The organism is Pseudobacteriovorax antillogorgiicola, assembly GCF_900177345.1.
Taxonomy (GTDB): domain Bacteria; phylum Bdellovibrionota_B; class Oligoflexia; order Oligoflexales; family Oligoflexaceae; genus Pseudobacteriovorax; species Pseudobacteriovorax antillogorgiicola.
Window position 1 is genome coordinate 173,014 of the sequence record NZ_FWZT01000005.1, and the last position, 115,343, is coordinate 288,356.

Sequence of the window (115,343 nt, forward strand, 5' to 3'; positions counted from 1 at the left end):
TTGTAAGTGTAGCGCGCCTTACTGGGCTTGTTGCTACTCTCGCGCTGGACTTTTTTGGGTGCCAACGACTGATAGTCGACCAGGTTCTTTTTAAAGGTTACTCGATCACGATCGAATTTCGAATGATAGCTTTTCCAATAATCGAATGTTTCTTGGTGCTGGCGTTTCATACTCTGTAAAGTAGCCATATACCGGCTCTTCATAGAATCTGCTGTTGCCTTGTACTGCTGACGGTCTGCCCTAGCCTTTTCTTTGAAGCGAGATAACATCTCTTCTTGTACCGATGCTCCCGACTCCTGAGCCTTAGGCTGATCTGGAGCAGCACTTGCTGGCAAAGGACCTAGCACCTTTTCATAGTACTTCTGGTCAAGATTAGTGGCACCTGAGTTCTGGGTCAGATCCTCAAGAATTGCTATCAGTAATGGCGGCAGCTTTTTTTCTGCCCGAGCTGAGACTGACAAGAAAACAAGGAGAGCGCAACAAAACCTCATCGTACGATCTCCAATTGCGAGCGAGCAAGCTGCACCGCATCCTTTTCTGTATTACCGAATCCTGTCGCCGAGATCTCATGTGTAAAAATCACAACGCCCTCAAGCACTCCTTGTAGATTGCAAGAGATCTCTACAAACTGTTGATCAAGCTGTTCAGATCGAGCAAAGACAGTTTTCCGACAGCTAGCCTTTAAGTTTGCTTCGCTTTTCTGTTCACTAACGGAATAGCCTTCTTTTTGGATTATATCCTTAAGATCAGCTTTCAAGTCTAGTGCCAGATCATCTTCGGGGAGGAACTTTAGTCGCTTGTTACCGATCAACTGTTGAACCTCAGCCGAAAGCTGGTCGATGGCTTTTAGGTCTAAGGCATTGCAGCTTCCCAGATTTAAACAAAGGAAAAAATTACTCTTGAGCAGGGGTCCGTTTTCAGTGATATCAGCCTGTGCAGCAACCGCACTGATGATTTTATCTTTTCTAGAAGCTGCGTTTTTAATGGTATCAAGGTGCTGAAGCAGCTTTTCCGAATGGAGCCTAACCTTACTTCGAATAGACTTCAGTAGCTGGCCTTTATTGATCTTAACTACTGTTTGAAACTTGCCACCATCGTTACAGCTTTTAACCACCCGTGCCTCTGTGAGGTTCTCGGAAACCACTGATTCGGCATTGGACTGAAAATCAACTGATAGTCTGTCTTCGACGACCCGACTTGAAGAGTTTACTTGAACTCGAATTTGTTTTGCTAGATCAACCCGCGCAACATCAACAGCAACTGGTTGGATCGTCGATTCTCCATAACCCCAAAAAAAGGATTGATCCCTAGTTTTTTGATTGAAGAACTGAAGACAGGTGTCTTCTCCTTGAGCCAAAGGGCTCCAAAGCATGCTGGCCGCAGCAATAACGGGAAATAGTGTGCGCATCATCAGCGACTCCAGGTTATCAAGGGGACTCGCCCCTTATGACTTATAGGTTGTCGATAAAATCTTTCTGCGCATCCAAAAGCTTTTGCCGGATTTCAGCATTGCCTTTTTGCTTCGGGCTGGTAGCATCGCGCAGCTGCTTAGCGAGCAGGGCTTCCTTCACTGCAATCGAAGCAGCACAGCGGATTTTCAAAACGCGACTGCCAGCCGTATCTGACTGCTCACGGATCTCATAGTAACGCTGCTTCACACTTGCTCCAGATATTGCACCTTGGCTAAGGAACGCTGTAATCGATTCAAATGCTGGATCGTCGGCAGCTGAAGCCTCGTCAAGCTGACCTGAAGTCGTGATGTTTTCCTTAATATAGCGGAGCATTTGTGTCTTCGCATCGAGAGCCGCCGCCTTCATACATGCTTCTGGCCGGCTGTCGCCACTCATGGTCATGATATTCGCAAAATAGACGAGCTTGCCATCTTTCCACATCACCTTAGCCCCTGTTGCCCAGTCAGGCGTATCTTCCATGCCCGCCATTCGCTCGATCACCCGGGATGCACGAAACTCAGGAGCCCCTTCTTCGGGAGTAGAAGAACAGCTAGACAACATGCAAACTCCAAGGCAGAGGGCAAGAACACTTCTCATGAAAAACTCCTTCAATGAATCAATAAAAATGCCACTAGACGAGATTCGCCAAAGACTGATCAGGTATAGTCCAAGTGAGACCTGGATTTATTGCAAGTGTACCTCGAAACTTTTTTTCTTTCATTACCCGGATGAGAGAGATATCAGGGTTTTTTGACCAGACAACAAGAAGCCTTGTGGCTTCCCCTGTGGGCCCGATCATGCTGGGAAAAATCTGCCTAGCCTGCATACTTTCCTATATGAAAACAAATACTTACTTTTTACTCAAACTTGCCCCAAGGCTTATTCCTCAATGCCTAAGCGAATTTAGTTATTTTTAATGGAGTGACAATTCTACAGATTTAGACAGTAAGACTAATGAGTTAAAGTTGATGCCGGAAATGAGTCACATTTTTTTAAGAGCGACCGAACCCATGGTGTCTCCCATTTTATAATAGTGGAAGAATGGGAGGAATACGGATGGAATCTTTTAAAACTTTTACATTACACTGGGACAAAATGTCCTCTAGCATCAAGTATCAGGTGCTAAGCGTTCGCTGCCGTGCTTACCAAAAGGTGGGAAAGTTCTCTAGTGAGAAACGCCCCATGGATGTAGTCGATGTATTTGACCGTCAGTCAAGTTTTCCTATGGTGCTCTATAAGGGTCGTGTCGTCGCTACCATGCGAATTATTAATCACAGGGGAGACCAGTGCCTTGAGCATGACTTTGCTGGCCCAAAGCTACGTGCTCTCGTATCACAACCGTGCCTTGAAATCACCCGCGTATGTGTCGACCCAGACTTTTCGCGACTGGGGCTGACCAACTTACTCTTTCAGGAGGCCGCACAAGCCATTGTCGACTTGGCGTTTCAAAGTAAAAAATTCACAGTGATCGGCTCTTGTACTGAAGAACTCATACCGTTTTATCAGAAGGTGGGCTGCGAGCTTATAGGCTTGGAGTACACCCATCCTGAACTCGGCAACCGCCCTCATCATATTTTCATTGCTGACACGAAAAAACTGATGATGGGTCATATGAATTTTTTCGTATTTGCCGCCGTTGCCGCTAAGGCTGCCCTGCGTGCAAAGCAACTCCATGGCTACCGAAAGATCTGCCCAAAGCTTAACCTAGCACTGCTTGCTCACTATCCCTTGCTCTTTAGCCTAAGGTTACGATCCCTAATAGCTCTAAAGATCAGACAGTGGCGCCGCCTTACGAAGGCCTTGCCACACCGGAGGCAGGCCCGGCTTGCGTTGGGCCAATCATAGCAAGCAGTTCAAAAAGTAAGCAAATTGCGTCGCCTTGGTGAACATTGTATTCTGTTACCAGGGCGATTGACATTTTTTTGGGAGCCAGTGTTTTGAGACGGTTAATCCTTTTAACAGGTCTTACCTGCTTTTTGCTAGGCGCTAGTGGTGACAATCCTGCTCCAGTTGCAAAGCCAACTACTGCACGGCCGAGTCAAGCAAAGGCAGGGCTTGAAGAGGTTCAAGCTCTAGTCGATGCTGGCAAGTATAAGCTCGCCATCCGAAAAGGCTTAAAAATTGGAAAAAAAGCAAAGGATGCCAAGGCATATAACCTTGTGGGGTACTCATACCGCCAGCTCGGACGCTACAAAAAGGCCATCAAAGCCTACAAAATCGCCTTAAGGATCGATCCAACCTTATCCATCGCAAAAGAATATTTGGCAATCGCCTATTTGAAGCAAGGTGACGCGAAGCAAGCAAAGAAGATCTATAAAGTCCTAAAAAGCGAAAACCCAAAGCTAGCAAAAATGGTCAAATTTGAAGCGGAAAAATTGGGAATAAGCCTTTGACGAGAATTGCTGCTTTGCTCGTTATTAGCATTACTTCAATTGAAGTCCTTGCCAATCACTCCTGTAAATTGATCCCAAGTTTCCCGAGCCGAACACCAGTACCATTTTCATGTGAGGACCTTCCTCAGGCTGAGCAATTATCCTGCCAGCGAGGCCAATCGCGGTTTTTCGACAGTAAAATATCTCCAAAAGGGGTAAAAAGCTGTGCTAGCTGCCACCAAGCTTCATTGGGCTTTCGGGGTGAAGCACCGCCTGGAACCCCTAAGATTCCATCTCTTCTTGATATCGGGCGGCGCGCAGGTCCATTTTTCTGGAATGGCCGTGCTAGCACCTTAGCTTCAGCCATTTTCTGGCCTTTATATCATCCCAATGAGATCGATGGGAACCCTGATCATTTCAAACTGTTCGGTGGCTCCACCCAGCTAGTTCAGGACTTAAGCAGATACCTTTCAACGTTGAACACCGCAGATGCTCCTTGGGACGCATATCAACATGGTGATTGTACATCCCTCGATAGTCGATCCATCCAAGGTTTTTTTGAAATATCTGAAGCGGGCTGCCTGAGTTGCCATAACCCTCCTGAGTTTTCAGGAGGGCTTCACAAAATATTCTATCGCAATCTACCAAACGACCTTTTCCAAGAGAGTGAGCCTCGGTATCTTGTGGATCTAGATCTACATCAGAAAGCCAAACCTATTGTAAGCTTATGGAGCGTCGCTCCAAGCTTGCGCAACCTTTCATTTGAAGGCCAGTCTTTTGGTCGTTTCGGCCAGCACTATCAGCTGGAATCATTCATTCATTATCATCTGTGGCAGGTATCAGCAAAGGGAGCTACCAACGTTCCAGATATTGTATTTTTTCTGATGAACAGCCTTCAATCCCGGCCTGAGCTCGGCAAAGCAGGTCATCAACGCAGCCTATGGTTGGACGTGGAGCATGTTTTCCAAAACATACCTTCTCAAAGAATCATCACATTCTCAAAAACTCGTCACATGATTCGTTAATTCGTAAGTAATTCGCCAAATCCCACTACCCTTACCTTTTCGTAACTGTCTTAAAACAATCTACTTTCTAAAGATTCTTATCAATTCGAAAAAATGTCTAATCCTGATCACATCATTTCGCGATGGGAATATTAGCACTCAGCACTGGTTTGCTTTAGAGATTTGGAGACATTTTATGAACGCAAAGTTAATCTTGCGAGTATTTCTCGTTATCCATTGGTTTCTTAACCCTGACCTTCTCCTAGCGGAAACCAAAGAAACCTGCCAATTCCACAATCACTGGCCTGATCAGTCTTCCAGCATTGACACCTTCTACGTAACTCCAGAGGTTTTATACCTTCGGCAAGGACCCGGCAAGGGCGCCCGGATTAAAGACTTCTTGGCACGCAATCAAAAAATCACAAAAATGGCTACTCCTCTCGTAGAGGCACCATCAGGCTACTGGATGGAAGTCATTGTCAAGTCCCCGCAAGGACAGCAAGTGGGCTGGGTTTTGTCTGACTTTCTATCCCGAGACCCTATGGCTTCCACAAGATTGAAGCAGCAATTTGCAAAAGTGGATTTTTCCTTGCAAGACAAAGTCTGTGAGTTTGCTCAAAACCCAAGGCGGAACGTTAAGGGCATCTACCTAACAATGTATTCATCCTATGGTCACCGATTCGATAAATACCTGAAGCTAGCTAGAGATACAGAGATTAATAGCTTCGTGGTTGATGTTAAAGACGAGCGTGGCAAAATCTTATTTAAGAGTAAAACGGTTAGCCAAAGACATCCCAAACAGGCTAAGAAAAACCTATATGAGACTCTCGACAAGCTTAGTGCAAAAACGAAGGCAGACAATATTTATTTGATAGGCAAACTCGTCGTATTCAAAGATGATTCGTACGCTCGTACATTTCCTGAGTCTGCTATCAGAAACGATGCAGGACAGTTATTTGAGGACCGTGATGGCCTTGCTTGGGTCAGTCCTCATAACAGACAGTACTGGAACTACATGGTCGGCATCGCAGAGGAGATGGCTCTTCAAGGAGTCCAAGAAATTCAGTTTGACTACGTTCGGTTTCCAGACACTAGCAAAAGCCTCCATTACCCCGATCGCCAAAGTGAAGGGCGCGTCGAAGCGATTCAAGGCTTTCTAAGTTATGCCTATCAGCGTCTGAAACCCTATGGAGTTTATATCAGCGCGGATGTGTTTGGTCTGGTTCCCAACACATCCGGTGACCTCTACATAGGCCAGCATTGGGAGGCCCTAAGCAATGTTGTCGATTATATCTCTCCTATGATGTATCCCAGCCACTATGCTCGCGGATTTCGTGGTCTAAAGAGTCCAGACAATGCTCCTTACAAGACCATCTATTACTCCGCCCGTGATGCTGTGAAGCGCAATCAAAATATACCGAGTCCCGCTACTATACGACCGTGGATTCAGGGGTTTACAGCTACTTGGCTCAGCGATCATCTAAGCTATGGCCCTCAAGAACTCAAAGAGCAGGTGGATGCCTTAGCAGAGTTGGGAGTCCATGAGTATTTGATTTGGAACCCAAAGAATCGATACGACGCGATCCTCAACCCCGTCCAACAGGTGGCAGAGGTCGAACCCATGGCAGCCGAAACTCCATCGGGCTCAAAACTCTAGACCACTCGAACGGCTTAGTGCTTGATAATGATGGAGAAAGATAAAGTTTTGAGGCTAGTCTTGACAGCTATGAATCCAGCCTTACCTTTTCTTTAGAAGGAGGGCTTATGGACCATGCTAAGAGACCTACCCATGATGCAGAAAATCATGCCCCGCTTCCTCCCATTCCAAGTCATTGGGAAGGAGACTATCGTGATCTCAGTACCGATGACTTTCTAGAAGATGCTTCTAAACCGAGTCCAGGTCCTCTTTATACTTTAATTTATAAAAACGCGCTAACACCGACCATTTATTGGTCGGTGACCCTTATTATAGCAACGATCTTCCACTGGCTTTATGGACATCAATACGATCTCACCGCCAGTTATCAAAGTGTCTTTCAGGGTGACCAAGTTTGGAAACTGTGGAGTTCCCTATGGATTCATAGTGATATAGAGCACCTTCTATCGAATCTGTGGCTTTTCAGCGTGTTTGCCTATCTACTGCGGGCCTTTTGGGGACCAAGTGTATTTCCAGTTTTAAGCTTTGGCATTCTCGGGGCATTGACCACAGCGACAACCATTTACCACTACGGCCCAGGACCGCGGCTTTTAGGAGCTTCGGGAATGATTTATGGGATGATCGGGTTATGGCTCGTCACCTATTGCCGCTATGAGACTAGATTTTCCTTAGGAACCAGAATCTTTCGATCCATAGGCTTTGTTCTTATCATGCTATTTCCGACAACTGTAACAAAAAATGTCAGCTACTCCGCCCATGCCTTTGGTTTTTTGTGGGGCTTAGGTTTCGGAACACTTCTGATCCTCATGCGCGGTAACAATCATCCAGAACAGGAATCTGAGAGAGCTTTAGAATCACCTAAAGCAGTGATCACATCGACAGCCCCACAGGATCTATCTCACTTCGAAGTAGGGCAACACTATCCGCCACCAAAACTGCCAAACCAGGATACATAGATTGTAGCTTCCGCCGCGACGACTCCGAGCAATAGAACTCATCGATTGCAGCTGCCACAAATTCTTCAATATGACTCATGCGATAGGAAGCATTTAGATCCGCAGGAGAAGGCCACCTTCGCCAGTAGCGAAAGGCCTGCTGCCAAATGGCGGAACGACTCCAGCCCGAATTAAAGTCAAGCACATGACCGATTTCATGAAGCGCAAGGGAGTTCGCACTGTGCGGCAAACCTGGGTGGCCGAGATATGCGCCATCGCGATCGCCAGCACCTGGAACGTGGTCCCATGTATAGCCACTTAGTTCCCAACCCCGAGGTACTAAGCCCTGAAGGTGTCTGAACTTGGGAAACTCGATGATACTCTGGTTACTCAAGTGAACTTTGATTTGTCGTTTCTTAAGAAACAAGCGAGCGGTCAAAGGTAAGCGCATCATTTCGTTTAAGTGCACAATGCGTACTTGCTTCGAAGCTCCGAAATCAACCACCTCAAAATCTTTGTAAGCCCTTGGGTGAAGTTTCTTATACGACACATCGCACCGGGTCTGGATAGCTCCTGGATCAACTTTTTGACCAATGTCTATTGCGCTATGAGCATTTGACCCACCCACAAAAATCCATAAAACTACCATCAATATTGGCCAATTCATTGAGTCTCTCCCTTCAATAACCGAAACGTATTTAGCCAAATTTAGGTAAGAACTCAAGGGAGCAACTTGGTCGCATTACGTCAATCTTGCTAGAATATAAAGATGCACTGGAGGATGGCATGCAATACTTCAAGCTTTCTTTATTTATTGTTCTATGTGGTTGTGGTGACCCATCTCCTTGGTATCATTTTCAAAGTCAAATCTACCGATCCCTGACCCAGAAAAACTTAGATCTTTTAAGGGAAGGAACTGAGGACTTCGAGCCATTTAAAGTTGCGCTCACAGCCGACCCTCAGGTCGTCGTTGGTTTTCTTCAAAGCTGTCGTACGGAAATCAACAAACGCAATGATATCGACTTTTCGTTGCTGTTAGGCGACCTCACGGATAGAAGCCTAGGCCGGGAATTCGAGTGGGTAGCAGACATAATCCGGGATTTTCGCCGGCCCATGCTCACAGTGGTCGGTAATCACGATGGATTGATCTACGGCAATGATCTGTACCAGAAGATGTTTGGTGATCTAAATTACTCATTTATCTACAACGATGTAAAATTCATCATGTGGAATAACAACCCCTATGAGTGGGGCTATCCGGACATTGCTTGGCTTGAGCAAGAGATTGAAAGTCATCCTCGCGTTGTCATAGGCTCCCACCAACCTCCTGGCAGCGTCGAGCGATATCCTGAGATTAACGCGATTTGGGAAGGCTTCTACGCCAACCCCAATGTCCTAGGTTCGGTTCATGGCCACCTTCATAACTGGATTTATCGAGAAATCAGTGGCAAACCCGTTCTCACAGTCGCAAGGGTTACTGACACCAATTGGGGCATTATGGAGTTTGATGACGAGGGAAATTTGATCTTTCATAAGTGCCAAGGAAGCTCATGCGAAGCCTTACCCTAATCTTTGTAGTCTTAGCCAGCCTCAAGCAGGGAGTCGCCCAGGAGCAGGCAGTGCCCCCTAGCCGCGGACCCGACTATAGACTCCAACACCAATATGGAGCGAATAAAGGCTTCTACTCCCTCGGTATTGGATACGAGAATCATGGTTTTGAGCCGTCGGTATCAATCGGGTGGACGCCACCGAACATCAGTCAGCTAAACTTTGAACTTAATTGGCAGGTGTGGCGAGCTGCGAAGAAAGAGGTTTTTGAGTGCCTCTTAGGCTTTTCACTGCTATTGAATGGTTCGCCCAACACCTACTTTGAGCTTCCAAAGCAATACCCTAACAAATACTATCCACCCAACGCCTACTTCTTTGGTGTGCAAGCCGTTTTAAGACATCACAATTTCTATGTGGAAATAAGCATGCTTGACTACTATTTTGAAGTTTTAGCGCGAAATGCACCTGGCACCATGAGGAGTGGCGATCTCTTGTCCGTAGGAGTGGGCTACGTTCAAGAGATTGATTTATCTTGGTCTGAATTCCTAGAAATCCTAAAGCTCTAAGGTTGCACACAGTTGAATGTGAGGCTCAGATCTAGTCCACTGAAGCTAATGGTCTCAAGTCGTGAAGTCATCAAGGGTCCAAATGTTTCCATAACTAGTTGGCATTGGCTTTTAGACAGCTGATACTCTCGCTCTTCTGTGGATGGGTCGTCATTAGCAATGACTCTCAAGAACTCGTGTAGCCCCATTTTCAAGAACCATTCGCCATCGGTCGATTGCAGCTGAAAGCTAGTCAGGTTATTGACTTTTACCAGCTGCTGGCCGATAGCTTCAGCCCAAGCAAAGATAGCCTTACCCTTCTCTTGAGCTAGGTCATCACCCTCAAGCGACTCCATATTTAATAGTTGGTCAATTCCGTAGGCATAGATTGCACCAATCAAGTGTGGATCAGAATATTCGTTTTCAGCAAATTGATTAATGACGGCATAGATACGGGACGAAGTCAGCTTCTTGACATCGCGACCAATTTTGCTTGATTCAATATTTCGTGAGTCCTGTAGGCCTGACAAGCCCGTACTCAGACCTTCCTTTTGCTCGTTCGAATAATAGCCAAATAGGTCTGCAAAGCCCTCATTCAAACTAGCAAGAGTCGATTGAACTCCCGTCAGCCAGGAGTCAGAAGAATCCGTAGCTCGGCTCGCTTGAAACGCGGTTTTCTTGCTTAGCAAATTCCCATGATGCTTGTGATCCGATTCTACTTCAATACCTTTCAGAGCAAAGTGGGACAACTTTCGGTGAAAATGGGCCCGTTGCATGATGGAATTACGATTGTCAGAATCCAAACTCCATAGGGCTAACTCTCCAAAGAGATGATGACCGTATTCATGGGCCATCACAAAAGGAGAATTCCAGAGACGCTCACTCAAAAACTCGTCATCCACTTTAGCACGAGGATAGATGGTAATTGTCGGTACACCGGATTTACCGCTAAAGGTTGCGTTGTCGCTCTCATACTCGATAGCTGTACCCGGACCGGTTAAGTCGGATGCCAGGTCAATGTTGAAGGTGATTTCACGACTTGGGAAGAGGTTAAGGTAGACCTTTTCAAAATCCCGCCCGAGTCCATTCACGAAATCAGCAGAACTTTGAATATGAGCGATGGTCGTCAAAGCTTGGGCTTCTAGGCTTTCCCTAGGCAGCGACGCAAAGTCACATAACTCTAACGGCTTAGCAGCCTCAACCTCGTTGAATTCACCAAGGTCTTGCACAGAAATCCGCTTTGAACTGTCAATATAGAGAGTACCCTTAGCCTGTAGTTTCTGTCCTACAAGGACCTTCTGGATAGCACCCGAGCTGAGCTGACCTACTGATCGAAGGCTAGGTATAGGGCGGAAGTCTACATGACTAGCCTCTTGGAAGTAAGAGGTCACCTCGATCAAGCCAAAATCTTCCTTCGCGCTACCGCTGCAGTCTTTTTGAAAGCGATCGAAGACCTCAAGCTTAGAAAGATAAATGGTTTCGCCCGATACATCTTTAGATGGAAACTGAGGATCTCGTGGTTTCATAGCATTGTCGTTACTACCTCCACTGCTCTTTCCACAAGAAGTCACTGCAAAAAGCAGTAGTCCCGCTACAATGGGTTTAACGACTAGATTTTTCATAACACGAGATTCCTTTAGAGATTTGTTGAACACAGCCAGGACTCTAGTTTCAGGCAAATATTGCAGAAATCTAAGACATTAAAATTACTGTATAATTATGTATGACAAGGAATCGGTAGCTTTTTCACCACTGTAACCGATGGCTGGAGGCAACCCCACGGAATGTTGGAAAAATATCTGATTGTGAGCGATATTGCGGGCCAATACGATGCTTTTGCGAGACTGCGAGAACAAAAGCCTGATTTGCCATGTATCAGCGTTGGCGACGCCATCGACAAGGGGCCTCAAAGCCAGTTGGTTCTAGACTTTCTTATACAAGACAAGGGCAGCGACCTACTACTGGGAAACCATGAATATCTGCTTTTGCGTGCCATGCACGAACTTGAATACGAACCTTTGATGAGTAAGCGTGTGTTTTGCCATTTTTGGCTTGAGAGTCGCGGGCTAGCAACAATCCTCTCCTACTTGCCTCATGGTGATCTTTACCGCAATCTGGAACGAACTCTATTCGCATTCAAGGATCGCCTCACCGAAATAGGTCACCTACATTACCTAAAAACCCGAGCATTGATATTCATCAGCCCTGGTCTTGCTGTCAGTCATGCTCCAAGCAATCTGAGATTCTTACAAAGTCGGCTCCAAACATGGGTTGCAGACAGTGATGTTTTTCTTGGCAGTACCTTCGCTGATCCTCATATTTGGGTTAAAGGGCCTTCGCCGTCACCATTTTCTGGATTAACCTTACCGACGACTGTGGGCGAATTTGTGAGTTGCCGCGACGAACCTTCAGAGCTAAAGTCTTACCTGCATGTTTTTGGTCACATGAGCCGGTGGGGCTACAAGCAATTCCTATCACCAGATCATAAGCGTACGACTCACCTGTGTATTGATTCAAGTCGTAGCTCTAAAATTACTGGTCTCGTCTGGCCTCAGCAGCAAGTTATCCAAGAACGATTCCGCAACTAGTCGCAATGGAGTCCAATCGCGGAAAAGCCTTTTCTGTGTAATAATATTGAGTACACGAAACTCTTGAAGAGGACCTCGACCAAATGAGGCTTGCCTGCATTTTTCTTTTTCTGAGTCTAATGAGCGCCTGTGTTACGGATGACCTTAAGATGTCGATGGTGTCTGCCAAAGCCTTAATCGACATGCGTTGTCCTGATGAGGTGCGAGTTCAAGGTCTGGGTAATGATCGGTTTGCCGCTGCCTGTACTTCCGTGAATAAAGGGCGAGGCCTGTATCGGGTAAAGTGTGGAAATTTCCCAAAATCGTGCAAAGTTTACCGACTTAGAAAGCAATGACCACCCTTTAGTCAATAGACTCTTAGTAAAATCAGGACCTAAGCTAAGCATAATTCTTGCAGTCCAAATGAACTAGAGGTCTAGATTAAAAAAAGGGGGACACCTATGGCGCGGCTACTGGTTTTGTTGCTGGCGATCCAAGGATTGGCCTGTAAGCCTAGCAAGTCAAACATGAGAACTGAAAAGGTTGACTCAGAAACCATTCAGCTTGTGGATCAGGCACTTGACTCTAGTTTGAATTCTAAAAAAAGTGATGCTCAAATCACGATCACCATCCAGCCAGAAAATCCATGGGATGTTTTACTCAATCCAGCAAGCTATCTCGAACTTCAAGACTATATTATCCAGCGCTTTGAATCGGAGAGTCCACGATTAGCAGAGAATCTTAGGTTAGGTCTCGTCCTTGATCTTGATACCAAAGGTCTGGACGCCGTCGAAACCACAAGAAGCTCTCTCGATGCCTCACATATTGAAACCCTTGCCAATAACTTGGACTTTATGAGAGCCAGCGGTGTCGATGCCGTTCACCGCTCTCTGGCTTCCTATCTCGAAGACATTGGAATCACCGAGCCAGCACAGCAACAAAAGGCCCTCACAAGCCGAATGATTACCCCCAAGAAATGTCAGGAAAGTATCGGCAAAGCTATCACTAGCCAAGCCAAGAGTCTCAATATCGAGTTTTCAAATACGAAGCCGTCTCACTTGGAAAGAAACCAAGTGCAGCGCTGTATCGATAACGCCACGAATGCCGGTCTTCGGATCAATCTCACGATCGCGACATTGATTGTAGATGGTGATTAACCTCGCCACGGCTGACGGGTTGAAACCTTGGTGCATACCGCCAAGGTATTGTACCCAAATCAAAAACAATTCCCTATCGTAGTCGCGCGATCTAGATATCAATAGCAGCGTTGCAATTATTTTCGCCGAAAATCATACCGTTCATCTTTTTCAGATAAAACTAAAGTTTATTTTGATTTTCATTGGTTTGCATAAGCTTGATATTTCATTAGCCTAGCATTCTTTCTTTGCCGAACCTTGGTGACACTCATGTGAGCGAAATATCATCCGAATGGCTCGGAGAGAAAAACTTGTGTTAGAGGAACCACCATGACAAGCAATTTGGCTACGAACCTGTCGATCATAGAAGATGGTTTATCGTCCTCTGTCTATTCGGGGATGTCTAATAACTCGCCGATAAACATCATCTACTGCGACAAAGATCTCAAAATCATGTATCTGAATCCGAGAAGTATCGAGACTCTTGGCAAGATATCGCAGTATTTGCCGGTCCCAGTGAACCAGGTCCTTGGCTCTAACATCGATATATTCCATAAGAACCCAGCACACCAAAGGCGCTTGCTGGCAGATCCTCGAAACTTACCCCATCGAACAACAATCGAATTGGGACCCGAGCGCTTGGATCTCCACGTATCAGCGATCTACGATGAGCAGGGCGAGCATATTGGTTCTATGGCCACCTGGGATATTGTTACCGAGAAGCTTGCCCTAGAAGAAAAACAAGAAAAAATGGAGGCTCTAGTCTCCAATGCTAATATTAACATCATGTACGCTAATCTAGACGGGACGATCGAGTATGTGAATCCCAAAAGTTTAAAGACTCTCAAAACAATTGAGCAGTACTTGCCGGTAAGGGTCGAAGAGATCCAAGGTGGATCCTACGATATCTTCCACAAGAACCCAAGCTTTCAACGAGGTTTGTTAGCCAACGACTCAAATCTACCTCATGAAGCCCAAATTCAAGTGGGTCCTGAAATACTCAATCTCTCTGTTTCAGCCATGTATGACAGTAACAAGAACTACATCGGCCCGATGCTCAACTGGGAAGTGGTCACTGAAAAAATCGCTCTGGAAAGCCGCGTGTCTCGGATCAATTGCATGGTAGAAAGCTCACCGACAAACGTGATGTTTGCTAGTCGCGACGGTATCATCGAATACCTCAACCCCAAGAGTTTAGAAACTCTTCGCTCAATTCAAAATGATCTTCCTGTTTCGGCTGACAAGGTGCAAGGCGGATCCTATGATGTTTTTCACAAGAATCCCTCGCACCAAAGGCAACTTCTATCCGACCCAAGGAACCTACCGCACAATACAAGAATTGAAGTTGGCTCGAACATTCTGGACCTCCTCGTAACAGCTATTTACGACAACAAAGGCGAGTACGTTGGCCCCATGGTGACATGGGATGTGGTCACTGAAAAGGTGGAGCTAGAGAAGAAAAGCGCACGAATGAACTCAATGATCGAAAATGCACCCATCAATATCCTGATGGCAGACCTCGATTTCAACATGGTTTATATGAACCCAGCTAGTCGCAGCACGCTGACCCGCTTGCAGCACCTTCTTCCACGTCCAGTCAATCAGTTGCTCGGTCAATCAATCGATATATTCCATAAAAACCCAAGTCATCAGCGATCCCTGCTTTCAAATCCAGCGAATTTGCCTCACTCGGCGAACATCAAGCTTGGCGATGAAACACTGAACTTGGTAGTTTCAGCGATCTACGATCATGAGAACACCTACATTGGCCCCATGGTTTCCTGGTCCATCGTCACTGAGAAGCTTCGCTTGGTTGAAAGCCTCAAAGAAGCCGCTACACAGGTATCCACCGCTTCAGAAGAAGTCACAGCAACTTCGCGAGAAATGGAAACCAATGCTCAATGTGCGAACGCCGAATCCACTCAAGCGGCATCAGCTAGTGAAGAGATTTCTGCAGGAGTTCAACAGGTAGCACACAGTTCTGAAGAACTTCGCGGATCGATCTCGGAGATCTCGCAGAACATGAATGAAACGTCTCGACTGGTCACCGATACCCTCCGCGAAGCAGAAGAAGCCGACAAGAAGATGTCCCAGCTTTCCAGCAGCAGCAAAGAGATTGGGGATGTGATCAAAGTGATCAACTCCATCGCCCAACAAACCAACCTTCTTGCTCTTAACGCAACCATTGAAGCTGCAAGAGCAGGAGATGCTGGCCGAGGATTCTCAGTTGTTGCCAATGAAGTCAAGGAGCTGGCCAACCAAACAGCTGCAGCAACCGATGAGATTACAAAGAAGATTGTCGCGATTCAAGAAGATACCAAGAGTTCCGTCGATGCCATCAAGATTATCAGTTCGAGCATCTCTAAGATCAACGATTTTGCAAGCCAGATTTCGGCAGCAGTACAAGAGCAAAATGCTACTACAGACGAATTAACGAGGATTTCGAACGAAGCCTCGGAAGGCGTCAACGGCATATCATCCAATATCAAGGCGGTGTCGCAATCGGTGAATCAAACAGCCACCAACTCCCAGCAGCTGGTGGATGCGGCCAAGAGTATGATGTCCCTAGCATCGACTCTCAACCAACTTGTTCAGGAAGTTGATGACACGTGATAAACTTATAGATAGCAAAATCAGCTCTCTATAGAGGTTCGTTTGTTAAAGTCATCCAAGTCTCTTATATCAGGTTTACGCTACTCGGCTATCGCTGCGAAATCCGCAGGGATAGCCTTTTTCAATAAGGATGCGGGTAAAAAATACCTGCTCGAATCCCTTGGCTCCATCCCCGGCCTCTCGGCAAAAGCTGCCCAGCTTCTCTCTATGAAGCTTGAACCCGAAAAAACGCCTGTGGTAGAGCCTATGCCTCTACCCCTTGTCAAGCAACTCATCGAAGATCGTTCTCCTCAGCTGGGGCAAGTGATTCACACCATCGATGAGCAAGCTTGGGTGGCCTCCCTGGGCCAGGTGCACAGGGCTGAACTACAAGACGGGCGCGTGGTGGCGATAAAGATTCAATATCCCGGAGTCCGGGAACAGCTTGACGAACAATTCAAAATTTTGATGTCTGCAGCCAGCTTTGGCCCTCCAAAAAAATACCAAATGGAGGTAGAGGAACTAACGTCATATTTCAAGGGATCTTTGCTAGAAGAGTTGAACTACCTTCACGAAGCTCAGCGTCAAATGGAATTCAAAAAATTGGTCCCCAAAGGCTTACCCATCGTTGTTCCTGAAGTCTTCACAGATTTGAGTAGCGACTTAATTTTGGTGCAAACCTACGAAAATGCAATGAAACTTGATAGCATTCGTACATTTTGGCCCAAGGAAGCCCAAGGGGATTGCGCTCGTCTATTTATTGAATATCTTTTTAAGTCAAGCTTTGAAACAGGCTTGCTGCACAGTGACCCACACCCAGACAATTATGGATTCAGACCCACAGCACCAGGGACCAACTACAGCCACGAACTTGTACTTTATGATTTTGGCTCCACTTTACATATCGAACCCAGACATCGAGCTACCTTTTATCAACTGATCCACAAACACCTCAATAAAGAAAACTATCACCCTCTTGATTACCTTTGTTATATTGGTTTCAATCAAGAAAAACTGACTTTTATAGCCGATAAACTTCCAGCGTTGATGGATACCCTTCTGATTCCCCTTCAAAATGAAGGAGCATTCAATCTTCAGTCTTGGCAACTAAAGGAACGGGTCGACACAATTCTAGGTAATGATAAGTGGTGGTTTAGAACTGCTGGCCCCCCTTGGTTCTTGATGTTTATGCGTGCTATGCAGGGTGTACTCTACTTTATGCAGCGGATGGACCAACAGGTTCCCTTTAAAATGCTATGGGAGCGATGTGAACCGCCCCACCAAGTGTCCGTTCCACACATTGATGCTCCATTGTCTGGCTCTACCGATAGCCTCGCACAATCTTTGCACGTAGAGGTTCGCGAAGAAGGAAGACCAATCGTCCAGCTACGGATGCCAGCTCGTTCAGTGGACGACTTGGAAAATCTAGTACCTGTCGAAACCCGACGTAGGATCGAGGAACAAAATCTCAATCTTATTAAATTGAAGAAAGGCGTTCAAAAATCAGGGTATAAGCCTCAGATGATTTTTCATTCTCAGTGTGATAATCGAGACTATAAGGTATGGCTAGAGTAGGCCGTTTACAATTTTGGTAATTTCCTTGACCATTCGATCAAGTTCCATCGGCTTTGAGAATAGCTTTGCCCTTTTAAAGCGTTTAGCTATCTCTTCGAATTCCTCCCGACCAGAAAAAATAAAGACAGGTGTTCTGTTACCTTTCATCTCAAGCAACTTCATCAACTCTAGTCCATTCATTTCCGGCATAGCCAAGTCTGTAACAATCAAATCGGGCAATACCCGATTCAAAACGTTGAATCCCACCAATCCATTCTGAGCCTCATGAAAGTCAATCTCACCATTAACTCCCGCCAGAATCTTGGTTTTCAACATTTCACGGATATCGCCATCATCTTCAATAAGCAACAGAGACACCATGTTGCTGACCTCCTCCTTTCCTGCCCATCGGCAGATTTCGATGATTCTTTATAAAATCCGTTAAGATAGGCCTCTTATCTCGGCTGTATCACAGCGACCTTTGGTACTCACTAAAGGATGAATTAAACAAGTGAGAAACTGTCGAAAAATCTGACACCGATGATAAAAATTCCGACGCTTTGGGGCGGCATTTAAGAACCCAGTCAGGATTTCCCGCACTGTGAGCCATCCCGTGAGTCAGTTCCGGTGCCTCGACGCAAGATTACTGGGTATTTTTTGAGCACGAGAATTGCATAGTTTCGTACATTCTTTTAGGGGGAATTCGATGAAAACATTACTTGGCACTCTTATGCTTTGCTTCATCTGCTGGGGCTGTCAGCAAGAGGAAATTGATTCTACAGGTACCACAGCTCCTACGAGCACACCGGTGAAAACCCAAAACAATGACGAGCAAAGCAGTGCCAACGAAGACCCCGAGCCCTTCACCGGCGATACCTGTGAAGACCTAGAGATCCCATCTTGGGATCGCCAAATCAATAGACTCACTGAAAATCGCTGTGTTCGTTGCCACAACGACAGCTTCGCTTGGAATGGTGTTCAGCTTCAAACCTATGAGCTGTTTATGGAAAATGCTGAAATCAGCAAAGAGCGTCTAGAAAAAGGTGAATTATCGTTCGATATCTTTATTTACGAAATACAAATGTATCTCGACTGGTTTGATGCTGGTATGCCAAAAACAGAGAGAGACTGCGCGACTAGTTAAAAGCCTTTACTTGTAAGGCTTGTAGCGATCCAAGCCTTACTATGCAGTCCTCATATCTCAATAACTCTCAGTTTTCAGTCTTAAAAAACTCGCTTTTGTCCATAAGTAAAATTTAATATCTTTAGAAATGCGTGAATGTCCCGAAGCCTGTATTGTCCCTGGGGACAAGCATTTTTGGAGGTGATGAATGTTCAAGTTGTTCGTAAAGTTTTTTGTATGGGGCAGCCTAGGATTCGCCATTACGGCCTATGGGCAAGAGACACGTTCGTATATTCTTAGTGTGGACTTCGGTTCCACAGACCGCCTCCAAGACTTTTGGCTGCCGTGGGGTGGCTCAGGAACACAAGCACAAATCACTCGAAATCTGCCCAATGTATTCGATCAGGATGGAATTAATATCAAAATTGCTACTCCTTGTATTTCACCACGGGATATCGATCTCTATACTAACTGTGGCTTGGGTTTTATTGAGAACCCTAACGTCGCAGGCACACCCCTCAATATGCTCGTGAGCAACGGCCTTCGAGTTCTTGATAGTTCAGTGAACTTTGAATTTTCAGGGCTGCCCGAAGGTGTTTACGATATCAAATTCTTCTTTCACGATTCCTCTCGCAACTCTGACAATCGCGACATCAGTGTAACGTTGATCGATGGTCGAGCACCTGGAGGCAAACTGCTTTCCAGTTCGGTTAACTACTCAACTTCAACAAATCCCATTGCTCTTTCGACTTTTAGAATTCCTGTTGAGGCCAGGGTTGGACGAACTGTCAGAATTACGTTAAGTTCGAGTAACTCAGATTTCTTATTAAATGGTTTCGAGTTCACTCAATATCGCCTTGTGGAGCAACTGCCAAGTGGCATTGAAGTCATTGGCAAAACTCGAAACACCGAAGCTTTGATCTCGGGATTTCGAAGTTCTGATGAATCTATACTCGCTTGCGCGATCCAAAGAAACGGCGACTATTACTTCGGCAGTTGGTATGAAGGCAGCGATGAATGCCAGGCTATCATTGATCAGCAGCTGGACTTTGATACAAGCTACAAGTTTGTGAAGTTCGATCCCTTCTTTTACTGGCAGCCAGTCAGCACCCCTCAAGTTCCCAACAATGCTTTATCGTTTACAGAAACAGCAGATGGAGATACATACTATCCTTGTGCAGCACAAGAATCAGGAAATCGGTTCTTTGCGGGAGTCTACGTGCCAAGCCAGATCAATTTCTGCCAAGCTGAGGTGGAAGGCTCGATCCGCTATTACAGCCAATTTTACATTTATAGCGAGAAGTAAGAAAGAAATGACCATCAAGTTCGTTTTTCAAGAGGCTAATATGATTGAAGAAATTACTACTTTTTGGTCAAGCTAATTTCAACCCATGCCCCACCGCTATAGTAAAGCAGGAAACTTACTACGGTTAGGGACATATGAATATTTTGGCAATCCTCGCGAGGACTGCACTTTGGGGAGCTTTAGGCCTTTGCGCCTGTCATCGAGGAAGCAAGCTCTCCGAATCGATGCAAGACAACAACCTTCAACTTCACGCTCTTAGCCAGGCTAGCCTGCGCTACTGGATATCTGAACGAGTCACTTACGACTTCTCTAAGACGCCCCAGGAAGCGACTATCACAGCACAATTAAGAGACTTAGAATCTGGCAAGAACTACTTGAAGCCTCAGGTTGAATGGCAGTGGTCGAGTCGCTATCCTAGCTCTCTTGTAACCGTTCAGGAAAAAAGTCGAAGGCCAGGGTCGATCACCCTCACGCTTTCTGGCCCCAAATATGAGCTGGTAGCTTACATCAATCAATCAACTTTAGTCGCACTGTTTGCCGATCAGGATTACAAATCGATCTCGGTCCAAGCGCAACCTAAGCTAGGCTATACAGAAAAAGGCCTTCTACTGTGGCTCGATGCTCAGGATCACTCAACATTGTTTGCTGATACTAGCTGCAAGGTTCCGACTAGTATCAGTAGGAACAAGGTCCATTGTTGGCAAGACAAGAAGAATAAATTCAGCGCACTGCAAGCAGATGGAAAATCAGCGCCAAGCTTAGTGCAAGAAGGTATTCATCGCTTTCAATCTATCGCCTTTGATGGTGTCGATGACTTCTTAAAAGGCAAAATTTCTGGCTTTCAACTTCACCATACTCCCCACACGATTGCAATGGTTATCATGGAAGACCATCAAGACCAGCTCGCCCAACACATCCTGCGAGTTGGGAGGGATTCTGTTTCGACAACAAACAAAGAGCTACGCTTTACCTCCCTGCAGAATGGAGAAGGGAGCGAATTTATCTATAGCTTCTCCAGAAATGATATAAAGTACCGAGGCCTACCAACGAAGAAGCCCCAGATCATTCTAGCGCACTACAACGGCGGAGAAGCATCACCACGTAACAAGACGCTGATCATTAACGGACATCAACAAACCCATATTGATCAAGTTGGTAGGGATAACGGCGGCAACCTTAGGTTGGATCCCGACAACATATTCTCACTTGGCTCCTTTGCGTTCGAAGACAAATTTCTTAACTCATGGAAAGGAAAGATGGGAGAGATTATGATATTCAATCGTAAGCTCACCAAAGTGGAACTAGATATGCTCCAAGAGTACTTTAGGGCCAAGTGGAATTTCTAGCTGAGCAAGGCTAGAATGGGGAGATCATCAATCTTCCAACTTGGATGTAGCCGATGTCCCGATTCGCCAAGATCTTTCTGGTCATTATATCTTCCATAACCCTACTAGACATAGCATACCTTGCCAGCATTTGGCCCGCTTGGGAGGATCTAGCCCAAGGACCAATACCCGAATCGACTTTTATCAAGCAGTATCGAGACCATCGCCGCGAAAATCCTGACTTACCACCTTTACGGTGGACTCCAAGCCAAGAAAGCTTATCTAAGGAATTGACTATGCCATTTATCATAGCTGAAGACAGTCGCTTCTATAACCATCTCGGAGTCGATATTGAAGCGCTTGCGGATGCCGTGGAGTACAATCTGAAGCGCAAAAAGCTGGCCTTGGGCGCCAGCACCATTTCCCAGCAAACTGTAAAAAACTTGTTCCTTAGCTCTTCAAGAAGCCTACTTCGCAAGTGGCATGAGCTGATTCTAACAGCCGCTATGGAAACCCACCTTAGTAAGAAACGGATTCTTCAAATCTATCTCAATATCGCTGAGTTCGGTCACGGGATTTTTGGAATCCATGCCGCCTCACTATACTACTTCTATAAATCGCCATCAGCCTTAACTACAGAGGAGCTGGTATCTTTGGCGGCAAGCCTACCATCTCCAAAAAAACACAACCCCCAAACTCAGACGGAAGCCTTTGAAAAACGCAAGACTAGAATTTTATCAGTCATCAAAAAGTACCATCAAAATCTATTAAGTCCACCCGCTATAGAGGATGGTTTCGACTTGGAACTCATGGACCCTATTGAAGCTGACCTGGACGAGCCGGAGTCTGAAGCAACAGACCATGAAACAGATCTAAGCAATGAAAATGTCGCCAAAGATTTGCCAAATTAGGCCCAGTATTGAACTCGTTTTTGTGCCTAAAACTTTCAAACTTATGCCCGATAAGAAAGAACGAGGACCAACAATACGAGTATAGAAATGCACCAGAAAAAAGTATGCAACAGTCACGAAGCGGGCTTCACACTGCTGCAAGTAATTGTCATGGTGTCGCTCTTAGCTGTCGTTGCCACAATGGTATTTCGAGCTTCAGTTCAGAGCAATCAGGCGAAAAAAATCATCCGTGCTGGCCAAAATTATGAAGATATCAACCAGCTGTTTATCAACGAACTTGCTGCTGTGCTGAAGAACCCAGCCGGGACACAGTGCTTCGCACCCAACGACTTTTCTAAACCACTTAGTGCGGGATTATCTGCAAGTGAGATGAAGCACACAAAGAACATCGAAGCTGGGGTGTCAAAAGATGTCAAGGCCGCCATGAGTCGCTCCAGTAGCATTGGCAAGGCTCTCGATCGCTGTAAGGATCGGGTGCGAACCATCACGAACGGCAGCTCTGCTACAGACAACAAGCTTCACTTTTGCTTGAAGTTTGATCAGGTTGCAACTGCACCGCGCAACTCCTTCCTCAATTCGGAGCATGCTTTTGCTGAGGTTGCCATTCATCTGAAAGACTTTCACAGCGACAGCGACCTATCGTGTGCCGACTATAAAACTAGTACCGCCGCAGGGGCACAGATATTTTATTCTCTTTTTTGGACGACGGAAGTCGGTGGTAAGCTACGATACAAACGAAAAAATGGTGTATTTCACACAGGAAAGTAGTTATGACTCGAAATAAGTCTTCACACAACGACGGTCTCTCCCTTGTCGAAATGCTTGTAGCTCTTGGTATCATGGGAATCCTCGCGGTTGGGGTAGCGCGTTTTTCGAGTAATTTCGAAAAGTCGAAGGCTCGATCGACTGCGAAAACTCACACCAAAAATATCAACAAGCGACTTTTAAAATTTGTCGAACGAGATATGAAGTTTCAAACTGCATTTAGCGTTCAAGACAACGGCTTAACTTTAGAAATCACACGTCGTAAAACTTTTGACCAAGCCGATACCGATGCCACCTACGTGGTTCGTTATGTAACACGGTGCCAACAGATACCCAATGATATTAGATCCATACTCCGCGACCGTGTGTATGCCGTCAGTCGATTAAAGCAAGCAATCTATTCTTCTGCTCATACCTGTTTCGATCGACTCAAGGATATTTGTAACGATAGCACCTATCCGCAGGTATTTATCGAATTCGACGATACTGATGACCGGATTCCAGTTTACAGACCCAACCTATTTCCTGACTTCGCTACCCAAACTGCCAAACGAGAATTACGCAAGGGAACTGCTGGAACTGCCATGTGCTCGGGAGAGTCAGGGGGAAAAATTCAAGTGATGGTAAACTCAGCCTACCTTCTAAGTGCGGGAGATAGTTCGGAGAGCGTCAGCGTGCTATCTGACCAAATCTTGCTGACCACTGACAATATCGCTGGGGTTACGCTTCTACCTAATGAATGAAAACTCCGGACGACCTATTCAAATTCGCTCCAGTCTTGAGCTTCGTAGCTTTTCTTTGCTTGCTCATTCTGTACAACAGGGCGCCACTTGTTCAAGTCACGAATTACCTGGTATACGGCTTTTGAAGAGGGGTCGTAAAAAATATCAACGGTATGACTGATCTCGTTGTCCTGCAACTCCACACTCCCCTTATATTGCAGACGCTCTATGTCAGACAACTTCATGAGACCTCCAAACATTTTTCGGACCTTAGCCCATATTCTAGCAAATCCTTCCATCATGCAGCAACTCTTCACTGTCGCATTTCCTACCTGAAGAACTTGAAACAGCAGCTTGAATTTAGTTTTAGTCAAATAAGACCCTCGCTAGTAGTTTCCCTCAGATTTCTATTTCCCAAGATGTGCTAAAATGAATATGATCGGGAGACTATCATGAGAGCCATGTTGCGAGTTGCCATAGCTTTAACTCTTTTTTGTATTCTTGCCAATTCGGCTATCGGCCAGAACTTGGACAAGCGATCGACACTTATCATCGAGCAACAATACTACAAGTTTCGAGTCACCTTACTCATGGCTCGAAGCCACTATCAAAGTCCGACTTCCGAAAAACTTGCTCGTGACACCGACCAGCAAGCCCTATCAACAATATTTCTGAATACTTTGGAGAAGAATCAAATATACCTCGGTGGGCGACCCTGTGAGTGGGGAAATCCTTCAGGTCATCTGACAGCTAATGCCATCTACCTTCAAGCCATCGCGTTCTGTATGGATCAAACACCTTCGAGCCAGATTAGCTGGAAAATAGGTTTCCTTAAAAACCTTCCGGAAGATCATCCCGTGATTGTAAACCTCCTAGTGGGAGAGCAAATCCAGCAGATGGTTCTAAATTCTCGCGATATCTTACTCCGCTTTCACCCAGTTCCCGTGAACGAAGCATTTGTCAAAGGAATCTCGTTTATTGGCGTAAACCCCAAAGCATGGTTTGATTCATATGGCGATATAGCTCTGCCCCTGGGATTCTGGCTACTGTTCTTTAGCCTTTTTCTCGGTATTGCAGAACCAAACATGATCCGTGCGAGAAAGGTTATTTTTTACTATATCAGTTTTCTCTCCCTATCCCTGGCAACCAGCTTTCTTTGGGAATGGTCTTTACCTCAAGCCTGGGCCACTGGGGTTATTCTTGTTTCGATGGCTCAATACTATGCTACCCATTGGCTAATTCCCATCTTCTCTATGAGAATTTTATTGGTCTCTTGCGTGGGCACAATTCACGGTATTGCCGGTCTCAGCCTATTGCCATCTATCTCTGAGTACTTTGGTACCATATCGCTTTTTGCGGCCTTTCAAATCGGTGCCATAGCAGGACTGTGGCTGGGGTTGGTCATGCTTATTCCTTGTGTTCGCTGGATCAATCACGCCTTACCGTACCGAGAAACCATTCATCGCATCCTAAAGATTATCGTTTTCCTAGTGAGTGCTCTCGCTTTGATTCTGTAAGCCACAAGAGTAGCTCACAGAAATTTCAAGGGCGCTGTCAAGGATTTTAGAAACGCTTCCAAATCCTGCATTTCCTGCTGCTCCAGCTCAACGGTCTCCAGGCTTTCTGAAAGGTGGCCGATGTTGTTTAGCTTACTTGGATTGTTGTAGTGCTCGATGACCTCTCGGAGGGTTGCAAAGGAGCCATCGTGACCGTAAGGACCAGTGCGACTCACATTCCGTAAGGTGGGAGTTTTGAAAGCTCCGATAAGCTCCACAGCATCCCACACCAAATAAGGCTTCTCCTGACAAGAGTCTCCCTCTTTCAGCCAAGCATGGTTTTGATAGATGGGATTCTCGCAAGCAAAGCCGTCATTCTTTAACAAAGCCAAGCCTTCTGCACGGCCTAAATCCATTGAGTCATTTGGAAATCCAGCGTTGTGAAACTGCTGATCTGAAAACGCGGGCCCATGATGACAGTTGATACAACGGCCAGGCCCCAGAAAAACCTGAAGTCCGCGAAACTCTGAGAGACCAAAATTCTTATCAAAGGCCTGCTCTAGAGGTGTTTGGGAAGTTTGCCAACGTTTCATGAACCGATCGAAGGGAGCATCATTCGCAACAACTGTTCGCTCGAATTGGGCGATAGCAATACCAGCTCTCGCAAAGACAGTGTGAATAGCATTTCGATCCGCCTCAGAAAGACTATCGAAATTCTTGATCCAAGTAGGTTTTTGACTCCCTTGAAAAATTAGCTTTTTAGAAGCCAGCCATCGTTTACTAGCCCATTTTTTTCCACGCTGCGCTGTAGCTTTCACCGCAAGTTGCTTAGCGAGGTAAGTCTGAACTTTGGGGAAAAGAGTCACACTAAAGGTGCGAGGCATCCCATGCTCAACCTTCGCGCGGATGCTCGGAAACTTTCCCCAGATAGCCTCGTAGGCTTTTTTATAAAATGTCTCGACCACGCGATACACTTGAATTCGGTTGCTACCGTGCTCCGCCGCATCTTCGATGGGTTTAAGTGCTTGCGAAGCTAAGTTGTCAACCCGTCCATCCCAAAAGTTCCAAGATAGTGCGAAGCTATTGATCACTGTGGGCGTATTACGTTTGCCAACTCCGATAGCTCGACCTGTTTTTTGCTTGTCAGTGAAGTAATGGATCGGATTGTGGCATGAACTGCAAGCGACGTCCCCTGTTGCCGAAATTCTAGGGTCAAAGAACAACTCTTTACCAAAGCGGGCTTGCTGAAACTCCCGCGGCGTTAGCTGAGGTGCGATAAGGGGTGATAAACTCTGAGCCTTTTTCCATATTACCTCCCGGCTGGGCTTATCGTTCGCAGCCTGGGAAATACCAGCGTTCAATAGTAAGTAGAGCAAGACCCGGTGCATCATCATTCTCACACTTGTTGATTGCCTGAGATCTATCGGAATAAATTGGATTTTTTTAAGCATAAAACGGTGGAATACCAGGTGAATCTGCTGAATTCCTTTACAAAATCAATTCTTGTGGTATGAAGATGGCCTGGTTTCTGTAATCGCAGGGTGCAACGATAAGGTATAGCGCGAGCGTTTTTTGCTAGGCACCCCCTTAGAGCTTCAGGAGTTTACTTAAAATGGCTGAAATGATTAAGATAATCTCTGCTGGTGGAACGATTGACAAAATTTACTTCGACGCCAACAGTGAGTTTCAGGTGGGGGACCCTCAAATCCACCACATTCTTGCAGAAGCGAATGTAGCTCTTGATTACGAATTGGAGTCGGTTCTGAGGAAGGATAGCCTTGACTTAACCGATGATGACAGGCAATTGATTTTCAATAAGGTCCAGGTCAGCCCTCAGAAACGAATTATCGTGACTCATGGCACCGATACCATGGCAACGACAGCGAGGGTTTTAGAAGGAATCACAGATAAAGTGATTGTATTCACGGGATCGATGGAACCAGCGAAGCTTAAGTCATCAGATGCAATTTTTAATGTGGGTTGCGCAATCACCGCTGTTCAACTTTTGCCTCCTGGGGTTTACATTGCGATGAACGGCCAAGTCCTTCATGCAGCACAGGCAAACAAGAACCTAAAAGCCAAACGCTTTGAATCCTCTGACGGTGAAGGCCCCATACTCAGCAAAGTTTAGGACGTTGACAACTCTAAACATCAATAGCACATGCAAACAGCGCAAATCAGACGGCCTAAATTTCAACGCCGTCAACGTGATCCAAAGCAATGTTGCCCCCATCGTCATAAACACGAGCTTCAATGGTCGCATCTAGAAATCGAGCGGCATGGGTTCGATCCCGGATAGCGATTCGTTTCCGCAAGCGCCATTTAATCGAGAACGGCAGATCCGATAAAACGATCTCTCTCACCCGGGCCTGGGCTCGATACTGAAAGCGATACCTCAGCACTAAGTTGCCTTCGATTGCCTTTCGACTTTTGTTTTGGATATCGACCAGTAGCACATAGCCGTTTTGAGATTCTTTGATACTAACCAAGTCTAGCTTAATTTTTGACGAGGGTATGATCTTCATCACATGGGCTAGCGACTCCATACCTTCCTTAGCCAACTCCCCCGTCTGCGGGGTGCTTTGGGACACATTCTCAGAAACCGCCTTCGGATTTGCAACGATCGTTGTCGGTCTATAGTCCTTTGTACGCACCTTCGGCCGATCTAAAAACTCATAGGCTGCTCCAGCCCCCATAAGAAAGCTTCCGAATGCTGTTAGGCTCAACACACTGAGAATACCGATGTAAGACGTCTTAGAAACGGATTCCTTAGGTCCAAATATTCGAAACAGTCGAAGATTCAGTAGTGATGACATCATTAGACTCCCCTCGATGAAGTTGCCAACTTATTGTCGGTTTCTCGCAGGAGAATCTAAGATAGATAGGGAAAGTTTTTTTTGTGCTATCATCTATGGCTTCTGAGAGCCGAACAAACATGGTGATTTTGCTAAGATCTCCATAGAACTTTTCGCAGAGTCGATAGTCTTGATGAAATCATAAACAAAACCAGAATGATCCTCCCATGCGTCATCTAAATTCGGTGAGATTTTGGATCATCATTCCCAGCAGATCAGGCGCTCTTGGGATAAAGTTCTAGCTACAGCTTTCGTTAACTGCTACATCAACTTTGAGGTCAACGATCTCCCAAGTTTTAGCCACTTTATCGGGGCCAGTATGCAAGTCCTTGCAAGCATCAGCGATAGCCTTGAAACTTGACATCATTCCAAATTGAGCAAAGGTCATCTGGCCTTTCAACTCGTACTTAGAGGGAGAAGATTGTTTTACGGTAAAAGGTAATGCCACCTTCTTGCCGTTCAAGTCCAGCTCTATGGTTGCCATCTTACCGTCAAACTTTTTAACCCGACCGTGAACCCAGCCAGAATTTTTTATGGGACCGAAGATAAACATGGCAAGTTTCTTATCTCGTGCCGGAAGGTTGGAGTTGATCGAAGCAGACGCTATTTTTACTTTTAAAGAGTTCATGAGGCTCTTAACACTCTTGGCTTTTTTACCCTGCTCTAAATAAACCTCGTCAAAAGAACCACTGACAGGGGCTTTTGAAGTGAACTTAAAGCCAGTCCAGGTCACCTTAAAGTCTTTCTGGGGAGCTTGGTAGTAGCAGGTCTTGCCATAGCTTACGGGAGCAAGAAACAGAGCGATAGTTGCAAATAGAAATCCTAATTTCACGGCCTTCATATAAGTCCTCCACATCAGACTTGTGATGATTGATACATATAAAACGCCTCCATTTTGGATCTAAGATCAGTGTCTTGCAAGTCATTTCACTGGAACTGCCCTGACCGCGACAATCCCTTGAATTGCTCTGGACGAGATGATCGCCTTCTGCCATAGTGAGCCTTGGTCTATCATCGTGACTCAGGAGACATCCGTGAAACTTGCGGTTTTTTTAGCCCTTCTCTCACTGGCAACAGCCGGATTTGGAAAGTCATTCCACAAGGACACCACCATCGTCTTGAAGGACAAGCAAACGATCGAAGTATATGGCAAACCAAGCCTGCAGAAGAAGAAGGTCACCAGCGTCAAGCTAGTCCCGAAATCGAAAGGGATCAAGATACTAAGCTTTGATGCAGAGATGCCCGATCATGATCACGGCATGGTGGTGAAGCCCACGAAACCAAGCCCTAGCAAAGATGGCAAGGGTGTGATCATAAATGGAGTCAAGCTCCATATGCCTGGCGATTGGGTCTTAAAGGTAACCATCGAACAAAATGGAAAGACCGAGGAACTACGCCACCCCTATCTAGTAAAGCCCTAGTCTCAAAATTGGCTTATCAAAAGCGCTAGCAAGCCAGCCCCGCTCGGAAACTTGTGTAGCAAAAGCGAAGCCTGCGTCTTGGGCATCTTGGTGAACTGTCGCGGCATTCGCCTCATTAAACCCAGCAAGGATAACACGCCCGCCCGGCTTTAACCTGCGGAAAAAGTCGTCCAACATATTATTAATCACCGGTGGCAGAATATTGGATACGATCAGATCAAACTGCTGCTGACCTTCTGGCAGAGAGCCTAGGATAAGGCTAAAACTTGCATGATTCAAACTACGGTTCCCCTGAGCTGAAGCAATGGCTGTCTCTTCGATATCCGTAGCGACGACCTGCGTATACCCCAGCTTTTCAGCAGCGATAGCCAGAATCCCTGTACCCGTTCCCACATCTAAACAAGCACTGGGACTTGATGGCCTTTCTGTTTCCATGAGTCTCAGGATAGCTTTAGTCGTGGCATGCTGCCCCGAACCAAAGGCTCCTTGGGACCGAATTTTTAATATATGTTTCGCAGTCGCTGTAGGAGGAGCATCATCTACCATGACAACGAAATGATCTGTTTCGAAATTTTCTTCTTTCTCTTCCCAGGCGGTTTGCCAGATCTTGCTATCAAAATCACGGCGCTCTAAGCGCAGCGCGAGTTCGCCATCAGCTAGACACCGCTCACACTCCTGCCTGCCCTCAAGAGACTCAAAATATAGGGTAAGAGGTAGTGAGCCTTCGCGTTCCAGCATGGTATCGATCACCGCCTCTGACCCTTGGTCGCTGAGATCTAAGGCGTCGAATGAAGCATCCACATAGTCATCATAACCTGCAGCATCCAACATCAACTTTAGGGCAGGCTTGTCTTCACAGTAAATATTTAGTTCGTATGTTCTGGACATCAGATTTTTCTTCCTAGTAGCAGACTTAAACGGGCGATCAAATTTATAAGTGGCACATAGTCGTTTAAAATAGCCAAGAAAATATGCTCACTGTAAACACCTTTCGTCGTAGCCTTGTTGAATCAATGTCGTAAATTTTCTATAAGTATAGTCGTCAATCGATCAACTAAGCAGGTAGTTCTTATGAACCGAACGAAATGTCTCTATTTTCTTGTAATTTTACCTATTTTCTTGCTGTTCAGCGCTTGTGAAACAAAGAAAAGCTATCGAGTCACACTCCACTTTCATAACCACTTTCCAGCCGACCAGTGGCAAGTTTCTAGCATCAATGGCAGCGTCGAATCAACAGGATCTGATGATTTCGGCTACATTTTCAAGCTCAAAGCCAGTAATAAGAAGGACCTCACTATAGAAGTAAGGAATCAAAATGGCAAAACTTTACAGTACATTCTCCCAAGCAATCAGCGGGAATTCTGGACCTACGAGGCTTCCAATACCGTTTTCGAACTAGCTCCACCTGTCATTCCTAGCAAGAACCAAATGGTTGTTTTCTATAACGACCCAGATGGAGATTACACAGATTGGGGACTCCACCTGTGGGATCAGAACACCGGCACGAACTGGACAAATTGGCAGGAGCCATTTACTCAAAACTCTACTGCTCCTGAACTCGGCCTCCAGTTTACTCTCGACCTACCTCCAAATGACGGCTACTCAGCCGCTCCACCAGCCTATGAAGCATTTCCAACAAAAATGGGGCTTGTGGTCCATCGCGGTGCGGAGAAGTCTACAGAAAACGATCTCGTCGTGTATCCCCAGCTTCAAGGTCGTTTATACTTTATTAAAAAGGGTCAGCCAGTTGTTGCCTGTAGCCCTGACTTTCAGCCTTGCCCCAATCCGCCAACCATTACAGATGCCGCTGCTCATTGGACAGATAGGGAAACCATCCGATGGAATCTACCCGTGAACGTCGGTAGTAGCTTCGAACTACGCTATAGCCCAAGTAGTAATATCACAGTTGATTTTTCATCCTTGGAAGTTAAAGGCGGCGAAGCGATTGCTCTTGAACCGATGTCTCTCAGTGCAGATTCAAAGTTTCCCCACCTTAATGACTTTCGAACCTTCAAGCTTAGCGCTATCACCGATGAGTCTCTCAAGCAGATCGTAAAGTCTCAGCTTGTCGCTGTCGCTCTCGATAGTAAGCAACGAGTTCTTTCTGCAACCCAAGTTCAGATGCCAGGACTTCTTGATCAAGAATTCAGCAGCCAGAAAACTCTTGGCCTTAGTATCGACAAAGGATCACCTGTTCTAAGGCTTTGGGCTCCCACCGCACAAACAGTAGAGTTGATGCTTTACAACCAAGACAAATCACTACTGGGCACCCAAGTTATGACAGAAGCTGCTGATGGAGTCTGGAGCGCGACTGGCAATACTCAATGGTTAGTAGATCGGCCTTTCTACCGCTATCGTATCCAAACCTATCATTACTTCTCAGATCAGATTGAAACCTACGAAGTTATCGATCCCTATTCTCTTAGCTTGAGCACTAATTCTAAATACTCCCAAATCGTCGACTTGAATGCTGCAGACCTTAAGCCACAAGGTTGGGACAAGATCAAGAAACCAGGCATTCACCCCTCCGATATCAGCGTGTACGAGGTTCATATCCGCGATTTTTCCATTGCTGATTTATCGGTAGCACCTGAGCAGCGCGGGCTCTACACCGCCTTCGACGCGACAGCCCCACTAAGCGATGGTATGTCTCATCTGAAAGGCCTTGCGGATGCTGGGCTGAGCCACGTTCAAGTTCTCCCAGCTGCTGACTTTGCGACAGTCAACGAGAAACGGTCGGAGCAGGTAAACCTCGACGATCCCATTGACAAAGTTTGTGGGCCAGAGAATCCCCCAAAGCTTTGCGTCGATAATGCAGGAAAAACCTTTCGCGAGGTTTTCGCAGCAGCTAGCAAATCTAATGGCGATATCCAAGAGCTAAATGCCCTACTTCGGAACCGAGATGGCTTCAATTGGGGTTACGACCCGATGGTTTTTGGGGCCCCTGAAGGTAGCTATTCTAGTGATCCCGACGGTCCGCAGCGTATTCTTGAGTTTCGCCGAATGGTGAAAGGGCTTTGGGACCTCGGCCTTCGCTTCTCTCTAGACGTGGTCTACAATCACACCAATGCTTCTAAGTTGTTTGAAAACAGTGTCCTGGATAAAACGGTACCGGGCTACTATCACCGCCGTGATCCGATCAGTGGCAAGGTTGCCAATTCCAGCTGCTGCGAAAATACAGCTACAGAACACATCATGATGGAAAAGCTCATGATCGATACCCTAGAGCAATGGGCCGATCAGTATAAAGTCGATGCCTTTCGCTTCGATCTCATGGGTCATCACATGAAATCCAACCTTGTAAAAGCCCGAGAGATCCTTGGCGACCAAGTTTACCTCTATGGCGAAGGCTGGAACTTCGGCGAAGTCGCCAACAACCAAAGAGGTACCAATGCAACCCAGCTAAATATGTTCGAAACTGGAATCGGGTCGTTTAACGACCGCATGCGCGACGCCATTCGCGGCGGTGGAGCCTTTGATTGCGGCTATCTGCTTGTCCAGCAAGGTCTTGGCAACGGCTTGTTAGTGGACACCAATGAGTGGGGTGGACTGCAAGAGTCTACTGGTCTTGGCACAGACTGCTCCATTGCCGATCACTGGCAAGGAGCTCCGCAAGAGCAGCAAGTCATCGGCTATCAGGACTTGGCTGATCGGCTTCGCGTCGGACTTGCTGGTAGCATACGATCATTCCCCATTGTCGACCGTTATGGCCAAGAGAAGCGTGCCGACGAAGTTTCATATTTTGGAGTTCCGACTGCCTATACAGCAGACCCGTTTGAAACTATCAACTATATTTCCAAGCACGATAATCAGACTTTATGGGACATCAATCAATTGAAACTGCCTCTGGGTGCAAGCTCTGAAGAACGGGTTGCTGCTCAAAAAATCGGCTTCTCCTTCAATCTCCTCGCTCAGGGCATTCCCTTCTTCCAGTTGGGCTCAGATCTGCTTCGCTCAAAGTCCTTAAATCGTGACAGCTTTGACTCCGGAGACTGGTTCAACAAAGTGGATTACACTGGTGCTACGACGGTGTGGAATAAAGGCCTGCCTCGCGCCGATAAAGATGGCCAAAACTGGGAGTTGTTCCGCAAAGTGTTAGACGATGTTCCAGAAGGCCCGAGCCAAGAGCAAGTCCTAGAAATGGCAGCTTATGTTAGAAAACTTTTAGCACTACGCTACGAAAGCCCACTTTTCCGGCTTCGAACTGGTGAGGATGTCAATCAGCGCGTTCGCTTCAGCAACACAGGACCGCAGCAAACCCCGGGCTTAATTGCCATGTCTATTCTCGACTCCTGTGCATTGGCAGACCTGGATAGCAATGTTGAGGAATTTCTCATCTTGTTTAACGTAGGCTCCGAGGGGCAGGACGTCGCCATGCCAAGTGGAGGTTTTAGCCTTCACAGCTTCAATCCTGATCTCAGCTTCACTAATCAACGTGTAACGGTTCCCGGGCGTAGTATAGCCGTCATGGTGAAGAAGCAACAGTCAGATTGTCGGTAGTCGACGCCTTCAATTTAGTTTAAAGTGATCATTTATACAATCGAGACCGTCAGATTTGAGGGGAGAAATAAAGTTTCTCCCTGCTGACGTTCTTGCAAATTTGAGACGTAATCGCAAACAAAGTTGAAGTTGGAGTCAGAGTATGAACGCTGGTCTTTTGGCGACTCTCTTGATTGGGGGTCTTGGAATCGGTGGCACAGTGGGCTATCTCGCAGGTAGCAATCAAGGAAAATCAGAAGCAGTGAAAGGGATTCAAGCCTGTGCCGAAGGCGGATCATCCCAACTTTTTATGATTGAAGGCAAGACCTATGGCCGAGACGATTTAGGTTCCGACTTTCAAAGCAAGCTATATAATGTGGAGCGGGAAAGCTTTCACAAAAAAGAAGGTATTTTAAAAGAGCAAGCCTTGAGGATTGCCTTAGCCAAGGACAAAAGCGACCTATCCAAGCTGCCACCGTTAGACGAGCTTCTACCCGAACCAACTGTATCTGATGCCGATATGAAAGCGTTCTTTGAAGAGAATAAGGCACGCCTTCCGCCTAATGCTAACTTCGAGCAGTTTAAAGACCGCATTGCTATGTTCATGAAGCAACAGAAAAAGGGCGAAGGCTTCCAAGAAAAATGGCATGACCTGGAGCACGATGGCAAGATCAAGCTTTTGGTTCGCGCGCCCATCGCACCTGTAGTTTCTATTCCAGTGGAAAAATATCCTAGCATGGGTGAGGCAAGTGCCAAGAATGTATTGGTCGAAATCTCAGACTATCTTTGTCCTCACTGTCAGCAGATCCATAGCTCTGTGAAACAGGCAATGAAAGATCTTGGTAGCGACATTCGGCTGGTGCAGATCAACTTCGCGCTCCGCCCCGACAAGCTCAGCGGCTCTCTTATTGAAGGTGGCTTCTGTGCTGCACAGCAAGGCCAAGAGCAATTCTGGAAATACCACAATGCCGCCTTCGAAGGTAAATGGGGCTCTATGAACGACTCCGCCGACGCGGCTAAGGCGATGGAAGTCGCTAAAACTGCTGGAATTGACACAGGGAAGTTCGAAACCTGCATGGGAACTCCCGCCCCTAAAGAGTTCGTGAAGTCCACCAACGAACTGATCGCATCACTGGGAGTCACCGGAACCCCAACGTTTTTCTTGAACAACCGCCGTATCTCTATGCCTCACGGTGGTGATGTGACAGCAGCTATCAAGGATAGCCTGAAGCAAATGTCTACAAACTAGAGGTTTAAGAATCTAATTTTATTGAAGAGTCCCTACTTAGGGACTCTTTTTTTGCGTCTTCGCAGCCTCCCACTAAGCTCGATGAGCCTCCAAATCGAATCCTATCCTCACCATTTTTTGTTAGGAATCTATGAACTTTCCCATGCTGACTTTATTTCCCTTGGGTATTGTTAGAACCTTACCGCAGAGAAATAAAAAGAGTTAAATATTTTCAATATATTAAGAAAAAGAAAAGCGATTGCTAAGCTTGCAGGGTCGTCGATCGTTACCGATGTGGCTTGGGAAACACGTCGTTATCTGCTCCCGGGCGCTCCCCTCATCGGAAATGACCAAGGAAATCTTGAGCCCCCACCTTTACGCCTAAGTCATAATTATCACAAGAATTTAATAAGCCTCTGTAAGTGGTGACTATCCCCTACATTTATAGTACGTCTAATTTACTTGCAATAAAGAGACGATTAACATACACATCTAGAGGATATGAACAATTAGAGACGTAGTCTATCGCAGCTGGCTACCCCCATTGTAACCTCTAGGTAAGGATTCTACTTATGAAAGCAATTGCAGCAACTGTCATGGCAACGGCTTTGTTGTTGCAGGCTTCCGCCGCACCCCACGCATGGAGTCAATCCAAAGACTCTCAAACTTTTGGAATCCCAGGACAAGCACTGCAGCTCCTACCCGCAAGGGCATCGAATGCCTTGTCTGGCTCTGAGTTTATCCGTTCCATCCGGCATCTGTCGGGTATGGATCGAGAACGAGCAATCGTCGATCAAATAATGGCGGGGAACTTCCCAAGCTTCCTGAGAGATCTGAAACCTGTAACCTACGAACATCGCGATTGGAAGGGACGCACCTGGACCCTTACCACCTACGTAATGCCAGACTACTTGGCAGTCGGCTCTGATCGGGATTACGTTCGAGTTCCTCTGAATCTATATAGCGCGAAGCGTATCACTAACACCTTCGATTTTATGCTTCCCACAAGGAAGATGGTGGATACGATATACCATCAAGCCGAGATCAAATTACGACCACGTCCGATGGCACCTGGCCCTAAAATGACTTCGACCCAGTACTTTACCCAACACAACCACACCATTCAATCCCAGTTAGTTCGCCACCAGGATCAACCGGGAGAGCTAGTAGCTGGACATAAGAAAGATGTGGTTCAAACTCGCAAGCTCTATAGAAAGCCGCGGGCTATCGCCATATTTGGTTGGCATAAGCTAGAAAGCAGCCGCCCCATCCAGCCTCTAAGCACGGTGCACGGCGCTGGCTACGCAGACTATAGCCACGGTATCCGTATGGTAAGCAACTGGGCATTTCTGCAAATGGGAAATCATCGAGAGCTAGTCAACCTAAACCGCATTATCAGCGGTCGCTATAGCTGGCGATTGATCAGCGACGAGGGCCGACTCGCTGCACCTAAAAAGCAATTTACAGCTTCCTTGCAAGGAACAAGCCCTAAAAGCTAAGAAACCACAATGCCGAAGCTCCACTGATGGAGACTTCGGCATCATAGTCCGGTTCAACAGTTTTCTTCACACCACTCTCGGGCGTTACGGAACAACTTCACCCATGGGCCGTCTTCACCCCAGTTTTCAGGATGCCAAGAGTTTTGTACCGTCCGGAATACCCTTTCAGGGTGTGGCATCATGATTAAGACCCGACCATCCTCACTACTTAACCCGGTAATTCCCGCAGGTGAACCATTGGGATTGAAGGGATAGCGTTCTGTTGTTTGGCCGTAATGGTCAACATACGATAGAGCTACATGGGCTTTGGCTTGGTTTAAATGCTGTTCATCTTCAAACTCAGCAAACCCCTCACCGTGAGCAACGGCGATGGGAATTTGAGAGCCAGCCATTCCTTTTAGGAATAGCGACGACGACTCTTCGATTTTTACTAGGCTGAATCGAGCTTCAAAACGATCCGATTGATTTTTGACAAACCGCGGCCAGTGACTTGCACCCGGGATAATTCCCTTAAGATTAGATATCATTTGGCAACCGTTACAGATTCCAAGAGAAAACGTATCTAATCGGTGGAAGAAGCTTTGGAACTGCTCCTTCAAGCCCTGATGATACAGAATGGTTTTAGCCCATCCCTCACCTGCCCCCAGGACATCTCCATAAGAGAATCCACCACAGGCAACCAGTCCTTGAAACGTCCCGAGGGACTGACGCCCACTCAGAAGATCGCTCATATGAACATCGATAGCTTCAAAGCCCGCCCGTTCGAATGCAGCTGCCATCTCTACCTGGCCATTGACACCCTGCTCTCTTAAGATCGCCACCCGCGGGCGCGCACTAGAATAGCTCTGGTAGTCACTAGGGTCGAAACTCACGACACAATTTAAGCCTGGATCCTTAGGATCTAGCTTAGCCTGATACTCTTGCTCAGCACTTTTAGGATTGTCTCTGTGAGATTGCATGGCCCAGCTAGTTTCAGACCATAACTTTCGAAAGACCATCCGGTCATCAGCAAGAACTTCATCTTGACCATTTAGGAATACAATTCGATTGTCGTCGCGAAGCGAGCCGACCAGGTGACTACAAGAACTAAGCCCATAAGCACTGATGACCGCTAAAACACGTTCCCGATCGCTGCGCTTTATCTGAATTAGGGCTCCCAGTTCCTCACTAAATAGAGCCCTCTGAACTCGATCATCTAGCTGAGATAGTTGAATGTCGAGACCTGTTGCCCCAGAAAAAGCCATCTCAAGAGCCGTTACGAACAAGCCACCATCGGAACGATCGTGAAAGGCGTGTACCAGCCCTTGCTTATTGAGATCTTGAATTGCCAAAAACATATTTTTCAAAAGCATGGGGTCATCGATATCTGGCGGGTTTTTGCCTAGCTTGCGATAAACTTGAGCTAGACAAGAGCCTCCAAGCCTATTCTTGCCCTGACCGAGATCAATCAATAGCAAGTCTGAAGGCTCAGAAAAGCGCTTCAATTCAGGGGTCAGAGTTTTTCTGACATCGGTGCAGGGTGCAAAAGCTGATATCACCAGTGACAAAGGAGCGGTTACGGAACGTTCCTCGCCATTTTCTTGCCAGCTAGTTTTCATCGACATCGAATCTTTACCCACAGGTATGGTTAGCCCTAAGGCTGGGCATAGCTCCATGCCGATAGCTTGCACAGCTTCATACAGACCCGCTCCTTCCCCTGGATGATCGGTTGCAGCTTGCCAGTTCGCCGAGAGCTTGATTCGCTCTAGACCATCAATCGAAGCGCCCATAATATTCGTAATCGCTTCACCAACAGCCATCCGTGCCGAGGCACCATGATTCAATAAGGCAATCGGCGCACGCTCACCCATCGCCATCGCCTCACCGGTATAGCCTTTGTAGTCACTGACCGTCACAGCAGCATCAGCTACCGGCACCTGCCAAGGTCCTACCATTTGGTCTCTAGCTACCAAGCCTGTCACTGTTCGATCACCAATGCTGATCAAAAAGGTTTTATCGGCAATGGTCGGCAAGCGCAAAAGGCGCTCAGCGGCTTCTTTAAGATCAACCCGCTCGCTATCGAAGGCGTCGCCACTAGCCTTCAGACGGACCACCTCGCGATTCATCTTCGGCGGCTTGCCGAATAAGACATCCATGGGTAGATCAATAGCTTGGTTTTTAAAGTGCTCGTCACTAAGGGATAGGCTGGCTTGTTCGATCGCTTGCCCAACAATCGCGAATGGGCACCGTTCTCGTTCGCAGATAGATTGGAATGCTGCGAGGTCTTTATCTTCAATGGCTAAAACATAGCGTTCTTGGGACTCGTTGCACCAAATTTCAAGTGGCGACATTCCGGGTTCATCAGAAGGAATGCGCCGAATCTCGAAGCGACCGCCACGCTCTGCATCATGAATAATTTCCGGCAAAGCATTGGACAAACCTCCAGCACCGACGTCGTGGATAAAGGCAATGGGGTTTGTAGAGCCAAGGGACCAGCAGCGATCGATCACTTCCTGACAGCGCCTCTCCATCTCTGGGTTTCCCCTTTGGACCGACGCAAAGTCAAGATCCTCACTCCCCTCTCCAGAAGCCACAGATGATGCGGCACCACCACCAAGACCGATCAGCATTGCTGGTCCACCCAGAACTACAATATGAGTTCCACCAGGGAATGGCTTCTTCTGCACATGCTCGCGACGGATATTACCTAAGCCCCCAGCGATCATAATCGGCTTGTGATAGCCTCGAACTTCTAAACCGTTAGGGCCTTCAACAGCTTCTTCAAAGGTCCGAAAGTAGCCCAGAAGATTAGGGCGACCAAATTCATTGTTGAATGCCGCAGCACCCAAGGGCCCTTCAATCATAATGTCGAAAGCTGAAACGATGCGATTGGGCTTACCAAAATCACCTTCCCAGGGCTGTGGATGATCAGGCAAGTTCAGGTTAGACACCGAAAACCCGGTGAGCCCAGCCTTTGGCTTAGCACCGCGCCCTGTAGCTCCCTCATCTCTTATTTCCCCACCGGACCCAGTTGCTGCTCCAGGAAATGGAGATATCGCTGTGGGGTGATTATGGGTTTCAACTTTCATGAGAATATCTATGGATTCTTCAGAATACCCATAGGCCCCGGTTTCTGCATCCGAAAAGAAGCGCTGCCCTAGCCCACCTTCCATAACAGCTGCGTTATCCTTGTAGGCTGAAAGCACATATTCCGGGGTCACCTGATAGGTATTCTTAATCATCTGGAATAGAGAGCGCTCCTGCGCCTCGCCATCAATCGTCCACTGGGCATTAAAGATCTTATGGCGACAATGTTCTGAGTTAGCTTGCGCAAACATCATCAGCTCGACATCGCTAGGATTGCGCCCCAGCTCTAAGAACCGCTCATAGAGATAGTCTATCTCATCAGGTGCCAATGCCAATCCTAGGCTACGATTGGCTTCCAAGAGTGCTTGTTTTCCTCGTTCTAACATATCGATGGTAGAGAGCGGCTTCGGGTCTTGATGGGTAAAAAGCACCCGAGCATCATCAAGCTGTTCTAAGACATCTTCTACCATGCGATCATGAAGAAGCGACTTGACCTCTTGCCACTGCTCCTGATCGAGATCCGCTTCAATGTAATAAGCGAGGCCGCGCTCGATACGTCGTACCGCAGAAAGTCCGGTATTGTGTGCGATATCGCTAGCTTTTGAAGACCAGGGTGAGATAGTTCCACGACGGGGGACTATCAAAATCAGCTTTCCACGAGGGGTTTCGGATGCTTGGCGAGGACCGTATTTCAGGAGGTTCTCTAAGGTTGCCAAATGATCAGGTGAAAGCTCCTCCGCCACATCAACAAAGTGCACAAATTCACTATATAAGTGAGTCAATGGCAAGTCGCGACGAAGGAAACGATCCTTTAGCTTAGCCTGATCAGCCTGTGATAAGGATGGTGAACCACGTAGTACTAACATAGTGTTTCTCTCTGCTATAGGGGCCTATAAACGTCGGTGAGTATATGCAAATAGCCACTAAAGTAAACAGGATATCAGATATATTTTATATAATTTTTAGATGTAGAATGGGATTCATGGGTTTTGACGACAAGGATTCTTAAGGTGTTTCTCGCACCCACCTGGACTGATTTTACGTGAACCTATTTCGATGGCTCACGAACTGATAGCACTTCTACGGAAAACTGTAAGGTCTGACCCGCTAAGGGGTGATTCATATCGAGTAGAACCTTATCTTCCTTCACTTCCTTGACCGTGACGAGAACTCTCTGGTCGTCAACGTCAGTAAAAACGGGAGTTCCCGGTTCGAGGAGATCGATTTGCGAAAACTGCGTTTTGCTCACATAGCTGGTTAGATCGGGGTCACGCTCACCATAGGCATCTTCTGGCGCTAGCACCAAGTCAAGCTTATCACCGACCTCGTGACCCAAAAGTGCCCTTTCGACACCCTTAACCATCTGGCCATCTCCATGGGTAAAGACCCAGGGATCTTCATGACTTGAAGCATCAATGACCTGACCATCCTCAGACCGAACCTGATAGGCTATTGAAACTATTTTCCCAGCAACAATCATCATAACTCCTCAATACGACCCCACTACTAGCATAGAGGTTCATTGCTGTCCACAAAGGCTGCAATAAATTCTGATTCACGAGTCTAATTCGTTCTGATTGTAAGGTCAGTTCCCAGCAGACATCATCGGAATGTATAGTGTATCGAAACTTTGTATAGCGTTCCAGGGTCTCAATGGTGTCTGTTGGGCCCTTTAAAATCCACGAGCAATCAACCACAGCCCGGCAATCATGATAATCAGGCTGTAACTCATTCGATCTTTGATTGCAAAGACCAAAGGGTCGGAAGGCATTTCACCGCGAAAGGCCTTCAACCATACCCTAGATATCCAATAGAGTATGAACGGCAAAGCTCCCCATAGGACCCTAGGATTTTCATTGATATTATGGACTTCTGGAGTGCTTAGATAGAGCGCCAGGACAAGAACCGATAGGTAGCCACTGGACACCCCAAAGGCCAGTAAGAGGGGCAGATCGCTAACCAAATAACCTCGCCGTGAGTTTTTTCCCATCTTGGCCTTAGCCATCAAAATCAATTCCGAACAACGCTTCACCAATGCCAGGCTTAAAAAGAAGAATATGGCAAAGATCACAAACCATTCTGACAATGGAATCTGGCAGGCGACTGCACCAGCAATGACACGCCATGAATAAAGACTCGCCAAGATTAAAATATCGGCTAGAACCACTTGCTTCAGACGAAGAGAATAGGCCGTCGTAAGCACGAAGTAGCCAATAATTAACGCTAGGAATTCTAGGGAAACCGTGGCTGAAAGAGTGATGCCCAATAGCAAAAGACTCGGAAAAAGAATCGCTCCCCACTGAAGAGGAAGGTCGCCACTTGCAAATGGCCGGTTCCTGTTATCTGGGTGTCTTCGATCCGATTCAAGATCTAACAAATCATTGAGAATGTACACGCAGGAAGATAAAGCTGAAAACGCAAAGAAGGCATGGAGGCAGGTAGCCCAAATCCCAAGTTCAATAAAGCGATAGGACATGAACATCGGTAAAAAAATCAATATATTTTTAGCCCATTGATGAGCCCTTACCTGCTTGACTATTAGTCTTAGCAACCCCCTTGACGGTGAGAACGTCTTCTCGATATTTGCAACCTTGGCGGCACGGCGCTGGGTCTTCCGTGATGGATTTACTAAGAAAGCCTTCTCCGACCGTTGCCATACAGCAATATCTGCGGCGCTATCACCGATATAGTCGAATCCCTTCTCTCCAAACTTATCTGCAAGGAGTTGAGCCTTGGCCTCTCCCTTCAGGTTTCTTGTCTCATCTGATGCCAGTACGCTAGTAAATAAGCCCAGATACTGGGCGACATTTTCCGCAATAAGGTAGGGGCTAGCCGTAGCCAGCACCACGGGTCTGCCAGCCTCTCGTTGCTCTGATATCAAAGCAAGCACATCGGGATTGTAGGGAAGGCTCGCGGGATCCAGATCAGCATGACGAAAAACTTGAAACTTAAAATGGAGTCGTCCCTTCAGGAGCCAACTTGGGAAAAGGAAGAGAAACAGATAGTTTTTTCGCAAGAGCACAAAAATGGCCTCAATGAGACAGTCAGTTTTAACGAGAGTTCCATCGAGGTCGACACAAAGAGGGTGGCGTTCCATCGACTTGATCAACTGGAGCTTCTTCACCCTTAACCCCCACGTGGTGTGAGGTAGAAGTAGTCACGGTTATCGGGATAACCAATAAAACGCGGCACATTGCCTTTAAACCGTTGGTCGAGTACCTTCATACCCTTGACTAGCTGCTCCGGAACATTGCCCTTGGATTTATTCTGTGGATAGAGAGCCAAGTAAGTATGTTCTAGGGCATTCATATCAAGATGCATCCCATAGTCACAGCTGTAGGCTTGAAAGATACGTGCCATGGCAGTGGGTGTTACGCTAGAGAAGTAGCCATAGATCAGAAATTGCTTATCACCCTGTCTTGTAAGACACATACCAGCACGCAGGGTCCTGAATTCCCGGTCTTGTGACCCCGACCAATTACCTAAGGTCCAGTTACTCACATAGTCCCCAGGCACTCCTTTCAAAGCCTCCTCATCAAACTTGATGACTGGGACTCCGTTTTGACGAGCATGTTTGATAGAGCCAAGATTCAAATTATCCGAAGACTCCCAAGTTTTCATATCGATTCGACCATCCTGATAGATGATCATGGTTGCCAGCTGCTCTTGCATCTTGCTAAATATGACTCCATTTTGGATGAAGCCGTAGTGAGTGCCAAAGTTCTCCTTGGACAACTTACCCCACTTAAACGCGCCATGACTGCGTTTGAAGCCACCGGTAAATGTCGCCGCCACAAGCTTTCCGATCTCAGGAGGGATCAAGCCGGTAGGAGCAATAGGCTCAATGGTGTCGAAGCCATCAGGTCCGGGTATGCTAAGATCACGATCGGCCTTCCGAACTCGACCTGACCAGCCGACTCTCGGGTGTTCAGTACCGACTGCGAAGTTCAAATCAAAGCGGGTCATATCAAACGCAATTAGATAGTTGACAGCACTTTTCTCCACTGGTCCGAGGCCCTTGACATAGTGGCCATGACTTTTAAGAATCTCCTCAGAAATCGCTTCGGCTTCAAGAACACTGATAAATACTCCGCTGTGGTTTTTTGCTGGATACCACTCACCGAGTTGAACTGCTTCTTCGGGCTTAACATTCTTGATTGCTATTCCAAGTTCTTCCGCCTGAACAAGCTTGCTTTGATATTCTGGTGCCAGCACGGCAGCCTGTGGAATCCCGTAACCACGTTTAGCACTTGTGGCCGCCTCCGCGGTGTCACTGACCTTGGCATCAATAAGGTAGCGGTCTTTGTATAAGGTGTTCTTGACAAGCTCGGTAATGGCTTCTCCGCCCCAAACGCGATCGCGGAGAAACTCCACAACCCACTCTTTTGTGGTGCGATAGCCCTCGATTTTCTGCCTGAGATAAATCTTTTCATCACACAAAAGGGTATAGGGCTTCTTTTTAAAAGACGCCAACTTAATTTCTGCACCGTTCGAAGCCCAAAGCTCGCAAGAGTGAGTCTCTTGACCTTCAGTGATCACGATTCCATTTGGAAAGCTTGAGTCCAGGCTTAATTTCTGAATCTCAGGAGAGATAGTTTGCAGGTGATACCACTCATGGTCTTTCTGATGGGGCCAAAAAATCCTAACCAAGTACCAGAGATTCACTTTTGGATTGAGGTTGATCAACTGTACTTCACCACGGGCGTTACCCTTGCCCATGATCGTAATCTTCTCACTCTCCTGATACGGCTGGATGTCAATGATCGATAATTTCTTTCTTACCTTTCGCTCACTGGGCGCTGTTAGAACAGGAGCGCCCTGAACTGCTTGCCCCCCTAAATCTTCAAGATTACAGAAAACATCAGCGTTGCTGGGATCACATTCATTTTTTCGAGGCTTGGCTTGGGCCTTGAGTGACATTGTTCCGAAGGCTTGGTAGGTATCTGGATCGAGTCTTTCATTGGTTGGGGCGTCGGCGGGTAGGTCGTTATCTGATTCGTCCCGATTCTGAGACAGCTGGCTACTCTGCTCCAACACTACATCTGTTGAAGATGTTTCGAGCACGTCTGACTCTAGGCTCCTACCCTCTGCGAAACAGGGGAAGTTCCAACTGAAGACGTAAAACGTCAGCATGAACTCTAAGCCTATGTAACGAGACCACATGCATCTTAGCATCGAATAAATCCGCTCATAAAATCTCTAGCTCGAACTTCGACGAACCACCATAAGCCCATCAAATAATTCGAAAAGGAACACCTTATTTCCTCTTCTCCAGGCCTATCGTTGGTATTCCTTCATATCTTTAGACTTACTGCATTGATTAGTTGGAAATAAAGCGATAACCGGGCAATCCTACCCAAGATTTTTAGAAAAAAATTTTTTAGAATTGTAAACATTGTTAACTGCATTGAGGAGTGATCAGATGGCACTCGTTCACCAGATCCTAGGATGGGTTCTACTTTCTTACATTTTATCAGGATGTGCAACGCTGGTGGGACCTCCCGTCCCGATTGCGATTCCCGACCGCGACAGTAGCTATCCTACAGGTAAAGAATTTATCAGTCAGCTAAATGGAGTCAATGAGTATCAACGAGAAATTCGCATTTTAAGGGAACTCCGGCGAGGAAATATTCCCAGCCACCTGAAAAACTTTGTTCCCATCGATATCAATCATCGATTAAAAACTGGTCGTACAGTTAAGGCAACCCTATGGGTGACTCCAGATTATCTTGCGGTAGGAAGCAATTCGGATTTTATCAGGGTCCCGATGAATCCAATCACAGCACAACGGGTTGCAGATCACTTTGCCTGCGTGTTGCCGACAGCCAAGATCGTTGACCTTGTGTACCAACAAGCTGAGGTGAAATTAAAGCCGTCGACCTTCGCACCTGGAAAACACATGGTACGGACAGCTCAATTTGTGAAACACAATGACTTAATCAAAACTCAGATGGAAGATCATAGTAAAAGCGCTCTTGTTGCTGGTCATAAAAAAGACGTGGTGATCAGCAATAAACTCAATAAGCGCAAAAAGAGAGTCGCCATTTACGGCTGGCATCGCCTCAACGGCAAGGCGATCCAACCTCTAAGTACCATCCATGGCAATTACTATTCAGACTATAGCCATGGAGTTCGATTGGTGGCTGGAATGATGGAGATTGATGGCAACATGATACCTGTGGCTGAGGTTCTCCAAGATCCCGTATTGGCGACCATCATCAGCTATGAAGGTAGCCTAAAGAATACCCGTTACCCAACGGAGGGAGCTTGGACCCGCAAGCGGTGGATGCCATAATAGATATTTAATTTTAGCAACTTAGAGAACAACTCTAGCAATTACCAGCCATTAGGGTTAAGACAGGCCTTCAAATGTCGGAGGAATTATGTCACAAACCTTAGAAGAAAAACTAAGTGCTGAACAAGATGTGTTGCCTTGGGCCGATCTTGTTCGTCATTTCGCATTCGGCAGACTCTTTCTTGTAGCCCCAGAACTCGATCTCACACGGGCCGCAGCTGCCATAGCAAATGACCAAGCCTCACTTATTAAGACTTGGATGGATCAGGGCCTCTTTCTTACACCGAGCGCTACACAAGTAGAATCTTGGCAGGACGCACAAACTCAGTTTCTTGTTAATATCGTATCCCCATTTGTTGTGGTTCAAGAGCAACCCTGTTGCAACTGACGCAGAAAAACATCGGCCTTGCCTTCATGGTTATTTTCGAGAGAGTTTCTCATAGCTTAGCAGTGAGCTGATAATCCAGCTAAAAAGTTTCGATTTTTTCTGAACTTTACCTGGGAAAATCCGATCCTTAGATCATATATTTCGACTAAGGACGGATTTTGCAAATCTCCTCGACCCTAAAAATTTGCGACGAGACGCGCCGATGGGAGCAGACTCAGATCCCAAGCTATAGTCGCAGCGTCGCTGTTTTCTATGCCTGCACACTAAGCCTAATTCTTACCACCCAACTTGTCGGCCTTTATGCACAACCAGGCTTTATCTGGCAGCCTTATCTGATTTGCCTTTTAATGTGTGGCATCACTATATTGTCAAGCTATCTCACGAGGCTTCCCTATGCTAGTCGAGTCCAAGAATCGATGCTCGTGCTATTGGTGGTCTGCTGCGTAGGGTTTTCCTTGTTTAAAACACAAGCTCATAGCCAGCCTTTGCCACACTCGCTGGAAACTGTCATGTTTATCTTTATGGCCTCTTTTTCAAGCTACAAGTTTAAGAGGGCATTTGCATCTCAACTTCTAATGAACCTTTGCCTGATAGCCGCCGCATTTAGCCAGACTCAGTCGATTAGCAAAGGTAGCTTGACTCCTGCTGCAGCCATAGTCGTTTCCGGCGCCTTTGGCTTGTACCTTCGTCGGCTATTCAATGGCATCCTTCACACGAAGCTACGGCTTCAAAGGCAGCAATCCATCGTCGAAAGTCAGGCCCGAGAATTAGAAAAGACCATCCAAGAGAAATCAATTCTATTGAAGATTCTCTGTCACGATGTCACCAACCCCATTGCTGTGATTGATTCATACGCAGAATTACTCGCCAAGCGGAACTCGTTTAAGGAAGCAAAGGTGAATGAATGGATTGCTAAAATACAGTCTGCCTGTCATTCCACACGAGAGATTCTTGATCACATTCAAGACCTGGAAGCCCTGTACAGCGAAAAGAAGAGCTTACCACTGAAGCCAGTGCGCTTAGACCAAGCTATTGAGCAGGCCTTGCACCTTCTGGAAGATGCAATCTCTCAAAAGAAAATTCAAGTGAACATCAAAACCATTGGAGAAAAGCAAACGGCCTTCGTTGCAGCTGAACCACGAAGTCTCGCCTACCAAGTTTTATTGAACCTTCTCGGTAATGCCATTAAGTTCAGTTTTGAAGGGGGAACCATCGATATCGAGACACAAACACTAAATACCTATGTACTGGTTCGTATCCGCGACTATGGTGTGGGAATTCCAACTGCTGTGCGCGATCGCATTCTTGACCCTCGAAGTCAATACTCAAGCCTGGGAACTCTAGGAGAGCAGGGCAATGGATTCGGTTTAACGATCGTCAATGCCTATATCAAAAAATACGGTGGGAGCCTTGCCATTGAATCAGCTCATAATGAGGATGGTGTCACCGGCACTACCTTCGAAATCCGATTAAGTCGAGCTGAAAACCGCGACTTGGGTTCTCTAGCTTCCTAGTTGAAAATTTCAATAGATCCAATCAACAACATGATCTTCAAGATCCTTAACCCTCTCCTCAGAGACAACCTTCCCCTTCACCGAAGCACCTGCTTTGTGAATAGAGTGCTTGTTGCCGCTAACAAGGTGATGCCATTTTGGTAAATCTTTGCCCTCTGCAACAAGGCGGTACGCGCATGTTGCCGGCAACCAAGAAAGCCGCCTAACTTTCTTAGGTGTCAAAATCTGACAATCTGGAACGAAACGTCGACGTTTTTGATAATTCTTGCACCGACAAGCCTGGCTATCAAAAAGCTTGCAAGCAACATTTGTAAACACCAAGTCACCTGTTTCTTCATCTTCAAGCTTATTGAGACAACATTTGCCACAGCCATCACATAAGGACTCCCACTCAGATGGGCTGAGCTGCTCAAGAGTCTTGACCTTCCAAAATTTCTGCAATTGATCCATAGTGTCTCCTCGTTCCTGAAAAAAGAGGACTACTAGGAAGGAACAGTAATTGCAAGGTTATTACTATAAAGAAAGCCGGAATCGGCTACTAAGAACACACCGGAGAGAATAAGTGATTGTTATAAAAGACAATTTCTATATACCATCCCTTGAGATCGACTTTCAATTTGCGCGCAGTTCCGGGCCAGGTGGCCAGAATGTGAACAAAGTCAACAGCAAAGCCATCCTATCATGGCAGTTTAGCGAAAATCGCAACCTTCCAGAAGGTGTTCGCAAGCGGTTCGAAGAACGTTTCAGCAATCGAATTAATAGCGATGGCCAGGTGATCATTCACAGCGAAAGATATCGCGACAGACCACAGAATATAAAAGACTGTGAAGACAAACTTAAAGAGATGCTCCTTGCGGTTTGGCAACCAGCCAAAAAAAGAAAACCAACGAAACCCACAAGAGCATCAAAGGAAAAACGCCTACAGGCTAAGAAAGGTCGCTCAGAAACAAAGAAAAATAGACAGAAGATTGCCTACTAAACTTTCGATTACTTTTATCCCAAACCATACCTGTGCTGCCATTTAGTGTTAAGGTTTGGGTCGCTATATAGACTTTTCCCACTTACTTCCGATATAACTATAGATACTCTTAATCCCTCCAAGTGAATCAGGAGAATCTATGAATCAAAGCCAGCTTCGAAGCTGCTGCTTTTTGCTATCATTTTTTTTAGCATCTGCAGTAGCAACAGGATCGACTTTACCCAAGCAATTCCATAAACGAGATCGAAAAACACTCAAACTTTCCTTCAACCCCACTCTAAACAAGCCAAATAAAAAAAAACTGACTGGCCAGTTGTTAGTGGAACAGTACTTGAAGGACGAAGCAAAAAACCTTGATATCCCCAAGGATCTTTCGAATCTTCGTTTAACAAAAGTCAAACAAAGTCTTACCGGCTTTCACTTTCACTTCCAACAGATGCAAGACGAGATACCTGTTGCAAAGGGAGGTATTACTGTCTCAATAAATAAACAAAAGGATAGAGTCACACAAATCTACAACAACACCTTTCCCACAAAAATTGCAAAGGCAAGGCTAAGAAGCATAATTTCCGATGAACAGGCCTATGACATTGCGTGGCAAGCTCTCAAGGTTCATGGTCAACTCATCGAACTCCCGCGAATTGAAACCATTTTTGTATGGAATCAGAATCAGCTTGAGAGACAAATAAAGGTAACCCTAACGGTAACCGCTCCATATGGTTCATGGAACGTATTTATCAACCCCTTTGATAGCAAAGTCATTTCATTTCAGGATAATCGCCTTACACGCAAGCCCAAGCAAGCTTTCAATCCAACTTTCTATCAGGGTCCGATCACTGATCGGGTGCGAGAATTCAAAAGAATTCAAGCTTTGGAAAAGGCAAATAAACACCTAGATCGTCAGATTCTAGCAGTAGCTGACATTCCCACTAAGGTTTTTGACCCAGACCCCAGAACGACGCTAAACAATCCAGACTTAGAAGATGACTCCGATACTAGCATGTTTGATGGAGCTTACTTTGACCGGATCTTACGGGATGTGAGTTTTGATGGAAATAAATATAGCCTCAAAGGGCCCTACGTTCAAATTATCGACTACGACCCACCGACTGCAGAGCCGCACCAGACGGAGACCCCCTCATGGAACTTTAAGCGCGGCGAAAATCCGTTTAATGAGGCTATGACTTACTTTCACATCGATCAATCCCAGAGATACATTCAGTCTTTGGGCTTTAAAGGTGAAACTGGAATTCAAGAGCTTTCCGTGGAGGTCGATGCAAACGGAGCCAATGGTGATGACAATTCCTACTTTCAGCCTTCTAGCAATCGCCTATCGTTCGGCCATGGTTGCGTCGATGACAACGAAGATGCCGACGTGATCCTTCACGAATATGGTCACGCGATTCAAGCCTCGATCAATAGCGATTGGATTGGTGGAGACACAGGAGCCATGGGTGAGGGCTTTGGCGACTACTGGGCTGCTTCTTACAGCATCTCGGTAAACGAAGGCCGAGACTACTTTCCAAACCAAATTTTTACTTGGGATGGCCATGGTAATCAAAACTCATGCTGGAACGGACGAATCATGAATGCCTTGGCGGCACGTTACGATCATCAAAGAAACTATGGAGCCCATGCTACTATTGATGGAGGGTTTCAATCTGACGAGCTTTGGTCAACCCCATTATTCCAGTCACTTCTTGAATTAGTAGATCTTGGGATTCCAAGGGAGGATGTTGATAAAATTGTTCTCCAATCACATTTCGGCCTTGGAGCCGATCTTAAGATGAGGGATATGGCCCTAGCAACACTCAACGCTGCGGATAACCTTTTTCCCAATGGCCCACACCGAGATGTCTTATACAAGCACTTTATTCGACACGAGATACTTGAGGTCCCCGCTCCCGATATTATCCTAGGTTCTGTCGCTTTAAAAGAACCCACCAATGGCTTCTTCGATCCTGGTGACACTCTAGATCTTGAATTCAACCTTATAAATCAGGGTGATCTGGAGGCCAATAATATTGAAATCTTGATTGATAGCCCTAACTCAAATGTCTCTATTCAACACGAAGCCATAGCTTTATCGACTCTAAGCCCGGGAAGTCAAGTACCTATTACAGTACCGGTAAAAGTTGAGCTTGCTGCGGCTATGGTTTGTGGCACCTCATTTAGGATTAACTTCAATATCAGCCATGACGGAGATATCCCAGTTCCACCTCAAGCCAAAGACTATATGGTAGGACAGCCCATCGGAGTCAACTACACCAATAGTGAAGCTATAGAGATTCCTGATAACGACCCTAACGGTGCGATCAGTACAATTACTATATCCGAGGAAGGATTCTTGACAACTAGCAACCTTAAAGTTCGCGTCCAGATCGCTCATACCTACTCGGGAGATCTACAACTGACTCTAACCAATCCCTCTGGGGATCAAGTGATCATCCAGGATCGTGTTGGGAGTAGCAGCGATGATATTAGAGGTACCTTTCCTGATACCCTAACCTTATCCAACCCGTGGGATCTTTTCTATGGCCAAGCTCTTCAAGGTTCTTGGACACTTAAAGTCGAGGATCAAGCACAACAGGATGTCGGTACAATTGAGTCATGGGGCTTGGAAGACATCGTACGTTATGAGTGCCAATCAAACCAATGACGTAATTACAGGAAGAGCTCGTTCTTTTACTATGCCATCCATTAGGATGGCTGAACCCAATCTGTCACGGAGTTCTTGTCCAGATGTAAAAAGCGATCTTTGATCATGACGCCAAGTGCTAACAGCATCCAAAATATCACGACCGCTTCGATAGATCTTTAAACCGGGATGACTGATTCCTGGCAAGCCCCGAACTCCAAATGGAGTTGAAAGCAGAGGTTTGCCAGCGGCTAAAGCCTGAAACACCTTGATGTTGCTCCCAGAGCCCCGGTTGACAGGATTCACAACAACATCAGCAGCCGCTAGGTAGGTTTCAAGTGAGTCCACAAAGCCGTGACCTTCAACAAAATCATCCTGAAAGGGATGACTCACACTACCAACCACCTTGAGTTTTACATTCCATTCTAAACAGAGCCTTCGGTAAGACTCTAATTGGCTTTTTAGTTCGTTAAGCCCGTCAATATTCGGCCCAAAGCGACTACCAACGAAGAGAAGAACAAATTCATTTTCTTCGACCTCCAGCTCCGAACGAGCCTTTTGGTAATCTGACCAAGTTAAATCAAGCCGAGCCATGCCGTTGGGAATTTCAGTAACCTCTCCACCTACAAACCTATAGTAGTCCCGATCGCTGGGTGCACAGGCAAAGATGTGGTCGAATCCGCGCGCAGCCCTTAACTCTGCCCCTTCGACCACTGGCCGTAGCACTCTGCGCTCTAGGATATGACCTTGCTTCAATAGGTCTGCTTCAATATTGTGACTCAGCATTATCTTTGGCAAGTGGGCTGGAAATCTGCTCAGATTATAGAAGGGAAAGTCAAAGACGAGAATATCAGCCCATTGAAGGCATTCCTCAACAACTGAACTGGTGGGCCAGGGAAGCTGCGTCCAAAGCCGCGAAGCTCCTAAGCAGTTCATGACAAATTGTAATCCACCCGAGATAAAGTTCAAGTCAACCCATTCTTCGACTTGATCTTCTTGCCTAGGAATCTTCACAATACCCTGCCGACCATAGTCGGCACGACGTCCAGCCATCGATAAGATTCGTGAATCAACTCCAGCTTTTACAAGAGATCGAGCAAACTGTAAAGTTCTTTGATGACCGCCTGTCAGGGCAGGTTGCACCCTTGAGGCCGTAATAATTAATACGCGAGTCATTAGTTTATCTCATCAGCTTCGATGAGAATTTGATAGATATCACTTTCTACCTGATTATTGTCTCGAAACTGAATATAGACGTATCGAGCCACGAGACTATCCATTTCGTAAAGATGGGTTCGTGCCGCTGGAAGCCATGCGGCATCTTCACCATTTAGGGCGATGTCATAGAGACGATACTCTGCTGCATTGGGAGGTAGAATGAATTGTATTTCCACGGTAGCGCTTGCTAGGTCCTGTGACTGGACCTGGTAATCTATGAAGCTATTGTCTTCAGGGAATAAAATAAGTTCGATACTAGCTTGATAGATACGGCTTCTATTGCCATTTTGATCGACGAACTGGACCATCAGAGTACGTTCGCCGTTACCTTTCATATCGCTACTAAATTGATAGGTAAAATTTGTGGCGAGATCGCTATACACTAGGTCTTCACCTTCAAAATCTTCTCTGGTCTCTCCAAGTCTCATGGATACTGCACTTTCTGGAATCCCAAGCTGAATTGAAACAGATGAAGACGTGGTCGTTAGCTCACCTTCATTGATCGTAATCGAAGCCTGCGCAGCACCAAACAGATCGACGTCTATGGTAACTTGAAAAATTTCGCTTGGATTCTCTTGGGAGGCATCCCCAAATTGGTAATACAAAGTCTTTGACCCAACACCATCAAACTGATAGCTAAGACGGGGTGCTATAGGTAACCAAGCTGCCGCTTCCACCAGGATCGCATCATCATTTCCAGTTTCATCTTGATCAATGATAATGGCATTGCTTTCCCCAGTTAGCTCCAATTCCCGAATATCCTCTGATACACGAATGAACTGGACATCTGAAGTATAACGAACAGACAGCCAACGTTTTAAAGGATCGTCGCCGGCTAAGGCGAAGGCATCAGCGTCCTCTACAAGGACTCCAGTGGAACCTGGCTCAAGGAAAAGGGTGAGCTGCTTGAGTGATGATTGAAAATCGTCGTTATTGGTGAGTACACTCTGTGTCTGTCTTTGATATCCCGGAGCAAAAACCTCCAACGCTAGCTCTCCTTTGGGAATACCAGATAGTTTAAAAGCTCCATTGCTATCTGTTTTCGCTTGCCATCGACCTAGCCTGACATTGGCTTCCGGAATTTTAATAAGGCCTCTGTTTCGATCGACCCCAGACACCTGACCCTCAAGCTCCAGCCCCTCATCCAGGCTAAGTTTGGCCAGTTGGTAGTATCCAGAGCCTGTGAAGGGAACTTCTGGAGAGGAACCAACCAAATTTTGAGTTTCGTGGATAAAAAAGAGGCGAAACGAGCTTCGCCCCTGGCTATTTAGAACCGATTCTAATCGCCTCTTTTGCTCATCGCTAAAGCTTATTTCAAATCGGCCGTTGAGATCGGACTTGCCGATGGTCGAGGGTTGATTCTCGACATATATATTTGTATTTGGAACTGGTAGCCCATCTGGACCAACAAGTGATCCGACTAAGGCAAACTCCGAGCTAGAACTCGTCAAGGACTCCTTGGCACTGGGCAAACATCCGGCCCCAAGTAGTGCGACAGCAACAATCAACTTCCACATAACAGCTTCCTAACAGTAGGTCCAACGGGAGGCAGAGCCTTTACCCTTATCGAGCAAGTTTCTTGCCATGACCTCTCTTCAGAGTTTCATGATAAAATCAAATATTTTTTGAATGTTAGCTGAAAGCTGCTAAGATATTAGCATGGCCGTGTGTCTTATTTTTTGACAGGTGAGAGGTGCAGCTTTGAAATGCTACCTTGGAATTTGCTTGGCGTTTGGCTTCTTAGGGTGCAGTGGCTCCCTAGTTCGCGACTCTTGTATTAGTGATGCTCCGGGGATGCAAGACACGTTGATTACCGGCCAGCAATTGGCAGCCAATGAAGTGGTTTTCACAGTGATGGGTCCCGTTAACGATACTGCATTAGCCATATCCGATGTACTTGTCAGTGAAGGTATTGAAGGAGCGTTTTTTGTTTCAGGAGAGTCTATCCTAGACAGACCCTCATCAATCCTAGCTACCATCTTTAATCAGGGTCATCGAATCGCTAATGGTAGCTACAGTGACCAATCTCTCTTATCTTCTAAGTCCCCGATTGTTGAAGTAAGACAGACCGACTATCTCATCACGCCCTTCACACGCAACAATATATACTTGTTCCGCCCACCCAATTTAGAATTCGACCAAAGGCTGGCTTCACAGCTCAATCAAGCAGGCTTAGTTAAGTATGTTGGCCCTATTGGAAATGACCATGCCACGCAATCGGATATTGACTGCTGGTCAAACGACTTAGATTCTTCCAGTTGCGCCGATGAAATTTTTAACACTGTTGCAAGTCAAGATCGGGGCATATTACAAATCCATTCGAGTGACAACCGAGCCCTTGCCTTAAGCCAAAGCTTGGTGACTCTATTTAAAGACAGTGGCTACAGTTTTGTAAGTATCGATCAAGTCCCAGATATTTCATCAGCCCTCCAAGCCAATGGGGCCACCGTTGGAGATACCGAAGTGACCAATTGTAATGATTATGATTAAGCAGGGTGCTCGCCTTTAGCTCCACATCTGCTTGATATTTCTCCCATACTGCAATCCAATTCCTATAGTCACGGTTCCAGCTAGGAAGGCAAACAGCAAAAGACGAACATACCATTGGGGTTCCAAGAACCAAATTCCGGTCGAGACAAGAACGATGGTCATGAGACTGAACGCCGTTATAATACTGACATTCCTGCTCATTATTTGTATTGGTGTAATACGTAACATCGCCAAAAACACCATAAGTTCCGCAATGATTGTAGTGAGCGTTGCCCCAATACCAGCTCCACCCTCACCAAACTCACCAAGAAAGTAGGGTATCAATAGGAAGTTTAACCCTGTGTTCGCCATGAGGCTGACGAAAGTTATGAGGGTTAATTTCCTTCCATCACTAATCAGCCCTAGATTCGCTGAAAGAAATACATTGATATATGTAAATAGTAGAACTGGAGCTAGCAACTGCACGTGGATGGTTGCAGGCTCAAATTCTGCGCCATACAGCAGTTCGACAAACTCCTGTCCCAATAGAATCATTGCCATCGCCATCAGCCAAGAGACCAACATGAGTACCCGATATACTAGGTAAAAAAATTCAAAATAGGCATTCTCACCTGCCGCCCGACTTTTTGAAAGCATCGGAATCACGGCTGAATAGAGCAAAGGAACACCCATAAGAAACAGGCCTTTCAATCTTTGCGCAGACCCATACCAGCCTATCTCTGTTTCATCTGATAAAATCTCCAAGACCGCAATATCAATCTGACCGTATAAAGAGACCAGAGCCTGGTTCAGCAAAAAGGGCAGCCCAAAAATAGCTGCTGCCTTGCAAACTTGCCAATCAAACGACAATCGCAACCAACCTAATTGGAGAGCCCGAACCAGTAGTATTGTAAGAGTTATGATTTGAGAAAAGAGGAAGAAGCCTGCTGCCCACAAAACATCAGGGAAGAGCCAAACACCAACACACACAAGAAGAGCCTGTACAACTTTGGCAAAAACATCTAATCGGCTCACAAAGTTCACGTAATCTGCAGCCAAAAACATCGGTTTCACGACTTCTTGTGTGTGTTGACGAAGCCATTCAAACAGGCCAAAGACTACCACAATCAAAAATTTATCTTCTAAACCTTGCCATGTTCCATAGCTGAATAAGCCTAGCCAGAGGAGTCCACCTGTAAGAAATGTCATAAAACTCAAGCTCGGAAAAATAGTTACAATTTTTCCAGGGTCTTGTGGGATGGTTCGGTTAATATAGGCATGAACTCCGAGTGGAGTGAGCGTAAATATAATACCAGCAATACTTTCAGCAAAATAGAGCACCCCAACTCCTTCCACACCAAGGATACGGGGAAGAAGCGCTCTCACAAGTGCCCCCAAACACATGGTTAAACCCAAAGAAACACCTAGCTTCACAAGATTTTTTGCTGTTTTATTATAGAGATTTGCCATGATACCAGGAGCCGTGATTGCTGACGATTGTTCCGACTCGATTGGCAGGAAGACCAACCTTGAGTTCGGAAATGACTTTCAGTTTACCGCGAATATGCCTAGAATCTAAAGAAGAATATAGAATCACAAAGGAATGACTGTGAAATCGATCCATGGGATATGTTTAGCTATCGTATGGCTGTGTCGACTCCCGACAGCACTGTCGCAGCCTGAGAACTGCACGAAGGCCAAACTAAACAAAGCTATCTACCTCGTTCAAACCCTTCAATCTGAATCGATCCCGCTGATTGAAGCATTGGCTGTTTGCCCCTCCATAAGCGTCCGCGAGCAAGCGGTATTCTGGGGCGCCTTCTACTATGCTCTAACCAAACAAGAATCCAAAACTGTGGGATTGATTGAATCGGCTTTTCCCTACAAGGCGGCAAAGACCTCACAACAACATATCTATTATCAAGCACGTCGTGGCCAGTGGCGACCCCTGAAAAGTAAGATTGAATCTGGCGACCCCTTGTATCTAGATAATCTAAACGCTCGCTTGATCCTAGCGCACAGCTTGATGTATAGCCATCGATTCGAAGATGCTATGTCCACTTTTGAGGAATACTTAAAAATAAAGCCTGATGATGACTTCATTGACGCTGAGTATCTTTTTGCGTTGATCTGGGCTAAAAAATACGAGCTTGCTCAAGCGAGGGTCGATCGTTTAAAAACCTTCCCTCTTGGGACCTATTTGAAAAAATCTGCCGATCACGGGGAAGACTTGTTAAAAGCTCTGCAAGGGCCCGTGAGAGACCAAGAAACGGGACAAGTTTTGTTCGGTCAGATCATAAGTTCTATCGAGCAACTTAACTTTTCCAAAGGGTCTGAGCGCCGCAGCTTGGGACTCCACTATCAAGATAAAATCAGCGGAGGCATTCAGCTTCACCAGATTGAAAGTCACTTGGATAAGCAATCCTATGATGCAGTATCATTTAGTGGTAAGGGCGAATTAGGCGGTGAATATGGTAATATCCGGGGATCTTTATCTTATCTCAGCGCTAATGATGGCGTTATCATGGGATTCCTAGGAGCCAGCCTAAAACTCGGCTATTGGAATTTTTCCGCTAGCATCTCACAAGATGCACTGACCCTCCTCCACCCCCTCCCTGAAGCAATTGCAGATCTTACCCGACAAACATTGACAACGTCCATCGGCAATAGCGATTGGCTGAGCTATAAATTACAACTCGCCCGGGACGATGGCCTTTCCCCTTTCGAACGCCACCAACTCAGCTTTGCGATTCCAGTTTTTTATCGTAGCGAGTCGCATCTCTTGGCGCTAATCGTGCCTCTTGAATTTCGCTCACAACCGAAAGCGAGTCCTTACTATAGAAGCCATCCGAGAGACGGCAGTATTCTGGCCGGGGTGCGATACCGAGCTCCAATCGACTCCATGAGTCAGGCATCGGCATCGGTAGCCCTTGGGGTTCGCTATAAAAGCTCCTATCAAGAAGAAGCCAGTTACCAAACTCTTGTCGCTAGTGATATTGAGCTAGCCCTTGAGCGACGGCTATCCAAACGTTGGCAGGTTCTAGGTAAGCTTAGCTTCGATAACACCAGCCAGGAAGAATTTGCGACCCGAGCAGAGAACCTTCTAGCTATAAGTATTGGTCTCGCCTACGGCGTTCAAGAGGCCAACGCCCCCTAGCCAGTATGAATCGAATCCCTTAAAATCATTAGCTAACTTTCGAATCATTCCTTTCAGAGGTATAATATCGAAGGAGAACCTGTGACCGGGAGACGAACTCATGATTTATGGGACTAAACTAGGCTTCCTGATTTGGATTATACTAATCTCAAGCTGTAGCCATTACATCGACGCTGAACCCTTAAAGAACATCCAGTCGGGAAGGACCTTTGACCGGCAAGGTACCTATCGGATCAGTCCCGGCGATCAAGTTAACGTTCTAGTTTATGGCGAGGATAAGCTATCAGGAGTTTTCACCATTTCTTCAACCGGCTTCCTGTCTGTACCTCTCATACCGCCCCTGCAAGTTTCAGGACTCACTACCCAGCAGCTAAACAGAAAGCTTGGCAATGCTCTGAGAAGTTTAATCAAAAGTCCACGAGTTTCCACATCATTGACAGGGGCTAAGAACTTTCAGGTCTACTTTACAGGGGAGGTCAATACTGTGGGCGCTGTCAACCTCACCAACGAAACAACTCTTCTGCAAGCCATCTCCTTGGCAGGTGGCCTAAATGAATTTGCCTCCGGTCGGATTGTTCTTGTTCGTAAAATCGCAAGCAAGCAAGTGAAGCGCTATGCTACCAGCTACGAGGACATTCTGAGTGGCTCGCTTCAATTGGACCACCTGAGTCTCGAAGCCGGTGACGTAATCATTGCCGAATGACTCTTCATATTCTTAATCATTTTGCAAGTTCCTCAAAAAAGATCAAGTTTTTGTGAGCGTTGACCGATACCTCCTTTGGATACGTAAGAGGAGTTTTCATGCAACGCCACATGATATTTACCATGGTTTGGCTGCTGACATCCTGCTTCGGAAGTAAGCAGGGTGAGATTAGCCGTCGAGAACCCGGAAAAAGCCAAACTGATCAGCCAGCAAAAGTACCAGAACCTCAAGAAGCCGACCTCGAGAATGAAGGCAGTGAACTGGAATTCAGTGGTGAAGATTACTTCGAAGGCCAGGTCGTAGCTGCCTTCAACCAATGCAAGCGGTGCCATGCGGGGCCCAAAATTCCTGTGGAACGAGATCGTGGTCCCACCACCATATTCAACTATCAAGCAATGCTGACCTTACTCGACCAAAATACTCTACTGCCTATGCTACGGGGTGAGATCAATGAACGCCCCCACCCTAGCAACGATCCCTGCCTAGCAGGCTTGAATAGCTCTCCTTGCAAGGAAGTCGCATTTTGGTGGGACATCGAGTACGGGGAAATTGCTGAAAAGGAAAACCAAAGACCCGCCGGATCGCAAGGAAATATAGTAGACATAAGTCGCGACGGGGTCATTACAGGGTGGGCCATCAATCCGAGTTCAATCAATGATACTGTAGACGTTAATCTATACATTAATAACGCTCTTGTTCAGACAATTCCAGCGAATCAAGATATTTTCGATAACGATAATCCCGGTGCTCATGGATTTCAGATGACCCTTGCTAATACCTATCGTAACGGGCAAAGTTTCAATCTAAGTGCCAGGGTCGTAATAGATGGTGATGAACTGGAGCTAGCAGGATCACCTCAAGACTTCGCTGCACTACCTAAGCAAGCTGCGGGACGGACCTATTTTGATACCAACGTTGAACCCTTAGTCGTCGCAAACTGTGGTTGTCACGGCCGAGCCCTCAGCTATGATTACTCTTGGGATCGCTTGGCAAACCCTCTAACGACCCAGGGTGGAGGTGCTACCGACAATCGTTTTTACGATAAGGCAGCTGGTCAAGTACAGCATGCAGGGGGAAATGCCTGTAGCGGCAATCAAACTTGCGACCAGATCGTTGCCTGGTGGCAAATTGAATTTGGTGGTTAACTTTTGAAAAACGTTGGTAAGCTTTTGTCGTTGACATTGTAGATATTGCGTTCGCGCTTCTTACCTGACTCCATTTCAAGCTTCAAGCGGGTAGCTTCTTCCATTTGTTCTTCTTGGCGACGGAGCATAACCTCCAAAGCAGATTCATTGAGTCTTTGCTCTCCATGAATGGATTTAATATCCTTCCATCCGAAGGTGATCAACCGGCTTTCCCTCAGTTTATTGCGTTCCGCTCGCCGATCGACGAACCAGATCACAGCCCAAGCAATGAGTCCGAGTATGCAAGCTCCAACAAATAGTTGATAGCTAATTTTTTCCATATCGAGGTCAGGATCGTTTAAAAAGCGTGGCGTTATGGCTTCAAAGAAGCGCCCACCATGATATTCGATCCTCTCCAAGATCTGTTCGTATAATTTCGACATACTCTAAGGTCCTACAACAAGATCTAAGTTTCTGTTCGGAAAATATGAAAAAAAACTGCCAATTTTGTATATTTCTACACAAATTTAAGACCTTATATCGCTAGTTTAAACAACAAAGAATATTGTCAAATCAGGTGAAGAAGTGGCTAGGCAAGGTGGCTCTGAATAGATTCGTAACAGGCCTAGACCGGCTCTCCTTAAACCTTACCCATCAGTAAGAATACAATTGCCATTTTTGTCATTATTTTAAGTAATTTAACTCTACTCAAACCTTTACCAATAGACTTACAGAAAGGAATGGGATTTGCAAAAAATCGGAAAGATCGATTTGAATTTGTCTGGATATATCGCACCTGGAAATGTTGATGGATTTTGAAGACTGGAAACCAGTAGAGTTTGAGATTGAAGGCTTACATCCCTTAGATTCGTTTCGCCCCTCAACCGACGTTGAGCAAGAGGTTTGGATATCTGAGGCATTAAGCCAATCGGGTGCTGCCGTCTTCAATGAGATGCTCGCCATTGAAACAAGTCAGGTCCTCGACAGGGCAATCATCGCGTCAACCCTGGACTACCTTAGTCAGAAGCATCACTGCCTACGCACAGTATTTAGCCCCGATGGACAATGGGCTTGCATTCTTCAGTCAATGCCGTTGAAGCTGGCCAATATCTCTTGTGACAACCGTAGTGATGTTTTAGCCCACCTAGAGCAGGATGCTTCACAAGCATTTGATGTAGTGAATGGTCCCCTTGTGTCTTGGACTCTCGCTACGTGTGGCGTTACAAGTATCATTTGCCTGAAAGCCCATCATATCATCTGCGATGGGTTATCCATGAGCCGCATCATGGCAGATTTTGTTTCGATCTATGAGTGTCTTCTATCAGGTCAAGACTTGAATCTTCAAGTTCTTAGCACAACGTCTAGTGAAGAGGACTCCAAGAATTTTTGGCTTACGAAAGTGCAAGGGGTCCGAGAAACCTTGCGTTTGCCCTATAGCAAAAGCCCTCAGTATAAGGTCAGCGAATCTGCCAAACAAGTTGACTACCTAATTCCTCAAGATCAGAGCAATATCATCCTCGATCAAGCCCGTAAGCTGAAATGCAGCCCCACGGCTCTGTTTGTTGCCACAACCCAATGGGTTCTCGGTCTGATCGCCAAGCAAGATGTATTCGCACTAGGAGTCCCCGCGGTGCGAAGTGGAACGGGTGGAGATCCCGAACCTACTGGTCACCACACAAGTATGGTTCCGATTCCTGTACTTTTGTCAAAAAATACTAGCTTCCTGTCTCTCGTTCAGGAAGCCCAATCTCATTTGCTTGATGCCGCCGAACAAGGTGGTACGACTCTTGGCGCCATCCTACGGGAACACAATATTGAGCGTGAAGAGGGTCGCTTACCGCTAGTCAACTTCGTGATAAACGTTGATCCACGCATCCCGGTAACCATTCAGGGAGAGCCTTGTAACTTTATCACGATTCCCAAGGCATTTCAGGCTTTCGAGTGTTTCCTCAATATTGTCATCGAAGACGCCGGCATTACCCTAGAATGCAACTTCCAACAAGATCTTTTCGATTCCACAACGATCGAGGGTCTCATTAAAGAAGTCTCGAAATCAGCCCTTGATTTAAGTCAAAATGCAGAGCAGACTTGGCCCGAACAGCAATTGAATGAAGGGCGAGATACCCTTGGGTATTGGAAAAAAAGGCTTACTCCTCTTCCTGAGCCGATCGACATCGTCCCAGACTGGCCACGGCATCGCTCAGCAGAACAAAGCTATGAGTCACTTGATAAGGATATAGGTTCACAATTAAAGAGTCTACTAGGTCGGTGGCATTGCCGGTCTCATCTACCAGAAAAGTTTGCATGGATCAGTGCCTACGCAAGACTACTTTCAGCCTACAGCCGCCAAGATGAATTTCTCTTGGGAGTCGAGAATGACGATCGAACCTGGGTTCCCTTGAGGATAAAAACTTATCGGAATCAGACTTTTGAAGAATTGAGCACGTCTATCTTCAAGGAGTATGAAAGTAATTACGAATATAAGATATCTTCCACTACCGAACTTACTGACCATTTGGCTACAAACCAAGTTGCCGATCAAAACTCTCTTTGGAGTGCAGCGTTCAGAACTTCTGCTGACAGCGATGGGATTCTACAGTGCGACCTAGAATTGACTTTAGTCAAAGATCGTATTCTACTCAGATATCGCTCTGATATGTATGGTCGATCAACTGCGACGGCTCTTTTAGAAGCACTCGAAACCCTAATGATAGAGTCCCTTAAAGATGAGCACCATACCCTTACGTTTTCTTTAGGGAAGATCGAAAAGAATCTACTGAAGGAGTCACCAGACTCCTTATTGCTCGATAAGTTCAAATCTATGGTGCAATCGCAACCTGATCACACAGCTATGGTTTGGCAGGATTCTATACTTACTTATCGCGAACTAGACCTTAAAATCACAGGGCGAGCCTACGAGTTATCTAGATTAGGAATCAGTTGCGGGTCCCTAATCGGTATTCATCTTGAGCGCTCCGATGAGATGGTCATCACCCTATTTGCTGTTCTCAGTTTAGGAGCAGGCTATGTCCCCCTCGATCCTCTTTACCCTCGGGATCGACTTGAGTACATGACTCATCAAGGGAAGCTTGCGTGGGTGATCAGCGACAACACGGAATTGTGGGACATTCCCTTCGAAGGGCAACTGATCAACATCAGCAGCCTATCAAAAGGCAAGCCCGAAGCTTCCGTCATTAGCTTGCCTAAACCTGATCAAACTGCTTATGTTATCTATACTTCTGGTTCCACCGGAAAACCCAAAGGGGTGGAAATCCAACACCGCGCCCTAGCCCAATTTATTGAAGGAATGCAGGATCGAGTTCCCATCGGTATCAATGACAGAGTACTTGGGATTACAACCATATCCTTTGATATTTCGATACTGGAAATATTTATGACTCTCGCTCAAGGGGCAACGCTGGTCCTTGGCCCAGGCTCTCTAGCCACAGACCCCGAAGCCTTACAAGCTTTGCTAATCAAGCATGATATTAGTATCCTTCAAGCTACTCCAGCAACATGGACCATGCTCCTGAATCATGGTTGGCAGGGTAAAAGCAATCTAAGAGCGATTTCTGGCGGTGAGGCCCTTAGGGACGATTTAGCTAAATTGCTAGTCTCTTGCACCCAAGAACTTTGGAATGTCTATGGGCCCACTGAGGCTACAGTCTGGGCGACAGCATCCAAGATCACCAAGGGTATTGACGTCGATATAGGTACTGCGTTAGATGGTTATCAAATAGCAATACTCGATGACAACTTAAACCCATGCCCCCGGGGTATGGCTGGGACCCTTTGGATTAGTGGCCCCGCGTTGGCAAAAGGTTATCTATATCGTCCTGATTTAACAGCGGAACGTTTTCAGGTAGTGCCATCTATAGGATCTCGGGCATACAATACCGGTGATCTTTGCCGTATCAATAATGACGGCAAAATCCAATATCTTAGAAGGGTCGATACTCAGGTAAAAATCCGAGGCTTCCGTATCGAGCTAGGCGAGATCGAATCTCTTCTGGCTCAAGAGTCGGGAGTCAAAGAAGCTGCCGTCATTGTGCGAGAAGACCAGCCAGGAGATCAACGACTGACAGCGTATATAACACTCAAAGCAGAAAATTCTAAATCAGGCAGTCAGTACTTTATCGATTACTTAAATCAACATCTGCCACGGTACATGATACCTAATTCAATCGAGATTCTGGAGCACTTCCCGTTGACAGATAGTGGCAAGATCGACCGAAAGTCTCTTCCTCGACCAAAACCACTTATACCACATGCTGATCAAAGTCCTTCGGACCTATCACCGATGGAGGCTCATATTGCTAGTCTTTGGCAAAAGTTGATCGGCTTTCCTGCTCCACTTCAAAAGACTGATAGTTTTTTTACTCTAGGTGGACACTCACTGCTTGCGATTCAGTTCATGAGTCACGTCAAAGAGCATTTCAATTACGAGATCAAGCTTCGCGACTTGCTCACGGCAAACCTTGGACAGATAGCTCATGCGATAGAGACGATTGCTGGCCAAAAACCCAGGAGGTCACGCTGATGCAACGCTTGCAAATGGAATATCTGGACTGTAACACACAGTCTCTTTTCACAATTATTGAAAAGCCAGCAACTAAGGCTAAAGGCATGATCCTACTTGTTAATCCCGCGCCCCATGAGCAGAACCGAGTCGCTTTTTTCTATCGGCAAATGTCTCTGTACATGAGTCGCTTGGGGTGGCTTGTTTGCCGTTTTGATTTTTCTGGTACTGGGGATAGTAGTGGCTCCCTTGAGACTCGCAGCTGGACCGACTGGTCACAGGAACTCTCAGAAATATTGCGCTATATCAATGATCGCTACCAGCCAGAGAATTTACAGGTTTTCGGCTGCCGGCTAGGGGCTAATCTAGTTCTTGCCTTAAATCACATGGAGAGCAACATTGATCAGGTGATTGCCATTGATCCACTTCCTAGTAGCGAGCAGTATCTGAAAGAGCTTCAGGACATTCAATCGGCAATGCTAAGCCATCCCTTTGATGCTCCATTTGGTTCATCTCTCTCACATGACTTTTTTGGCTTTCGATATTCAGACTCCCTATTGCGTGAAATTGAAACCCACTCGCCGGACAACAGGGATCTAAAGCCAATCATATGTCATAGCTATGGTGAAGGCTTACCCAGCTCCATGCCCCTCGACGAAGAGTTCCTTTGGACATCCTATGGTCATCTCAAGCTCCAGTTCCTAGCACAGACAATTCTAGCTAAAGCTGCAAAGTGGATAGAAGGAGGTCGATCATGAAGTTGAAGCCCATGACCTTCGGTAAATTTAATCACCTGGTCGGCGTGTTGAGTGAACCCGCGACGATAGACCCTCTTAAACCATTAGTTCTAACTTGGAATGCAGGAATGAGTAGCCGACTCGGACTGCATCAAATTAATAGAGAGATCGGCCATAGGCTCGCAAATCTCGGATATAGCAGTGCTCGGTTTGATCTGTCAGGGCAAGGGGATTCTGGCCCTCGACAAGACGGACTATTGGGGCAGGAACGATGCACAGCCGATATTCGTGAAACTATGGATCATTTAGAATCTCTTGGCTACCACTCATTTATTTTGGCAGGGAACTGTTCGAGTGCTGTAGATGCTCATCATGCAACGGTTGCCGATAAAAGAGTTGTGGGCCTTGCCATGATCGATAGCTATTGCTACCCCACACAAAAGTTCAAAGCACTATACTACACCCAGCGCCTCAAAGATCCAAAACGCTGGGCGAAACTTTTGGCTGGTAAGAATCAGGGCTCATTATCAGCCGAAACAACTCCAGATAGTATTTTCGAAACAGAGTATCCGCCACAAGATCAAGTGCATCAGGAGCTTCAGGGATTAGTTCGTCGCGGTGTCTCGTTATTTGTTTGCTATACCGGCGGCTTCCAGGATGTGTATAACTACGAAGACCAGTTTTTTCACATGTTTCCTGATCCAACAATCAAAGAGCACACCAAGCTCCAGTACCTGCCAAAGTCGGATCACATGCTAACCCTCCTTGATCACCGTCAAGCATACCTCGATCAGCTTGTTCAATGGATTGAAGCTATGAATCGATCACCAGAGACCCTTCTCGATCTCGAATTGCGATGGCAACGGTCAAACTTAAACACAGAAGCACTTATCTTAGGAGATCAGTCCTATACCTATCGGCACTTGCTAACTATGAGCGAGCGAATTGCCACCTATCTTATGGAGAAAGGTATTAAGCCTGGGGATCGAGTAGGCATTCACCTCGAACGATCACCAGCTTGCATATTTGCTATTTTAGGAGTACTTAAAGCCGGAGCATGCTATGTTCCTCTAGATCCCAGTTACCCGATAGAGCGGCTTCGCTATATGGCAGAGCAGGCCCAACTTAAGGGCCTTCTCTCAAGCTCTAAAGATAGTGATATCCCAGCTCCTAACTTCCCTATTGAAGAAGCACTTGCGACGCCTAGTCAGGATTTCCGTACTGTACCAGTCTCAAAGGGAGACCCTGCTTACATCATCTACACCTCTGGCTCCACAGGGAAGCCAAAAGGAGTCGTTTTGAGTCATAGTGCCTTAACCAAGCTCATCCTTTGGCAGAACAAGCAGTCAACCCAAAGTAGACGTACCTTGCAGTTTAGTCCGATCAGCTTTGATGTCTCTTTTCAGGAAATTTTTTCTACTTTCTCGTCGCTTGGCACCCTTGTATTGATCAATGAGAGGGATCGCGTCAACCCCAAGAAGCTTCTAGAAATCATCGACCAACATCAGGTCGATCGTCTATTTTTACCCTTCGTAGCTCTACAGATGATCTGTCACACTGCAAATCACGATCGCCACTGGCCCCAGAGTCTCAAAGAAGTTATTACAGCTGGAGAACAGCTCCAGATAAACGATAAGGTTAGGCGATTCTTCGAGCACCTAGCTGATGCAACTCTTACTAACCAATATGGGCCATCTGAATCGCATGTGGTAACAAGCTTGGAACTCAATGGAAACCCAGAACATTGGCCGCCACTGCCATCAATCGGATCGGAGGTTGATAGCGCAAAATTATTCCTTGTTCAAAATGGTGAAGAGGTTGAAGCAGGTCATGAGGGTGAGATCTATATATCCGGTGATTGTCTCGCCAGCGGATACTGGAATCGACCAGATGCAACAGATGAAAAATTTATCTCCTGGCAAGGCCAACGCTGCTATCGTACGGGCGATCTAGGCAAGAGACTCAGTGACGGTACTATCGCCTTCTTAGGTCGCAACGATCATCAGGTCAAGATCCGAGGTCACCGAATCGAGCTTGGTGATGTCGAAGTCGCCTTGAGTCAAGAACCTAGGCTCGATGAAGTCGTGGTGGTAGCCAGTAAGATCCAAGATCAGCTAAGCCTGATCGCGTGCTTCACCAGCTCTGAAGAGATTTCTGAACAGGATCTTCGCGACCAGCTTCGCAAAACCTTACCAGAGTACATGGTGCCTAGCCGAATCAAGCGAATCCCAAAAATTCCTAAGACACCAAGTGGTAAAATCGATCGAAAAGTGATTCCTAAGCTTATAGAAGAAGCAAAACCTAAGCCCCCAGAGAACACTGAGCTTCAAAGCCTTATTGCCAAAATTCAAAAAGTTTGTTCGGATCTGATCGGTGAATCCATAAGTCCAGATGCTAGCTTCTTTGATCACGGCGGTAACTCCTTACTGGCGATTCAGGCTGCCGAGCGGCTCCAAGATCAGTACGGTGTTACGGTATCGCCCATGGATATTTTTGATCAACCAAGCCCCAGGGGGCTTGCCAAGCGACTCGAAGGGGAAATTTTGGTAAGCGATGGGTTGGTATCGCCTAGCCAACCTAGAGAGCCAATCGCAATCATTGGCATGGCCTGTCGATTTCCTGGTGCAAATAATATCCATGAATTCTGGCACAAGCTCACTTCAGGGGCAGAGCTAGGGACGACTCTTAATAGGGACGATTTACCCCAAGACCAACAGCAGCTCTTTGAATCCGAAGACTTTGTGCCCCGAAAAGGAATCGTGGATGGCGCAGATAACTTTGACCACGAGTACTTCAATTTAAGTGTTCGAGATGCAGAACTGATGGACCCTCAGCATCGGGTGCTAATGGAAGAATCGGTCCGAGCCATGTCGGATGCAAACCTCTTTAACACATCGAAACGCAACGTGGGAGTCTTTGCCGGTTGTGCCCATAATACCTACTTTATTCATCAGGTTTTAAAGAGCAAGAAAACAATGGATCGAGTGGGCCATTTCCAAGCCATGTTAGCGAATGATAAGGACTACCTGGCTAGTCGCATAGCCTACCACCTCAATCTCAAGGGTCCCGCCATTAGTATCAACACAGCTTGCTCGACCTCTCTTGTAGCCTTAGGACAAGCGGTTGATTCTTTGCGAGCTGGGCGCTGTGAGGCAGCCCTGGTCGGTGGCTCCCACATCAGCATTCCCCTAGCATCCGGGTATGAGTACCAAGAAGGGGATATTCGCTCACCAGATGGCTTATGCCGGCCTTTCGATAAGAATGCTCAAGGCACCTACTTCAGCGATGGAGTTGCAGCGATTGTTATCATGCCTTTGAGCAAGGCTCTCAAAGAAGGACATCGCATTTACAGTGTGATTGAAGGCATCGGGCTGAACAATGATGGTGGCGACAAAGCTAGCTTCTCTAGCCCATCTATTCAAGGCCAAGTAGCTAGTATCAAACAGGCCCAAGCTGATGCTCGCCTTGGCAATCAGAGCATTGACTATATTGAATGCCATGGCACCGCGACTTTGATAGGAGACCCTATCGAAATCAAGGCCCTCGCCGAGGCTTACCCAGCCGCTAACGGGGAGCAAATCGCCTTGGGTTCTGTAAAATCCAACTTTGGCCACTTAACGGCAGCTGCTGGACTTGCTGGTCTTATCAAGACGTCCTTGTCTTTGTTTTTTGAATACCGACCTCAAACGCTCCACTTCTCCGAGGGTAATCCCCATGTACCTTGGGATTCTGTGCCTTTTGTGGTTCAAAGCAAGGGCCAAGTATGGTCCCGTGGAGAAAAACGTCGTAGGGCTGCTATCAGCTCATTTGGCATCGGGGGAACCAATGCCCACGTGATCATTGCCGAGGGCCAGGTCGCTAACAGACATGAGAATCTCTCACTTCTCTGCTATATTGCAGATAGCCAATTGGATGAAGGAATCAAGCATTCTTGGTCATCTATCCCCATGTCTTCCGGTTACTTTAGCTTTGAGACTCCCTCAGCTGAAGGTAGGGGTTATAAAATCAAGCACAAAGACTTCGAGTTGGAGAGATTCATCTCTCCCAGTAGATCTCAGCACGTAAGCTTCTTGCTTCCGGGTCAAGGATCTCAGGCTAGCTGTATGGGACAAAGCTTGGCGAAAGACTGGCCTCGCTTTGCAAAATACTTTCAAGACTGTCTGGAGCGATTTGACGAATTACTCCCACAACCATTGAGCAAGGCGCTCGAAACTGAGCAAATCCATCAGACCCAGTTCACACAAGCTGCCATATTTAGCGTCAGCTACTCCCTTGGAAAGGCACTCTTGGATTTAGGGGTTCAACCGAATTTGATGATTGGGCACTCCATAGGCGAAATATCAGCTGCTGCACTCAGCCAGCACCTTAGCTTAGCTGACGCCACCAACCTTGTTGCTGCCCGAGGTCGATTGATGCAAGCCCTTCCTTCTGGTGGAATGCTAGCCGTTAGAGCCCCTTGGAGTCACGTTCAAAAATTGATACCAGAAAGCCTCGACCTTGCTGCTATCAATGGTACAGACTCGATCGTCGTTGCTGGGCCTCATGAAGACTTAGACCGTGCAGTATCAACTCTCGAAACGAACTCAATAAAAACTAGACTACTAAAGACATCACACGCATTTCACTCTCGCATGATGAACTCCATGCGAGTGAAATTCGAGTCCGCGATAAGGATCATTTCACTTAAACCTGCTCTCATATCAGTGAAATCAACTCTCGATGGCCGAGATTGGCTGGAACAACAACCTGACTTGGATTATTGGCTTGATCATGTCACAGCTCCAGTGAACTTTTATAACGGGGTGCAAGCCATCCCCAATGGGAGCCTAGTCATTGAGCTTGGAGCTGGCAGAGTAACAGCCAACCTCGCTAAGAAGTCAGCTACCCATGACTTACAAGTGATCACAAGCATGGGTAACTATGCTGGAAGTGATCAAGAATCCACAGATATCTGGACCTTACTTGCTGAACTTTGGATTCATGGCCTGATTGAAAAATCAACCCTAGAGACCGAACTAGGCACCACCAAGAAGGCACTGCCTTACCCATTCCAAAGCCGACGCTGCTGGATTGAAGCCGACGATCCGTCTGGACTCCAAGCAACAGCAATCACGAGCAGTTCCGAAAATCGGGGGTCTCACGGACCTTTGGCCCCCGGAAATCTAAATGAGATTTTAGCAGCTCAACTGGATCTCATGTCGGCTCAACTCAATCTACTTCGCTCTCAAGATCAAAGTGATTCTAATCCTCCAGGTGAAGAAACAGGGACCAATTCTCTGGGGCTAGAGAGCAGCGCTTCAAAGCCCTGGCTCGGTCGTTGCCCTGAGGGTTATCCTGCATACTTTCAGGAAAACCCTGAGAAACCTGGTCAGCTGCTCATGCAGCGCATAAAACCCAAGACGACGATCTAAAGAGACTCGGTTTACCGAGAGGCTCTCCTCACGTATAGTGAAAGGGAGTCCAACAAAGAGAGATCGCCATGTTTTTTAGAGTCTTGGGCCTTCTGGCCTGCCTTAATCTGTCGAACTCAGCCTATAGCAAATCTGTTGATAACTTAATTCTTGTCATCGGCGATGGCATGGGACCGCAACAGGTTTCGCTTCTCAATTACTATCTATCCAACTCGGGAATGAAGGTTCAGTCCCAATTTAAGCGCCTTAGCGACGATGGTAAAATTTTCATAGTCGAAACCGTGCCCAAGCAAGGACTTGTTGCTGAATCTGCTTCTTCCGCAACCCAGATGGCATCTGGTGAATACAGCAGACCTGGTATGATCGGCCTTGATGTCAATGGGAAGCCGGTAACCACCATTCTCGAAAAAGCCAAGGCGAAGGGAATCCTGACAGGACTTGTTTCCGATACCCGAATCACTCATGCAACACCCGCAGCATTCGCGGCACATAGAATAGATCGATATGATGAGTCTGGTATTGCTGAAGACCTGATAGAAGTTGCCCCTGACCTGCTGCTTTCAGGAGGATTTGCTTACTTCACCCCCAAAGATGTCAATGACCCCAAATCGAAGCCCTATAAAAAATATAGAGATATAGTTCCCTCAGGTATTGCCATATCATCTCTAAGAAAGGATCAAAAAGATCTATTAGCAGGTGCCAAGGCGAAGGGCTATCGATTAGTATTCGATCGTCAGTCTCTGATGAAGTCGAAGTCGCTCCCCATTCTAGGTTTATTCCACAAGGAAAGCATGCCAAGCGCTATTTATGAATCGCTCCATAAGAATGATAGAAATCGGCTTTCCCCCTCACTGGAAGAAATGACAGAGTACTCCCTAGATGTTCTCTCGAAATCGAGGAAAGGCTTCTTTCTCATGGTAGAGTCTGGGCAAATTGATTGGGCCAGTCATTCAAATGATCCAGGGTACCTACTTCATCAGATGCTTCAGATGAATCGCATTATCAAAATCGTTGTTGACTTTGCAGAGAAGCGAGAGGATACGCTCGTGGTGATTACCTCGGATCACGAGACGGGCTCATTTTCATTCAGTTACTCCGTTCTCGATAAACCTGTTTCGGAAAACCTCAATGGTCAGGAATACAAGAGAACCCTCGATTATGGCCATCCTGAAGACATTCGCCTCTTAGCCAAGCAGAAACGAACCTGCACGGAAATCATGAAAGACTTTGACAAGCGTAAGAAAAGTGAGCAAACTCCCCAAGCTCTAGTAAAGACTGTTAAGGCGAACTACCCCTATTCCATATCAAAGCAAGATGCTGAAAAGGTACTCCAAGCTGGAGACATGGCTGACTTTCGCAAGATGAGATCCTTCGAAGAATCCGACGGCTTCTTTGGCAAGTACTACAACTTCAAAAGTCAGCGTCAGTGCTCCGTTCTTGCAAAAATAGTCTATCGCGAAAGCAATATTATTTGGGGCACAGCAGGCCACACCTCGACTCCAGTAATATCCTACGTAGTGGGTCCCAGCAAGGCCTCAGCGCCTTTTAAGGGAATGATGCACAACACCAAGCTAGGCCAGCTTCTTCAACAGGCCTTAGGGCTTTGAAGACAAATGAGAGAGCCGGATTTGGGTTCAAGCGGAGCGCGATCGACGAAGGCTTCTGGGAATCTCCACGAGAAACTCGATTTTCTGATGGCCGTCTTCCACCGGCCCATTGAATTTCACGTGAATCGAACCTCCAGCCCCGCGAAGAGTTCGCGCAACGGAATCCATTCCAATACCACGACCTGATATCTCGGTGACGGTGTCCGCAGTACTAAATCCGCTTTTGAAAATGAGATCGTTCAAAATCGTTTCCGTCAATTCCTGGGAAAGATCAGATGTTCCAAACGCCTTGGACTTCACTGAGTCGAGGGAGATACCACGACCTGAGTCGGATAGGCTAATGACGAACGAGCGATCAGTTTCTGCAATTTTGACCCAAATAGCTCCTTCGTCTTGACCTGACTTCCGGATACCATGATCCATAGAGTTGCGTAGCATGTGGATCATACAATCTTCAATGACTTGAATAAGTTCTCTCTCGACACAACCTCCATCCCCTTCAATACTGATATGCGGGAGTTTGATGCCAAGGTCATGAGCAATTTGCCTCGCAGATACCTCAAAGAAGTTTCGGATCACTATCCCCACGTGAGTTGGACTTTGACTGACCAAAAGTTGATCCATTTTTGCAACAGCTTCTGAGTGTTTGTCTTCCATCATTAGCAATCGAATTGAATTCAGATCTTCGTGAGGTATCGCGGAGCCTTGGTGACCCAGCTTCTGAAACCACATACGGTAGTCATTGATCACATGCTTTAGCTCATCGACTTTTCGTTCAACTTCGGAATAGTCAGATTTTTGCCCTAGGTGATGCTCCAGCTCGTGAATATGCGACGACAAGGTATGAAAGCCAAAGGTTCTAGCATTTCCTTTAACCGTGTGGAGAGCTGCTAGATCCTTCCGCACCCGCTCGTCGGACATCTGCTCCTTCTTGTACGAGCTTAAGATTGTTTCAACCTTCGTCAATGAATCGATCATCCGATCACTTTGCCCTTGGATCAATTCATTCAAGATACTGATTTGCTTCATATTTTCTTTGATTTTTTGATCCTGTTCAACAAATAGCGAGACGTCTCTAACAGAAACCACAAGGGCTTCGACAATGCCATCGACGCATAACGGACGCCAGGAGAAGTCAACCGTTCGAGTTCGCCCCTTGTAATTAAGCTCCAATCGATGGGGAAGCAGCTGCTCATTTGCTTCAAAAGTGAACTCAGCCTCGCCGATGGAGCTTTCGATCACAGTTCGAGCGTAGCTGATTTGCTCACGGCTCATATCGGTTTTGGCAAAGATGATGGTCTGCAAATCCCATTGGGTATGATCGTTTAGATCTAAAATTCCATAAAGGCTACTAGACACATTGGGATTGATTTCATCGAAAGTCGACAGGGTAAAAATCCCCTCTTCTAATGTATTGAAGATTGTCTTGATTTTCTCTGTCTCTTCTCTTAACTGTTGGGTCCGCAACTCAACAGTTTCTTCAAGTTTTTCATTCTGGACGTGAATAATATCAATCTTTTGGCGAATGGAATCTCTCATCGAGGAGAAATCTCGGGCAAGATCACCCAGCTCGTCGTTTCGGCTTTGATCAATATCGGAGTTTAGATTGCCCGACGCAATGGTGTTCGTCTCTGATCGCAGCTTTGAAATGGGCCGTTTGATCATGATCGTTCCGATCACGTAGATTGTCGTTGCTGCAAAAATCAAACACAGAATCGTTCCCACAATCAGCGTGGTAACAGATCGCCAAAATTCGTTGCTGGCGATATCGCGATTGATGACAAGTTTGATTAAGCCAATTTCCTCACCATCCTTAACAACAGGTCTTTCAAGAATAATGTGATCCATTTGCTCTAGGAATCTAAAATCCTGTGGCCAACCATCCTGAACCATGGCCTGCTCAACGGAACCTGTCTTATCCTGAACACGAACGCCTAGAATTCTTTTATCCTGCAAAACAGCTTTACTCAGGTCAGTTGTACCTGTTGTATCCATGTCCCAGAGCGCATCCTTCAGACTCAGTTCTGCGATCGTCATGAGTGACCGACCGTCATCCTCAAGTTTTTGAATCGCTTGCTGATATGTTAGATAACTAATGAGTGTCGTGAGGACTCCAAAGCAAAGTACAACAGCTCCAACCATTGCCAGATTCAATTTGAAAACTATACTGCTGTGTGTCCGCATGTATCAGAGTCCTGAGTTTAGGTACTATGGCAAGGATCGGCAGGTGATAGCTGGAATTTAGATGATTTCTAACAAGTCCTTCAAATACTGGAATCCGCTCCGTTTAAGACGTCAGTAGCGCCAAGGGATTCCTCACTAAGATGCTAAAAACATTGTAAGTCGTCTAAAGTGCCAGGTTAGGCGGCCCATGGCAGAGTCTGCCCCCGCGACAGCAAGCCCTCGCTTTGGTCATCATAGCCTGGCATATGATGGTAATTTTGATACAATAGTGGGAGTCACTATCTCACTAGCGAGGAGCATGTTTGTGAGGTTATTCTGCTCTGTCTTAGCGATATTGGGGTTCAGCTCCTTCACACAGCCGCTACATGCTTCCAAGCAGCCTATCATCATCAATGACTCTAAGTGGCCACCTTTTTTCTACGGGGTTACAGAGCTTAAAGGTCTGGGTAAGGAAGTTCTTCATTCTTGCTTGGATAATATGGGGATTCCACATAAATTTAAGTTCCATCCCATTAAACGGATGCGAGTTATGATGGAAAAGGGCCTCATCGACATCAATATCTACTCTCACAAGAAAAGCCGTGAGAAGTTTCTATACTATGGTCAAGAACCTTTATTCGTGTCTTCTTACAACCCCATCGTTCTCAAAGGGTCTGGCATAAAAATAAATAAAATCAGTGACTTTGATAAGCACCGCCTCGGTCACCAAATTGGCTTACGATACTCGATTGAATACCATGACTACATAAAAAAACGCCAGAAGGATCGCTCTCTCGACGAGGCAAACTCAATCGAATCAAATTTAAGGAAACTACTCCAGAAAAGAATTGATGTGTTTGTCGCAACAAAATCATCTGCTCTCCTAGTTGCGAAGGAGATGGGAATGCAAGATAAAATTGAGGCGCTCGACTACGCAGTTCAACTTTCAAAATACTACGTAGCCCTATCAAGGAAAACGTCTCGCGTGACTAACCCAAAAGAATTCCTAAAAAAAGTTGACTCTTGTATCAAGAATAAGAAAAATAACAAAGAGTATTGCAAGATTACCAGCAAATACTCTCTACCATGCTCCATATAGCCCAGGACCTCTATGAAATTTATAGGAACACATGATGGCCGCTTTCATTGCGATGAGGTTCTTGCCATTGCCCAACTTAAGATCTTACCTCAATTTCAAAGTCATGGCATTAAGCGAACTCGGAACCTCGAAATACTGGCTAGTTGTGATGTCCTTGTCGATGTTGGAGGAGCATACGATCACCACCGAAAGAGATATGACCATCACCAACGAGAGTTTAACACACGCTTTAGTGAAAACTATAGGATTCAGCTAAGTAGCGCGGGGCTAGTTTACCTCCATTATGGTCTAGATATTATCAAGCAACGCTACAGCTTTCTCAACCCAACCGATCAAGAATGGATTCACAAAAGACTTTACGACCGCTTCATACTAGCAATCGATGGCCTTGATAATGGTATTGATGCAGTGGATGGTACTCCTCTATACCACGATCCTAGCGGCTTACCCACTCGGGTTCACATGCTCAACTGTCATAATCGAGAAAAAGGTATAGATCTACAAAATTACCTCTTCTTACAAGGGGTCGAAACTGCGCAAAACGAATTTCTTACTCAACTAGCATTCGTTGCGGAGCAGCTGCTACCTAGCTACAAAGAACTTCAAAATCATGTTGCAGAGCACCAGAAAGCTATCAATAACTGGCAAATCTTAGAAATACCCCACGGAGTAGCTTGGGAGGAACATATTGATACAGTCAACCCATCTCGCAACATTGCCTACGTTTTCTGGCAGGATGAAAAGAAAATGTGGTGCATCCAGACACCCAGAGCTCATCCCAACAGCTTTAAAAGCAGGATGCCATTCCCCGAGCCTTGGAGGGGTCTGACCAATGATGACCTAGCTAAGGTTTCTGGGGTGAATGATGCCAAATTTTGCCATCGATCAGGATTTTTTGGAGTCACTTCGAGCCGTGATGCGGCGTTGATTTTTATGGAAAAGTCTATCCTTGAACAAAAGTAGTAAGGGGAGAAAAACCCATGAGACAAGGCTTGGTTAAAAAAAGTCAGGAGATTGAACAGATCGTAGCATGACGAGTATTTTTTGGCGTAACGAAGTATCATAAGTTTTTATCCCATTAATAACTAGGATGATTTTCGCTCTTCGGCGCTTACCAATGGAACTTTTATAAGAAACCGGATTCCTGTGTGGCCCTCATTGACTACTTCATGGTTATAGCAATCAATGGATGCCCCTATACTCTCAAGCTGTTCCCGGATCTCAGACATTCCAATCCCTCGACCAGATATTTCAGTGAGATGACTTGCTGAAGAAAAGCCCTTTTCGAAAATAAGGTCGCGAATCTTTTCAGGCGTTGGAGGCCGACCACCTTGATCAGCTGCGAAAAGCTGATTGTCGATGCCCTGACCGTCATCCCAATATTGGATTTTAATCTGAGTCCGTCCAACCCCTATAAATAGATTAATCTGACCTTCTAGGTTTTTTTGATACTGACGCCTAATCTCTGCAGACTCGATACCGTGAGCTAGAGAATTGGATGAAAGATGAAGACAACATGTTCGCAATACATCATAAATCCCAGGTGGCACATAGGTATCATCGTCTATTCTGAACTCGATTTGAGGAACAGGCTTACCGAGCTGTGCCGCTGTGGATTCAACCATTTGCCCCAAATCTTTTTCCAATGTTGAAAGAAAGCAAAAGTTTCTTTCTTGGGCTTCTAAGGCTCCTTCCAACCAAGTTCTTGAAATTGCCTTTCCGGACTCCAGTCTGGCGCGTATGACGTTCACTAGATTCCGACTTCCATCCGTATCATTTTCAATCTTTTCGAGGATCTCGTGATAGTATGAATTAAGTTCTAAACAGCCTTCGAGCGTCATTAACTGATAACTTTGGCTATCATTCTTTATAGTTCCTTCCAAATTGTGGATCGAGTTCGCAAGAATTTTAAGACCTGATATCCTAAAATTACCCTTTGCTGTATGCAGATTTCCAAGATACTTTTCTAAGCTTTCGCCTCCTTGGATACTCCGCTTCATAGCATGAGCTAGGCCATCATATTGGTCGATATCACGACGCGCCTTGGCAACTCCAACGCCAATAAGTTCGGCCATTACTTGAAGACGTTTCTCAGTGGACTGCTGATACTGCTCAAAATCTTTGTGAAGACTGATATCTCTTCCTGTTAGAATAATCTTTTCGATGACCTGGTTGCTCGCATCTAAGACATAACCCCAGTTCATTTGAAACGGCACCCTAGTACCCTCGACATTGATCAATAGTTCCACGGGCAGAGCAGATGCGTTGATATCGAAGTTGATGGGGTCATTGTTAAGCGACGTTCTGATCACTGAAATTAAGATACTCTGTTCCGATTCTGATAAATTTGAGGCAGAGATAAATCTTTCTAAGAGATTACCATGGCTGCCCAGGCTTGGCAGAAGCTCTGTAGCCTTCTTGGACGCATCGAGGATGTTGAGATCTCTCTCAATGATTAAAGTCACCTGATCGCTACTATCAAAGACAGCTCGCAGGTCATTTGCGCGGCGTTGAAGATCGATAGTTCGCTCGTTGACTTTCCGTTCCAATGACTTGTTCTGAAACTCAATAATTTTCATCTTATCAGCAATAGATATACGCATCTCTTCAAAACGCTTCGCAAACAATCCAATTTCATCGCTCCGAGTAAGCGAGCTTCCTACTGAATGGGTGAAATCACCCTTGGCGATCACGTCCACGTCATGTTCGAGAGCTATCAGTGGTCGCCGAATCACACGGTTCGCTAATTTAACGATGAAGAACCATATAATGGCAATCTTAAAAACGGTCATGTAAAGTAGAAGCCGCAAAGTAGCGAAAATTCTATCATAGATGCCACTCTTATCGATAGCTACACGGATGCTGCCAATGACCTGGCCGTCATTAATAATATTTCTTTCGAGAATTGAGCCATCAGTCCGATTTTCATATTCAGCAATATCCCCACGCATTGAATTGATGGTTCCTGTCACATCTCTTACATGAACCGCCCGAACAGCTTCTTGCTGTGCAAGGCTATCCATCAATTTCTCCAAACGCTCCAGATCGATATCCCAGATGATATCTGACAAATTTTGGACACTCAGCCCAATCACCTTGCTGACCTGCTGCTCAAGTAATTCGCTTTCACTTTGAAACGATGTATAGGCGAAAATTCCAGAAAAGAATAGGGTGATCAGCACCATAATCATGATCAGGGCAGTATTCAGTTTTGCGACAATACTGTTGCGCACCGGCTATCCTACAATTTACAAACAGGTGGTCCTTGAGTGGATCGGTCCAGCCGCCTAAAACTAAAGGGATATCGTTGATTGGAATATCGAAATTGCAGCTGCGTGAAAGACAAAAAACCTAGTGAGCTGCATGGGAAGATGGCTCAACCACTTGACTGTAAGAAGAATTCCAGTATTTCTTGAAGATATGACTAACCTTATTAGCAATTTCCTTGGACTCGACAAAAATACCTATATTTCTACCAAAATAGAAGTACCCTCCACTAAAATTTGAGGTTCCCATCCATATCTTCTTATGGTCGACAACTAAATATTTAGCATGTACCAGGCGCGCGTATGTCATCGGTCCACTGGAGTGATCGGGAAAAGACACCGTCTTGATTTCCGCCCCCCTAGCCAAAAGGTTTGTAAAATATTCAGGTTTGTGCCTTGGGTCCAGAAGCAAACGCACCTGAACCCCTTTGGCTAATGCCTTCTCAAGCGCATGCTCGATTTCCAGAAACTTCCGTTCCTTGCCCCAGAATATCTGCTTGTATCGATATGTAGCAATATCGATAGTCGTTTCAGCACTAGCGATATATTCAAGGAGGTAGGTTAGTTCCCACTGGGACGAATCAATACCCATTCCCCCAGGGGAGACCGCGAGAAATGCCTGACATGGGTTCAGTGACCAACTGCAATCCACTGACTGCGATAGGTTCTTGGGAAGATTTTGTACAATATTGTCCTTCTTATCGAAATTCTTCCAATCATCCTCAAAGACCGCCTGCAGTGACTTTACCAAATGAGGTTCTTGAATCTTGAAGCCGAGTTCTTTGATATGATCCAGGGCTTTCCAATCCATATTCGCACTGCCGAGATAAGCTGTTCTTCGATCAACGGTCATAAATTTGGCATGAAGGATTCCATCGCTACCTTTCCAACGGTCTGTAACCCGTACTTCAAAGCCAGGTATCGACTTCAGTAGATCCACTGAAGCAGCTATGGTCTCACTGCGCGGGATCATATGTTCGCCAAGTAGAATCCGAACGCGAACCCCTCTCTTGTGGGCTTTTTTTAGCTCAGCAAGGAACTTGTCCATACTCGGGCTGCGATTGGTGATTATATTTGCGTATTGCTGCATGATATCAATTTGAGCCTTGCTTTGCTTCACCATTTCAATCCAAACATCAGATGTTTTTGCTATATCGGGCTCGTCAAGGCCAGACTCAAACGGGTATGATTCCACCAAAACTAAGCTCCTCTCGCCCGATTGGGGCACATCGCTCGACTGGGGGGTCACACAGGAAAAAGCTGATGCCAACAAGATCAAAGAAGAAAAGATCGAACGCTTCATATTGATACCTCGCTCATTAGCCTCAGTGCCCTAGCCGTGTCGGATCTTTACCAAAAGCCATTAGGACTTCCAGGCATCTCCGTCTCTAGCCTTCGGGCTGCAGCTGAGATAAACTAGTGGAGATGCAAGATTTCTTACTGTTTCAAGGAGCTTGGCGTTGAGGCCCAAGATAGGTGACATTCTACTGAGGTGTTCTGCACTTATCGGATTGTGGCTCAGCTTCATCCCAGCCCACACACAGGGCAGTAAAGCTATCAAAATTTGCCTACGAGATGAAGCCGAGTTTCATATTCTAAACGAACCAGGCACTGAGGGGGGGCCTTTTCCTGGTGTCTATATTGATATTCTAAAAGAACTCAGTAATGAACTCGATTTCAAATATAAAATAATACGCTTTCCCTATGTACGGTGCATGAAGTACCTCCAAGCTGGTATTTCTGATGCCTATATGGCTATTAGCTATAACAAAGATCGAGAGAAACTTTACGCATATCCCCCCAAGCAAGAACAGCTTCCTGATCCTAAATATGCGGTCGACTTATCTGGCTTCTACTTTTATGGCAAGAAGGACATAAGTATCCCCTGGAACGGCAACTTAGACTCTATGAAAAACCTCACCATCGGAGCAATAAAAAACTTCTCAATTGTGAAATGGCTGAGGAAACGCGGTATTAAAGTCGATGAAAGCCGAGACTACGAAACTCTCTCTCGAAAACTAAAGCTAGGACGTATTCAGGCGATTGCTGGCCATCTAGAGACGGGCAAGCGACTTGACACACCAGTAACGATCCATCAGCCCCCCATAGCACCTTTGAAGCCCTATTTTATGGTCTTCAGTAATTCATTTATCGAGCGGCGCCCTCAACTTGCACAAAAAGTCTGGGAGGCTATCCACCAAATGCAAAAGAACAAGGGTATTGAAAACATAGTCAACCGCTACAAAGATAAAAGTGGATTCTAGCGACTTATGATGAGGTCTATCTTGATCAAGGCTGTAATTTCAAGCCTTCTTATGCCCCTAGTGGATGCATTCAGCGCGGAAAAGCTCAACATTCATTTTTTGGTATCAGACCCAATACAGCTAGCTGTGAATCAGGCTAAAAGTCAGCTTCAAGTTAAAGGTTTTCAGACCATCAGCTCCAATCTAAGACCCCACATTACGATTTACATGACTCGCTTTCAGAAAAAGAAGCGAGCTGATATCACAGGCTATATTGAGTCAATTTGCAAGAACCAAAAACCCATTCAAATCACAATTAGTCATTGGAAACTAACTAAAGACGGTTGGCTATTTCTGGAAACAAAGCCGAATGCTTCTGTCGACAGGATACATCTCGACATGATCAATGCACTTCATGGATTTCGCAGCCCATATAGCAAGTCACCATCGCAGCAGCTCAAAGACAAGTTTCCAAATAGGATTAAAGGACTTATGAAATACGGCAGCCTCTGGGTTCACCCGTATTATGAACCTCACTTTTCTATTCTCACTTCGAAAAACAGTGCCGGTGCTGACCGATACATTGCTGCCAACCCGTGGACAAAAACTGTTACAGGTACACTTACGGGAATAGCTATTGCTGTGGCAAACGCCGAGGGGCAATTTGGCAAAGTTCAATGGCAATGCTCGTTTCGAGGCTAAACCTATTGAGCCTTGACGAGCTGATACTTTTCATTCAAAAACTGATGAACCTGGCTCAGTTCGGTGGAACTCAGGGCTCTATTGTAGAAAATCACTTCAAGCAGAGATCCATCGAGTCGATCTCCATCATGAGAAGCACCAATAAAGAGTCGGACATCATCAGCGATGTTCAGGATACCACCCAGGTCATTATTTGAAGACGGTACTTGAACGATACCGTTACTAAACAGTTGTCGCGAGATTCCACTTGCAGTATCAGATCCATCATAACTGGCAACGAAGACCAAAGGCTCCTCGACAGGAGTAGGATTATACACCAGTTCATTTCTTCTGAAAGTATAAATTGTCTGACCGTTTTCGACTCCCAATGAAGCGAACTCATTGCGGTCAGTTTTACCGAGACTGAAGAATCTTTGATCGTCGTTCACTTGATTGAAGCGAGCGACAATCACAACCGTATGCGATGATACAGGATCGATCAGCATATCTCTTTCAAACCGATTGTCGTTGCCGTCAAAGGCGATTCCGATGCGGCTTTGAAATTGATTCATCGCAATTGTGGGTCGGCGATTGGTTTGCGGCTGAGTCAAATGAAAGCCGTTGCCTGATATGTCTTGCCAACATCCAATCCCTTGACCCTCGACATTGGCTGGAATCTGGCAGTTTTCATCCAGGAAGAGGGAATCGACCTTTGTGCTATCGTAGTGAAATAGTATTCCATTGGTAATCAAAGGAGTCGCAACCGCTTGCTCCGGAACGATTCCCACAACGAGGGCATCTGATTTATTGATACTTACTTCTCCAGGCCGAAAGCCATTCTTAAGGGTATAGGACTCGATACCTGTACTACCTTCGTTAGCCACCAAACCTTCAGACTCTTCAAACTTGAGGTAAACGAGAGCAGATTTGCCATCTTCAATTGTAAAAGGAGCAGCAATGGGATACGAAAAAGTACCGCTATCATGATTCACCACAATGGAGTTTTCTCCTTGCTTCACAATGCCGGCCGCCTCTTTTTTGAAATTCAACGTAATGGTGTGATATGATCCGTTACTAATTTGCTGATTCGCAATAATCCCGCTCAACCAGTTATTGTCCGATCGAATGGATGTTTCAAGACCGTCTTCAACGGGGAAGTTGTAGGAACGATTACCATCGCCTTCGACATCCACAGATTCAACATAAAGCAGCAGTTCGTCGCCAGCTTCCAAAGGTTGGCTAGCGAGTATAACAGACACTTCTGGCTTAGCCTTTGACTCCTTGCCGTCAAAGTCATTGGGGTTACCAATATGGATCGAGCATCCAACAAGACACCCAATGCTAAGAAAAAGTGAGCTTAACCGATTATTAAGCAGCTTTGTGATGACAGACTCCTTTTACTCTTCGACATTTTCGCTATCGGTAGGAAACTTGAGAAAAATGAGCAAAAAATTCAATCAGACGATATCATTATGGTAATTTACGGGAGATCGAAGTTGTTTAGAGCCATGAACATCTCTGCCTGCTAGGGGAAAAAGAACGAAAGCCAGAGGATAGAGATCCTCTGGCTTTTGAATGAACATCTGTAGGCTTACACTCGACTACAAAGTAGGATTACACCAAAAAAAGTGATCGAGGTGAGTTGGGGTATTTTGTGATCACTTTTATGTAAGCTATTCGCAAGCTTGATGCCAAGAGTCAACTGCCCCTAAATCACTGAATTTACGAAGCGTCCTCGGGTTGACGCCACCTCCAAGTTTCGACACCGCACAAGTTCGTCACGTTTAAGTGATCCAATTCACTAGTGCACCTAGTATGAAACAGGTGACATCATCCTTTTTTTTTCTGATACTCCTAGTTTTCCTAAGTTATTTATAAAGCTTAGCTAGCTCGTTGCTATCGGGATATAATACCCTTAGCAATCTTTTTCTTTTGCAGGATACTCATGACCTGGACGATTTTTCTGTTCTTAGTAGCTTGCCTAATTGGATACCCGTCACACGCTGTGACCCAATGGCAAAGCGAGCAGAGGCTAAGCCTCACGCAAACCAGCATCGAAAGCCGGGAAGCCGATGACACGACCGAGCAAACATTTCAGGCACTTCAGTCACAGTTATCCTGGCTTTCTCCTGGTCGCACCCGGTCTCAGGGAGGCCTGACCCTGCAATACATCACCGAAAACGAACGTGACTCAGAAATCGCGAGCGTCGCCCAAGGCTGGACAGTTGCAGGAAAGCGCTGGCAAGCGCAAGCCAATCTTAGTGGCCAGTGGGAATCGTTTGAAACCCTCGGCTTTCTAGATCTGAGTGATCAATTCACAAAAGCCCAAGAAAACAATCAACTGGATGCTGAACTTAGTCAAGACGTGACGGCAGAACGTCAAGGCACTGCTGCCGATGCCTTCACTCAGTATCAATTCGGGCAACGATCCACAATTGGTATTGGAGGTATCTGGAATCAGCAGGAAACCAACGGCACAGATGAACGGGACGCCCCAGATATCAAGCAGAGTCTCAGCGAACTGTATGGTGCTCTCGTCATCGGTGTGTCCTCTACTATAAACATCGAGTTAGATCAGAGGCTCGGCAAGATCATAGCAGAAGACCAGACAGCCGTGAATCAAGATCCTTTTGAAGTAGAACTTCAAAGTCGATCAAGTGCTGCTAGGGTAAGGTGGCAAGCAAACAAGCGTTGGTCTTGGGTTGCCGGCTATCAGATAGGCGCGGCGGAAATACCTGATGCAGGAACAAGCGAATTCTCTGGGCCATTGCTCGGCGGCGTCCAACAGTGGACCCGACGATTACAAAGTGAATGGCAACTATCTCAGATTACAACCAAGACGACCGAGATCGAGGATCAAACCCTCTTGGTTGGGTTTGCTCGATTGCAACTAAGCCTAAGTCGATTACAAAACCTAAGTCTTCGCTATGATCGTGAGTTTAATAACAACCAAACGCTATTCGATGGAATCTCAAGTAGCAGAGTCAATGAAGATGCATTAGCGATTGAAACCGAAGTGATTCAAGGGAGTTGGGACCATCAACATCGTCGCAATCGCTTCACTGCTAGCGTACAAACCGCACGTTTCGACGTTCAATCCTCCTCGGGAGCATATCAAGAACAGCTTGCCAGTATCGATTGGCAACGGCAATTTGGTCGACAGCAAACCCTAGGAATCAATATGATCTACCGCAGCATTGATGACCCCGTTGCCAATCTGAAAACGAATATTAGAACCCATCAGCTGAACTGGCAACAAGAGATACGTAGCCAATGGCTTGGTCGAGGACGCACACGATATGGTATGGAGTTAGGCTATGATCTACAAAGTGATGACCAAGATACAGATTCTGTCAGTCGCCTCTCTTTGGCTGGATTTCTAGCCCTCGTTTTTTAAATCACACAGTGGAGGAACAAGACTCATGATAAAGCTACTCGTGCCTCTTATGGCCCTTACTATGTTCTATAGTAACGGAATACAAGCCGATGTTCATAAAATCGATCGCGCTCATTCATCAATCAACTTCAAAATTCGTCATTTGTTCGCAAAAGTAACGGGACAATTTAAGAGTTTTTCGGGAAACATTCAATATTTTCCAGAGAATGTGAAGAAATCAAAATTCACATTGGAAATAGATGCCTCATCAATCAGCACCGATCACGAGAAAAGAGACAATCATCTACGGAGTGCCGATTTTTTCTGGGTAGAAAAACACCCGAAGATCTTATTTAGCAGCAAGCGTGTTGAAGACGCTGGTGAAAATAGGATGAAAGTCATCGGCCACCTAACGATGCGAGGTGTGACAAAGCCCATTGAAGTAACTGTAAGCTACCTTGGTCAAGTCGCGGACCCATGGGGTACCACCAAAGCAGGCTTTGAGGCGAATGCTAAACTCAATCGCAAGGACTTCGAGATCACATGGAACAAGAGCCTCGACTCTGGCGGCGTCATCCTAGGTGATATGGTTGATATTGAGATTTTTCTGGAAACGATCAACGAATCAGCCAGCAGCACACCATGATAGCTTGCTAATCATGGTGCACCTAATCGAATAGCTAGAGAACTAGGTGATTCGGCGATATTCTATAGCGAGAACTTCATACTCCATCTCACCAGCAGGCCTTTTTAAAATGATAAAGTCACCTACTTTTTTCTGATGAAGAGCCTTAGCTAATGGAGACTGCCAGGAAATTGTACCCCGCGAGGCATCAGCTTCCCCCATCCCAACGATAGACCAGGTTTTCTCCAAACCCTCCTCATCGACTATGGTCACTGTAGCCCCAAACTCAATGCGATCACTACGAATATTTTCAGGATCAACCACCTGAGCTTCGTCGATGAGACTCGTCAGGTAACGCAATCGCTTGTCGATCTCTCTCAGGCGCTTCTTGCCGTAGATATACTCAGCGTTCTCGGAGCGATCTCCTTCAGCAGCAGCAGTTGCAACTCCATCCACCACCTTAGGTCGCTCCTCTTCAAGGAGCTGGCGATGCTCTTCAGCGAGTCTTTGATAGCCTGCTCTGGTGAGAGGCTTACGGTATGGGATTTGGCTCACAGACGAATCGCCTTAACTTTGGTGACGTACTTGATCGCTTTGATGTCTTTGAGCTGCGGCAAGCTCAGAGAGCTATCAATTCCAAGCAAGGCCATCGCCTTTCCACCCTGGGTGTTACGGGCAAGATTGAACGAACTGATATTGATGTTCGCTCCAGCGAGGCGATGGCCGATATCTCCGATAACACCAGGCTTATCTTCGTTCTCGACTAATATCATATGTCCACGTGGCTCTACCTCAAAGTAAAAGTCATCAACAAGAGTCAGCCGTAGGTGCCGATTCTCGAAAACAACCCCTCCAATGGTCAATGATTGATTCCCTGTGCCCGTAATTTGAACTTTCAGTGCGGAACGGTAGCTACTAAAGTCTGGGTCAGCATCCTCGTCGCATTGAATACCCAGCTTATCAAACTCGTTACTAGCATTAACAAAGGAGACAAAGCCATCCACCACCTGGCTTGCATAGCCTTTCATAAAGCTAAGCTTGATCAGCGAATTATCCATCTCTGCGATATCGCCACGGTACTTAAACCGAACGTGGCTGGGATTAAAATCGATAATCTGACCGACCATAGAGCCCAATTTCTCGGCAAGAGTGGAGTAACTTTTAATCACCGGGCTATCGATGACACCGATATCCGGAAGATTTACATGATAGTCAACTACGGCACCTTCTAAGGCCTTTTTCACTTGCTCGACAACGGTTTTGCCAATGGCCAGTTGCGCTTCTAGCGTGGATGCTCCAATGTGAGGGCTGACCCAGACTTTTTCATGACGAACCAACTCACCTAAGGGGTCTGGTTCGTTGTCGAAGGTATCAAGAGCAGCGCCCGCGATCACACCTTCTTGAATGGCTTTCAAAAGCTCCTGCTCGTCAGCCACACCACCACGGGCTGCATTCACAAAGTAGCCTTCAGGGCCCAACGCTCCAAGAACCTCGCCATCGACCATGCCCGTAGTTTCTTTGTTTTTGGGAACATGTACGGTAAGAATATCAACCCTGCGAGCAAGTTCTTGCAGGTTTTTTACTTGTTCAACACTGTTTTTTTGAAACACTGCTGGTGAGATATATGGATCGTAAGCAAAGACTTCGGCATCGAAGCCCCGACAGAATTTCGCAACCCGATGACCGACATTACCAAGGCCCACAATCCCTACTTTCTTGCCCCGTAATTCCCGCCCGGTAAAACGATGACGATCCCATCCACCCTGCTTCATATGATTGTGAGACTCAGGGATATGACGGAGCATACCAAGAATCAAACCAAGTGTGAGCTCCGCCGCCGAGTTTGTGTTCTTACCAGGGGTATTCATCACGAGAATCCCCTTTTCGGTGGCATAGTCCAGGTCGATGTTACCCACACCTACAGCAGCCCGCGCGACGATTTTAAGTTCGGGGGCATGATCGATCAAGTGTCGATCAATAGCCGTCTCGCTCCGGGTCACGAGCACCTGGGCCCGCGCTAGATCAGTCTTAAATTGGTCAAATTTGCAATCAGGTTTATAGATAAGCTCAAGGCTACTATCCTTCTGGAATGCCTCGATAGCTTCAGGATGAAGTTTGCCAGTAATTAGAATGACGTTTGCCATGTTCAAGCCCTTAATGGAAGACCGACTTAAAGAGGGTCCAAACTACCACAGCCACTTATAGCTGGCTGCCAACACCTTTGCAGATCTTTACTCAAATTTTAGAGAAGGCTACAGATATGTAGGGCCAAGCAACTGTGATCAGCGACGGGCAATACGAGTTGGAAGCTTAACCTCCAAACCCTGCTCGCTTGACGGCACCACCCGGGTCCTGAAGTAGATAGAATTTCCTGTTAGAAGGGTGAGGCGATGAGTGACACCTGGCTTGCCCCAGAACTCAAAATCGCCAGATTGACCCGGAAAGGCTTGGAAGCCGTTAATATAGACTTCGCCTCCCTTGGGAAAACCTCCTTGGAAGCGAAGTCTTTGGAGAGCCCAGCCACCGTGAGGAGGTCGTTCTCGGGTCGAGGGAGTCCAAAGCAGGCAAGAACTTTTACCAGAAGGACATGGCTTTCCAGCACCGAGCAATGCAGTAATACCTCTTCTTTTAATCGTGAAAATTTGTCGATCGCGATTCATGAGTTGCAGCCCATGGCGCACCTTCCAGTACTTGATAAGGCCCTCTTGCGCTATGTGCCACTCCTTACCATGCTGGTAGGCTAGATAGGGGCGATTGACGTGAAGCTTTGCGAGCCTTAAAAGATTATCTGCCGTTTCCAAAATGGTTTTCGAGAAATTTTGAAGGAAAGATCGTTCGCGAGTTTGATTGCCATCGAGCCAGCGCAAAGTGCCCTTAATAAACCCAACCTGGCCCTGATGAGCCACATACTGAATATCGTATTTCCAACTAGCATTCTTCTGAATTCGAAGCCCCTCTTCAGCCGCCAAGGCAATCATCTCTGGCACGACTTTCACCCCCAGAACGCGGGATTGATGAGCTTCCATAAGTGTTCCATAGCGGCTTTTGAATGGTGTCAATCGAATATCAATACTACTAAGACGTTTGGTATCAGTGTATTCCATTGACTTTCGCGCTTGATCACCCAAAATTTGGATTTGCTCACGTGGTTCATTGATTGCTTCATTATCAGCCTGGGAAATTCGGCTAGGCTCTTGGATCGCCCTTTCTTTTGGTCCTGTCTGCATTGCTGCTGCTTGCTGATTTTCAGATTTTAGTTCCAAGGTCATCTTAAATTCGGTCTCATCCTCGGGGCCTTTTGGCACCGGAACCTGAACCTGCTTATAAGCTTGAATGATGCCATTTTCCATTTGCTTGCGAATACGAATATCTAGCTGCTTGCCTACTCTAAACCTTAGATAGCGACGCCACTCACCAAAGCTGTCAGTGACTCCGAATTTTTTGTCCTCAAGAAAAACATCAGCCCCTGCAATAGGGTTGCCCGATTCCGAAATCGCCCGCACCTCGACCAAAACAAACGGCTTCTTGGGAGAAGGTTTATTAACAAAACCCAAAAACCCAAAGCCCGTGATCACCGTTCCTATAAAGGAAAGAGCCAAAAGATAGATTTTTAGATTAGGTCGGGTTCGAACTTTTTGAGGAGCACGCAGTCGTTCCGCTCCAGCACCTTTTTCGAACTCTTCAAAAAGATCGAAGGGCTGCTCGTAGTCATATAAGGATCGTCGTTTGGACTTATCTCTCGTCACAGCAAAACCTCTTACGCTTCGTGTCAAGGTGGGCAAGTCTATAGCTAGTTTAAAAGGATCTAGGTAAGGAGAAATCGGCATAAGTTGCCTAAACGGGGAGTCCCTGAGCTCAAAGGAAAGTCTGGCTGATTTTGTTTTTTTGTGATTACCTGAATAGATGCGACGATAATAGAAGAGGTAGACATGACAATAGCATGGCTCGTTCCCCTTGCAATTCTCTTGGGGCCCGTTGCGTTTACAGGGAGAAGTGCTAGCGCTCAGACGAAGAAAATCCTACCACCTTCGCCCCCCCCTAAAATTGTTCCCCCTCACCCTACCATCGATGACCTCAAAAAAGATCTCAAGCGCAAGCGCATGCGACGCCGCAAGCGAGAGCCTGAGAAGTTTAAGAAAAAAGGAGCTCCAAAGCCCGAAAGCCCGATTATTGAGATGACCCAGGAAACCCGCCCTGGCCGAATTCACAGCTCGGTGAGTTTCATGATTCCTTATGCGAAAACCTTTGGCGAATTTCGTGATCAATACATTGTCGAGCCTGGCCTCTTGTTCAATCTGGATATTCGCCTAGGTGATCAAGAAGATTACAAAAAAACAAGTTTTTGGCTAGGCTTTCGTATGGCTCCTATGAATGGCAGTGGAACCTACCGATCTCAGAACGGAAGATTTAGCTTCTTATATTGGGGCCCAAGTTTAAGTTTAGCTTGGATCAAAAATTCCAAGAGTACTCTTAAAAAATCATCGGATGAAAAAGATGCCACAAAAAACACGGATGACGCCATACAAAATTCTTGGCGTTGGTCGTTTGGAATCGCAGCCTTGAGCCGATATGGAACTGTCAGCGAGGACCTTAGTCCTGGGGAGGGTGAGCTGAGCAACGAAGGGCTTACCATCGATATCCCTGGTGTGTGGACAGAGTTAACCTATGGCAGGATATATGGCAAGACGATTAGCATGGATGTTACTGTCGGCCTCCAATCGGGGGAGGCAAAGCTTTTCGCATATACGGCCATTGGCATGGGCTTGTGGTATTAGCATAATATTCGTAATATCTTCGCTCTCGGCCTGCTCCAGCCAGGAGTCGCCACCTCCTGAAGAGCCCTCCTTTGAAGACCTTGATGCCGCTGAAGAAGCTGATCCCTTGCTAGAGGACATCACCGAGACAGTCACCTCTGGTGCAAATAATGACGGCGAAATTATCCACCCCGAAGACATGAAGCCCTGGACACTAAAAGCGATGGTGATGACAGCCAAGAAGCCACCAGAGGAAGAACTGATTCGCTGCCGAAACGAGATTTTTGCTATCACCCAAGAGACTTTCAATGAGTCTGGCTTACTGGTTGCAAAAGAAAAGATCTTCGCCGATGTAAATCAGAATCGCATACGATATCACTGGTGCTTTTACTTTTCGATGATGGTCGTCGATAGCAAGCTCAAATCGGATGCCATGGGAAAGTCTATCAAAGAGCGGCTGAGTGGTTTTCACAAAGAGATGAAAGCGCTTTGGATCTTAGCATCCACCCTGGATCAAGCCTTTCAACAAGAAAGATACTTCCCTTACCTCCGGCAACGATACATTGAAATTTCGGAAATGTACTTTGCAAGGCGGTTAAATCCTATTCAAGATCCTTTGGGTTCAAAAGCCAAACCAAAGGCTGAACGGCCCGCTAGCGAGTTCGAGTAACAAGCCCTCCAACAAGACATCACTCACCTAGGCAATCAATGCCGCATCATTCCATTAAGCTTAACACTGTGGTGCCGATCGAAGGTTCGAATCTAATTGTCGTGAGGACACCATGAAACGAATCATATCAACCATGATGCTAGGCGCCCTAAGCTCCTCACTCTTCGGCCAGTCATCGCCAACTGGTGCCGCAACCGACGCCGTAATTGACGAGCAGCAAGGAGCAGAAGAGTACGACATACCTCAACCTACTGCTGATGCTCCCACGGTGCGGCGCTTTCATGAGGTGCTAGAGGAGCTTCTCGCTGAATTCGGTCATGATGTGAAGACCGGTCAAATCAAAGACCTCAAAAACCTCTCGATCCGTAAAGCAATGGTCAGCGACACCCTACCCAGATCCTACGGCAACTATGTGGAACTTCTCGTCGCTGAACGTATACGGGAAAACTCAAGAATTCGTTTGATTAGCTGCCTACCATGCAAAAGCAAGACCTCTCGCATCGCAGACAAACAAATTCTCATTACCTCGCCTCACACAAACGTTGGTGAAATGAATCGGGCCGCGGAGCAGCTTGGCATTGACTACTTTATGGACATCATTTTGGTCTACCACACCACCCACATGGTCATGGCCTTTCAAGTCTTTAACACTGAAACGAAAGAGCTAACCTGGGCGCGCACCTACAACAGCGAAACAATTCGCAGCCGATTCCAGAAACTTGCCGTCGACTATAGCCAGGTCATCAAGGCTCGGGCTAGCGATGAGTATGTTCCCGAGTGGCGTTATCTAGTGGGCTTTGGGGGAGCTAGCATTCCCAACGTTGTGAGTGGAGCACGAGAGTCAAGCATGCTATCGCTTCACCTCCGTGGTACAGAAAAGTTCAATAATCGCCGCAGTGAATTCGGACTTCTGGCTAGCTTAAATATATCCACCTCTGCTCTGCTTAGCGAATATCCATCAACAACCCCTGATGGCTTTACCGAAACAGATACAACTGAAACGGTCACTGAAGTGACGCCGACACCATTCACCACCGCACTCGGGCTATTCGGTATCTACAGCCACAACTTCCTGGCCAAGGTTGAAAACTATGATCGCATTCGATGGGGTGTTAATACTGCCATCGGCCTACACTTGGCGACCGGATATATCGCGCCCGCAGCGCGTTTTGGGGTTGACCTATTCCTTGGCAAAAAGTTTGTGGTCAGCAGCTCCGCTTTCTATGTAACCAATGCCAATATCTTAATCAATAACGAATTTGTTAAAACAGATGGAGGAGCCGGGGGTGATGTTATCCTTTCCTATAGTTTCTAAAACACTGGCGTTCTTGTCGTTGATCGCTTCGATGGTAGCTTGTCAAAGCAGCCCTGATAGCCCAGCTAGCACTCCCTATCAGGAGATGGTTCAAGGTACTATCTCCTATCCTTTTTACCTAGAAACAGAACCACTCGGCACCAATGGCAAAGAGGATAAGTTCGTCATTCGAACAATATCAGGTGACACGGAATATGTGATCGAGATCCCAAGAGCAGCGACTGACTATGATGTTGCTGTACCGCTGGCACAGAGCAAAGAAAGTTTGGTGGAAGAACCTAAGGTACGCAATCCCCAGCTCACCGATCGCGAGTTAACCTCTCAGTTTCCTCAGTTGGATGCTCAGACGGAAGAAGAACGAGCGCTATTGGACAAGGCCTTTGGTGTTTCTGAGAAAGAAGGCCCTCGACAGGCACCGAGCTACACAGTGGGTCTTGCGAAAGTGGGTAAGCTATACAAGAAGCATCAGTATGAGTATGCGCTCATTGAAGTAAACAATCTACTTGCGTTCTACCCGAATAGCTCAAGACTTTACAAGATGAAAGGCTCTATCCTGATCCGATTGGGGAACCTGCAATTGGCAGAAAAATCCTGGCTTCGTGCTGGTGAGCTAGCCCCCGAAGACCCCGTGATCAGGCGTGGCCTAGCCCAGCTTCGCAAGAGGATTGAATCAAACCGCAATCTCGCTCGCAATAATGTTGTGTCGAGTACGACAAGTGAACCACCCCCGGCCAATGAATCCGGGGAGAGTCAGGGAAATGCAGGCAATCTGCCTGTGATTGCTCCGGAGCAGCCCCCCGCCCCAAGCCAAGGGTCGCCCGCGACGAGTATTCGATAAGAGCTATCGCTTAGGTTCGGAAAAGTTGCTGGCAATTACGACGAGGCTTAAGGCCTTCACACCGCCGCTTGACATTTTCCACCTCCTCTTCGCTGAGGACTTTAACCCGCTCCACCTTAAAAATAAAATCTTCCTCACCATCCTTGGTGATTGATCCATCGACTTCGTAGAAGTGCTCAGTTTTAACTAATGCATTTTCTCGCCCGAATAATTTTACAGGAATCGGCTTGTAAGCTTGGAACCGTGGCCAAACTTCTTTGCGCGCTGGCCCTGAAAAAAGCTCCATTCTAAAACCGACGTCGGCATCGCGGAATCCCACCACTTCCCAGTAAACGACAGAGAAGGGATAGTAGGCAATCAAACGAGATTCTTCAGGGAACTCTATCAATTGTTTGAGGTCCTCTTCTAGCTGTCGCTGATCAGTGTAGCGCATGGGACATGAATTCTTGAAGTTGAAGATGATCAACTTAGGCATGTAGGCACTGCCTTTCCAATCAACAACCCCTCGCCCTCCGGAGCATGGGAAACCCATGGCAGTCCAGGGAGACCCTTTCACATAACCAGGAGTGCCGTCTGGCATATTGCATGTTTTAAGAAACTCACCAATCATCACAGATTTTTCCGCGACAAAAGCAGGTAGATCAGCAAGGGGACCGGTGAGTGGATGACAGTCGACAGCAGGCACTTGTTGAGCCATAGGCTCAGCTTCTAATTCTGCCCCTGGTTGTTTTTGCGGTGTCTTTGAGACTGGCTTTTCGTAGCCTTCGGGCATCTGAGGTTCAAGGTTTGGGGTGACACAAGCGCCAAGGCTTATGGCAAGAAGGACAGGGAGTCCTTTATTCAACATCATCTTTCTCCTGCCGGTTGAAACACTAGGATCATGGTACCATGAAAACTTAAACTTTTTTAGGCGCCTATGACAATCCTAAACCGAGTGACAGGACTAGGTGAGGTTTCAAAAAGAAGCCTCACCCAAACAAACATTACATCAGCTTCTATCGTAGAAGGCCGATTGCTAATTCTGGTATAGATCCAGCCTGAGCTAGTACTGACGTTCCTGCCTGGGCTAGAATTCGATTTTGAGAGAACTCAGCAGTTTGTGACGCGAAGTCCACATCACGAATTCGCGAGCGACTCGATGATAGATTCTCGATCTGAACACCGAGATTGGTGATCGATGAGGTGAGTCGGCTCTGCTTAGCACCAAGTATCGCTCGATTCCCAGCAACTTTCTGGATCGCACTATCGAGAATCTCAAGCTTCTCCGCGGCAGTTTCCCGTTCGAAATCTCCATCGACCTCTTCAGGGCCGATCTCTGCCCCCTTCGCCAGCCCTAAGACCTCCTCAGAGCTAAGCTGGATATCATCTATGTTTATAGCAACTGTGTCTGTGTTTTCTGTTTTGCCATCACCGGCCCCAATATGGACAACAAGCTCTTCGGCACCGGCTCCGTCAGCACCGCTTAGCAACTGCCGACCATTGAACTCAGTGGTGTTGATGATTCGATCGATCTCATCGACAAGCTCATTGTATTCCTTATTGGTGTAGGATCGCTCGGTATTGCCTATGGTATCCGATGCTGATTGGGTCGCCAGTTCTCGCATTCGGATGAGTATATTTGATATCTCGTTCATCCCTCCTTCAGCTACCTGTATAAGGGAAATACCATCATTCGCATTTCGCTTAGCTTGGCCTAGGGATCGGATTTGCCCGGTCATGGTTTCTGAGATAGCAAGTCCAGCAGCATCATCTGCCGACTTATTAATGCGAAAGCCACTCGACAACTTTTCCATGTCGGATTGCATACGACTAGTGGTTTCACCTAGTCTTCGTTGCGCATTAAGCGATGTAACGTTTGTTTTAATTCGTAAACCCATTACGGCCTCCAAGTAGGATGAGTATATCTAGAGTTGTTCCAAAGACAAGAAATCCATCGACGAACCCCCATCACTCTTTAGGTTAAGTGACAATTTTTGATTGGATAATATTAAATAATAGTTTTAGAAATTACTAAAATATAGAGTTTTGCTCAGTGTTGCTCGTAAGTTCTCAGGTGGCCACAATCTAGGATTTTTTGCGGAAGGTCAGCGCCAAATTTAGGTCAAAACTAAAAATCAAAATATAGAATTATCTAATAAAATTTTTATTTATCTCTAAAATATATACGTTTTCCATGTGTTTTTTACACCTTAAGAGGATGTAACAATACCAATGAGCTCCAACCCTTGGAGCAGGAGAGATTGATTAGCTATTAACAATTTTGCGTCCAACTCTATAAAGAACGCAGCTTTTGATCAACAGCCCGCATCAGGTGATAAATCCCAACTAAGGCGAATGTTATCAACAGAGGCTCGAACCAGAGAAGTATTTCACCAGCCTTTCCCATGTGAGCCCCAACACCAGCAATTTGCCAAGTGAATGAATCCCACACGTAAGCCCCTATAGCAGCTAGACCCAGAGTCCAAAAAAGCAGCCATGTAGCTTCCCAAAAGCTCGTCAAGCCCCACACAGGACTAAATAGAAGGCAAAGCCCTAGAATGCAAAAGCTAGCAGCGATATCAAGGTCTACCGACATAAAGAACCCGTCGAACCACGGCTTGAGCGCAAACCATGACTGAAGCCACCAGATTTCGCGATGGTGGCTCAGTGTAAAAACCACGTAAGCCAGCTGGACAAGGCCGCCAACCCCAAAGGTAAGAATAAGAGGCTTCCACTGCCTTTTATGCTGCAACCAAAGTACAAACGGAACATCCAACGAGCGTAGAAGTGAGCCTGCTTCATAACGGAGCTGCAGCGGTCGATACCCCCATTCCAGTGGCTCACGCCAGCCAAGAAGTGAGCGCAGCACACTGGTCAATGACCCTGGATTGGGGTCCGGCTGAACTTGGGGTGGGCAAGTCGCTAAACGCCGGCTTTGGGATAGATCCCAGCGCAACTTTTGGAAGAGCGGAATCGTCATCCAGCGACGAATCAGATATAGAGTTCCATAGGCCAAAACAACAGCCATACCGATAAAGCCTAGACTGAAGTCAACCCAAGTCAGAGCCAGTGGAAATACAAGTACGAAGTTTCGGCTCCATCGAGAGCCTGATCGCAGCCAGTGGCACGCAACAGCGACCCAAAGGGTGACCAGTGCAGTCATCATCGCCTGGCCTGAAATATCTCCATTAGCACTGATCAAACGCCCCCGGCTCATTAGAACTGCTGCGGTGGTAATACAGAGCAACCAGCTCTTGGTAAAAAATCGACTGATGAAAACACAAAGCACAACGCAGAGAACAAGCAGCCCCTGGTTCATCCGCACATAAGATCTAACATTAAGCAAACCGCTTTCACAGCTAGCCATAAGAAAGAGGCGATACAGATGAGAATCTGCCCACTCTGAAAGATGTTGGCGAGGCACAATGTGCTGCGGGTAGATGACAGTCTTGTCTTGAAGCGTACAAGTGGCTGAAGCGGTGTTTTCCAGAACAGCCACAGCCTTGGGGTCGGCAGTGACGGAGTAGGTTCTCAAGTCCATCCAAACTAAGCGCATGAATAGCATAGACATGAGAATGAGCCCAAGACCCACACGCCCTTGCTTGAGTGTTTTGCTAGTTGCTGGCCGACTCGAAAATATCACCGCTACGCCCTATCTGTTATCGCTTTTCCAGAAATTTCAACATATGCCAATTCGATTAAAAACGCCAAATATTATTATAAATCTTTTAAAAGGAACCCTAGGAATTAATTTGACATAAAACAGATTCTTTAATATGAAACTTTCTGATTGGATAAAAGATGTTTTTAGTGAAAGCCTCCGTGTTAGGGAACAACACCAAGAGGAGCGACCTTATTGCATCTAATGGGATTATATAGACACATTTTCAGATAGGGGATCGTCATGGCATCCGTTGAGTTGCGTCCTGGTGACACGCTTAATATCGTCTGGACTTCCGTACAAGATACGCCACTCGGCGTGAAGGAAGTCGAATCAAGTTTTGCCTTTTCTTATGATGAACTGTTAACTCGCCTAAAGTCAAAGGGGCGTGCAGGTAAGTCGCGTCGTTCTGGCACCAACGGTGCCAGATTTAGTCGCATCGTGGCCCTTTCGACCAATGCCTTGCGTAAAGGCAAATGGTCTACTGGTGCCGATATTGACCGCGGCGAAGTCTTTACGAAGCTCATGGAAAAATTTCACGAGCTCGATGAAGACGAGTACAAGAACATCACATCGAATGCGAGAAACTCCATTCTTAGCCTTTACGAACAAAGCTCATTTCTGAACACTGAGCAAAAGCAAGAACTTGGTTCCATCGTAAATGCTGTTGGTGGCCTCAGCCACTAAACCCTCCGACGGAAACCTCGTGTTTCCGTCACACGCCTCTTGAATCTAAATTTAACCCTACTACATGGTAGCCGCGACACGATATAATAGTCTCAACAGCCCCTAGTGACGAGGTGAATGTGCGGCGGTTATTGGTGTCCCTTTGCTATTGTTCAATTCTCGGACTTTCGATTGCAGTGCTATGGCTTAGAGCTTACATCAGCCCGCCAGTGAATCAAGCCAAGAGGCTGATATCGAAGACTCAAGCAGAAGCTACAGCTCGCCTAAGCCATGTTCGCTATGAACTCGAATCCTCACCTGTGATCGCGAGTAAGATTCGATCGGCCTCTGCATATGGCCTCCATAGTGAGTTGCAAAAACTCGCACTCGTAAGCGATGTTGATGAGCTTGCAGTTTATGATCACTCATGTCAGCTCATAGGAACTTCAGCCAAAGGTTTGCCACTTGTCTCTCTGTGCCAACGGGGGCGGCAGACTTTTGAAATCGAGCCGATCGAGCAAGGGCTCCAAGTTCATCATCATCAGGCAAGTATGATTCACGGCAAGCCTCTCAAACTCATCGTTCGCAAACAGTTTGACCAGACTTGGCTTGCCAAGGCTATTCCTCAGCGATTTAGTTTTCTTGAACTCAACATAACCAAGCAAGCTTCAAGGGCAACCCTCCTGACCCTATCGGAGGCTGCTTACATCACCAGCCAAGCCTGGTGGCAGCCAGTATTTTGGTCTCAACAAAATTCTAGCTACTACTATTTGCTCGCATTTTTATCCTGTCTGGGCTTAGCTCACACCTTCTACCGTAGGCTAGAGCAAGAACGGCAAAGGCATCAAATACTTCAAAGAAGCTGCCATGACCTCTTAGAATCTATGACCATTACACCAAATACTCAAGTCGCTGCTATGAGCCAGCAACTCATCGACCTTAAAGATCGCCTTTATCAAGACGACTTTAAAAATCGCAAGCACTTCACTATGAGCCAGAATCGAATCAACTCTTTGGAAAGTGAGGTCATTGCACTAAAGCAGCAGCTTTCCTTATTGAAAAGCCAACAGAGTCTCCAAGAGCAAATGAAAGCAGGGGCAGATCGATTTCTGGACCTTCAGCTAATGGTTTCTAGTCAAATGGAGGACCTTAAAGACACCATCCATCATGGTCTCGTTCCACCTTGCCAGAAGATCTTTCAAGTAAGCAGGCGTTGGCAGTCGGAATTGCAGTGCACAAGCCCGAGAAAGTTTTTGCGAAGCCTTTCGGAAAGGCCAATCTCTCATTCATGGACCCAACTTGATGAGGATCTTTCGCAGCTTCTCCAAGGAAGCCAATCCCTAGGCAATTTGTCCTTGCAAGTCGCATTGCAAGGACAAAAAATATTGAATCAGCTCCATCAAACACAGTCTGTAGCGAGACACTGGCTGAACTTAAGCAGCCCGGAATATCATGATGCGCAGACCCTCGACCAGATTCTTTACGATGCCCAGGCAATGGTACCTTTGGCCACGGACATCCCTGATATTAGCTTCGAAAATCACATCCGCGAAACCGTCGACCTGCAGGGACTTGGAATCCCGGCACCAACTTGGAGTTCGCTGACCTACCATTTGATCCTGGCTTGCGTAGAATCTTGCCGCCATATTCATGGAACTGTGGTTGTTCACATTCGACATTTTACCAAGGCTGAAAAACAGATCCTAGTGGTATCTACAAACACCCTCGATCCCAAAATTGCTGGTTTGGAACCAAATGCTAAAAAGCACCTGCGTTTAGCTCAGGAACTAGGTGCACGTTACAAGCTCGACGTGCTTTCCTTACCATTCACTGAAGGGGAGGTTCCCCTTGCCATTTGCTGGGAAATTCAGAACGTTCAAAAATTTTCGACATCGTCGAAGATAGCGTCCAAATCGAGATTATCGTCATTGTCGCCTGAGTCCTCTGTGTAGTCGCTACCAGGAGCTTCATCGGAAGCATATTCTGCAATAGTTCCATCCTCGCCCACGGTCATGGTCTCCTCAAACTCAACCGCCTCAAATTCTTCCATGGAAATGGCAACTGACCCAGATTTCGTTTGACTGAGAACTTTTACATTATGCTTAGCATTCTCAAATTCCGGGTCCATCTCATTGGATTTTACAAAGCATGAATAGCCTTTTTCATTTTCACCACGCTTCATGAAACCGATCCCCATGTTGTAGAGAATTCTTGCTGATAGCCCTTTGTCGCGAGCAAGCAACTGTAACGCTTTTTTATAGAGACCGAAACCAACAGCAAATTTCTCTTGCTTGATGGCAATGATGGCTGCGGTGTTGAAGACCGAACTGAGTTCTCGATTCGATGCACATTCTCGCAATAAACCTAAGGCCTCGTTGATCTCACCAGCAAGCAGCATGCCTTTGCTCTTGCCGAGTTTGGCTGACTTCGCTTCAGGAGCGAACTTGAGAATTTCTTCGAAACTGTCAGTAGCTTCGTCGACCCGATCAAGCTCAAGGAAGAGATCCCCCATCTCTAGGAGACGTTCGGTATTGTAGGGGCTGATTAACTGAGCTCCTTTTAAAGAAGCGATGGCTCCATTATAGTCGTTCTGTTTCAAGCGGCAGCGGGCGTAAAGATGCTTGATCCTAGCATAAGGTGGATCCATAGCAAGGTGAGGCCTTAAGATGTTTTCAGCTGCCTCCCAGTCGTTACGTGATATGTGACTTTCCGCAAGCTCGACAATAGCTCTCGGATTATCTGGTGAATGGGCCAAGACTTTTTCTAGCATCTCGTGGGCCTTATCTAACTCTCCCTCGCGGCGGGATTTTTCAACCTTTAACAGAACTTGTCGAATCGGACTCAGGCGTCGATACTCTCCGACTAAGCCCTTAATTTGTTCGCGAATAGTATCGGTATTGATCTCACCGATCGTGCAGGCGCTGACAAAATACTCCTTTGCCGCTTGCAAGATGGCTTCATTTTCTTTTGCAGCGATCAGGAATACCGGATGAGATTCGATGGAATGAGCTTTTCGATTATGCTGGAGGACGTTTTGAACACTTTCTGCACCGACTTCCCAGTCCAAAATTAGGTAGGCATATTCGCTCTTATCGATGGCAGACATGACCTCTTTTTCATCCATCACGTTGTGGATGTTGTTGGTGTCGATGCCTTGATTCTTGAGAGACTGACGAATCACATCTCGAATATCAGCTCGTTTCGAATATATAAAAGCGGCTTCAATATCAATCTTGGACAAGCCTGGCCTCCACTTACACCATTAAGATCGCTCGACAAATTTTATCGGCCAATCCTTGTATCAGATGAGCGCTTTTTCTGCCCAGGCTGGTCTGCTAGGAGATATATTTATTGTTTCAGCTACTTATCTATGATTGCCGGCATCACAACTCGCGCCTTAGCTTGGATTTCTTGCCACTCATCAAGGGGCCTGCTATGGATTGTTAATCCAGAGCCTGCCGCAAAGCGATAAGGCCCAGAGTTTTCGCGACTTACAGTACGAATCAGAATCGAAGAATCGAAGCTGCGATGGTAAGAATCCAGGTAGCAAATACTCCCCATGAAATAACCCCTTTTTTCCATTTCATGCTCTGAGATCGCCTTGATGACTTCTTTTTTCGGAGCCCCTGTGATCGATCCACCGGGGCCTAGAGCTTGGAGCAAGTCACCGCAGGTCAGCCCCGGGCGAAGATGCGCCTCGATTTTTGCTATCAAGTGATGGACATTGCTAAAGCTATGCAGCGAGCCTGAATCTGTTACTTGGACTGAGCCTGAATCAGAGATGATTTGCATATCATTTCGCATGAGATCCACAATCATATGTAGCTCTGCATGATCCTTAGCACTGTTTAGAAGGGACCGCCGGTTCTGGTCATCAACCCTGGGATCGGCACTCCGTGGCGCCGTACCCTTGATCGGCTCGGCCACCAGAATAGCCTGATCGCTACTCATCTCAATCCGAACAAACCTTTCAGGACTAAACGAGATAAGCTCAAGATTTGGCACCTGTACCCAAGCCCCAAAAGGCCCAGCAAACGTTTTAAAAAGCTCTGACCAAGGGGCACTTTCTCCAAGCAATTCAAAATATTGCAGAAGGTTGATCTGATAGTAGCGGCCATCGCGGATTTCTTGCTGGCAACAGGCCACTGCGCTTAGATATTCCTGCTGGGACCAGCCTGCACTCCAAAGCAAGCTATGAGGCAAAGGAAGCTCTTGCGCAGCTATTTCTAGCTGGCCCTCTAAGTCAGCGATGGAACGATCCAAGATCAGTTGCCCTTCCCGAGGGTCATCTTCTGCAAGGTAAACCCCAGTACGACTGATCACCAAAGAGCGGCTCACATAGAAAAATCGCGAGGGTGAGCCACTAATACCTGCCATCTGATCGTAGGACAGGCATGCCACATACCCTGTGGCAAACCCTGTCGAGCCCCTCTCCACTTGCCGTGCGACAGAATCTATTTGCTGCTGGAAGAATTCATCAGCCCTGACCTCATGGGCACGTAAGGCCACGACATGAAAGGCGGACCCTTGCCCTCCTAAAGCTAGTCGTGGCATCAACTCTGGCCATGTTGCCATAAGGTGATCAAAGCAGTCTGCGGGGAGAGATTGAATCTGGATGAGCTTTCTTCGCTTCATGGGAACTCGACTAGTTGAAAATTCCATAGGTCAGGGTATCATGCATCCTCCAGTCCACTAATAGAATAGGATGTTCCCCATGGCAATAGCAGGATTCACGAAAGTTGGTGTCATTGGCGCAGGCCAAATGGGCAACGGTATTGCTCAGGTATGCGCGACTTTTGGTTTGGACGTGAAACTCTACGATATCAGTCCCGAGCAGCTTGAAGTCGCACAAGCAAGCATAAAAAAATCCCTTGAGAAACTGGAAAGTAAGGACAGACTCCCCGCTCCAGCGAGCGATATTCTAAGTCGTTTGACAACTATCAACAGCTTGGAAAGCTTCTCCGATGCAGATCTCGTCATTGAAGCCATCGTTGAAAACGAAGGTGTCAAGGCGAAGATCTTTCAAGAGCTGGATAAGATCTGCCCATCTGAAACCATTCTCGCTAGCAACACATCCTCCATTCCTATCACGCGCATCGCTAGCCATACCAAGCGCCCTGATAAAGTCATAGGGATGCATTTTATGAACCCTGTGCCAATCATGAAGTTGGTGGAAGTAATTCCAGGAATGGCTACTGACCCAGCAACCACCAAACGGATTATTGAACTTGCAGAAGGACTTCAAAAAGAAGTTTCTCAAAGCCAAGATTACCCTGGCTTTGTTGTCAACCGTATTCTAATGCCCATGATTAACGAGGCCTTTACAGCTCTCATGGAAGGGGTTGCCACTGCCGAAGATATAGATAAGGGTATGAAGTTAGGAACCAACCAACCTATGGGGCCTCTCACCCTAGCCGATTTTATTGGCCTTGACACCTGTCTAGCGATTATGAAAGTGCTCCATGAAGGTCTCGGGGACCCTCGCTATCGTCCCTGCCCACTTCTGGTGAAGTATGTGGAAGCCGGTTACTATGGACGGAAGTCAGGTCGTGGTGTTTACCAATACTAATGTAGGAAGGAAGTGATACATGGACGTTAGAACAGAATACGAAAACCTTGAAGTCAGTATCGAAGAGGGTGTTACCTACGCGACCATCAATCGCCCCAAAGTCTTAAACGCATTAAATGAAGCTGTGATCCGTGACCTATTAGAGCTGATCGATCAAACTGTCTTCCCTTCAGCATCCCGTGTTCTAGTACTATCTGGCAGTGGGGATAAAGCCTTCGTGGCTGGAGCTGATATATCTGCCATGGGTAAGATGTCGAGCGATGAAATCTTGCAATTCACTCGTATGGGTCAGGAGTTGACCAAAGCTCTGGAAGCAGCTCCATTTGTGACTGTCGCCAGCGTTCAAGGCTTTGCCCTTGGGGGTGGCTGCGAACTGGCTATGGCATGCGACATCACCATTGCCTCGGAAAACGCTCTGTTTGGTCAGCCAGAAGTCGACCTCGGCTTGATTCCTGGATTCGGTGGAACCCAGCGCTTGGCTCGGCGAGTCGGTCTGCCTATGGCTCTTGACATCTTAGTAGGTGGTCGTAAGCTAAAGGGTCAAGAAGCATTTCAAGTAGGGCTCGTGTCACGAGTGGTTCCCCAAGAAGAACTAGAAGACGCTGTTGATTCGACCATCGAGGCGATATTGAAGGCGTCCCCAACTGCGATACAGGAAACCAAACGCTTGACCCGCGAGTCTTTGGAGATGCCTCTCGCTCAAGGGCTTGCCTCGGAAGCCACGACCTTCGCCCAATGCTTCCAAGGGCATGAAGCGAAAGAAGGCATTTCAGCCTTTCTAGAAAAGAGAAAGGCTTCGTTTTCTTTGTAGCAATTTCGTAGACAGTTACCTATATTTATGATCATTGTCCGTTCTATGGGGCATTTGCTCCATAGGAGAGAGGGTTGGAAAAGCCCTCACAAAAAGAGCTTTTCCAACCCTCTCTTCTCAATCCATCTGTCGACTAAAGGAATGCGTGATGAACGAACTGATACTGAAACTGCAAAAAGACTTGACCAAGCTCCAAGAGACTTTCGAAAAAGAGGGTGAAGTCCTACTTGAGAAGATTCGAAAATCTGCAACAAAGGCGGAAACCAATGTTCATCAGCGCAAAGAAGAAGTCGCCAAGCTGATTGAAAAACAGATCAAGAAGTTTGAACCAGCACTCGACAAGTTCTATCAAGAACTCAAAGCCAATGCTGGTAAGTACGGGGTCGACCTAAACGACATTGAAGATAAGGTAAAAACCACAACAAAGCGAGCTGCTGCGAAGCTTCACATTAAGAAAAAAGCCGCTAAAAAGAGTAAGAAGCAGAGCACCAAAAGGTCCACTAGCAAAACCGCTACCAGCGGTAGCAAAACTAAGGCTAAAGCTGCGGCTAAAAAGAAGGCCAAAAAAACAGCTAAGAAAAAAGCCGCTAAAAAAACTAGCACCGTGAAAAAAACCACCAAAAAGAAAGTTGCTAAAAAGACTAAATGATCGATCACATTGAAAACATCGCGGACCTTCCTCTTCACTTTACTGAACCGCAATTCCGCGATCCTCTATTATCCTGGTATCAAAAAAACAAGAGGCCTTTACCTTGGCGTCTTGTATGGATGCAAACCCAAGACCCCTATGTGGTATGGGTTAGCGAGATCATGCTACAGCAAACTGTGATCAAAGCAGTCATCCCAGCATACGATCGCTTTCTGAAGGCATTTCCTAGCTATAAGCATCTCGCGGATGCCAGCGAAGACCAAGTTCGCTTGGCATCGCGAGGCTTAGGCTATTACAGACGATTCCGTATGCTACATCAGGCCGCCCAACATTTGAATGATCACCCTGAAGATGTTTGGCCAACGAACTTTAAGGCCTGGAAAGCGTTGCCCGGAGTTGGCGACTATACCGCAGCTGCTATAGCAAGCATCTGCTTCAACGATGCTGTACCTGTGGTTGATGGCAACGTTGAGCGAGTTTTCTGTCGTCTGTTTGACATTCGGCTGATACCAAATTTACCACGTCTAAAACGGAAATTCTTTGAACTGGGACAAAGCTTGATCTCTGTATCTCACCCAGGCGATTATAATCAAGCTGTAATGGAACTGGGTCAAACAATTTGCACCAAGCAAAACCCGAATTGTAGCCAGTGCCCTGTCGCCAAAGTGTGCCTCGCGAAAAACAACAGCAGTCAAACTCTAGCCCCCCAAAGCAAGCAGAAGATCGTCTATGAATCAGTGGGATTAAGACTCTATATTCCGAGCAAGAGCCAAAAAATCGGTTTGATTCAGCGACCGGAGAATTCAAAGTTTCTAAAAGGAACTTGGGGCTTTCCTACGGCAATTGAAGATCAGTCTAAGGTCGCTTGGGACGGCAAGTTACCCTTCACCCTACCTCGTGCTCCGTGCGAATCCTTAGGAACCATTCGCCACTCCATCACCAAGCACAAGATCCAAGCTCAGATCTTTCCCTGGGCTCAAAAAAATACTGCAAACTATCGATGGTTTGAACCTGAAGACGTTGAAGAAAACCTGGTGAGTAATCTTGATCGCAAGGCTTGGAAAGCCTATTTAAGACATCTCTGATAGGAAGGGGAACCGCTGTTCCCCTTTGGCTCATTAGGCTTCGAAGCTCATGCAGGCTCCGACCAGGGTTCTCACGCCATAGGCACTGCCACCGGCCTTGTGATACCCCGTTGCGCTACAGTTCCACGCGGTCCCAGCGATGTCAACATGGGCCCACTGACAGTTAGCATCTTTGACGAATTCATGAAGGAACCAACCACCCATGATTGTACCTGCCTTGACATTGGGTTTAGGCAGATTCTTAATATCTGCAAGCTCTGACTGAACTTCGCCCTCAAGCTCTGGCCAAAGAGGCAAACGCCACAGTGCTTCACCAAAAGTTTTACCCACGTGATTCAACAGGTCCGATGTCTTGTCTTCTGGAGTCATGTAGGCTGCACCCGCGTGACCAAGGCCGAAAAGCACTGCACCGGTAAGTGTTGCGATATCGATTACAAGATTTGGCTTATGGGAATCGATCACATGGGTCAAGACATCAGCCAGAACCAAGCGACCTTCGGCATCGGTATTAAGAATTTCAATCGTCTTACCGCTCAGAGACTTGACAATATCACCAGGTCTTGTGGCGTCACCGGAAGGCATATTTTCCACCGCACCAATTGCACACACGACATTCACGGGGGGCTGAACTTCACAAAGGTAGTGAGCAGCACCATAAACTGCGGCCGCACCCGACATATCGTACTTCATATCTTCTAGGCCAGGGGAGGGTTTCAAGTTGATTCCGCCGGTATCGAAAGTAACCCCTTTACCAACTAATGCAACACTCTTTGATGAATCCTTACCCGCAATTTCAATGGTCACTAGCTTGGGATCTTTGATGGAACCTTTCGCTACGGATAAGAAAGAACCCATTCCTTTTTCAGCCATCTCTTTGCGGCCTAGAACTGTGACTTTCGCTTTATCACCAAAGTGTTTCACTGCAATGTCAGCGAACTGTTCGGAGTTCAGAAAATTGGCCGGCGCATCCTGAAGCCACTTAGCGAAAACAAGAGATCTAGCAACTTCAACCCGATCTTTAGCGGCAGTGAGCGATGCTTTAACCACCTTCATACTGGTTGGAAATAAGCTGTTTCGCTTGCTTTTAAATGCAGCACGATCATCGAAGCCAAGACAGATTCCTTCGAAAATATCTTCGACAGTGAGATCCCCATCCATCGCACCGACAACAATATTCTTGTTCTCGGCTTTTACCAAACTTGCGGCAACATCAAAACCGAGTTGACGAGACACTTGCAATGGATTTGTTTTGATCTTGGGTTTGGCGACAAGCAGCAAGGGGATGCCATCAATCACAACACGCTGTGGCTTGTCGCTTACTTGCCAAGCTAAGGCTTTGATCTGCTCCTGAACTTTGCTTTCGATACTGCTGGCATCTTTCGCTAGCAATGAAAGTTTATCCTTTTCCTTGGCAACAGGAATCACGTTCCAAGCGTCTTTCGCCAGCCCATCGGCCGCCTCGACCACCAACTTGCTCAACCAATCATATGCCGGTGGCAAACACTGATCGAGCGACCCAATCAAATTCTCCATAGAAATATCCTCGTCTGTTTATTGCTAGGATTCGACGACCCTTTAATCATTAAATGACATAGAGGATGGACATTAGCACACTTAGCTACAAATACAATCACCAAAGCCTTGCGTTTCACCCTAGAAAACCGCAGAATAGCCCCGACTAGAATGGAACTATAGGCAAAAAGGAGCCAATCATGAGCGTCATCACATATGTCAATGCTCGGGAAATCCTAGACTCAAGAGGAAACCCTACCGTAGAAGTCGAAGTTATGACCGAATCAGGTTATTTTGGCCGTGCAGCGGTGCCATCTGGCGCTTCCACCGGTGAGCACGAAGCTTGCGAGTTAAGGGATGGCGATAGCGAGCGATATCTCGGCAAAGGCGTCTTGAAGGCTGTTGGCAATGTTAAAGACAAAATAGCGCCAAAATTACTTGGCATGGATATTGTCAACCAAACGGAAATCGATCAATTGCTCATCGAACTGGACGGGACAGATAACAAATCAAGCCTCGGTGCCAACGCAATTCTTGGAGTATCTCTTGCCTGTGCTCGCGCTGCGGCCGAGTCAGTCGGCCTACCGCTCTACCGATACCTTGGCGGTAGCCACGTAAGTAAGCTTCCGGTACCGATGATGAACATCATCAATGGTGGTGCTCACGCCGACAACAACGTTGATTTTCAAGAGTTCATGATCGTCCCATTCGGAGCACCAACCTTTCGCGAGAGTCTCCGGTATGGTGCGGAAGTTTTTCACAATTTGAAAAAAGTTCTCAAGGAAAAAGGTCTCAACACTGCTGTTGGCGATGAGGGTGGTTTTGCACCAAACCTTGAGTCTAACAAAGCAGCTCTGGATATCATATCTGAAGCCGTAACCCGTGCTGGTTACAAGCTTGGTGAAGACATCGCCATTGCACTAGACGTGGCAGCATCCGAATTCTACAAGGATGGCAAATACGTTCTTGCAGGTGAAAGCAAGTCTTTGGATCGCGATGAAATGGTGAAGTTTCTAGCGGAACTGACCAAAGAGTATCCCATCATTTCAATTGAAGACGGCCTTGATGAAAATGATTGGGAAGGCTTCAAAATGCTTACGGATGAGGTTGGCGATCACGTTCAGATCGTTGGTGACGACCTTTTCGTAACCAACGTTAATCGTCTATCTCAGGGCATCGAGCAGAACGCAGCCAATGCAGTGTTGATTAAGCTCAACCAAATTGGAACAGTGACTGAAACCATGGATACTATCGCGATGGCTACCCGTCATGGTTACAACAGTGTGATCTCTCACCGTTCTGGTGAAACTGAAGACACGTTTATTGCTGACCTTGCAGTGGCGACTGGCTGCGGTCAAATTAAGACTGGTTCAGCGTCCCGAACAGACCGCATCTGTAAGTACAATCAACTTCTACGCATCGAAGAAGAGCTTGGCTCATCAGCTGTTTTTGGCTAAGCCAAAATCCGCAGGCAGGGTATTCCTGCCTGCAAGCTCCACTTACCAGTGAACCCTCGCAAATCTTCTCACTACCCGAAGATAGCTCTCTAATCTTTCTATCTATTCTAATGAATGTCGGCAGATTACCAAATTAAGTAATTTCTATAGCTGAAAGAAGTTTCCAACGAGCTACTTAAGTCATGGAATACTGGTCCGATAACGAAAGCAGTACATTCAAAAACTAGGTTGAAAAGACGATGAAGACGATCTCATTTTCGAATCTCACGATCAACATTGAAGAATCTGATCAAGAAGTAGTCTATAGTTTTGATGGCGATGTCGATGAAAACTTTCGTCAGAACGATGTTCCACGTATAGCCCGTCCGAAAATTTCGCTGGTTCTTGGCAGGGTTGAAAACTTCAACTCTGTTGGAATTCGAGAGTGGATTCACTTTATATCCGACCTTTGTAAGATGGGAACCCCCACGTTCCGAGAGTGCTCAGTGGCCATGATTGATCAGATCAACATGGTTCCAGAGTCTCTCGGTAGCGGCACTGTCGATACCTTTTATGCGCCTTACTATTGTGAGTGCGGAAAAGAAGTCAATAAATTGATCAAAACTAGTGAATGGCGTGATCATCTGCTCAAATCCATCGCACCCCAGTTTCAGTGTGATGGATGCAACCGAGCCCTTGAGTTTGATGCACTTGAAGAAAGTTACTTTCAGTTTGTAGCAACATTGTCCCGGGTCATTTGAGGTAAACTATGGAAAAAACCAGCATGGACGCCTTGGTTGTTGCAACCATCGAATCGATGGTTAAGAAAATACTCCCTCAACTACAGGAACGGTTGGCAGCTATTCATCAGTCTGGCGACAACTCTCCGCAACCAGACAAAGACACGATCTACCTTACCAACGAGTGCCATGAGCTACTTGATATCCTCAAAGAGTGGTGTCGCCAGCCCGGAGACGACGACTTCGACTTGGATGAGAACCTTAGTGACGACGAAGCCAAAGATCTACTAAAAGCCATGAGTGACAATGATGCTCCTGCTGGAGTGCAAACCTATGCTGAGATCGCTGGCAACGATTCTGAAGATATTATTGATCGGGAACAGGAAGGCCCAGCCGATGAGGCCCTCAGTGATGAGGAAGCCATGGCTATGATGGCTGCTGCCGACGCCGCGCAAGGGGAAAGCAAAAGCTTTGACCAAGGTGAAATCATCGATAGTGAAAGCGACGAACTCACCGATGACGAAGCCCAGAGACTCTTAGCCGAAATGGAAGAGCCTCCTACTGAAAACTCGTCTAATGGTGATCTATCGGACGACGAGGCCCAGCGACTCCTAGCGGAGATGGAAAGCCCCGCAGAGACCAAGGCAAGTCAAGATCTGTCCGATGACGAAGCCCAAAGACTCCTAGCGGAAATGGAGGCTCCCGCCTCTCAAGATATGTCTGATGATGATGCCCAAAAGCTCTTAGCTCAGATGGAAGATGATAGCGAGCTATCCGCTGACGAGGAAGCGGAAGCCCTTCTTGCTAAGCTCGGAGGCCAAGACGATGATGCTCCAGAGGTTAAATCTGAAACCGCATCAGCACCAGAAGAGGCCAATGAACCAGCGGGTGAGTTCGAAGAAATTGATGAGTGGGAGCGCAATGACTTTCAAACAGACCCCGATATGGTAAACGATTTCAACACCAACAGTGATGAGATCATGGAAAAGCTGGATGAAGTGATCATCCAATTGGAGCAAGATCCTACGAATAAAGAGATTATTGAAGAGATCTTCCGAGGTGCTCACACCCTGAAAGGGGCCGCCGGAATGTTTGGCTTTAAGGCCCTGGAGCGGGTGATGCACCGCATGGAAAACCTCTTCGACCTGGTTCGCAAAGGCAAGCTCAGCCCCACGGGTGACACCATCGATGTCGTTTTCGAAGGCTTAGACTTGATGAGAGTCTTGCTTCAAGCTGTAAAAGACGGTGAGCCTTGCGGTGTTAAAACGGGACACATCGTTCATGCCCTTGAACAGGTAGCTAAAGGAGAGAAATCTAATATCAAGCGTGGAGGTGCAAGCGCGGATAAGGAGGAAGACTCTTCCCTAGAAGCAAAAGACGGAGCAGGTGGCGGTGCAAAGCCTGGTGCAAGTAAAGATCATAAGAAAAAAGAGCAGTCCACCATCCGAGTTGATCTGGAACGTCTCGATGTGCTCGTCAACTTAGTAGGTGAGTTGGTAATCGACCGCACCCGGTTTGCTAGCATCGAAGAAGAGCTTCGAACCAATTACCCACAGGTCGAATTAGGGGGCAGCTTCTCAGAAACCGTACAGTTATTCGGCCGTCACATGAACGAGATTCAAGACATCATAATGAAGGTGAGGATGGTTCCCATCGGTAATGCCTTCAACAAATTTACTAGGATCGTTCGCGACCTATCCCGATCACTGGACAAGAAGATCGAGCTATTTATCAGTGGTGAAACCGCGGAACTTGATAAAACCCTGGTTGAGCAGATTGGCGACCCTTTGATCCATCTGATTCGAAACTCCTGTGACCATGGTATCGAAGACCCTGAAACTCGGGAAAAATCGGGGAAATCTCCCGTTGGTAAAATATTGCTTTCAGCCCATCAAGAGGGTAACCATATCGTGATCAAGATCGAAGATGACGGCAAAGGAATCCCTCCCGATATTATTCGACGCAAAGGTATCGAAAAAGGCTTGATTAGCGAGGATGAGCAGCTAGAAAATCGCGACATATTCAACCTTATATTCGAGCCTGGATTTTCCACCGCTGAGCAGGTAACCAACATCTCCGGCCGAGGGGTGGGAATGGATGTGGTGAAAAAGAATATTATGAAGCTCAAAGGCATGATCGAGATTGATTCCGAAGTTGGCCGTGGCACCACAACAACCATCCGCTTGCCGTTGACCCTCGCCATAGTTCAGAGTCTTCTTGTGCGAGCCCACGATGAGACATTCGCCATTCCACTCAGCTCTGTCATCGAATCGATTCGGATCTCGCCAGGTGAAATTCAAAGGGTCGGTGATACGGAAGTATACAAACTAAGGGATCGAGTTTTGCCATTGGTTCACCTCTCTGATGCCCTTGATCTCAGAACGAAGAAGGGTAGCTATGCCGAGCTTCTTAAGGATCGAAAGGGCCGCATTCGCTCCAAGGCCAAGCAAGATCGTCTGTTTGTCGTTGTCGTTGGCCATGCCGATCGTCCGACTGGTATCGTGGTGGATCAACTCTTGAATCAGCAAGAGATGGTGATTAAATCTATGGGTAACCTAATGAAGAATATCCCTTGTGTCGCAGGAGGAGCTGTTCTGGGTCATGGAGAAGTGGTGTTAGTTCTCGATATTCCAGAACTCGAAGAGGCTACCAAAGGTCGCACCAGAATGAATGCGGCCTAAAAAAGGAGGGTAGAAACATGGATGATTTTTACGGCTCAAGCTATGGTAGCGAATCCAATAGTATGTTCGCGATTCGCGGTGATCTTGACGGCGGAAAAGAAACCCAAGACTACGCCGACGTCAAGCAGTTTATCGGACTCCATATCGGTGAGGAAGAGTTTCTGCTTCCGATTGAAGTTATGAACGAGATCATTATGGTCAACCAACTGACCTTCGTACCAGGCGCTCCTCGATTTATTGAAGGGGTGATCAACCTGCGGGGAACCATTCTGCCTGCTATCAATTTAAGAAGTATGATGGGCCTTAAAACAGCTCCCCCCACAAGTCACTCCAGGATAATTATCGCCCACTTTGAAGAGATCATGATCGGCCTGATCGTTGATGGCATCACATATGTGATTTCACTTAAGCCTGATGATGTTCAAAACCAAACCTTACCAGGTAAAGGCCCTGGCACCGAATTGATTTCTGGGATCTCTAAGCGGGGTGAGAAAGTGAACGGTATCCTGGACATCGCCAAGATCATATCTGACACCGGGTATGTGCCGAGCGCGGGCGACGCGGCGGACGCTGCATCGTAAGTATAAGTATGCCATTAGAGACGATCTTCACAACCTTCACACTTGGCACTTGCCGAAGCCTGGAAAATCTTGAATATTGGGGGCTTTCCTAGCGTCAACCTTGTAGGTGCGGAAAGTTCATGAAGACACGCCATAATCTTGTAGCTATTCTCTTAGTCTTAAGCTTGCCATTTGGAGTTGCAGCACAAAATGCCGTTTCAATCCTAGTTTTAATTCTTTTGGCAATGAACCCTAAAACCGCCCAAGCACCGTGGACCTGGCGCGACCTAATGGTGGTGGTACTCCCCCTTGCCTTATGCCTTTGGACCATGATCGCAACCATCGTCAATAGTAAAAATCCGAGCCAGCATGTGGGTCAGTACCTTTTCGGGTTTTTACCCTTGGCACTCTTACCCGTACTCGCTGCCTATCGACCTATGCCTTTATTGGTACGGAAACCATTGGTCTTTCAATGGGCAGTGGGAGTCGTCATCTTTTGGGCTGTCGTAGTTTTTAGTCAGCACCTATGGGGATGGTCCTTACAAAATCCAAGAGGTGGAGTTGATTTCAGGCCCTTCGGCTTCTTTTCTCACCCCTTGACACTGGCCTATGCCGCGCTACTTCTTTGGCCCTGGGCCCTTGCCAAGCTATTCCATAACCCCCGTTGGACTCCTGCTTGGTTAGCTGTCATATCCATAGCTTTGATTCTTTTCTACAGTGGCTCCCGTGCCTGCCAGGCACTGGCCTACGGAGCACTTCTATGGAACCTTCTGACTCGCTTACGAGGCAAGGCACGAATGGCTGTGGTGCTAGCCTTCATTTTAGGCGCTGTAGCGACCTTTGCAACTGACAATCCGGTTTCAAGGCGCTTCACTCACCTTATAGCCTCAGAAAACCCTGATCGCTTCAGCGACTACCCTGACGATCGCCTCGCCTTTTGGCATGCTCATTGGGAGATGGTTAAAGAAAGACCAGTGCTAGGTCACGGCATGCACCTTCGTCATTCCTACCGCCAGCCCTACTATGAAACCCTGGGTTTGGGTGACTTTAAAAAGCAATATGAGGCTCACAACCAGTACCTTCAGATTTGGGCTGATGGTGGCTTGATTGGCCTTGCAATCTTCACCCTTTGGCTATTCTTCCTATGGCAGCTTGGCAAGCGCCTTCCTTCAAGCCTGGCAAGCCCCTTCTTACAGATGCTGGTGGTGTTTGGGGCAGGTGCATTGGTGCAAAATGCTTACTATGACTCTGAAGTTAGACACATTTTCACTTGCTCCCTGATATTCATCGCCTTCGTCCTGCGTGAAGAATTTGATGAAGAACAACGAAAGGCTGCTAAAGCTTAGTCGCTTGTTAACTCACCGAAGCTAGGGTTTGCCCTGCTTCTTTTCATCCTCTTCCCCATGAAACGAGAGGATAAACTTCGTCCCATGATCATCGGGATGTGACTGCTTGTCCTTGGATTGGACTTCAATTTTTCCACCGTATTTTTCCATCATGGCTCTTGTGATGGGCATTCCAAAACCGGTCCCCGATTCGCCGCTGGTTCCTTTTCGGGTTGTTTTAACGTTGGACTTGAATAGGTTGGCTGCAATATTTTCTGGCATGCCGATACCAAAGTCTCGCACCTCTAATACCACACTATTTTTTACACGCTTGGCAGAGACTACGATGTCAGCTCCCGGTTCAGAGAACTTAATCGCATTTGAAATCAGGTTATTAAAAACACTATTGCTCAAGGAGCTTTCTTCAGCGATGACATAAAGGTCTTCAGGGTTTTCGTACTCATATTTTAATTTAAGGTTTTTCTCAGCCAGACGCTCCTTAAATACAAACTCAGCATTCTGGAAAATATTGATGAGACTGATGGGTTGTAAGGCCAGCTCCATTTTGCCAGCTTGAACCGCCTCAAAGGTTCGAACGTTATCTATGATCGAAGCTATGAGATCGCTTGCCTTCCGAATTCTAGCTAGAGAATCACGAGTTTCCTCCACATTCTCTGGTTTAGCATATCCAGCCCGATGAGCAATAATCATCAGAGGACTGGCGATATCATGGCAAACGATCGATACCAGAGTTTGCTTTTCCTTCATGCTTTGTTCAAGCATCTGATGTTGTTCCTTGAGAACAGCATTAGAGTGGGCTAAACGATCCGACAGGCGTGATATGGTTCTTTGAAACAGATACGATGCCATGTATGCACTAGCCATAGTCATCGCCAAAGTAACCCCTGCCACAATCCTAAAATTCGTTCCTTCGATTAGCTCCTTCCCTACAGTGAACGAAGTTGGATCTCCCAGAAGGATCGGGATAAGTGTCAAGACTATCACAACACTCCAAAAGCCACCCCACCTTAGTCCGACAATGTAAACGGATACCACTGCCAACACAGGCCCCCAAAACAAGACCGTGTAGGGAAAGTGATGGTAGACGAAAACCACGATAGATACAGTGAAAAGCGACGCAGCCATAAACATATGCGCGGTTGTTCGGTAGGAGCCAAATAGCCGAATAGAAACCAAGGTTCCTAGGCCGCTTAGCAGCTGAACAATGGAGGGCACCTGTGACAGATTCATTTGGCTGTTGGTAATAAAGTAGGGTACGGCCATCAATATATAGATGTAGCTGAGAACGATAATGAAGTTTAG

At 46.6% G+C, this 115,343-nt stretch carries 92 protein-coding genes (2 of these 92 only partly in view); 57 read left to right on the forward strand and 35 right to left on the reverse strand.

Annotation, left to right across the window (positions count from 1 at the left end):
* The 3 genes in view from B9N89_RS08570 to B9N89_RS08580 are tightly spaced (at most 40 nt apart) and all read right to left on the reverse strand, a layout consistent with a single transcriptional unit that may run on beyond the window.
* Positions 1-491: the 5' portion of a C1 family peptidase gene (locus B9N89_RS08570; RefSeq protein WP_132317375.1), read on the reverse strand. 706 nt of this gene lie to the left of the window's left edge; 491 of the gene's 1,197 nt are visible here — the first part of the coding sequence; its start codon is at positions 489-491; its stop codon lies beyond the left edge, outside the window.
* Positions 488-1,411 carry a hypothetical protein gene (locus B9N89_RS08575; RefSeq protein WP_132317373.1) on the reverse strand — a complete coding sequence of 308 codons (924 nt, stop codon included), beginning with the start codon at positions 1,409-1,411 and terminating at the stop codon, positions 488-490. Before B9N89_RS08575 ends, B9N89_RS08570 begins: the two co-directional genes overlap by 4 nt.
* Before the next feature lie 40 nt (positions 1,412-1,451).
* Entirely contained in the window at positions 1,452-2,048 is a 597-nt protein-coding gene (locus tag B9N89_RS08580; RefSeq protein WP_132317371.1) for a hypothetical protein, read from the reverse strand.
* A gap of 459 nt (positions 2,049-2,507) precedes the next feature.
* On the opposite strand from B9N89_RS08580, the gene B9N89_RS08585 reads away from it, so the two are divergent.
* The 5 genes from B9N89_RS08585 (at position 2,508) to B9N89_RS08605 (ending at position 7,440) form a co-directional block, all read left to right on the forward strand.
* The gene (locus B9N89_RS08585; protein ID WP_159455243.1) at positions 2,508-3,296 is read left to right on the forward strand and encodes a GNAT family N-acetyltransferase; all 789 of its coding nucleotides are present in this window, start codon (positions 2,508-2,510) and stop codon (positions 3,294-3,296) included.
* 92 nt (positions 3,297-3,388) lie between these two features.
* The gene (locus B9N89_RS08590; RefSeq protein WP_159455244.1) at positions 3,389-3,844 is read left to right on the forward strand and encodes a tetratricopeptide repeat protein; all 456 of its coding nucleotides are present in this window, start codon (positions 3,389-3,391) and stop codon (positions 3,842-3,844) included.
* Positions 3,841-4,848, forward strand: coding sequence for a cytochrome c peroxidase (locus B9N89_RS08595; RefSeq protein ID WP_159455245.1), 1,008 nt, complete (start codon positions 3,841-3,843; stop codon positions 4,846-4,848). The genes B9N89_RS08590 and B9N89_RS08595 overlap by 4 nt, the downstream gene beginning before the upstream one ends.
* Before the next feature lie 175 nt (positions 4,849-5,023).
* A complete protein-coding gene (locus B9N89_RS08600) occupies positions 5,024-6,484 on the forward strand; it encodes a putative glycoside hydrolase (RefSeq protein WP_132317363.1) in 1,461 nt (486 codons plus the stop codon).
* 107 nt (positions 6,485-6,591) lie between these two features.
* On the forward strand, positions 6,592-7,440 hold the full coding sequence (locus tag B9N89_RS08605; protein WP_132317361.1) for a rhomboid family intramembrane serine protease: 849 nt from the start codon (positions 6,592-6,594) through the stop codon (positions 7,438-7,440).
* On the opposite strand, the gene B9N89_RS08610 is transcribed toward B9N89_RS08605, so the two are convergent.
* Positions 7,355-8,086, reverse strand: coding sequence for an anthrax toxin lethal factor-related metalloendopeptidase (locus tag B9N89_RS08610; RefSeq protein ID WP_132317359.1), 732 nt, complete (start codon positions 8,084-8,086; stop codon positions 7,355-7,357). The genes B9N89_RS08605 and B9N89_RS08610 overlap by 86 nt on opposite strands.
* 119 nt (positions 8,087-8,205) lie before the next feature.
* On the opposite strand from B9N89_RS08610, the gene B9N89_RS08615 reads away from it, so the two are divergent.
* Together B9N89_RS08615 and B9N89_RS08620 are read left to right on the forward strand one after the other, a co-directional pair.
* Positions 8,206-8,988: a metallophosphoesterase family protein gene (locus B9N89_RS08615; protein WP_132317357.1), complete on the forward strand. Its 783-nt coding sequence runs from the start codon at positions 8,206-8,208 to the stop codon at positions 8,986-8,988.
* Positions 8,970-9,533, forward strand: coding sequence for a hypothetical protein (locus tag B9N89_RS08620; RefSeq protein ID WP_132317355.1), 564 nt, complete (start codon positions 8,970-8,972; stop codon positions 9,531-9,533). The genes B9N89_RS08615 and B9N89_RS08620 overlap by 19 nt, the downstream gene beginning before the upstream one ends.
* Here the strand turns inward: B9N89_RS08620 and B9N89_RS08625 are convergent.
* A complete protein-coding gene (locus B9N89_RS08625) occupies positions 9,530-11,134 on the reverse strand; it encodes a hypothetical protein (protein ID WP_132317353.1) in 1,605 nt (534 codons plus the stop codon). The two genes, B9N89_RS08620 and B9N89_RS08625, sit on opposite strands and share 4 nt — an antisense overlap.
* Positions 11,135-11,296: 162 nt before the next feature.
* Between B9N89_RS08625 and B9N89_RS08630 the strand changes: the two genes are divergently transcribed.
* From B9N89_RS08630 to B9N89_RS08645, 4 genes are all read left to right on the forward strand, one after another.
* Positions 11,297-12,100, forward strand: a complete 804-nt coding sequence (locus B9N89_RS08630; RefSeq protein ID WP_132317351.1) for a metallophosphoesterase — start codon at positions 11,297-11,299, stop codon at positions 12,098-12,100.
* A gap of 440 nt (positions 12,101-12,540) precedes the next feature.
* Complete coding sequence (locus B9N89_RS08635; protein ID WP_132317349.1) at positions 12,541-13,236, forward strand: hypothetical protein; 696 nt, start codon at positions 12,541-12,543, stop codon at positions 13,234-13,236.
* A gap of 309 nt (positions 13,237-13,545) precedes the next feature.
* Positions 13,546-15,828: a methyl-accepting chemotaxis protein gene (locus B9N89_RS08640; RefSeq protein ID WP_132317347.1), complete on the forward strand. Its 2,283-nt coding sequence runs from the start codon at positions 13,546-13,548 to the stop codon at positions 15,826-15,828.
* A gap of 42 nt (positions 15,829-15,870) precedes the next feature.
* A complete protein-coding gene (locus B9N89_RS08645) occupies positions 15,871-17,382 on the forward strand; it encodes an AarF/UbiB family protein (RefSeq protein ID WP_132317345.1) in 1,512 nt (503 codons plus the stop codon).
* Here B9N89_RS08645 and B9N89_RS08650 read toward each other — a convergent pair.
* Positions 17,374-17,742 carry a response regulator gene (locus B9N89_RS08650; protein ID WP_132317343.1) on the reverse strand — a complete coding sequence of 123 codons (369 nt, stop codon included), beginning with the start codon at positions 17,740-17,742 and terminating at the stop codon, positions 17,374-17,376. The two genes, B9N89_RS08645 and B9N89_RS08650, sit on opposite strands and share 9 nt — an antisense overlap.
* A gap of 325 nt (positions 17,743-18,067) precedes the next feature.
* Between B9N89_RS08650 and B9N89_RS08655 the strand changes: the two genes are divergently transcribed.
* The 6 genes from B9N89_RS08655 to B9N89_RS08680 all read left to right on the forward strand — a co-directional run bounded on the left by B9N89_RS08655 (position 18,068) and on the right by B9N89_RS08680 (position 23,534).
* Positions 18,068-18,505 carry a hypothetical protein gene (locus B9N89_RS08655; RefSeq protein ID WP_132317341.1) on the forward strand — a complete coding sequence of 146 codons (438 nt, stop codon included), beginning with the start codon at positions 18,068-18,070 and terminating at the stop codon, positions 18,503-18,505.
* Between the two features lie 187 nt (positions 18,506-18,692).
* The gene (locus tag B9N89_RS08660) at positions 18,693-19,790 is read left to right on the forward strand and encodes a hypothetical protein (protein WP_132317339.1); all 1,098 of its coding nucleotides are present in this window, start codon (positions 18,693-18,695) and stop codon (positions 19,788-19,790) included.
* Between the two features lie 134 nt (positions 19,791-19,924).
* The gene (locus B9N89_RS08665; protein ID WP_132317337.1) at positions 19,925-21,136 is read left to right on the forward strand and encodes a hypothetical protein; all 1,212 of its coding nucleotides are present in this window, start codon (positions 19,925-19,927) and stop codon (positions 21,134-21,136) included.
* A 53-nt stretch (positions 21,137-21,189) separates the two neighbouring features.
* Positions 21,190-22,026 (forward strand): biosynthetic peptidoglycan transglycosylase, encoded by an 837-nt coding sequence (locus B9N89_RS08670; protein WP_132317335.1) that lies wholly within the window; start codon positions 21,190-21,192, stop codon positions 22,024-22,026.
* Positions 22,027-22,113: 87 nt separating this feature from the next.
* Positions 22,114-22,794, forward strand: a complete 681-nt coding sequence (locus tag B9N89_RS08675) for a type II secretion system protein (protein WP_132317333.1) — start codon at positions 22,114-22,116, stop codon at positions 22,792-22,794.
* Positions 22,795-22,796: 2 nt separating this feature from the next.
* Positions 22,797-23,534: a PulJ/GspJ family protein gene (locus B9N89_RS08680; RefSeq protein ID WP_132317331.1), complete on the forward strand. Its 738-nt coding sequence runs from the start codon at positions 22,797-22,799 to the stop codon at positions 23,532-23,534.
* 14 nt (positions 23,535-23,548) lie between these two features.
* On the opposite strand, the gene B9N89_RS08685 is transcribed toward B9N89_RS08680, so the two are convergent.
* On the reverse strand, positions 23,549-23,758 hold the full coding sequence (locus tag B9N89_RS08685) for a hypothetical protein (protein ID WP_132317329.1): 210 nt from the start codon (positions 23,756-23,758) through the stop codon (positions 23,549-23,551).
* Between the two features lie 207 nt (positions 23,759-23,965).
* On the opposite strand from B9N89_RS08685, the gene B9N89_RS08690 reads away from it, so the two are divergent.
* Entirely contained in the window at positions 23,966-25,030 is a 1,065-nt protein-coding gene (locus tag B9N89_RS08690; RefSeq protein WP_132317327.1) for a hypothetical protein, read from the forward strand.
* Positions 25,031-25,044: 14 nt separating this feature from the next.
* Here B9N89_RS08690 and B9N89_RS08695 read toward each other — a convergent pair whose 3' ends face one another.
* Entirely contained in the window at positions 25,045-26,460 is a 1,416-nt protein-coding gene (locus B9N89_RS08695) for a cytochrome-c peroxidase (RefSeq protein ID WP_132317325.1), read from the reverse strand.
* 170 nt (positions 26,461-26,630) lie between these two features.
* Between B9N89_RS08695 and B9N89_RS08700 the strand changes: the two genes are divergently transcribed.
* Entirely contained in the window at positions 26,631-27,140 is a 510-nt protein-coding gene (locus B9N89_RS08700) for an asparaginase domain-containing protein (RefSeq protein ID WP_132317660.1), read from the forward strand.
* Positions 27,141-27,195: 55 nt separating this feature from the next.
* Here the strand turns inward: B9N89_RS08700 and B9N89_RS08705 are convergent, their stop codons facing one another.
* Together B9N89_RS08705 and B9N89_RS08710 are read right to left on the reverse strand one after the other, a co-directional pair.
* Positions 27,196-27,828, reverse strand: a complete 633-nt coding sequence (locus B9N89_RS08705) for a hypothetical protein (protein ID WP_132317323.1) — start codon at positions 27,826-27,828, stop codon at positions 27,196-27,198.
* A 274-nt stretch (positions 27,829-28,102) separates the two neighbouring features.
* Positions 28,103-28,705 (reverse strand): YceI family protein, encoded by a 603-nt coding sequence (locus B9N89_RS08710; protein WP_159455248.1) that lies wholly within the window; start codon positions 28,703-28,705, stop codon positions 28,103-28,105.
* A gap of 193 nt (positions 28,706-28,898) precedes the next feature.
* Between B9N89_RS08710 and B9N89_RS08715 the strand changes: the two genes are divergently transcribed.
* Entirely contained in the window at positions 28,899-29,285 is a 387-nt protein-coding gene (locus B9N89_RS08715) for a hypothetical protein (protein ID WP_132317319.1), read from the forward strand.
* On the opposite strand, the gene B9N89_RS08720 is transcribed toward B9N89_RS08715, so the two are convergent.
* Positions 29,271-30,173 carry a 50S ribosomal protein L11 methyltransferase gene (locus B9N89_RS08720; RefSeq protein ID WP_132317317.1) on the reverse strand — a complete coding sequence of 301 codons (903 nt, stop codon included), beginning with the start codon at positions 30,171-30,173 and terminating at the stop codon, positions 29,271-29,273. The genes B9N89_RS08715 and B9N89_RS08720 overlap by 15 nt on opposite strands.
* 183 nt (positions 30,174-30,356) lie before the next feature.
* Between B9N89_RS08720 and pulA the strand changes: the two genes are divergently transcribed.
* From pulA to B9N89_RS08735, 3 genes are all read left to right on the forward strand, one after another.
* Positions 30,357-33,785, forward strand: coding sequence for a pullulanase-type alpha-1,6-glucosidase (gene pulA, locus B9N89_RS08725; protein ID WP_132317315.1), 3,429 nt, complete (start codon positions 30,357-30,359; stop codon positions 33,783-33,785).
* 142 nt (positions 33,786-33,927) lie between these two features.
* Positions 33,928-35,013, forward strand: a complete 1,086-nt coding sequence (locus B9N89_RS08730; RefSeq protein WP_132317313.1) for a DsbA family protein — start codon at positions 33,928-33,930, stop codon at positions 35,011-35,013.
* Between the two features lie 551 nt (positions 35,014-35,564).
* A complete protein-coding gene (locus B9N89_RS08735) occupies positions 35,565-36,491 on the forward strand; it encodes a hypothetical protein (RefSeq protein WP_132317311.1) in 927 nt (308 codons plus the stop codon).
* Positions 36,492-36,544: 53 nt separating this feature from the next.
* Here B9N89_RS08735 and purL read toward each other — a convergent pair whose 3' ends face one another.
* From purL to B9N89_RS08755, 4 genes are all read right to left on the reverse strand, one after another.
* Complete coding sequence (gene purL, locus B9N89_RS08740; protein WP_132317309.1) at positions 36,545-40,423, reverse strand: phosphoribosylformylglycinamidine synthase; 3,879 nt, start codon at positions 40,421-40,423, stop codon at positions 36,545-36,547.
* Positions 40,424-40,605: 182 nt separating this feature from the next.
* Positions 40,606-41,040, reverse strand: coding sequence for an FKBP-type peptidyl-prolyl cis-trans isomerase (locus B9N89_RS08745; protein ID WP_132317307.1), 435 nt, complete (start codon positions 41,038-41,040; stop codon positions 40,606-40,608).
* A gap of 189 nt (positions 41,041-41,229) precedes the next feature.
* Positions 41,230-42,681 carry a UbiA family prenyltransferase gene (locus B9N89_RS08750; protein WP_132317305.1) on the reverse strand — a complete coding sequence of 484 codons (1,452 nt, stop codon included), beginning with the start codon at positions 42,679-42,681 and terminating at the stop codon, positions 41,230-41,232.
* A gap of 2 nt (positions 42,682-42,683) precedes the next feature.
* Positions 42,684-44,621 (reverse strand): hypothetical protein, encoded by a 1,938-nt coding sequence (locus tag B9N89_RS08755; RefSeq protein ID WP_234996082.1) that lies wholly within the window; start codon positions 44,619-44,621, stop codon positions 42,684-42,686.
* Positions 44,622-44,979: 358 nt separating this feature from the next.
* Here B9N89_RS08755 and B9N89_RS08760 point away from each other — a divergent pair, with 358 nt between their 5' ends.
* The 3 genes from B9N89_RS08760 to B9N89_RS08770 all read left to right on the forward strand — a co-directional run bounded on the left by B9N89_RS08760 (position 44,980) and on the right by B9N89_RS08770 (position 47,754).
* Positions 44,980-45,852, forward strand: a complete 873-nt coding sequence (locus B9N89_RS08760; protein ID WP_132317301.1) for a hypothetical protein — start codon at positions 44,980-44,982, stop codon at positions 45,850-45,852.
* 88 nt (positions 45,853-45,940) lie between these two features.
* Positions 45,941-46,240 (forward strand): DUF2288 family protein, encoded by a 300-nt coding sequence (locus tag B9N89_RS08765; RefSeq protein ID WP_132317299.1) that lies wholly within the window; start codon positions 45,941-45,943, stop codon positions 46,238-46,240.
* 158 nt (positions 46,241-46,398) lie between these two features.
* The gene (locus B9N89_RS08770) at positions 46,399-47,754 is read left to right on the forward strand and encodes a sensor histidine kinase (protein WP_132317297.1); all 1,356 of its coding nucleotides are present in this window, start codon (positions 46,399-46,401) and stop codon (positions 47,752-47,754) included.
* A gap of 9 nt (positions 47,755-47,763) precedes the next feature.
* Here the strand turns inward: B9N89_RS08770 and B9N89_RS08775 are convergent, their stop codons facing one another.
* Positions 47,764-48,204: a YcgN family cysteine cluster protein gene (locus B9N89_RS08775; RefSeq protein WP_132317295.1), complete on the reverse strand. Its 441-nt coding sequence runs from the start codon at positions 48,202-48,204 to the stop codon at positions 47,764-47,766.
* 112 nt (positions 48,205-48,316) lie between these two features.
* Between B9N89_RS08775 and arfB the strand changes: the two genes are divergently transcribed.
* A complete protein-coding gene (gene arfB / locus B9N89_RS08780) occupies positions 48,317-48,733 on the forward strand; it encodes an alternative ribosome rescue aminoacyl-tRNA hydrolase ArfB (RefSeq protein ID WP_132317293.1) in 417 nt (138 codons plus the stop codon).
* A 139-nt stretch (positions 48,734-48,872) separates the two neighbouring features.
* The gene (locus B9N89_RS08785; protein WP_132317291.1) at positions 48,873-51,392 is read left to right on the forward strand and encodes a proprotein convertase P-domain-containing protein; all 2,520 of its coding nucleotides are present in this window, start codon (positions 48,873-48,875) and stop codon (positions 51,390-51,392) included.
* Here B9N89_RS08785 and B9N89_RS08790 read toward each other — a convergent pair.
* Both B9N89_RS08790 and B9N89_RS08795 read right to left on the reverse strand, forming a co-directional pair.
* Entirely contained in the window at positions 51,381-52,547 is a 1,167-nt protein-coding gene (locus B9N89_RS08790; RefSeq protein ID WP_132317289.1) for a glycosyltransferase, read from the reverse strand. The genes B9N89_RS08785 and B9N89_RS08790 overlap by 12 nt on opposite strands.
* Positions 52,547-54,106 (reverse strand): carboxypeptidase-like regulatory domain-containing protein, encoded by a 1,560-nt coding sequence (locus B9N89_RS08795; protein ID WP_132317287.1) that lies wholly within the window; start codon positions 54,104-54,106, stop codon positions 52,547-52,549. The genes B9N89_RS08790 and B9N89_RS08795 overlap by 1 nt, the downstream gene beginning before the upstream one ends.
* Before the next feature lie 184 nt (positions 54,107-54,290).
* On the opposite strand from B9N89_RS08795, the gene B9N89_RS08800 reads away from it, so the two are divergent.
* Positions 54,291-55,079: a polysaccharide deacetylase family protein gene (locus B9N89_RS08800; RefSeq protein ID WP_132317285.1), complete on the forward strand. Its 789-nt coding sequence runs from the start codon at positions 54,291-54,293 to the stop codon at positions 55,077-55,079.
* A gap of 15 nt (positions 55,080-55,094) precedes the next feature.
* Here the strand turns inward: B9N89_RS08800 and B9N89_RS08805 are convergent, their stop codons facing one another.
* Positions 55,095-56,528: an oligosaccharide flippase family protein gene (locus B9N89_RS08805; protein WP_132317283.1), complete on the reverse strand. Its 1,434-nt coding sequence runs from the start codon at positions 56,526-56,528 to the stop codon at positions 55,095-55,097.
* Positions 56,512-56,682, reverse strand: a complete 171-nt coding sequence (locus B9N89_RS31300; RefSeq protein ID WP_159455249.1) for a hypothetical protein — start codon at positions 56,680-56,682, stop codon at positions 56,512-56,514. The genes B9N89_RS08805 and B9N89_RS31300 overlap by 17 nt, the downstream gene beginning before the upstream one ends.
* Between B9N89_RS31300 and B9N89_RS08810 the strand changes: the two genes are divergently transcribed.
* The 3 genes from B9N89_RS08810 (at position 56,668) to B9N89_RS08820 (ending at position 60,063) form a co-directional block, all read left to right on the forward strand.
* A complete protein-coding gene (locus B9N89_RS08810) occupies positions 56,668-58,215 on the forward strand; it encodes a tetratricopeptide repeat protein (RefSeq protein ID WP_132317281.1) in 1,548 nt (515 codons plus the stop codon). The two genes, B9N89_RS31300 and B9N89_RS08810, sit on opposite strands and share 15 nt — an antisense overlap.
* A 100-nt stretch (positions 58,216-58,315) precedes the next feature.
* Positions 58,316-58,918, forward strand: a complete 603-nt coding sequence (locus B9N89_RS08815) for a polysaccharide biosynthesis/export family protein (RefSeq protein ID WP_132317279.1) — start codon at positions 58,316-58,318, stop codon at positions 58,916-58,918.
* Positions 58,919-59,016: 98 nt separating this feature from the next.
* Positions 59,017-60,063, forward strand: a complete 1,047-nt coding sequence (locus tag B9N89_RS08820) for a hypothetical protein (protein ID WP_132317277.1) — start codon at positions 59,017-59,019, stop codon at positions 60,061-60,063.
* Here the strand turns inward: B9N89_RS08820 and B9N89_RS08825 are convergent.
* Entirely contained in the window at positions 60,060-60,485 is a 426-nt protein-coding gene (locus tag B9N89_RS08825) for a hypothetical protein (RefSeq protein WP_132317275.1), read from the reverse strand. The two genes, B9N89_RS08820 and B9N89_RS08825, sit on opposite strands and share 4 nt — an antisense overlap.
* 365 nt (positions 60,486-60,850) lie before the next feature.
* On the opposite strand from B9N89_RS08825, the gene B9N89_RS08830 reads away from it, so the two are divergent.
* The 4 genes from B9N89_RS08830 (at position 60,851) to B9N89_RS08845 (ending at position 72,316) form a co-directional block, all read left to right on the forward strand.
* Positions 60,851-64,582 (forward strand): non-ribosomal peptide synthetase, encoded by a 3,732-nt coding sequence (locus B9N89_RS08830; protein WP_159455250.1) that lies wholly within the window; start codon positions 60,851-60,853, stop codon positions 64,580-64,582.
* Positions 64,582-65,319, forward strand: a complete 738-nt coding sequence (locus B9N89_RS08835) for a serine aminopeptidase domain-containing protein (protein WP_132317271.1) — start codon at positions 64,582-64,584, stop codon at positions 65,317-65,319. The genes B9N89_RS08830 and B9N89_RS08835 overlap by 1 nt, the downstream gene beginning before the upstream one ends.
* Positions 65,316-70,709: a polyketide synthase gene (locus tag B9N89_RS08840; protein WP_132317269.1), complete on the forward strand. Its 5,394-nt coding sequence runs from the start codon at positions 65,316-65,318 to the stop codon at positions 70,707-70,709. Before B9N89_RS08835 ends, B9N89_RS08840 begins: the two co-directional genes overlap by 4 nt.
* A gap of 68 nt (positions 70,710-70,777) precedes the next feature.
* Positions 70,778-72,316, forward strand: coding sequence for an alkaline phosphatase (locus B9N89_RS08845; RefSeq protein ID WP_132317267.1), 1,539 nt, complete (start codon positions 70,778-70,780; stop codon positions 72,314-72,316).
* 27 nt (positions 72,317-72,343) lie between these two features.
* On the opposite strand, the gene B9N89_RS08850 is transcribed toward B9N89_RS08845, so the two are convergent.
* Positions 72,344-74,500 (reverse strand): HAMP domain-containing protein, encoded by a 2,157-nt coding sequence (locus tag B9N89_RS08850; protein WP_132317265.1) that lies wholly within the window; start codon positions 74,498-74,500, stop codon positions 72,344-72,346.
* 304 nt (positions 74,501-74,804) lie between these two features.
* On the opposite strand from B9N89_RS08850, the gene B9N89_RS08855 reads away from it, so the two are divergent.
* Together B9N89_RS08855 and B9N89_RS08860 are read left to right on the forward strand one after the other, a co-directional pair.
* On the forward strand, positions 74,805-75,578 hold the full coding sequence (locus B9N89_RS08855; protein ID WP_234996083.1) for a substrate-binding periplasmic protein: 774 nt from the start codon (positions 74,805-74,807) through the stop codon (positions 75,576-75,578).
* Between the two features lie 12 nt (positions 75,579-75,590).
* The gene (locus B9N89_RS08860) at positions 75,591-76,541 is read left to right on the forward strand and encodes an MYG1 family protein (protein ID WP_132317261.1); all 951 of its coding nucleotides are present in this window, start codon (positions 75,591-75,593) and stop codon (positions 76,539-76,541) included.
* A 122-nt stretch (positions 76,542-76,663) separates the two neighbouring features.
* Here B9N89_RS08860 and B9N89_RS08865 read toward each other — a convergent pair whose 3' ends face one another.
* Complete coding sequence (locus tag B9N89_RS08865; RefSeq protein ID WP_132317259.1) at positions 76,664-78,811, reverse strand: ATP-binding protein; 2,148 nt, start codon at positions 78,809-78,811, stop codon at positions 76,664-76,666.
* 118 nt (positions 78,812-78,929) lie between these two features.
* A complete protein-coding gene (locus B9N89_RS08870) occupies positions 78,930-80,147 on the reverse strand; it encodes a phospholipase D-like domain-containing protein (RefSeq protein WP_132317257.1) in 1,218 nt (405 codons plus the stop codon).
* A gap of 157 nt (positions 80,148-80,304) precedes the next feature.
* Here B9N89_RS08870 and B9N89_RS08875 point away from each other — a divergent pair, with 157 nt between their 5' ends.
* Positions 80,305-81,108, forward strand: a complete 804-nt coding sequence (locus B9N89_RS08875; RefSeq protein ID WP_159455251.1) for a substrate-binding periplasmic protein — start codon at positions 80,305-80,307, stop codon at positions 81,106-81,108.
* Positions 81,109-81,114: 6 nt separating this feature from the next.
* On the forward strand, positions 81,115-81,789 hold the full coding sequence (locus tag B9N89_RS08880) for a 2'-5' RNA ligase family protein (RefSeq protein ID WP_132317253.1): 675 nt from the start codon (positions 81,115-81,117) through the stop codon (positions 81,787-81,789).
* Between the two features lie 2 nt (positions 81,790-81,791).
* Here B9N89_RS08880 and B9N89_RS08885 read toward each other — a convergent pair whose 3' ends face one another.
* Positions 81,792-83,027: a LamG domain-containing protein gene (locus B9N89_RS08885; protein ID WP_132317251.1), complete on the reverse strand. Its 1,236-nt coding sequence runs from the start codon at positions 83,025-83,027 to the stop codon at positions 81,792-81,794.
* A 686-nt stretch (positions 83,028-83,713) separates the two neighbouring features.
* Here B9N89_RS08885 and B9N89_RS08890 point away from each other — a divergent pair.
* Entirely contained in the window at positions 83,714-85,165 is a 1,452-nt protein-coding gene (locus B9N89_RS08890; RefSeq protein WP_132317249.1) for a hypothetical protein, read from the forward strand.
* A 25-nt stretch (positions 85,166-85,190) separates the two neighbouring features.
* Positions 85,191-85,790 carry a YceI family protein gene (locus B9N89_RS08895; protein ID WP_132317247.1) on the forward strand — a complete coding sequence of 200 codons (600 nt, stop codon included), beginning with the start codon at positions 85,191-85,193 and terminating at the stop codon, positions 85,788-85,790.
* Positions 85,791-85,832: 42 nt separating this feature from the next.
* Here B9N89_RS08895 and greB read toward each other — a convergent pair whose 3' ends face one another.
* The 3 genes from greB to B9N89_RS08910 all read right to left on the reverse strand — a co-directional run bounded on the left by greB (position 85,833) and on the right by B9N89_RS08910 (position 89,542).
* Positions 85,833-86,324 carry a transcription elongation factor GreB gene (gene greB / locus B9N89_RS08900; RefSeq protein ID WP_132317245.1) on the reverse strand — a complete coding sequence of 164 codons (492 nt, stop codon included), beginning with the start codon at positions 86,322-86,324 and terminating at the stop codon, positions 85,833-85,835.
* On the reverse strand, positions 86,321-87,913 hold the full coding sequence (serA, locus tag B9N89_RS08905; protein ID WP_132317243.1) for a phosphoglycerate dehydrogenase: 1,593 nt from the start codon (positions 87,911-87,913) through the stop codon (positions 86,321-86,323). Before serA ends, greB begins: the two co-directional genes overlap by 4 nt.
* A gap of 138 nt (positions 87,914-88,051) precedes the next feature.
* The gene (locus B9N89_RS08910; protein WP_132317241.1) at positions 88,052-89,542 is read right to left on the reverse strand and encodes a hypothetical protein; all 1,491 of its coding nucleotides are present in this window, start codon (positions 89,540-89,542) and stop codon (positions 88,052-88,054) included.
* A gap of 156 nt (positions 89,543-89,698) precedes the next feature.
* On the opposite strand from B9N89_RS08910, the gene B9N89_RS08915 reads away from it, so the two are divergent.
* The 4 genes from B9N89_RS08915 (at position 89,699) to B9N89_RS08930 (ending at position 93,346) form a co-directional block, all read left to right on the forward strand.
* On the forward strand, positions 89,699-90,544 hold the full coding sequence (locus B9N89_RS08915; protein ID WP_132317239.1) for a hypothetical protein: 846 nt from the start codon (positions 89,699-89,701) through the stop codon (positions 90,542-90,544).
* Positions 90,522-91,193 carry a hypothetical protein gene (locus B9N89_RS08920; protein ID WP_132317237.1) on the forward strand — a complete coding sequence of 224 codons (672 nt, stop codon included), beginning with the start codon at positions 90,522-90,524 and terminating at the stop codon, positions 91,191-91,193. Before B9N89_RS08915 ends, B9N89_RS08920 begins: the two co-directional genes overlap by 23 nt.
* A gap of 112 nt (positions 91,194-91,305) precedes the next feature.
* Positions 91,306-92,508 (forward strand): hypothetical protein, encoded by a 1,203-nt coding sequence (locus B9N89_RS08925; RefSeq protein WP_132317235.1) that lies wholly within the window; start codon positions 91,306-91,308, stop codon positions 92,506-92,508.
* Positions 92,480-93,346, forward strand: a complete 867-nt coding sequence (locus tag B9N89_RS08930) for a tetratricopeptide repeat protein (RefSeq protein ID WP_132317233.1) — start codon at positions 92,480-92,482, stop codon at positions 93,344-93,346. The genes B9N89_RS08925 and B9N89_RS08930 overlap by 29 nt, the downstream gene beginning before the upstream one ends.
* Positions 93,347-93,356: 10 nt before the next feature.
* On the opposite strand, the gene B9N89_RS08935 is transcribed toward B9N89_RS08930, so the two are convergent.
* The 3 genes from B9N89_RS08935 to B9N89_RS08945 all read right to left on the reverse strand — a co-directional run bounded on the left by B9N89_RS08935 (position 93,357) and on the right by B9N89_RS08945 (position 96,968).
* Positions 93,357-94,193 (reverse strand): DNA ligase-like domain-containing protein, encoded by an 837-nt coding sequence (locus tag B9N89_RS08935; protein WP_132317231.1) that lies wholly within the window; start codon positions 94,191-94,193, stop codon positions 93,357-93,359.
* A gap of 148 nt (positions 94,194-94,341) precedes the next feature.
* Positions 94,342-95,223 (reverse strand): flagellin N-terminal helical domain-containing protein, encoded by an 882-nt coding sequence (locus B9N89_RS08940; RefSeq protein WP_132317229.1) that lies wholly within the window; start codon positions 95,221-95,223, stop codon positions 94,342-94,344.
* A 395-nt stretch (positions 95,224-95,618) separates the two neighbouring features.
* Positions 95,619-96,968 (reverse strand): hypothetical protein, encoded by a 1,350-nt coding sequence (locus tag B9N89_RS08945; RefSeq protein WP_132317227.1) that lies wholly within the window; start codon positions 96,966-96,968, stop codon positions 95,619-95,621.
* A 261-nt stretch (positions 96,969-97,229) separates the two neighbouring features.
* On the opposite strand from B9N89_RS08945, the gene B9N89_RS08950 reads away from it, so the two are divergent.
* The gene (locus B9N89_RS08950) at positions 97,230-97,673 is read left to right on the forward strand and encodes a hypothetical protein (RefSeq protein ID WP_132317225.1); all 444 of its coding nucleotides are present in this window, start codon (positions 97,230-97,232) and stop codon (positions 97,671-97,673) included.
* Between the two features lie 119 nt (positions 97,674-97,792).
* On the forward strand, positions 97,793-99,604 hold the full coding sequence (locus tag B9N89_RS08955) for a hypothetical protein (RefSeq protein WP_132317223.1): 1,812 nt from the start codon (positions 97,793-97,795) through the stop codon (positions 99,602-99,604).
* On the opposite strand, the gene B9N89_RS08960 is transcribed toward B9N89_RS08955, so the two are convergent.
* Together B9N89_RS08960 and B9N89_RS08965 are read right to left on the reverse strand one after the other, a co-directional pair.
* On the reverse strand, positions 99,529-100,893 hold the full coding sequence (locus B9N89_RS08960) for a tetratricopeptide repeat protein (RefSeq protein WP_132317221.1): 1,365 nt from the start codon (positions 100,891-100,893) through the stop codon (positions 99,529-99,531). The genes B9N89_RS08955 and B9N89_RS08960 overlap by 76 nt on opposite strands.
* Before the next feature lie 119 nt (positions 100,894-101,012).
* Positions 101,013-102,287: a chorismate-binding protein gene (locus B9N89_RS08965; protein ID WP_159455252.1), complete on the reverse strand. Its 1,275-nt coding sequence runs from the start codon at positions 102,285-102,287 to the stop codon at positions 101,013-101,015.
* Between the two features lie 79 nt (positions 102,288-102,366).
* Between B9N89_RS08965 and B9N89_RS08970 the strand changes: the two genes are divergently transcribed.
* From B9N89_RS08970 to B9N89_RS08985, 4 genes are all read left to right on the forward strand, one after another.
* Positions 102,367-103,221, forward strand: a complete 855-nt coding sequence (locus tag B9N89_RS08970; RefSeq protein ID WP_132317217.1) for a 3-hydroxybutyryl-CoA dehydrogenase — start codon at positions 102,367-102,369, stop codon at positions 103,219-103,221.
* Between the two features lie 19 nt (positions 103,222-103,240).
* Positions 103,241-104,032 carry an enoyl-CoA hydratase/isomerase family protein gene (locus tag B9N89_RS08975; RefSeq protein ID WP_132317215.1) on the forward strand — a complete coding sequence of 264 codons (792 nt, stop codon included), beginning with the start codon at positions 103,241-103,243 and terminating at the stop codon, positions 104,030-104,032.
* 148 nt (positions 104,033-104,180) lie between these two features.
* Positions 104,181-104,681 carry a hypothetical protein gene (locus tag B9N89_RS08980; RefSeq protein ID WP_132317213.1) on the forward strand — a complete coding sequence of 167 codons (501 nt, stop codon included), beginning with the start codon at positions 104,181-104,183 and terminating at the stop codon, positions 104,679-104,681.
* Positions 104,678-105,766, forward strand: a complete 1,089-nt coding sequence (locus B9N89_RS08985) for an A/G-specific adenine glycosylase (protein ID WP_132317211.1) — start codon at positions 104,678-104,680, stop codon at positions 105,764-105,766. Before B9N89_RS08980 ends, B9N89_RS08985 begins: the two co-directional genes overlap by 4 nt.
* A gap of 33 nt (positions 105,767-105,799) precedes the next feature.
* Here B9N89_RS08985 and B9N89_RS08990 read toward each other — a convergent pair whose 3' ends face one another.
* Complete coding sequence (locus tag B9N89_RS08990; protein WP_132317209.1) at positions 105,800-107,299, reverse strand: leucyl aminopeptidase family protein; 1,500 nt, start codon at positions 107,297-107,299, stop codon at positions 105,800-105,802.
* A 179-nt stretch (positions 107,300-107,478) separates the two neighbouring features.
* On the opposite strand from B9N89_RS08990, the gene eno reads away from it, so the two are divergent.
* The 5 genes from eno to B9N89_RS09015 all read left to right on the forward strand — a co-directional run bounded on the left by eno (position 107,479) and on the right by B9N89_RS09015 (position 114,041).
* Positions 107,479-108,735 carry a phosphopyruvate hydratase gene (gene eno, locus B9N89_RS08995; protein WP_132317207.1) on the forward strand — a complete coding sequence of 419 codons (1,257 nt, stop codon included), beginning with the start codon at positions 107,479-107,481 and terminating at the stop codon, positions 108,733-108,735.
* A gap of 239 nt (positions 108,736-108,974) precedes the next feature.
* A complete protein-coding gene (locus tag B9N89_RS09000) occupies positions 108,975-109,475 on the forward strand; it encodes a hypothetical protein (RefSeq protein WP_132317205.1) in 501 nt (166 codons plus the stop codon).
* Positions 109,476-109,483: 8 nt separating this feature from the next.
* Entirely contained in the window at positions 109,484-112,135 is a 2,652-nt protein-coding gene (locus B9N89_RS09005) for a chemotaxis protein CheA (RefSeq protein ID WP_132317203.1), read from the forward strand.
* 17 nt (positions 112,136-112,152) lie between these two features.
* Complete coding sequence (locus B9N89_RS09010) at positions 112,153-112,716, forward strand: chemotaxis protein CheW (RefSeq protein ID WP_132317201.1); 564 nt, start codon at positions 112,153-112,155, stop codon at positions 112,714-112,716.
* 119 nt (positions 112,717-112,835) lie between these two features.
* Positions 112,836-114,041 (forward strand): O-antigen ligase family protein, encoded by a 1,206-nt coding sequence (locus B9N89_RS09015; RefSeq protein ID WP_132317199.1) that lies wholly within the window; start codon positions 112,836-112,838, stop codon positions 114,039-114,041.
* Between the two features lie 21 nt (positions 114,042-114,062).
* Here B9N89_RS09015 and B9N89_RS09020 read toward each other — a convergent pair whose 3' ends face one another.
* Positions 114,063-115,343, reverse strand: the 3' portion of a protein-coding gene (locus tag B9N89_RS09020) for a sensor histidine kinase (protein ID WP_132317197.1). 63 nt of this gene lie beyond the right edge of the window; 1,281 of the gene's 1,344 nt are visible here — the last part of the coding sequence; the start codon falls outside the window, past its right edge; it ends in the stop codon at positions 114,063-114,065.

Bases quoted from the DNA above. Each gene is read 5' to 3' on its own strand.
- B9N89_RS08980 (WP_132317213.1), top strand. From the start codon at position 104,181: ATGAACGAACTGATACTGAAACTGCAAAAAGACTTGACCAAGCTCCAA.
- B9N89_RS08600 (WP_132317363.1), top strand. From the start codon at position 5,024: ATGAACGCAAAGTTAATCTTGCGAGTATTTCTCGTTATCCATTGGTTT.
- B9N89_RS08935 (WP_132317231.1), bottom strand. From the start codon at position 94,193: ATGTTGAATAAAGGACTCCCTGTCCTTCTTGCCATAAGCCTTGGCGCT.
- B9N89_RS08850 (WP_132317265.1), bottom strand. From the start codon at position 74,500: ATGCGGACACACAGCAGTATAGTTTTCAAATTGAATCTGGCAATGGTT.
- B9N89_RS08705 (WP_132317323.1), bottom strand. From the start codon at position 27,828: ATGATGTCATCACTACTGAATCTTCGACTGTTTCGAATATTTGGACCT.
- B9N89_RS08975 (WP_132317215.1), top strand. From the start codon at position 103,241: ATGGACGTTAGAACAGAATACGAAAACCTTGAAGTCAGTATCGAAGAG.
- B9N89_RS08620 (WP_132317355.1), top strand. From the start codon at position 8,970: ATGCGAAGCCTTACCCTAATCTTTGTAGTCTTAGCCAGCCTCAAGCAG.
- B9N89_RS08745 (WP_132317307.1), bottom strand. From the start codon at position 41,040: ATGATGATTGTTGCTGGGAAAATAGTTTCAATAGCCTATCAGGTTCGG.
- B9N89_RS08660 (WP_132317339.1), top strand. From the start codon at position 18,693: ATGTTCAAGTTGTTCGTAAAGTTTTTTGTATGGGGCAGCCTAGGATTC.
- B9N89_RS08895 (WP_132317247.1), top strand. From the start codon at position 85,191: ATGATAAAGCTACTCGTGCCTCTTATGGCCCTTACTATGTTCTATAGT.
- B9N89_RS08760 (WP_132317301.1), top strand. From the start codon at position 44,980: ATGGCACTCGTTCACCAGATCCTAGGATGGGTTCTACTTTCTTACATT.
- B9N89_RS08580 (WP_132317371.1), bottom strand. From the start codon at position 2,048: ATGAGAAGTGTTCTTGCCCTCTGCCTTGGAGTTTGCATGTTGTCTAGC.
- B9N89_RS08695 (WP_132317325.1), bottom strand. From the start codon at position 26,460: ATGCTTAAAAAAATCCAATTTATTCCGATAGATCTCAGGCAATCAACA.
- B9N89_RS08635 (WP_132317349.1), top strand. From the start codon at position 12,541: ATGGCGCGGCTACTGGTTTTGTTGCTGGCGATCCAAGGATTGGCCTGT.
- B9N89_RS08630 (WP_132317351.1), top strand. From the start codon at position 11,297: ATGTTGGAAAAATATCTGATTGTGAGCGATATTGCGGGCCAATACGAT.
- B9N89_RS08640 (WP_132317347.1), top strand. From the start codon at position 13,546: ATGACAAGCAATTTGGCTACGAACCTGTCGATCATAGAAGATGGTTTA.
- B9N89_RS08680 (WP_132317331.1), top strand. From the start codon at position 22,797: ATGACTCGAAATAAGTCTTCACACAACGACGGTCTCTCCCTTGTCGAA.
- B9N89_RS09010 (WP_132317201.1), top strand. From the start codon at position 112,153: ATGGATGATTTTTACGGCTCAAGCTATGGTAGCGAATCCAATAGTATG.
- B9N89_RS08675 (WP_132317333.1), top strand. From the start codon at position 22,114: ATGCACCAGAAAAAAGTATGCAACAGTCACGAAGCGGGCTTCACACTG.
- B9N89_RS08765 (WP_132317299.1), top strand. From the start codon at position 45,941: ATGTCACAAACCTTAGAAGAAAAACTAAGTGCTGAACAAGATGTGTTG.
- B9N89_RS08985 (WP_132317211.1), top strand. From the start codon at position 104,678: ATGATCGATCACATTGAAAACATCGCGGACCTTCCTCTTCACTTTACT.
- B9N89_RS08710 (WP_159455248.1), bottom strand. From the start codon at position 28,705: ATGAAGGCCGTGAAATTAGGATTTCTATTTGCAACTATCGCTCTGTTT.
- purL (WP_132317309.1), bottom strand. From the start codon at position 40,423: ATGTTAGTACTACGTGGTTCACCATCCTTATCACAGGCTGATCAGGCT.
- B9N89_RS08700 (WP_132317660.1), top strand. From the start codon at position 26,631: ATGATTAAGATAATCTCTGCTGGTGGAACGATTGACAAAATTTACTTC.
- B9N89_RS08965 (WP_159455252.1), bottom strand. From the start codon at position 102,287: ATGAAGCGAAGAAAGCTCATCCAGATTCAATCTCTCCCCGCAGACTGC.
- B9N89_RS08880 (WP_132317253.1), top strand. From the start codon at position 81,115: ATGATGAGGTCTATCTTGATCAAGGCTGTAATTTCAAGCCTTCTTATG.
- B9N89_RS08805 (WP_132317283.1), bottom strand. From the start codon at position 56,528: ATGGCAAATCTCTATAATAAAACAGCAAAAAATCTTGTGAAGCTAGGT.
- B9N89_RS08655 (WP_132317341.1), top strand. From the start codon at position 18,068: ATGAAAACATTACTTGGCACTCTTATGCTTTGCTTCATCTGCTGGGGC.
- B9N89_RS08690 (WP_132317327.1), top strand. From the start codon at position 23,966: ATGAGAGCCATGTTGCGAGTTGCCATAGCTTTAACTCTTTTTTGTATT.
- B9N89_RS08775 (WP_132317295.1), bottom strand. From the start codon at position 48,204: ATGGATCAATTGCAGAAATTTTGGAAGGTCAAGACTCTTGAGCAGCTC.
- B9N89_RS08650 (WP_132317343.1), bottom strand. From the start codon at position 17,742: ATGGTGTCTCTGTTGCTTATTGAAGATGATGGCGATATCCGTGAAATG.
- B9N89_RS08950 (WP_132317225.1), top strand. From the start codon at position 97,230: ATGGCATCCGTTGAGTTGCGTCCTGGTGACACGCTTAATATCGTCTGG.
- B9N89_RS08970 (WP_132317217.1), top strand. From the start codon at position 102,367: ATGGCAATAGCAGGATTCACGAAAGTTGGTGTCATTGGCGCAGGCCAA.
- B9N89_RS08625 (WP_132317353.1), bottom strand. From the start codon at position 11,134: ATGAAAAATCTAGTCGTTAAACCCATTGTAGCGGGACTACTGCTTTTT.
- B9N89_RS09005 (WP_132317203.1), top strand. From the start codon at position 109,484: ATGGAAAAAACCAGCATGGACGCCTTGGTTGTTGCAACCATCGAATCG.
- B9N89_RS08790 (WP_132317289.1), bottom strand. From the start codon at position 52,547: ATGACTCGCGTATTAATTATTACGGCCTCAAGGGTGCAACCTGCCCTG.
- serA (WP_132317243.1), bottom strand. From the start codon at position 87,913: ATGGCAAACGTCATTCTAATTACTGGCAAACTTCATCCTGAAGCTATC.
- pulA (WP_132317315.1), top strand. From the start codon at position 30,357: ATGAACCGAACGAAATGTCTCTATTTTCTTGTAATTTTACCTATTTTC.
- B9N89_RS08825 (WP_132317275.1), bottom strand. From the start codon at position 60,485: ATGTCGAAATTATACGAACAGATCTTGGAGAGGATCGAATATCATGGT.
- B9N89_RS08735 (WP_132317311.1), top strand. From the start codon at position 35,565: ATGAAAGCAATTGCAGCAACTGTCATGGCAACGGCTTTGTTGTTGCAG.
- B9N89_RS08870 (WP_132317257.1), bottom strand. From the start codon at position 80,147: ATGAAGCGTTCGATCTTTTCTTCTTTGATCTTGTTGGCATCAGCTTTT.
- B9N89_RS08840 (WP_132317269.1), top strand. From the start codon at position 65,316: ATGAAGTTGAAGCCCATGACCTTCGGTAAATTTAATCACCTGGTCGGC.
- B9N89_RS08925 (WP_132317235.1), top strand. From the start codon at position 91,306: ATGAAACGAATCATATCAACCATGATGCTAGGCGCCCTAAGCTCCTCA.
- B9N89_RS08685 (WP_132317329.1), bottom strand. From the start codon at position 23,758: ATGAAGTTGTCTGACATAGAGCGTCTGCAATATAAGGGGAGTGTGGAG.
- B9N89_RS08785 (WP_132317291.1), top strand. From the start codon at position 48,873: ATGAATCAAAGCCAGCTTCGAAGCTGCTGCTTTTTGCTATCATTTTTT.
- B9N89_RS08730 (WP_132317313.1), top strand. From the start codon at position 33,928: ATGAACGCTGGTCTTTTGGCGACTCTCTTGATTGGGGGTCTTGGAATC.
- B9N89_RS09015 (WP_132317199.1), top strand. From the start codon at position 112,836: ATGAAGACACGCCATAATCTTGTAGCTATTCTCTTAGTCTTAAGCTTG.
- eno (WP_132317207.1), top strand. From the start codon at position 107,479: ATGAGCGTCATCACATATGTCAATGCTCGGGAAATCCTAGACTCAAGA.
- B9N89_RS08615 (WP_132317357.1), top strand. From the start codon at position 8,206: ATGCAATACTTCAAGCTTTCTTTATTTATTGTTCTATGTGGTTGTGGT.
- B9N89_RS08585 (WP_159455243.1), top strand. From the start codon at position 2,508: ATGGAATCTTTTAAAACTTTTACATTACACTGGGACAAAATGTCCTCT.
- B9N89_RS08605 (WP_132317361.1), top strand. From the start codon at position 6,592: ATGGACCATGCTAAGAGACCTACCCATGATGCAGAAAATCATGCCCCG.
- B9N89_RS08830 (WP_159455250.1), top strand. From the start codon at position 60,851: ATGGATTTTGAAGACTGGAAACCAGTAGAGTTTGAGATTGAAGGCTTA.
- B9N89_RS08940 (WP_132317229.1), bottom strand. From the start codon at position 95,223: ATGGGTTTACGAATTAAAACAAACGTTACATCGCTTAATGCGCAACGA.
- B9N89_RS08990 (WP_132317209.1), bottom strand. From the start codon at position 107,299: ATGGAGAATTTGATTGGGTCGCTCGATCAGTGTTTGCCACCGGCATAT.
- B9N89_RS08890 (WP_132317249.1), top strand. From the start codon at position 83,714: ATGACCTGGACGATTTTTCTGTTCTTAGTAGCTTGCCTAATTGGATAC.
- B9N89_RS08610 (WP_132317359.1), bottom strand. From the start codon at position 8,086: ATGAATTGGCCAATATTGATGGTAGTTTTATGGATTTTTGTGGGTGGG.
- B9N89_RS08720 (WP_132317317.1), bottom strand. From the start codon at position 30,173: ATGTCCAGAACATACGAACTAAATATTTACTGTGAAGACAAGCCTGCC.
- B9N89_RS08915 (WP_132317239.1), top strand. From the start codon at position 89,699: ATGACAATAGCATGGCTCGTTCCCCTTGCAATTCTCTTGGGGCCCGTT.
- B9N89_RS08820 (WP_132317277.1), top strand. From the start codon at position 59,017: ATGCAACGCCACATGATATTTACCATGGTTTGGCTGCTGACATCCTGC.
- B9N89_RS31300 (WP_159455249.1), bottom strand. From the start codon at position 56,682: ATGGATCGATTTCACAGTCATTCCTTTGTGATTCTATATTCTTCTTTA.
- B9N89_RS08860 (WP_132317261.1), top strand. From the start codon at position 75,591: ATGAAATTTATAGGAACACATGATGGCCGCTTTCATTGCGATGAGGTT.
- B9N89_RS08795 (WP_132317287.1), bottom strand. From the start codon at position 54,106: ATGTGGAAGTTGATTGTTGCTGTCGCACTACTTGGGGCCGGATGTTTG.
- B9N89_RS08815 (WP_132317279.1), top strand. From the start codon at position 58,316: ATGATTTATGGGACTAAACTAGGCTTCCTGATTTGGATTATACTAATC.
- B9N89_RS09000 (WP_132317205.1), top strand. From the start codon at position 108,975: ATGAAGACGATCTCATTTTCGAATCTCACGATCAACATTGAAGAATCT.
- B9N89_RS08665 (WP_132317337.1), top strand. From the start codon at position 19,925: ATGAATATTTTGGCAATCCTCGCGAGGACTGCACTTTGGGGAGCTTTA.
- B9N89_RS08835 (WP_132317271.1), top strand. From the start codon at position 64,582: ATGCAACGCTTGCAAATGGAATATCTGGACTGTAACACACAGTCTCTT.
- B9N89_RS08845 (WP_132317267.1), top strand. From the start codon at position 70,778: ATGTTTTTTAGAGTCTTGGGCCTTCTGGCCTGCCTTAATCTGTCGAAC.
- B9N89_RS08670 (WP_132317335.1), top strand. From the start codon at position 21,190: ATGTCCCGATTCGCCAAGATCTTTCTGGTCATTATATCTTCCATAACC.
- B9N89_RS08575 (WP_132317373.1), bottom strand. From the start codon at position 1,411: ATGATGCGCACACTATTTCCCGTTATTGCTGCGGCCAGCATGCTTTGG.